Origin of the sequence: Ectopseudomonas alcaliphila, assembly GCF_900101755.1 — a bacterium.
In the GTDB taxonomy this organism is placed as follows: Bacteria; Pseudomonadota; Gammaproteobacteria; order Pseudomonadales; family Pseudomonadaceae; genus Aquipseudomonas; species Aquipseudomonas alcaliphila.
In genome coordinates, this window is the sequence record NZ_FNAE01000006.1 from 170817 (window position 1) to 281379 (window position 110563).

The 110563-nt window shown below is 61.8% G+C and carries 110 protein-coding genes, 3 tRNA genes and 7 pseudogenes (1 of these 120 running past the window's edge); 78 read left to right on the forward strand and 42 right to left on the reverse strand.

Annotation, left to right across the window (positions count from 1 at the left end; genetic code table 11):
• Together BLR77_RS25195 and BLR77_RS18500 are read left to right on the forward strand one after the other, a co-directional pair.
• Positions 1-381, forward strand: the 3' portion of a protein-coding gene (locus BLR77_RS25195) for a hypothetical protein (RefSeq protein WP_139203040.1). Its footprint begins 24 nt before the window's first position; 381 of the gene's 405 nt are visible here — the last part of the coding sequence; its start codon lies off the left edge, out of view; the stop codon is at positions 379-381.
• Between the two features lie 146 nt (positions 382-527).
• Positions 528-1094, forward strand: coding sequence for a hypothetical protein (locus tag BLR77_RS18500; RefSeq protein ID WP_074680558.1), 567 nt, complete (start codon positions 528-530; stop codon positions 1092-1094).
• Positions 1095-1354: 260 nt separating this feature from the next.
• Here the strand turns inward: BLR77_RS18500 and BLR77_RS18505 are convergent, their stop codons facing one another.
• From BLR77_RS18505 to exaA, 4 genes are all read right to left on the reverse strand, one after another.
• A complete protein-coding gene (locus BLR77_RS18505; protein WP_074680560.1) occupies positions 1355-2656 on the reverse strand; it encodes a PQQ-dependent sugar dehydrogenase in 1302 nt (433 codons plus the stop codon).
• Positions 2653-3084, reverse strand: a complete 432-nt coding sequence (locus BLR77_RS18510; RefSeq protein ID WP_074680562.1) for a DUF2231 domain-containing protein — start codon at positions 3082-3084, stop codon at positions 2653-2655. Before BLR77_RS18510 ends, BLR77_RS18505 begins: the two co-directional genes overlap by 4 nt.
• A 354-nt stretch (positions 3085-3438) precedes the next feature.
• Positions 3439-4098 (reverse strand): pentapeptide repeat-containing protein, encoded by a 660-nt coding sequence (locus BLR77_RS18515; RefSeq protein ID WP_074680564.1) that lies wholly within the window; start codon positions 4096-4098, stop codon positions 3439-3441.
• Between the two features lie 100 nt (positions 4099-4198).
• A complete protein-coding gene (gene exaA, locus BLR77_RS18520; RefSeq protein WP_074680566.1) occupies positions 4199-6061 on the reverse strand; it encodes a quinoprotein ethanol dehydrogenase in 1863 nt (620 codons plus the stop codon).
• A gap of 290 nt (positions 6062-6351) precedes the next feature.
• On the opposite strand from exaA, the gene pedF reads away from it, so the two are divergent.
• The 4 genes from pedF (at position 6352) to BLR77_RS18540 (ending at position 9482) form a co-directional block, all read left to right on the forward strand.
• Positions 6352-6774: a cytochrome c-550 PedF gene (pedF, locus tag BLR77_RS18525; protein WP_074680745.1), complete on the forward strand. Its 423-nt coding sequence runs from the start codon at positions 6352-6354 to the stop codon at positions 6772-6774.
• A gap of 82 nt (positions 6775-6856) precedes the next feature.
• Entirely contained in the window at positions 6857-7729 is an 873-nt protein-coding gene (locus BLR77_RS18530) for a substrate-binding periplasmic protein (protein WP_074680747.1), read from the forward strand.
• 21 nt (positions 7730-7750) lie between these two features.
• A complete protein-coding gene (locus BLR77_RS18535; RefSeq protein WP_074680569.1) occupies positions 7751-8500 on the forward strand; it encodes a quinoprotein dehydrogenase-associated SoxYZ-like carrier in 750 nt (249 codons plus the stop codon).
• A gap of 52 nt (positions 8501-8552) precedes the next feature.
• Positions 8553-9482 (forward strand): quinoprotein relay system zinc metallohydrolase 1, encoded by a 930-nt coding sequence (locus tag BLR77_RS18540; RefSeq protein WP_074680571.1) that lies wholly within the window; start codon positions 8553-8555, stop codon positions 9480-9482.
• 174 nt (positions 9483-9656) lie between these two features.
• On the opposite strand, the gene BLR77_RS18545 is transcribed toward BLR77_RS18540, so the two are convergent.
• Positions 9657-10043: a hypothetical protein gene (locus tag BLR77_RS18545; RefSeq protein WP_074680573.1), complete on the reverse strand. Its 387-nt coding sequence runs from the start codon at positions 10041-10043 to the stop codon at positions 9657-9659.
• 226 nt (positions 10044-10269) lie between these two features.
• Here BLR77_RS18545 and BLR77_RS18550 point away from each other — a divergent pair, with 226 nt between their 5' ends.
• The 12 genes from BLR77_RS18550 to BLR77_RS18605 all read left to right on the forward strand — a co-directional run bounded on the left by BLR77_RS18550 (position 10270) and on the right by BLR77_RS18605 (position 24016).
• On the forward strand, positions 10270-12045 hold the full coding sequence (locus tag BLR77_RS18550; RefSeq protein ID WP_074680575.1) for a methanol/ethanol family PQQ-dependent dehydrogenase: 1776 nt from the start codon (positions 10270-10272) through the stop codon (positions 12043-12045).
• 321 nt (positions 12046-12366) lie between these two features.
• Complete coding sequence (exaC, locus tag BLR77_RS18555) at positions 12367-13887, forward strand: acetaldehyde dehydrogenase ExaC (protein ID WP_074680577.1); 1521 nt, start codon at positions 12367-12369, stop codon at positions 13885-13887.
• Between the two features lie 524 nt (positions 13888-14411).
• The gene (gene pqqA / locus BLR77_RS18560) at positions 14412-14483 is read left to right on the forward strand and encodes a pyrroloquinoline quinone precursor peptide PqqA (RefSeq protein WP_003243383.1); all 72 of its coding nucleotides are present in this window, start codon (positions 14412-14414) and stop codon (positions 14481-14483) included.
• A 46-nt stretch (positions 14484-14529) separates the two neighbouring features.
• A complete protein-coding gene (gene pqqB / locus BLR77_RS18565; RefSeq protein WP_074680579.1) occupies positions 14530-15444 on the forward strand; it encodes a pyrroloquinoline quinone biosynthesis protein PqqB in 915 nt (304 codons plus the stop codon).
• A 23-nt stretch (positions 15445-15467) separates the two neighbouring features.
• Positions 15468-16220 (forward strand): pyrroloquinoline-quinone synthase PqqC, encoded by a 753-nt coding sequence (pqqC, locus tag BLR77_RS18570; protein ID WP_074680581.1) that lies wholly within the window; start codon positions 15468-15470, stop codon positions 16218-16220.
• Between the two features lie 73 nt (positions 16221-16293).
• Positions 16294-16572, forward strand: coding sequence for a pyrroloquinoline quinone biosynthesis peptide chaperone PqqD (gene pqqD, locus BLR77_RS18575; protein ID WP_074680583.1), 279 nt, complete (start codon positions 16294-16296; stop codon positions 16570-16572).
• Entirely contained in the window at positions 16544-17698 is a 1155-nt protein-coding gene (pqqE, locus tag BLR77_RS18580; RefSeq protein WP_074680585.1) for a pyrroloquinoline quinone biosynthesis protein PqqE, read from the forward strand. The genes pqqD and pqqE overlap by 29 nt, the downstream gene beginning before the upstream one ends.
• Complete coding sequence (locus BLR77_RS18585) at positions 17686-19641, forward strand: S9 family peptidase (RefSeq protein WP_074680587.1); 1956 nt, start codon at positions 17686-17688, stop codon at positions 19639-19641. The genes pqqE and BLR77_RS18585 overlap by 13 nt, the downstream gene beginning before the upstream one ends.
• Before the next feature lie 77 nt (positions 19642-19718).
• Positions 19719-20882: an alcohol dehydrogenase-like regulatory protein ErcA gene (gene ercA, locus BLR77_RS18590; RefSeq protein WP_074680589.1), complete on the forward strand. Its 1164-nt coding sequence runs from the start codon at positions 19719-19721 to the stop codon at positions 20880-20882.
• Positions 20866-22590, forward strand: a complete 1725-nt coding sequence (locus BLR77_RS18595) for a hybrid sensor histidine kinase/response regulator (RefSeq protein WP_074680591.1) — start codon at positions 20866-20868, stop codon at positions 22588-22590. Before ercA ends, BLR77_RS18595 begins: the two co-directional genes overlap by 17 nt.
• Positions 22591-22670: 80 nt before the next feature.
• A complete protein-coding gene (locus BLR77_RS18600) occupies positions 22671-23078 on the forward strand; it encodes a PA2779 family protein (protein WP_074680593.1) in 408 nt (135 codons plus the stop codon).
• Positions 23063-24016: a PA2778 family cysteine peptidase gene (locus tag BLR77_RS18605; RefSeq protein ID WP_238380592.1), complete on the forward strand. Its 954-nt coding sequence runs from the start codon at positions 23063-23065 to the stop codon at positions 24014-24016. Before BLR77_RS18600 ends, BLR77_RS18605 begins: the two co-directional genes overlap by 16 nt.
• 51 nt (positions 24017-24067) lie before the next feature.
• On the opposite strand, the gene BLR77_RS18610 is transcribed toward BLR77_RS18605, so the two are convergent.
• Positions 24068-25351, reverse strand: a complete 1284-nt coding sequence (locus BLR77_RS18610; RefSeq protein ID WP_074680597.1) for an NAD(P)/FAD-dependent oxidoreductase — start codon at positions 25349-25351, stop codon at positions 24068-24070.
• 183 nt (positions 25352-25534) lie between these two features.
• On the opposite strand from BLR77_RS18610, the gene BLR77_RS18615 reads away from it, so the two are divergent.
• From BLR77_RS18615 to BLR77_RS18665, 10 genes are all read left to right on the forward strand, one after another.
• A tRNA-Val gene (locus tag BLR77_RS18615) sits at positions 25535-25611 on the forward strand.
• Positions 25612-25890: 279 nt separating this feature from the next.
• Positions 25891-27813 (forward strand): threonine--tRNA ligase, encoded by a 1923-nt coding sequence (gene thrS / locus BLR77_RS18625; RefSeq protein ID WP_074680599.1) that lies wholly within the window; start codon positions 25891-25893, stop codon positions 27811-27813.
• Entirely contained in the window at positions 27813-28364 is a 552-nt protein-coding gene (gene infC, locus BLR77_RS18630) for a translation initiation factor IF-3 (protein ID WP_174578087.1), read from the forward strand. Before thrS ends, infC begins: the two co-directional genes overlap by 1 nt.
• A gap of 60 nt (positions 28365-28424) precedes the next feature.
• Entirely contained in the window at positions 28425-28619 is a 195-nt protein-coding gene (rpmI, locus tag BLR77_RS18635) for a 50S ribosomal protein L35 (protein ID WP_003461222.1), read from the forward strand.
• A gap of 29 nt (positions 28620-28648) precedes the next feature.
• On the forward strand, positions 28649-29005 hold the full coding sequence (rplT, locus tag BLR77_RS18640) for a 50S ribosomal protein L20 (protein ID WP_003461224.1): 357 nt from the start codon (positions 28649-28651) through the stop codon (positions 29003-29005).
• 96 nt (positions 29006-29101) lie between these two features.
• Positions 29102-30118, forward strand: coding sequence for a phenylalanine--tRNA ligase subunit alpha (pheS, locus tag BLR77_RS18645; RefSeq protein ID WP_074680603.1), 1017 nt, complete (start codon positions 29102-29104; stop codon positions 30116-30118).
• A 44-nt stretch (positions 30119-30162) separates the two neighbouring features.
• Positions 30163-32541, forward strand: coding sequence for a phenylalanine--tRNA ligase subunit beta (pheT, locus tag BLR77_RS18650; protein ID WP_074680605.1), 2379 nt, complete (start codon positions 30163-30165; stop codon positions 32539-32541).
• 3 nt (positions 32542-32544) lie between these two features.
• Positions 32545-32847 carry an integration host factor subunit alpha gene (ihfA, locus tag BLR77_RS18655; protein WP_003243414.1) on the forward strand — a complete coding sequence of 101 codons (303 nt, stop codon included), beginning with the start codon at positions 32545-32547 and terminating at the stop codon, positions 32845-32847.
• Complete coding sequence (locus BLR77_RS18660; RefSeq protein ID WP_013716019.1) at positions 32828-33184, forward strand: MerR family transcriptional regulator; 357 nt, start codon at positions 32828-32830, stop codon at positions 33182-33184. Before ihfA ends, BLR77_RS18660 begins: the two co-directional genes overlap by 20 nt.
• A gap of 75 nt (positions 33185-33259) precedes the next feature.
• Positions 33260-33336 (forward strand) — tRNA-Pro (locus tag BLR77_RS18665).
• A 73-nt stretch (positions 33337-33409) separates the two neighbouring features.
• Here BLR77_RS18665 and BLR77_RS18670 read toward each other — a convergent pair.
• From BLR77_RS18670 to BLR77_RS18745, 19 genes and pseudogenes are all read right to left on the reverse strand, one after another.
• On the reverse strand, positions 33410-34591 hold the full coding sequence (locus BLR77_RS18670; protein WP_074680607.1) for a tyrosine-type recombinase/integrase: 1182 nt from the start codon (positions 34589-34591) through the stop codon (positions 33410-33412).
• Positions 34592-34947: 356 nt separating this feature from the next.
• A complete protein-coding gene (locus BLR77_RS18675) occupies positions 34948-35229 on the reverse strand; it encodes a hypothetical protein (protein WP_074680609.1) in 282 nt (93 codons plus the stop codon).
• 3 nt (positions 35230-35232) lie between these two features.
• Positions 35233-36393 carry an RNA-directed DNA polymerase gene (locus BLR77_RS18680; protein ID WP_083366086.1) on the reverse strand — a complete coding sequence of 387 codons (1161 nt, stop codon included), beginning with the start codon at positions 36391-36393 and terminating at the stop codon, positions 35233-35235.
• Between the two features lie 203 nt (positions 36394-36596).
• Positions 36597-36953, reverse strand: coding sequence for a four helix bundle protein (locus BLR77_RS18685; protein ID WP_074680611.1), 357 nt, complete (start codon positions 36951-36953; stop codon positions 36597-36599).
• 54 nt (positions 36954-37007) lie between these two features.
• Complete coding sequence (locus BLR77_RS18690; RefSeq protein ID WP_074680613.1) at positions 37008-37613, reverse strand: Lcl C-terminal domain-containing protein; 606 nt, start codon at positions 37611-37613, stop codon at positions 37008-37010.
• An 89-nt stretch (positions 37614-37702) separates the two neighbouring features.
• Positions 37703-38314 carry an Lcl C-terminal domain-containing protein gene (locus BLR77_RS18695; RefSeq protein WP_074680615.1) on the reverse strand — a complete coding sequence of 204 codons (612 nt, stop codon included), beginning with the start codon at positions 38312-38314 and terminating at the stop codon, positions 37703-37705.
• A gap of 22 nt (positions 38315-38336) precedes the next feature.
• Positions 38337-38945, reverse strand: a complete 609-nt coding sequence (locus BLR77_RS18700) for a 3'-5' exonuclease (RefSeq protein ID WP_074680617.1) — start codon at positions 38943-38945, stop codon at positions 38337-38339.
• Between the two features lie 63 nt (positions 38946-39008).
• Positions 39009-39770, reverse strand: coding sequence for a hypothetical protein (locus tag BLR77_RS18705; RefSeq protein WP_074680619.1), 762 nt, complete (start codon positions 39768-39770; stop codon positions 39009-39011).
• 12 nt (positions 39771-39782) lie between these two features.
• Entirely contained in the window at positions 39783-39983 is a 201-nt protein-coding gene (locus BLR77_RS18710; RefSeq protein ID WP_074680621.1) for a hypothetical protein, read from the reverse strand.
• A gap of 14 nt (positions 39984-39997) precedes the next feature.
• A complete protein-coding gene (locus tag BLR77_RS18715) occupies positions 39998-41629 on the reverse strand; it encodes a YqaJ viral recombinase family protein (protein ID WP_074680623.1) in 1632 nt (543 codons plus the stop codon).
• On the reverse strand, positions 41616-42371 hold the full coding sequence (locus BLR77_RS18720) for a recombinase family protein (protein WP_074680625.1): 756 nt from the start codon (positions 42369-42371) through the stop codon (positions 41616-41618). Before BLR77_RS18720 ends, BLR77_RS18715 begins: the two co-directional genes overlap by 14 nt.
• Positions 42372-42425: 54 nt before the next feature.
• Complete coding sequence (locus BLR77_RS25830; RefSeq protein WP_274379662.1) at positions 42426-42551, reverse strand: hypothetical protein; 126 nt, start codon at positions 42549-42551, stop codon at positions 42426-42428.
• Complete coding sequence (locus BLR77_RS18725; protein WP_074680627.1) at positions 42548-42805, reverse strand: hypothetical protein; 258 nt, start codon at positions 42803-42805, stop codon at positions 42548-42550. Before BLR77_RS18725 ends, BLR77_RS25830 begins: the two co-directional genes overlap by 4 nt.
• Entirely contained in the window at positions 42802-42963 is a 162-nt protein-coding gene (locus BLR77_RS25200; RefSeq protein WP_162275018.1) for a hypothetical protein, read from the reverse strand. Before BLR77_RS25200 ends, BLR77_RS18725 begins: the two co-directional genes overlap by 4 nt.
• A gap of 8 nt (positions 42964-42971) precedes the next feature.
• A complete protein-coding gene (locus tag BLR77_RS18730) occupies positions 42972-43313 on the reverse strand; it encodes a hypothetical protein (RefSeq protein ID WP_074680629.1) in 342 nt (113 codons plus the stop codon).
• Complete coding sequence (locus BLR77_RS25205) at positions 43310-43588, reverse strand: hypothetical protein (protein WP_139203044.1); 279 nt, start codon at positions 43586-43588, stop codon at positions 43310-43312. The genes BLR77_RS18730 and BLR77_RS25205 overlap by 4 nt, the downstream gene beginning before the upstream one ends.
• A gap of 36 nt (positions 43589-43624) precedes the next feature.
• A pseudogene (locus tag BLR77_RS18735) lies at positions 43625-43725 on the reverse strand.
• 93 nt (positions 43726-43818) lie between these two features.
• The gene (locus BLR77_RS18740; RefSeq protein WP_074680631.1) at positions 43819-44022 is read right to left on the reverse strand and encodes a hypothetical protein; all 204 of its coding nucleotides are present in this window, start codon (positions 44020-44022) and stop codon (positions 43819-43821) included.
• 400 nt (positions 44023-44422) lie between these two features.
• Positions 44423-45085 (reverse strand): helix-turn-helix domain-containing protein, encoded by a 663-nt coding sequence (locus BLR77_RS18745; protein ID WP_074680633.1) that lies wholly within the window; start codon positions 45083-45085, stop codon positions 44423-44425.
• Between the two features lie 90 nt (positions 45086-45175).
• On the opposite strand from BLR77_RS18745, the gene BLR77_RS18750 reads away from it, so the two are divergent.
• The 31 genes from BLR77_RS18750 (at position 45176) to BLR77_RS25500 (ending at position 70430) form a co-directional block, all read left to right on the forward strand.
• Complete coding sequence (locus BLR77_RS18750; protein ID WP_074680635.1) at positions 45176-45379, forward strand: helix-turn-helix domain-containing protein; 204 nt, start codon at positions 45176-45178, stop codon at positions 45377-45379.
• A 2-nt stretch (positions 45380-45381) separates the two neighbouring features.
• The gene (locus BLR77_RS18755; protein WP_074680637.1) at positions 45382-45690 is read left to right on the forward strand and encodes a CII family transcriptional regulator; all 309 of its coding nucleotides are present in this window, start codon (positions 45382-45384) and stop codon (positions 45688-45690) included.
• A 2-nt stretch (positions 45691-45692) separates the two neighbouring features.
• Positions 45693-46661: a DnaT-like ssDNA-binding domain-containing protein gene (locus tag BLR77_RS18760; RefSeq protein WP_074680639.1), complete on the forward strand. Its 969-nt coding sequence runs from the start codon at positions 45693-45695 to the stop codon at positions 46659-46661.
• The gene (locus tag BLR77_RS18765) at positions 46603-47175 is read left to right on the forward strand and encodes a hypothetical protein (RefSeq protein WP_074680641.1); all 573 of its coding nucleotides are present in this window, start codon (positions 46603-46605) and stop codon (positions 47173-47175) included. The genes BLR77_RS18760 and BLR77_RS18765 overlap by 59 nt, the downstream gene beginning before the upstream one ends.
• Positions 47168-47611: a RusA family crossover junction endodeoxyribonuclease gene (locus tag BLR77_RS18770; RefSeq protein WP_074680642.1), complete on the forward strand. Its 444-nt coding sequence runs from the start codon at positions 47168-47170 to the stop codon at positions 47609-47611. Before BLR77_RS18765 ends, BLR77_RS18770 begins: the two co-directional genes overlap by 8 nt.
• Positions 47611-47916, forward strand: a complete 306-nt coding sequence (locus BLR77_RS18775) for a hypothetical protein (protein ID WP_074680644.1) — start codon at positions 47611-47613, stop codon at positions 47914-47916. Before BLR77_RS18770 ends, BLR77_RS18775 begins: the two co-directional genes overlap by 1 nt.
• Entirely contained in the window at positions 47858-48289 is a 432-nt protein-coding gene (locus BLR77_RS18780) for a hypothetical protein (RefSeq protein ID WP_139203046.1), read from the forward strand. The genes BLR77_RS18775 and BLR77_RS18780 overlap by 59 nt, the downstream gene beginning before the upstream one ends.
• Before the next feature lie 70 nt (positions 48290-48359).
• Positions 48360-48770, forward strand: coding sequence for a hypothetical protein (locus tag BLR77_RS18785; RefSeq protein WP_074680646.1), 411 nt, complete (start codon positions 48360-48362; stop codon positions 48768-48770).
• A gap of 3 nt (positions 48771-48773) precedes the next feature.
• Positions 48774-48992: a hypothetical protein gene (locus BLR77_RS18790; protein ID WP_074680648.1), complete on the forward strand. Its 219-nt coding sequence runs from the start codon at positions 48774-48776 to the stop codon at positions 48990-48992.
• A complete protein-coding gene (locus tag BLR77_RS18795; RefSeq protein WP_074680650.1) occupies positions 48989-50611 on the forward strand; it encodes a portal protein in 1623 nt (540 codons plus the stop codon). The genes BLR77_RS18790 and BLR77_RS18795 overlap by 4 nt, the downstream gene beginning before the upstream one ends.
• Positions 50608-50859: a Bbp19 family protein gene (locus BLR77_RS18800; protein WP_074680652.1), complete on the forward strand. Its 252-nt coding sequence runs from the start codon at positions 50608-50610 to the stop codon at positions 50857-50859. Before BLR77_RS18795 ends, BLR77_RS18800 begins: the two co-directional genes overlap by 4 nt.
• Positions 50856-51020, forward strand: a complete 165-nt coding sequence (locus BLR77_RS25495) for a hypothetical protein (protein WP_156085552.1) — start codon at positions 50856-50858, stop codon at positions 51018-51020. The genes BLR77_RS18800 and BLR77_RS25495 overlap by 4 nt, the downstream gene beginning before the upstream one ends.
• Complete coding sequence (locus BLR77_RS18805; RefSeq protein ID WP_074680654.1) at positions 51017-51871, forward strand: hypothetical protein; 855 nt, start codon at positions 51017-51019, stop codon at positions 51869-51871. The genes BLR77_RS25495 and BLR77_RS18805 overlap by 4 nt, the downstream gene beginning before the upstream one ends.
• Positions 51872-52049: 178 nt before the next feature.
• Entirely contained in the window at positions 52050-52913 is an 864-nt protein-coding gene (locus tag BLR77_RS18810; RefSeq protein WP_074680656.1) for a phage capsid protein, read from the forward strand.
• Positions 52914-52958: 45 nt separating this feature from the next.
• On the forward strand, positions 52959-53483 hold the full coding sequence (locus tag BLR77_RS18815; protein WP_074680658.1) for a hypothetical protein: 525 nt from the start codon (positions 52959-52961) through the stop codon (positions 53481-53483).
• Positions 53484-53564: 81 nt separating this feature from the next.
• A complete protein-coding gene (locus BLR77_RS18820) occupies positions 53565-54140 on the forward strand; it encodes a phage connector family protein (protein WP_074680660.1) in 576 nt (191 codons plus the stop codon).
• A complete protein-coding gene (locus BLR77_RS18825; RefSeq protein ID WP_074680662.1) occupies positions 54140-56302 on the forward strand; it encodes a phage nozzle protein in 2163 nt (720 codons plus the stop codon). The genes BLR77_RS18820 and BLR77_RS18825 overlap by 1 nt, the downstream gene beginning before the upstream one ends.
• Positions 56303-56310: 8 nt before the next feature.
• Positions 56311-56754, forward strand: coding sequence for a GNAT family N-acetyltransferase (locus tag BLR77_RS18830; RefSeq protein ID WP_074680664.1), 444 nt, complete (start codon positions 56311-56313; stop codon positions 56752-56754).
• A gap of 2 nt (positions 56755-56756) precedes the next feature.
• Complete coding sequence (locus tag BLR77_RS18835) at positions 56757-57209, forward strand: GNAT family N-acetyltransferase (RefSeq protein WP_074680666.1); 453 nt, start codon at positions 56757-56759, stop codon at positions 57207-57209.
• Positions 57206-57661: a hypothetical protein gene (locus tag BLR77_RS18840; protein ID WP_074680668.1), complete on the forward strand. Its 456-nt coding sequence runs from the start codon at positions 57206-57208 to the stop codon at positions 57659-57661. Before BLR77_RS18835 ends, BLR77_RS18840 begins: the two co-directional genes overlap by 4 nt.
• A 1-nt stretch (position 57662) precedes the next feature.
• On the forward strand, positions 57663-58196 hold the full coding sequence (locus tag BLR77_RS18845) for a hypothetical protein (RefSeq protein ID WP_074680670.1): 534 nt from the start codon (positions 57663-57665) through the stop codon (positions 58194-58196).
• Positions 58196-60223 carry a hypothetical protein gene (locus BLR77_RS18850; protein ID WP_074680672.1) on the forward strand — a complete coding sequence of 676 codons (2028 nt, stop codon included), beginning with the start codon at positions 58196-58198 and terminating at the stop codon, positions 60221-60223. The genes BLR77_RS18845 and BLR77_RS18850 overlap by 1 nt, the downstream gene beginning before the upstream one ends.
• A complete protein-coding gene (locus BLR77_RS18855) occupies positions 60223-62139 on the forward strand; it encodes a hypothetical protein (protein WP_074680674.1) in 1917 nt (638 codons plus the stop codon). Before BLR77_RS18850 ends, BLR77_RS18855 begins: the two co-directional genes overlap by 1 nt.
• Before the next feature lie 60 nt (positions 62140-62199).
• Positions 62200-64740, forward strand: a complete 2541-nt coding sequence (locus BLR77_RS18860) for a hypothetical protein (protein WP_074680676.1) — start codon at positions 62200-62202, stop codon at positions 64738-64740.
• Between the two features lies 1 nt (position 64741).
• Positions 64742-65080, forward strand: coding sequence for a hypothetical protein (locus tag BLR77_RS18865; RefSeq protein WP_074680678.1), 339 nt, complete (start codon positions 64742-64744; stop codon positions 65078-65080).
• Positions 65070-66698 (forward strand): phage terminase large subunit, encoded by a 1629-nt coding sequence (gene terL, locus BLR77_RS18870; RefSeq protein WP_074680680.1) that lies wholly within the window; start codon positions 65070-65072, stop codon positions 66696-66698. The genes BLR77_RS18865 and terL overlap by 11 nt, the downstream gene beginning before the upstream one ends.
• Positions 66699-66725: 27 nt before the next feature.
• Positions 66726-68915 (forward strand): SGNH/GDSL hydrolase family protein, encoded by a 2190-nt coding sequence (locus tag BLR77_RS18875; RefSeq protein ID WP_074680682.1) that lies wholly within the window; start codon positions 66726-66728, stop codon positions 68913-68915.
• Between the two features lie 116 nt (positions 68916-69031).
• Complete coding sequence (locus tag BLR77_RS18880; RefSeq protein WP_074680753.1) at positions 69032-69244, forward strand: HP1 family phage holin; 213 nt, start codon at positions 69032-69034, stop codon at positions 69242-69244.
• On the forward strand, positions 69241-69753 hold the full coding sequence (locus BLR77_RS18885; RefSeq protein WP_074680684.1) for a glycoside hydrolase family protein: 513 nt from the start codon (positions 69241-69243) through the stop codon (positions 69751-69753). The genes BLR77_RS18880 and BLR77_RS18885 overlap by 4 nt, the downstream gene beginning before the upstream one ends.
• Positions 69750-70229 (forward strand): lysis system i-spanin subunit Rz, encoded by a 480-nt coding sequence (locus tag BLR77_RS18890; RefSeq protein ID WP_074680686.1) that lies wholly within the window; start codon positions 69750-69752, stop codon positions 70227-70229. The genes BLR77_RS18885 and BLR77_RS18890 overlap by 4 nt, the downstream gene beginning before the upstream one ends.
• 112 nt (positions 70230-70341) lie before the next feature.
• Positions 70342-70430 (forward strand) — tRNA-OTHER (locus BLR77_RS25500).
• 73 nt (positions 70431-70503) lie between these two features.
• Here BLR77_RS25500 and BLR77_RS18895 read toward each other — a convergent pair.
• On the reverse strand, positions 70504-71703 hold the full coding sequence (locus BLR77_RS18895) for a tyrosine-type recombinase/integrase (protein ID WP_074680688.1): 1200 nt from the start codon (positions 71701-71703) through the stop codon (positions 70504-70506).
• 35 nt (positions 71704-71738) lie between these two features.
• Here BLR77_RS18895 and BLR77_RS25505 point away from each other — a divergent pair, with 35 nt between their 5' ends.
• The 4 genes from BLR77_RS25505 (at position 71739) to BLR77_RS18915 (ending at position 75207) form a co-directional block, all read left to right on the forward strand.
• Complete coding sequence (locus BLR77_RS25505) at positions 71739-71975, forward strand: hypothetical protein (protein ID WP_084331692.1); 237 nt, start codon at positions 71739-71741, stop codon at positions 71973-71975.
• Positions 71976-72627: 652 nt separating this feature from the next.
• Positions 72628-73473: a hypothetical protein gene (locus tag BLR77_RS18905; RefSeq protein ID WP_238380594.1), complete on the forward strand. Its 846-nt coding sequence runs from the start codon at positions 72628-72630 to the stop codon at positions 73471-73473.
• A 286-nt stretch (positions 73474-73759) separates the two neighbouring features.
• Positions 73760-74011, forward strand: a complete 252-nt coding sequence (locus BLR77_RS18910; protein WP_074680694.1) for a helix-turn-helix transcriptional regulator — start codon at positions 73760-73762, stop codon at positions 74009-74011.
• Entirely contained in the window at positions 74011-75207 is a 1197-nt protein-coding gene (locus BLR77_RS18915) for a type II toxin-antitoxin system HipA family toxin (RefSeq protein ID WP_074680696.1), read from the forward strand. Before BLR77_RS18910 ends, BLR77_RS18915 begins: the two co-directional genes overlap by 1 nt.
• 297 nt (positions 75208-75504) lie before the next feature.
• Here the strand turns inward: BLR77_RS18915 and BLR77_RS18920 are convergent, their stop codons facing one another.
• The 12 genes and pseudogenes from BLR77_RS18920 to hemA all read right to left on the reverse strand — a co-directional run.
• The gene (locus BLR77_RS18920; RefSeq protein ID WP_003108490.1) at positions 75505-75792 is read right to left on the reverse strand and encodes a HigA family addiction module antitoxin; all 288 of its coding nucleotides are present in this window, start codon (positions 75790-75792) and stop codon (positions 75505-75507) included.
• A 17-nt stretch (positions 75793-75809) separates the two neighbouring features.
• Positions 75810-76087 (reverse strand): annotated as a pseudogene (locus BLR77_RS18925) (type II toxin-antitoxin system RelE/ParE family toxin).
• A 90-nt stretch (positions 76088-76177) separates the two neighbouring features.
• Complete coding sequence (locus BLR77_RS18930) at positions 76178-76414, reverse strand: DUF2274 domain-containing protein (RefSeq protein ID WP_074680698.1); 237 nt, start codon at positions 76412-76414, stop codon at positions 76178-76180.
• Positions 76411-77649 (reverse strand): annotated as a pseudogene (locus BLR77_RS18935) (TrbI/VirB10 family protein). The gene BLR77_RS18930 and the pseudogene BLR77_RS18935 overlap by 4 nt, the downstream one beginning before the upstream one ends.
• A gap of 2 nt (positions 77650-77651) precedes the next feature.
• Complete coding sequence (gene trbG, locus BLR77_RS18940) at positions 77652-78638, reverse strand: P-type conjugative transfer protein TrbG (protein WP_074680700.1); 987 nt, start codon at positions 78636-78638, stop codon at positions 77652-77654.
• Positions 78635-78994 (reverse strand): annotated as a pseudogene (trbF, locus tag BLR77_RS18945) (conjugal transfer protein TrbF); the annotation flags it as partial. The gene trbG and the pseudogene trbF, both read right to left, overlap by 4 nt.
• A pseudogene (locus BLR77_RS18950) lies at positions 78994-79779 on the reverse strand (LysR family transcriptional regulator); the annotation flags it as partial. The pseudogenes BLR77_RS18950 and trbF, both read right to left, overlap by 1 nt.
• A 13-nt stretch (positions 79780-79792) precedes the next feature.
• Positions 79793-80992 carry an MFS transporter gene (locus BLR77_RS18955; protein ID WP_074680703.1) on the reverse strand — a complete coding sequence of 400 codons (1200 nt, stop codon included), beginning with the start codon at positions 80990-80992 and terminating at the stop codon, positions 79793-79795.
• A gap of 85 nt (positions 80993-81077) precedes the next feature.
• Entirely contained in the window at positions 81078-82931 is a 1854-nt protein-coding gene (gene asnB, locus BLR77_RS18960; protein ID WP_074680704.1) for an asparagine synthase (glutamine-hydrolyzing), read from the reverse strand.
• 22 nt (positions 82932-82953) lie between these two features.
• Positions 82954-84024 (reverse strand): Gfo/Idh/MocA family oxidoreductase, encoded by a 1071-nt coding sequence (locus BLR77_RS18965; RefSeq protein ID WP_074680706.1) that lies wholly within the window; start codon positions 84022-84024, stop codon positions 82954-82956.
• Entirely contained in the window at positions 84021-84524 is a 504-nt protein-coding gene (locus BLR77_RS18970; protein ID WP_083366092.1) for a GNAT family N-acetyltransferase, read from the reverse strand. Before BLR77_RS18970 ends, BLR77_RS18965 begins: the two co-directional genes overlap by 4 nt.
• A 38-nt stretch (positions 84525-84562) precedes the next feature.
• A pseudogene (gene hemA / locus BLR77_RS25905) lies at positions 84563-85460 on the reverse strand (5-aminolevulinate synthase); the annotation flags it as partial.
• Positions 85461-85616: 156 nt separating this feature from the next.
• Here hemA and BLR77_RS18980 point away from each other — a divergent pair.
• On the forward strand, positions 85617-86471 hold the full coding sequence (locus BLR77_RS18980; protein ID WP_074680710.1) for a helix-turn-helix transcriptional regulator: 855 nt from the start codon (positions 85617-85619) through the stop codon (positions 86469-86471).
• A gap of 17 nt (positions 86472-86488) precedes the next feature.
• Here the strand turns inward: BLR77_RS18980 and BLR77_RS18985 are convergent.
• Positions 86489-86638, reverse strand: a pseudogene (locus BLR77_RS18985) (DUF3363 domain-containing protein); the annotation flags it as partial.
• A gap of 496 nt (positions 86639-87134) precedes the next feature.
• Here BLR77_RS18985 and BLR77_RS18990 point away from each other — a divergent pair.
• The 5 genes from BLR77_RS18990 to BLR77_RS19010 all read left to right on the forward strand — a co-directional run bounded on the left by BLR77_RS18990 (position 87135) and on the right by BLR77_RS19010 (position 91717).
• Positions 87135-88175 (forward strand): aliphatic amidase, encoded by a 1041-nt coding sequence (locus BLR77_RS18990; protein ID WP_074680712.1) that lies wholly within the window; start codon positions 87135-87137, stop codon positions 88173-88175.
• A 96-nt stretch (positions 88176-88271) separates the two neighbouring features.
• A complete protein-coding gene (locus BLR77_RS18995) occupies positions 88272-89390 on the forward strand; it encodes an AAA family ATPase (protein ID WP_074680714.1) in 1119 nt (372 codons plus the stop codon).
• 29 nt (positions 89391-89419) lie between these two features.
• Positions 89420-90577, forward strand: a complete 1158-nt coding sequence (gene amiC, locus BLR77_RS19000; protein ID WP_074680716.1) for an aliphatic amidase expression-regulating protein AmiC — start codon at positions 89420-89422, stop codon at positions 90575-90577.
• A complete protein-coding gene (locus tag BLR77_RS19005) occupies positions 90574-91164 on the forward strand; it encodes an ANTAR domain-containing response regulator (protein ID WP_074680718.1) in 591 nt (196 codons plus the stop codon). The genes amiC and BLR77_RS19005 overlap by 4 nt, the downstream gene beginning before the upstream one ends.
• Before the next feature lie 34 nt (positions 91165-91198).
• The gene (locus tag BLR77_RS19010) at positions 91199-91717 is read left to right on the forward strand and encodes an AmiS/UreI family transporter (protein WP_074680755.1); all 519 of its coding nucleotides are present in this window, start codon (positions 91199-91201) and stop codon (positions 91715-91717) included.
• 292 nt (positions 91718-92009) lie between these two features.
• On the opposite strand, the gene BLR77_RS19015 is transcribed toward BLR77_RS19010, so the two are convergent.
• Positions 92010-92960: a GlxA family transcriptional regulator gene (locus BLR77_RS19015; protein WP_074680720.1), complete on the reverse strand. Its 951-nt coding sequence runs from the start codon at positions 92958-92960 to the stop codon at positions 92010-92012.
• Positions 92961-93132: 172 nt separating this feature from the next.
• Between BLR77_RS19015 and BLR77_RS19020 the strand changes: the two genes are divergently transcribed.
• The 5 genes from BLR77_RS19020 (at position 93133) to BLR77_RS19040 (ending at position 98724) form a co-directional block, all read left to right on the forward strand.
• Positions 93133-93726, forward strand: coding sequence for a TetR/AcrR family transcriptional regulator (locus tag BLR77_RS19020; RefSeq protein WP_074680722.1), 594 nt, complete (start codon positions 93133-93135; stop codon positions 93724-93726).
• A gap of 59 nt (positions 93727-93785) precedes the next feature.
• Positions 93786-94463 (forward strand): type 1 glutamine amidotransferase domain-containing protein, encoded by a 678-nt coding sequence (locus BLR77_RS19025; protein WP_074680757.1) that lies wholly within the window; start codon positions 93786-93788, stop codon positions 94461-94463.
• A 208-nt stretch (positions 94464-94671) separates the two neighbouring features.
• Positions 94672-96126, forward strand: coding sequence for an aldehyde dehydrogenase family protein (locus BLR77_RS19030; protein WP_074680724.1), 1455 nt, complete (start codon positions 94672-94674; stop codon positions 96124-96126).
• 127 nt (positions 96127-96253) lie between these two features.
• Positions 96254-97378: an alkene reductase gene (locus BLR77_RS19035; RefSeq protein ID WP_074680726.1), complete on the forward strand. Its 1125-nt coding sequence runs from the start codon at positions 96254-96256 to the stop codon at positions 97376-97378.
• 83 nt (positions 97379-97461) lie between these two features.
• A complete protein-coding gene (locus tag BLR77_RS19040) occupies positions 97462-98724 on the forward strand; it encodes an MFS transporter (protein ID WP_083366089.1) in 1263 nt (420 codons plus the stop codon).
• A 142-nt stretch (positions 98725-98866) separates the two neighbouring features.
• On the opposite strand, the gene BLR77_RS19045 is transcribed toward BLR77_RS19040, so the two are convergent.
• Both BLR77_RS19045 and BLR77_RS19050 read right to left on the reverse strand, forming a co-directional pair.
• The gene (locus BLR77_RS19045; protein WP_074680728.1) at positions 98867-99526 is read right to left on the reverse strand and encodes an NADPH-dependent F420 reductase; all 660 of its coding nucleotides are present in this window, start codon (positions 99524-99526) and stop codon (positions 98867-98869) included.
• Between the two features lie 90 nt (positions 99527-99616).
• The gene (locus BLR77_RS19050) at positions 99617-100378 is read right to left on the reverse strand and encodes an SDR family NAD(P)-dependent oxidoreductase (protein WP_074680731.1); all 762 of its coding nucleotides are present in this window, start codon (positions 100376-100378) and stop codon (positions 99617-99619) included.
• A gap of 130 nt (positions 100379-100508) precedes the next feature.
• On the opposite strand from BLR77_RS19050, the gene BLR77_RS19055 reads away from it, so the two are divergent.
• The 4 genes from BLR77_RS19055 to recD all read left to right on the forward strand — a co-directional run bounded on the left by BLR77_RS19055 (position 100509) and on the right by recD (position 110470).
• The gene (locus tag BLR77_RS19055; protein ID WP_074680733.1) at positions 100509-101096 is read left to right on the forward strand and encodes a TetR/AcrR family transcriptional regulator; all 588 of its coding nucleotides are present in this window, start codon (positions 100509-100511) and stop codon (positions 101094-101096) included.
• A 307-nt stretch (positions 101097-101403) separates the two neighbouring features.
• Complete coding sequence (gene recC, locus BLR77_RS19060) at positions 101404-104817, forward strand: exodeoxyribonuclease V subunit gamma (RefSeq protein WP_074680735.1); 3414 nt, start codon at positions 101404-101406, stop codon at positions 104815-104817.
• Positions 104814-108443 carry an exodeoxyribonuclease V subunit beta gene (gene recB / locus BLR77_RS19065; RefSeq protein WP_074680737.1) on the forward strand — a complete coding sequence of 1210 codons (3630 nt, stop codon included), beginning with the start codon at positions 104814-104816 and terminating at the stop codon, positions 108441-108443. Before recC ends, recB begins: the two co-directional genes overlap by 4 nt.
• A complete protein-coding gene (gene recD, locus BLR77_RS19070; RefSeq protein WP_074680739.1) occupies positions 108440-110470 on the forward strand; it encodes an exodeoxyribonuclease V subunit alpha in 2031 nt (676 codons plus the stop codon). The genes recB and recD overlap by 4 nt, the downstream gene beginning before the upstream one ends.
• Positions 110471-110563 lie beyond the last annotated feature (93 nt).

The window sequence follows — 110563 nt, forward strand, 5'->3', positions numbered from 1 at the left end:
ATACGCTCCATGGCATATAGCGCTGGGGGGCTTTTTTTAGGTTCCATCATAATGTCAGTCATTATGGGGGTTGCCGAACAAATACACGGCGGTGTAACTATAAGCGGAATTAAATCCGGCTATGGGATAGGGGTTTTCTTTTCAATATTTGTCATTATGGCGGGCTTTATCCCGGCATTGATGTATGGCGCTCCGATGTACTCATTAACACGTCTGTGTGGGCGCGCATCCTTCCTGCTATCAGCCCTCATAGGTGCCGCACCAGGTATCGCCATTTACTTTTTTAGCGACAGAGCTTCAGGACTTCTATTCATTATTTTCGGCCTAGCAGTAGGACTCTCAACACATGCAATCGCTAAAGCTACAGAACGAAAGCAGTAATCGTAGCGCCCTAGCAGCTTATATGGCAAGTAGCCTGGACGTTGACCCTGGCAATGGTGGATGAAATCGCTGGAGATGTAGAGCGTCGCAGGCATGGCTCCCATACGGAGCGTGTGGGCAGTAAAATTTTTCATATAGGACTATTCATGTTTCGTCAGTTATTTATCGTAGTATTCTTGTGGCCGTTTTTTGCAAATGCTGGGCTGGATGTAACGGCTTACGAAAAACTAACTGCCGTTCCATCGCCAAAATTAGATAGTTACGGAGAGCCATCGGAGCCTAATCAAATCCAGTTGGCTCCCGTGGATTTCGCAGAGCGTTTCGATGGCCTGACAGCTTGGCAGGTATACCGCTACGAGTCGGCCTTCGACTTCAGAGCAGGTTCCTATACCGGGTACAACTACTGGCGGAACGAGTTGGCAAAGCTCGCTGGCTACGAGCAGACGCCATACAAATCATTCAACGGCGAAACTGAGCTTCGGTACGATGCTGCCGTTTGGAATGGCGAGAAAGGAGCATTCTGGGAGCTTATTGATTTCTCTGATGCAGAGGGTGTCATCGGCCCTGTCGTATGCAAAAGAGTTTATAAGGACTTCCTTCAATATGAGGCTGTCGCTTCAAAACATTCTGACGAGTATTTTCGTACTTCTTATCAGGATTGGATGAGGGCATTTTCCATGTGTGCGAATGATGGAGCCATTGTCTTTCATTGAGCACTTGGCACACGAACACACCGTAGCTGCGAATATCCAAAAGGGGTTGACAGCGCGAAGCTTGCCCACCATGTCCGCAGCTCCGTTGTTGAGGGTGGAAGCGCTTCGTTTGATCATTCCCACGCTCTGCGTGGGAATGCAGCCCTCGACGCTCCGCGTCCGCTTATAGATCGTGGTGCATATGCATCCGCTGGCGACGCAGAGCGTCGCGGGCTAGCTCCCACGCGGAGCGTGGGAGCCATATGTCGTTTCCCTTAGCCTCACTCGCTACCTTCCCTTACCACCCGCCAAATCGTATTCGCCAGATCATCGGCCACGATCAGTGCGCCGTTCGGATCCACCGTCACGCCCACCGGGCGGCCACGGGTCTTGCCGTCTTCATCGCGAAAGCCGGTGACGAAGTCGATGGGGTCGCCTGAAGGGCGGCCATTTTCGAAGGGCACGAAGATCACCTTGTAGCCCACCGGGTTCTTGCGGTTCCAGCTGCCGTGCTCGCCGACGAATACGCCGTCGGCATACTGCTCGCCCATCACCTCGCTGGAGAAGTCCAGGCCTAGCGCCGCGACGTGGGCGCCTAGGGCGTAGTCCGGGGCGATGGCGGCGGCGACCTTGTCCTCATCCTGCGGCTTCACCCGTGGGTCGACGTGCTGGCCGAAGTAGCTGTAGGGCCAGCCGTAGAAGCCGCCTTCCTGCACCGAGGTGAGGTAGTCGGGCACCAGGTCTTCGCCCAGTTCGTCACGCTCGTTGACCACTGCCCACAAGGTGCCGGTGCCCGGCTGGATGGCCAGTGCGGTGGGGTTGCGCAGGCCGGTGGCGTAGGGCTTGTAGGCGCCGGTTTCGGCGTCCACCTGCCAGACCAGGGCGCGGTCGACTTCGGCCTCCATGCCGCGTTCGGTGATATTGCTGTTGGAGCCGATGCCGACGTACAGGTAGCGGCCGTCTTCGCTGATGGTCAGCGCCTTGGTCCAGTGGTGATTGATCTCCGACGGCAGGTCGGCGACCTTGCTTGGCGGGCCGCTGGCCTTGGTCTGGCCCTCTTCGTAGTCGAAGCGCACCAGTTCGTCCTGGTTGGCCACGTACAGGTTGCCTTCGTGCAGGGCCAGGCCGTAGGGCGCGTTGAGGTCGTCGGCGAACACCGTCTGCAGCTCGTAGCTGCCGTCGCCATCGGCGTCGCGCAGCAGGGTCAGGCGGTTGCCGCTTTCCACCGTGGTGTTGCCGCGTGCCTTGATCACGCCGGCGATCACGTCCTTGGGCTTGAGCTTGGCAGCGTTACCGCCACGGCCCTCGGCAACGAGGATGTCGCCGTTGGGCAGCACCAGGGTTTGCCGGGGGATTTTCAGGTCGGTGGCGATGGCGTTGACGCTGAAGCCTTCAGGCACGGTCGGTCGCTGATCGCCCCAGGGCGTCGGCTCGGCGATGGTCATGCTTGGCAGGATGCCGCGTTCGGGCTCGGGCAAGTCCGGCTGGGCGCCGTAGAACTGCTGGTTGCTGCCGGGCTCTTCGCCGCAGGCGGTCAGCAGCAGGGCCAGGGGTAGGGCGGTCAGTGCTAGGTGCGTTTTCATCGGGCGTCTCCTGTGCGTGGCTGGGCCAGGCCGACCCAGGTGGCGGCGATAGCCAGCAGGGTAACGATCACCGACAGGGCCAGGCCCATGGGCATCACGGCCCAGGCGTCCTTGGCGTGCTCCAGCGCATTGATGAAACCCAGCACCCAGGTGACCAGGAGCAGCAGGAAGTAGGTGAGCGGGCGCGAGCTGCCACGTGCACGGAACAGCCCGACGAGGGCGAACAGCAGCGCCAGGCCGGCGAATACCAGGGCACCGGCGATCAGCCAGGAGGCGAAGTTGCTCCACTGGATCTGGTAGCTGCGGTAGTAGGCGATGTCGGCGAGCAGGGCGCCGAGAAACAGCGGCACCTGGCCGCACAGCAAGGTGGCATGCAGGGGGCTGAGGATGTTGGGGTAGGCGTGTGGCGTTGCTGTGGTGGTGGTCACGGCAGGTCCCTCTTGGGCAATGACTGATGGCGGCCTGGACGCTGCCGCCTCGATCTGGCTGTTCCTAAGAAGGGATTGCCCTGCGTGGGCATGGTTCAGGTTGTTTTGCTGTCGGGCGGGAGAGCGAGGTTTTTGGTGTGAGGTGTTGGATCTGGTGCTCGCGTGAGGTGTAGGAGCGGCTTTAGCCGCGATGTTCATGAGCGCATCGCGGCTGAAGCCGCTCCTACGGGGGAGAGCGTTGAGCGGCGTAGGGCGGGTGCAACCCGCCAGAACGCGGATCGGCGTTTATCGTGCTTGCTTTTGGTGGGCTGAAGCGGATCACCGCCCGGCCCACCCTACGTGGTTTGCGGGGAATCAGTCCCAGCCCTTGGGGCATTGCACGCAGCCGGGTATGTTGGCGTCCTGGAAGTTGCCGAAGCGGGTACGCGCGCCGCTGAGGTTGGCGTTTTCCAGGTTGGAGCCGCCGAGTTTCACCTCTTGCAGGTTGGCATCTTCAAGGTGAGCGCCTTTGAGATCGGCCTTGCTCAGCCAGGTCATTTCCAGATTGGCCGCCTGCAGCTGGACGTTGTGCAGCTTGGCCCCGGAGAGGCGGGCGAACTCCAGGTTGGCGGCGCGCATGTCGGCGCCTTCGAACTCGGCAGCCTGGGCGAACAGGCCCCAGCCACCGATGGCCACCAGGCTGGCGCCGGACAGGTCGGCCAGGCGCAGGTTGCTCTGTTGCAGGCTGGCGCGGGTGAGGTTGGCGCCGCGCAGCTTGGCTTTCTCCAAATTGGCCAGGTCGAGGTTGACGTGGCGCAGGTCGGCGCCGGAAAGATCCGCGCCGGACAGGTTCATGCGGCGCATGTCGAGGTTGCGCAGGTCGGCACTACGCAGGTTGGCGTTGGGGCATTGGCTGTCGGGTTCGATGCGGCAGCCGTTGATCTGCGGCACGCCGTCGTTATCGGTTTCGGCACCGATGGCGTGGCTGCCGATTACCAGCAGCAGGACCGGGATAAGCAGAGGCAGGTAATTCATGGCGAGTCCTCGGATGAGTTGGTGGGAGGCTGTCGCGGCTAAAGCCCCTCCCACGGGTAGCGTGCATGGCGCACCCTACGGTGCGCCATGCGTTGGGCCCTTAGCGCTGGGCGCTGGTCTTGTCCCAGCTCGGCAGCTTGAACACCCAGAAGGATCCACCCTGGGCGACCGGCTTGGTCAGCTCGGCCATATCGCCGCCCCACAGCGGCACAGCGCCGCCGTAACCAGCGGTCACGCCGATGTACTGCTCGCCGTCCTGCTCCCAGGTGACGGGTGGGGAGATGATTCCGGTGCCGACCTGGAACTTCCACAGTTCCTTGCCGTTCTTGGCGTCGAAGGCCTTGAAGTAGCCGTCGCCGGTTCCGGTGAACACCAGGTTGCCCTTGGTGGCGAGCACGCCGGCCCATAGCGGCAGGCGCTCCTTGTGTTCCCAGGCGACCTTGCCGGTGGTCGGGTTCATCGCCCGCAGGATGCCGACGTGGTCGTCGAACAGGCGCTTGATGCGAAAGCCCATACCCAGGTAGGCGGAGCCTTTCTTGTAGTGCGCCTCCTCGGCCCAGTAGTCCTCCTTCCAGTGGTTGGCCGGCACGTAGAACAGGCCGGTGTCCTGGCTGTAGGCCATCGGGTTCCAATTCTTGCCGCCGAGGAAGGGCGGGGAGACCTCGACCACCTCGCCCTTGCTTTCGCCCGGCTTGGGCTTCGGCGGACGCTGGCCTTCGTTCTCGACCGGGCGCCCGGTTTCCAGGTCGATGTGGCTGGCCCAGGTGATCTTGTCGACGAAGGGGAAGGCGTTCTTCAGCTTGCCGTTGGCGCGGTCGACCACGTAGAAGAAGCCGTTGCGGTCGGCGTGAGCGGTGGCCTTGGTGACCTTGCCGTCCTTGTCCTTGTAGTCGAACAGCACCAGTTCGTTGTTGCCGGAGAAGTCCCAGGCGTCGTTCGGGGTGTGCTGGTAGAACCACTTCACTTCCCCGGTAGTCGGGTCGACGCCGACCTGGCCGGAGGTGTACAGGCTGTCGTAGTCCTTAGGATCGCCGCCATCGGCGGTGCGCGCCCAGCCGTTCCATGGTGCCGGGTTGCCGGCGCCGATGATGATGGTGTTGGTTTCGGCATCGAAACTGGCGCTCTGCCACGGCGCGCCGCCGCCCTGGCTCCAGGCCTCCTTCTTGCCGGTCGGGTGGTTGGGATCGTCCGGCCAGCTCGGCGCCTTGACGTCGCCGGTCGGGGTGCTGTCCTTGCCGTTCAGGCGGCCCATGTGGCCTTCGACGAACGGGCGCATCCAGACTTCTTCGCCGGTATCCGGGTCGCGGGCGAACAGTTTGCCGACCACACCGAACTCGTCACCGGAGCTGCCGTGGATGACCAGCACCTTGCCGCTCTTGCCATCTTTGACGATGGTCGGCGCGCCGGTCATGGTGTAGCCGGCGGCGTGGTCGCCGAACTTCTTGTTCCACACCACCTTGCCGGTGTCCTTGTTCAGCGCCACGACGCGGGCGTCGAGGGTGCCGAAGTAGATCTTGTCGCCATAGATGGCGGCGCCACGGTTGACCACGTCGCAGCACGGGCGGATGTCGTCGGGCAGGCGGTGGCTGTAGGTCCACAGGCGCTTACCAGTCTTGGCGTCGAGGGCGAAGACGCGCGAGTAGGAACCGGTCACGTAGACCACACCGTCATGGATGATGGCCTGGGACTCCTGGCCGCGCTGCTTCTCGTCACCGAAGGAATAGCTCCAGGCCGGGGTCAGCTTGAACACGTTGTCGTCGTTGACCTGAGCCAGCGGGCTCCAGCGCTGGGCGTTGGTGCCCATGCCGTACTGCAGCACGTTGCTGGTGGTGGTGTGGTCGTTGGCAATGTCATCCCAGGTGACCGGCTTGGCGAACGCGGCCTGGCTCAGCGCCAGGCCGCCGGCCAGCATCAGGGCCAGCGCCAGGGGGCGTGGGGTGCTGGGTAGGTTTCTTGTTGTCATGGTTGTGCTTCCCGTTGAAGAAAGTGATCGCCGCAGTGGCAGTTCGATGGTGGAACTCGCACCGCTTCGCGCCTACGGAAAAACTCCCGCCTTTGCCGGGAGGATTTCCCGGTCGGCCCATGACTTGGCCTTGCTCCCAAGGCATCACCAAAACCCCCACCCAAGCCCTACTACCAAGGGACTAGAGCGCAACCACCAAAGCAGCATTCGGCGTGCTGCGCGGCCTTTCTAAGATGGTCGCCACGAGCTCTGTGCGAGCTGTCTTGCGTGCATTCGATGAGGTCCTGGCCATGAACAACAAGAAGATCCAATCCACCCTGGCGTTGTTGCTGCTCGCCGCGTCGACCAATCTGTGGGCCCACGGCGATGTGGTGCCGCAGGCGGTCAATACCGACGGCCTTGAGCCCCTGGGTGAAGAGTGGCTGGAAGAGAATCCCTATCGCGACAACCCGCGCGCCATCGAAATTGGCTCCTCGGCCTACAACCAGAACTGCGCCGCCTGCCATGGCCTGGAAGCCAAGTCCGGCGGTATCGCCCCGGACCTGCGCCTGCTGGAACTGGGGGCCATGGGCGACGAGTGGTACAAGGAGCGGGTGATCAACGGTGCGGTGCGCGATGGCCGCGTGTACATGCCGAAGATGGCCGACTTCCTCAGCCAGGAAGCGCTGTGGGCGGTACGTAGCTATCTGGAGAGCGTGCACGTCGAGGAGTAAGAGCGTGATGAAAAATCTGCTGCGCGCAGGCCCAGCGCGACCTGCCTTCGCTGGCGACGATTTCTTCACCCTCTCTGAGGCCATGCGCCGACTGATCCTGTTGTGTGGCCTGCTGCTGTGCCTGGGCACTGCCCAGGCACAGGTGCGCGACTTCGACCGCATCACCGAGTTGGGCACCTTGCGTGTGGCGCTGTACCAGAACTTCCCGCCATACAGCTACGAGCAGGACGGCCAGCCGCGTGGCATCGATTACGAGCTGGCCAAGGCGCTGGCTGACGGCCTCGGCCTCAAGCTGGAGCTGATGTGGGCGCCGCCAGGCGAGAAGCTCGACGATGACCTGCGCGACTACATCTGGCGTGGCCGAGTCACTGCGCAGGGGCAGTTGGCCGATCTGATGCTGCGCGTGCCTTACGACCGCGACTACGCGCAGATGCGCAACGATCTGGGCGAGCTGGTCAACGAGCGCGTGGTGATGTTCGGCCCCTATCAGCGCGAGCGTTGGCAGTTGGCGTTCGACCGTCGGCGGCTGCCCGAGGTGCCGAGCATCGTTGCGTTGCGCCAGCATCCGGTCGGGGTCGAGGTCGAGAGCGTGCCCTCGTTCTATCTGAGTTCGGTGCAGGGCGGCATGCTCAGCCAGGAAACCCGTCACTACCCGACGCCGCAGCTGGCCTTCGCCGCCATGCAGGGTGGTGAAGTGGACGCGGTGATGGCGCTGCGTGGCGAGGTGGACTGGCTGCTGCACGAGGCGAACGACCCGCAGCTGGCCCTGGCCGAGAACGCCTACCCGGACATGGGCCGGCAGATCTGGGAAATCGGCATGGCGGTGCACGAAACCAACCGGCAACTGGCCTACGCCCTGGAAGAACAGCTGGAAAACCTGATTCTTGATGGCTCGCTCGAGCGCCTCTATGTGCGCTACGGGCTGCGCTTTGAGAAGCCTGAACAGTACCAATAAGGCGTGAGCCGGAGGTGGGCGATGGATTGGCGGACCCTGGTGTTGCTGGCCCTGTTCGCCTGGGCCTGGGAGGCGCGGGCGCAAGGTACCGACCCGGTCACTTCGGTGATGTGGGACTACTACCATCAGCGCCTGCTGAATGGCGAGACGTTCGTCTTCGACGACAGCATCCGTCTGGATGTGCCGCTGTTCGCCGAGGATGCGCGTCAGGTGCCGATCCAGATCGACGCCAGGGCCTACAGTGGCCGGGTCAAGCGCATCCTGGCCTGGGCCGAGCTCAACCCCATCCCGCAGATCTTCGATTTTGCTCCCGGCGCGCAGCTCGAACCGAGCCTGGCCATTCGCATCCGCGTCGAGCAGGCCACGCCGATTCGCGCGGCAGTGCTGACCGACGATGGCGTCTGGCACATCGGCTCGGCCCGCGTCGAGGCGGCAGGCGGCGGTTGCACTGCACCCAGCGTGGTACGTGCCGAAGCCGGCTGGGAGGAGCGCCTGGGCCAGGTGCTGGGCAAACGCTTCGTGCGTGGCGAGCACAGCCGTCTGCGCCTGCAGGTGTCGCACCCCATGGACAACGGCCTGGTCGGCGGCATTCCCGAGTTCTACATCGAGCAGGCCGAACTGCGCGGCGAGGGCGGCCAGGTGCTGGGGCGTATCGAGCTGTTCCCAGCCGTCAGCGAGAATCCCACGCTGACCTTCGACCTGCGCGGCGATCAGCAGGCCGAGCTGTGGCTGCGCGACAACAACGGCAACGAATTCCAGGCCGCGTTCTGAACACGTTCAGTAGGGTGCGCCGCGCGCACCAACCCATTCAGGGAGTGCTTCCATGCGCTGGATGTTATTGCTGACCTGCCTGCTCGCCAGTCTGGCCCAGGCACTCGACTACCACCTGCAACCGCGGCAGATCGCCGAGGGCGTCTGGCTGCTGGAAGGCAGCACCGATAACTTCGCCGCGGACAACGGCGGCAATATCGTCAACGTCGGCTTTATCGAAACCGCGGACGGCGTGGTGGTGATCGATACCGGCCCGTCGCGCCGCTATGGCGAGGCATTGCGCCAGAGCATCGAGAAGGCCACCGGCAAACAGGTGGTGCGCGTACTGCTGACTCACCATCACCCCGATCATGTGCTGGGCAACCAGGCTTTTGCCGGCGTGCCCATCGCGGCGCTACCCGAGACCACCCGGTTGCTGGCCGAGCAGGGCGACGCCATGGCGGAGAATATGTACCGTCTGGTCGGCGACTGGATGCGTGGCACCGAGGTGGTATTGCCCACCGAGGAACTGCAAGAAGGCACGCTGGAAATTGGCGGCCGACGCCTGCAGCTGCTGGCGCTACGTGGGCACACCGGCGCCGACCTGGTGATTCTCGATGAGCGCACGGGCGTGTTGTTCGCCGGCGATATCCTGTTCTACCAGCGCGCGCTGACCACGCCGAACAGCCCGGGCCTGGACGTGTGGCTGGCCGATCTGGATCGCCTCCAGGCCTTGCCCTGGAAGCAGATCGTGCCCGGTCACGGGCCGCTGACCACCGATGCTGCGCCGTTCGTGCAGATGCGTGATTACCTGGGCTGGCTCGATGGCTTGCTGCGCCAGGGCGCGGAGCAGGGCGCGGAGATGAACGAGCTGATCCGCGCGCCTATTCCGGAGCGCTTCGCCCAGGTCAGCCTGAGTCGTTACGAGCTGATCCGCAGTGTCAGCCACCTCTACCCGCACTACGAGCGCAACGCCATGGTGCGGGTGGATGCCAACCCGTAGGAGCCCGCTTGCGGGCGATGGTGTTGGCCGGTGGACTTTATCGCCGGCAAGCCGGCTCCTACAGGAGCACCAGTTTCGTAGCCCGGATGAAATCCGGGAGAAATCCCCGGATTTCATCCGGGCTACATGCTTGAGGACATCGCCGCTGAAGCGCCTCCCACAGTACGTCTGGGCCTATAGCTCTTCGTCATCACGAATCAGCACGTAGTGGCGACCGTGGTCGGTTTCTTCGTGGTCGTAGACGTAGTACATCACCACCTCGTCCAGACTGGCCTGCACGGCCACGTAATCGCCGCTCTCGGCCATGAAGAAGGCCTTGGTGGCCGGTTTGGCCAGGCACTCGATATGGGCCGTGACGAAGTGCGTGGGATCTTCTTCGCCGAAGTAGTCCTCGCGCTGGTGCGCATCCCAGTCCAGGGGCGTTTCGAAGGCACCGGTGATGAGGACTTTGGCGTCGCCCAGATCCTGTTCTTCGGCGTCCGGATCCTGCTCGTCGGGGCGATAGACGGTGCAGTCCAGGGCGTCGGGATGGTTGAGGGTTTCCTGGCGAGGATGGGGCACGGGCGTCTCCGGTCAAAATGTGCGGGCGGGCAAGTGTCGGGCAAAGACCCGGCCGCCGCAATCGCGATCATTGCAGGCCGAGACTTCGCTACAGCCGGTATTGCTACCAAGGAACGAGGAAAATCGGCTGGGGGTGCAATTGTTGGGTGGCCTGGGTGAGCCAAGAATTCGCGGCACACCGGGAAAATTTCCCGGCAATAACAATGAACCCGCAGAGGTAGCCGCAATGAAACACACCGGTCTTCGCCAGCCTTTCCTCCTCACCGCGCTGTGCGCGGCGATGCTGTTGCCGTCCGCCGCCGCGCTGGCGGTCACCGACGCCGAGATTCTCAAGGATGCCACCACCACCGACGAGATCGTCACCAACGGCCTCGGCCTGCAGGGCCAGCGCTATAGCCCGTTGAACATCCTCAACGAGCAGAACGTCAAGGAACTGCGCCCGGTGTGGACCATGTCCTTCGGCGGCGAGAAGCAGCGCGGCCAGCAGGCGCAGCCGCTGATCAAGGACGGCGTGATGTACGTCACCGCCTCCTATTCGCGGGTGTTCGCTGTCGATGCGCGCACCGGTCGTGAGTTGTGGCAATACGAGGCGCGTCTGCCGGACGATATCCGCCCCTGCTGCGACGTGATCAACCGTGGCGTCGCCCTGTATGACGACCTGGTGATCTTCGGCACCCTGGACGCCAAACTGGTGGCGCTGAACAAGGACACCGGCAAGGTGGTGTGGCGCAAGAACGTCGCCGATCACAAGGCGGGCTACTCGATCACCGCGGCGCCGCTGGTGGTCAATGGCAAGCTGATCACCGGCGTGTCCGGTGGCGAGTTCGGCGTGGTCGGCAAGATCGAGGCCTTCGATCCGAAGAACGGCGAGCTGCTGTGGAGCCGCCCGACTGTGGAAGGCCATATGGGTTACGTCTACAAGGACGGCAAGGCGGTCGAGAACGGCATCAGCGGTGGCGAGGCCGGCAAGACCTGGCCGGGCGACCTTTGGAAGACCGGCGGCGCCGCGCCCTGGCTGGGCGGCTACTACGACGCCGACACCAATCTGCTGCTGTTCGGCACCGGCAACCCGGCCCCGTGGAACTCGCACCTGCGTCCTGGCGACAACCTCTACTCGTCCTCGCGCCTGGCGCTGAACCCGGACGACGGCAGCATCAAGTGGCACTTCCAGACCACTCCGCACGACGGCTGGGACTTCGACGGCGTCAACGAGCTGATCTCCTTCGACTACCAGGAAGGCGGCAAGACCGTGAAGGCGGCGGCCACTGCCGACCGTAACGGCTTCTTCTACGTGCTCGACCGCACCAACGGCAAGTTCATCCGCGGTTTCCCCTTCGTCGACAAGATCACCTGGGCCAAGGGCCTGGACAAGAACGGCCGGCCGATCTTTGATGACAGCAACCGCCCGGGCTCGCCGAGCGCGGCGGAGAAGGGCACGAGCGTATTCTCCGCACCGGCCTTCCTTGGTGCGAAGAACTGGATGCCGATGGCCTACAGCCAGGACACCGGACTGTTCTACGTGCCGTCCAACGAGTGGGGCATGGACATCTGGAACGAAGACATCGCCTACAAGAAAGGCGCGGCCTACCTGGGCGCCGGTTTCACCATCAAGCCGCTCAACGAGGACTACATCGGTGTGCTGCGCGCCATCGATCCGAAGACCGGCAAGGAAGTCTGGCGCCACAAGAACTACGCGCCGCTGTGGGGCGGGGTGCTGACCACCAAGGGCAACCTGGTGTTCACCGGCAACCCGGAAGGCTACCTGCAGGCGTTCAACGCCAAGACCGGCGAGAAGGTCTGGGAATTCCAGACCGGTTCGGGTGTGATCGGCTCGCCCGTGACCTGGGAAATGGACGGCGAGCAGTACGTCTCGGTGCTGTCCGGCTGGGGCGGGGCGGTGCCGCTGTGGGGCGGCGAGGTGGCCAAGCGCGTCAAGCACCTGAACCAGGGTGGCATGCTGTGGACCTTCAAGCTGCCTAAGGAGCTGGTGGCCAAGCGCTGATCGGTTGAAGTGGCAGACGATGGCCGGACTCTGTCCGGCCATCGTCGTTTCTGGAGTCTGTCGGATGGCACTGAGCTGCTGCGAAATACCACGGTGGATTTTTGCGTTTGGGAACGCAAGAGCAGGGGAACGGGTCTAGCCTTTAGCTTCCACAGCCTCGTACCTCGCTGCCAAAAGCCCGTGCCAGACCGCTCTACTACCAAATGACTAGGTGATCTGTGCCATGGGCGCATACCGAGGTTTCAGGGGGCTTCCTAAGATCGAACCATGACTCGCTTCCCCGATTGGCAGCGGGCTCCGACAACAAGAGAGGTCAGCATCATGATTTACGCGAAACCGGGTTCCGCAGGCGCCGTCGTCACCCTCAAGCCGCGCTACGGCAACTACATCGGCGGCGAGTTCGTCGCCCCGCTGAGCGGCCAGTACTTCAGCAACACCAGCCCGGTCGACGGCTCGGTGATCGCCGAATTTCCCCGTTCCAACGCCGCCGATATCGACAAGGCGCTGGACGCCGCACACGCTGCTGCCGACGCCTGGGGCCGCACCAGCGTGCAGGAACGCTCGCACATCCTGCTGAAGATCGCCGACCGCATCGAAGCCAACCTCGAGCTGCTGGCCGTGGCCGAGACCTGGGACAACGGCAAGGCTGTGCGCGAAACCCTCAACGCCGACGTGCCACTGGCCGCCGACCATTTCCGTTACTTCGCCGGCTGCATCCGTGCTCAGGAAGGCAGCACCGCCGAGATCAACGACGGCACCGTGGCCTACCACTTCCACGAGCCGCTGGGCGTGGTCGGGCAGATCATTCCGTGGAACTTCCCGCTGCTGATGGCTGCCTGGAAACTGGCTCCGGCCCTGGCTGCCGGTAACGCCATCGTGCTCAAGCCCGCCGAGCAGACTCCGCTGTCGATTACCCTGCTGATGGAGGTCATCGGCGACCTGCTGCCGCCGGGTGTGCTCAACATCGTCCAGGGTTTCGGTCGCGAAGCCGGTGAAGCGCTGGCCACCAGCAAGCGTATCGCCAAGATCGCCTTCACCGGTTCCACCCCGGTCGGCTCGCACATCCTCAAGTGCGCTGCCGAGAACATCATCCCGTCCACCGTCGAGCTGGGCGGCAAATCGCCGAACATCTTCTTCGCCGACATCATGAATGCCGAGCCGGCCTTCATCGAGAAGGCCGCCGAGGGCCTGGTGCTGGGCTTCTTCAACCAGGGTGAGGTGTGCACCTGCCCGTCGCGTGCGCTGGTGCAGGAGTCGATCTACGACGCCTTCATGGTCGAGGTGATGAAGAAGGTCAAGCAGATCAAGCGCGGCAACCCGCTGGACACCGAGACCATGGTCGGCGCCCAGGCCTCGCAGCAGCAGTTCGACAAGATCCTCAGCTACCTGGAGATCGCCCAGCAGGAGGGCGCGCAGGTGCTCACCGGCGGCGCGGCCGAGCGCCTGGACGGGGATCTGGCCAGCGGTTACTACATCCAGCCGACCCTGCTCAAGGGCACCAACAAGATGCGCGTGTTCCAGGAGGAAATCTTCGGCCCGGTGATCGGCGTGACCACCTTCAAGGACGAAGCCGAGGCCCTGGCGATTGCCAACGACACCGAGTTCGGCCTGGGTGCTGGTGTGTGGAGCCGCGACATGAACGTCGCCTACCGCATGGGCCGCGCGATCAAGGCCGGTCGCGTCTGGACCAACTGCTACCACCTGTACCCGGCGCACGCCGCGTTCGGTGGCTACAAGAAGTCCGGTGTCGGCCGCGAAACCCACAAGATGATGCTCGACCACTACCAGCAGACCAAGAACCTGCTGGTGAGCTACGACATCAATCCGCTGGGCTTCTTCTGATAGCCAGCACACGATCTGCTGCGCGTCGGCCCTACTGCGTTAGAAACAGGCTCGGCAGGCCGCTTGCGGCCAACGCACTTCAGTGCGGCCCCGGAGGGGCGAGCGAAGCGAGTCATGCGGACAAAAGTACAGTCGCCCGCGACTCCGACCGTTCCTCGCCTGTTTCTGCCTTGTAGGTCTCTAGCTCGCGAGATCGTGAGCAGGCTCTGACCTAATCGCGGCGCGCTCGCTCCGGCGCGCCGCCTTTGCACGGCGAAGGACCCTACCCGGGTGGATCTGCGGGCAGCCATGAGCCTGAACGGCAGCAGATCCTTATCGCGACGCGGCTTCGGCCGCGTTTTTTATTGGCGCATGTTTCATAGCCGACAATGACAGGAACCTTCGAGGCGCGATCCATGCCTACTAATAGCGTTACCTACCAATGCCAGTGCCGACTCATCCCAAAGTACCATTTGGCCTCTTGCCTGGCGGGGGCTTAATGAGGGTGCCGGAATGCCCCGGTACCATAAAAAGAGGACCGCATCATGTGGACTAAACCCGCTTACACCGATCTGCGTATTGGCTTCGAAGTAACGATGTATTTCGCCAACCGTTGATTGCTCCTGGCCCCGGCTCGTCCGGGGCATCCCGCTGGTGACCCCCATGCATATCCAGATTCTCGGTTCCGCCGCAGGCGGTGGCTTCCCTCAATGGAACTGCAACTGCCGCAATTGCCGTGGCGTGCGGGCCGGCTCCCTGCGCGCGCAACCGCGTACGCAGTCGTCCATCGCCATTTCCGATGACGGCGAGCAATGGATCCTGTGCAACGCTTCGCCGGACATTCGCGCGCAGATCGAAGCCTTCCCGGCGCTGCAGCCAGCGCGCAAGCTGCGCGACACGGCGATTGCCGGCATTGTTCTGCTCGACAGCCAGATCGACCACTGCACGGGCCTGCTGACCCTGCGCGAAGGCTGTCCGCATCAGGTCTGGTGTACCGAGATGGTGCACCAGGATCTGACCACCGGTTTTCCGCTGTTCAATATGCTCAGCCACTGGAACGGTGGCCTGCAGCACCGCCTGATCGAGCTGGATGCCAAGCCCTTCGGCATTCCGGCATGTCCGGCGCTGAGCATCACCGCCATCGCCCTGCGCAGCAGCGCGCCGCCGTATTCGCCACACCGGGGCAATCCGCACCCGGGCGACAATATCGGCCTGTTCATCGAGGATCGGCGCAGCGGCCGCAGCCTGTTCTACGCCCCCGGTCTCGGCCAGGTGGACGAGCAGTTGTTGAGCTGGATGCGCCGCGCCGACTGCCTGCTGGTGGATGGCACCCTCTGGCGCGACGACGAAATGCGCGTGTGCGAGGTCGGCGACAAGCTCGGCAGCGAGATGGGCCACCTGTGCCAGAGCGGCCCGGGCGGCATGATCGAGGTGCTCGACGGTTTGCCGTCGGCGCGCAAGATCCTGATCCATATCAACAACACCAACCCGATTCTCGACCTGGACTCGCCCGAGCGTGCCGAACTGGACGCTCACGGCATCGAGGTCGCGTTCGATGGCATGAGCATCGTTTTGTAGGCTGTGCGCACCGGGGAGTTCTGATGAGCCAAGCTGCCATGACACCTGCCGAATTCGAGCAGGCGCTGCGCGCCAAGGGCGCGCTGTACCACATTCATCACCCGTTCCATCGCGCCATGTACGAAGGGCGCGCCACCCGCGAGCAGATCCAGGGCTGGGTGGCCAATCGTTTCTACTATCAGGTCAACATCCCGCTGAAGGATGCGGCGATCCTCGCCAACTGCCCGGATCGCGAAACCCGGCGCGAGTGGATTCAGCGCATCCTCGACCACGACGGTGCGCCCGGCGAGGAGGGCGGTATCGAGGCCTGGCTGCGCCTGGCCGAGTCGGTCGGCCTCGACCGCGAGCAGGTGTTGTCGCAGGAGCTGGTGCTGCCCGGCGTGCGCTTCGCCGTCGATGCCTACGTCAACTTCGCCCGCCGCGCCAGTTGGCAGGAGGCAGCCAGCAGCTCGCTGACCGAGCTGTTCGCGCCAACCATCCACCAATCGCGCCTGGACGCCTGGCCGCAGCACTACCCGTGGATCGATGCGGCCGGTTACGACTACTTCCGCAATCGCCTGAGCCAGGCGCGCCGCGATGTCGAGCACGGCCTGCGCATCACCCTTGAGCACTACCGCACCCGTGAGGCTCAGGAGCGCATGCTGCAGATTCTGCAGTTCAAGCTGGATGTGCTGTGGAGCATGCTCGATGCCATGAGCATGGCCTACGAACTGCAGCGCCCGCCGTATCACACGGTGACCGCCGAGCGTGTCTGGCATCGGGGGATCGCACTATGAGCCTCGAGCAAGCGATGCGCACGGTTGAGTGTTTTGTAGGGTGCGCCACGCGCACCAGTCAGGAGCCCGAACAATGACTGCCGTCATCCTGCCCAACGTACCTGCCATCCGCCGCGGCTTTCGCCTGCAGTTCGAGCCAGCCCAGGGCTGCCATGTGCTGCTCTATCCGGAAGGCATGATCAAGCTCAACGACAGCGCCGGCGAGATTCTCCAGCAAATCGACGGCAAGCGTTCGGTGGCTGAGATCATTGGCAACCTGCACCAGCGCTTCCCCGATGTGCCTGGTATCGACGAAGACATTCTTGCCTTCATGGAGGTAGCCCATGCTCAGTTCTGGATCGAGCTTCGCTAAAGCAGGTCATGAACCAGGGCCACCGCTGTGGCTGCTGGCCGAGCTGACCTACCGCTGCCCGCTACAGTGCCCGTACTGCTCCAACCCGCTGGATTTCTCCCGGCAGGGCGCCGAGCTCAGCACCGCCGAATGGATCGAGGTGTTTCGTCAGGCCCGTGAGCTGGGCGCGGCGCAGCTGGGGTTTTCCGGCGGCGAGCCGCTGGTGCGCCAGGATCTGGCCGAGCTGATCGCAGCGGCGCGCGGCCTGGGCTACTACACTAACCTGATCACCTCCGGTATCGGCCTCACCGAAGCACGCATCGCCGAGTTCGCCGATGCCGGGCTCGATCATATCCAGATCAGCTTCCAGGCCGCCGACGAGGAGGTGAACAACCTGCTGGCCGGCTCGAAGAAGGCCTTCGCGCAGAAGCTGGCCATGGCCCGTGCGGTCAAGGCCCACGGCTATCCGATGGTGCTCAACTTCGTCACCCACCGGCACAACATCGACAATATCGAGCGCATCATCGAGCTGTGCCTGGAGCTGGAGGCGGACTTCGTCGAGCTCGCCACCTGCCAGTTCTACGGCTGGGCGGAACTCAACCGCGCTGGATTGCTGCCGACCCGCGCGCAACTGGAGCGCGCCGAGCGCATCACCAATCAATGGCGCGACAAGCTGGCGGCCGAGAACCATCCGTGCAAGCTGATCTTCGTTACCCCGGACTATTACGAGGAGCGCCCCAAGGCCTGCATGAACGGCTGGGGCAATCTGTTTCTCGACATCACCCCCGATGGCACCGCGCTGCCATGCCATAGCGCGCGGCAGCTGCCGGTGCAGTTTCCCAACGTACGCGAGCACAGCCTCTCGCATATCTGGCGCGATTCGTTCGGCTTCAACCGCTTTCGTGGCGACGACTGGATGCCCGAGCCATGCCGCAGCTGCGATGAGAAGCACAAGGATTTCGGTGGCTGTCGCTGCCAGGCCTTCATGCTCACCGGCGATGCCAGCAACGCCGACCCGGTGTGCAGCAAGTCTGCGCACCATGGCGTGATTCTCGCCGCGCGCCAGCAGGCCGATGAGGCGCCGCTGGGGCTGGATGCCCTGCAGTACCGCAACGAGAAGGCCTCGCGGATCATATGCAAAGCCTGACCGGTACCGACTCGATCTGGAGCGCCGAACAGGCTGCGGCCGCCAGCGCCGACTTCGCCGAGCTGCATGCTGCCCATGGCGGTGTGCTGTGGGTGGCGTTCGATCCCGCTCAGGCGCGTTGCGGGCTGTTCTTCTGCCGCGACGGCGCCGTGTGTGAGCTGACGCCGCCGGGGTTTTCCGTGCAGAGCCGCGTCTACGAGTACGGTGGTGGCGCGTGCTGTGCCACCGAGCAGGGGGTGGCCTTCGTCAACGAGCGCGATCAGCAGATCTACCATCTGCCGGTGGGGCGTTCCGTAGGAGCGGCTTTAGCCGCGAATCTTGCTGATTCAAGAGAAATCGCGGCTGAAGCGGAATGCCGCCCAGCCGCTCCTACGAATATTGAGCCGCAGGCGCTGACGACTCGCGTCAATTGCCGCTACGGCGATTTGTCCTTCGTGCCCGCCTGGCAGGCGCTGCTGGCGGTCGAGGAAAGCCATGAAGGCGATGCGGTGGTGCATCGCCTGGTGCGCATCGGCCTGGCTGGCAAGCGCGATGTGTTGGTCGAGGGGGCTGACTTCTACGCGGCCCCGGTGGCCGACGGCACGGGCCTGCGCCTGGCCTGGATCGAGTGGGATCGCCCGCATCAGCCCTGGGTCGCCACGCGCCTGTGCCAGCGTGAGTCTGGTGAACGTACCCGCGTGCTGGCCGGCGAGGCGGGCGATCGATCTCTGCAGCAGCCGCGTTACGATGCTCAGGGCAGGCTCTGGGTGTTGAGCGACAAGGCCGGCTGGTGGCAGCCCTGGTGCCTCGATAGCGAAGCGCAACCCCAGGGTGGTTCCTACGATCATGCATCCGCGCCCTGGCAATTGGGCGGCCGCACCTATCTGCCGCTAGAGAATGACGAGCTGCTGTTGATGCGTTTCGAGCAGGATGTCGGCGCGCTGGTAGGGTACGCCGCGCGCACCAATTCGTTGGGTGCCGAGACCGCTGGTGCGCACGGCGCACCCTACGGAACAGCAATCGTGACGCGGCGGCTGGCTGAAGATTTCACCCGCTTCCGCTCCCTGGCTGCCGACAGCGAATATTTCTACTGCATCGCTGCCGCACCGGATCGGTTGCCGGCGGTGCTCGCCATTCGCCGCCGCGATGGCGCACTGCGAATACTCGCCGGCGGCGAGCAGCCCTTGCCCGAAATACAGCTTTCCCGCCCCGAGGCCCTGAGCTGCGAGGTAGGGCAGGGCGAACAGTGCCATGGTTTTTTCTATGCGCCGATTGATGGGCCCGAGCGCCCGCCGCTGGTGATCTTCCTGCACGGCGGGCCGACCTCGGCCTGCTACCCGGTGTTCGATCCGCGCATCGCCTTCTGGACATTACGCGGCTATGCCGTGCTGGATCTCAACTATCGCGGCAGCAGTGGTTATGGTCGCGACTATCGCCTGCGTCTGGCTGGTCAGTGGGGCGCGCTGGAGGTCGAGGACATTCGCGCCGCCATAGAAGCCCTGGCCGGCGAGGGGCGTATCGATCCTCGGCGCGTGTTCGTACGCGGTGGCAGCGCCGGCGGCTTCAGCGCATTGCGGGCGCTTGCCGAGCTGCCACAACTGCGTGGCGGTGCCAGTCTCTACGGCGTCAGTGATCCGCTGGCACTGCGTCGGCTGACCCACAAGTTCGAGGCGGATTATCTGGACTGGCTGATCGGCGACCCGGAGCAGGATGCCGAGCGTTATCAGCGCCGCACGCCCCTGTTGCAGGCCGAACGGATCAAGGCACCGGTGATTTTCTTTCAGGGCGCGCTGGATGCGGTGGTGGTACCGAGCCAGACCGAAACCATGGTCGAGGCCCTGCGTCAGCGCGGTTTGCCGGTGGAATATCACCTGTTCGCCGAAGAACGCCATGGTTTCCGTCAGGCCGCCAATCTGGCCGATGCGCTGCGCGCCGAACATGCCTTCTATCAGCGCCTGAGCTGATCGCAGGTCGCATTGCATAAACCCGGCAATGCAGTAGGCTGATCGCCATTCCATAACAAGAAATTTCAGGCCGTTGTATGAGCCACGATTTGAGTCAGCTGCGAAAGTTCGTTTCCCCCGAGATCATCTTCGGCGCCGGTTCCCGGCATAACGTCGGCAACTACGCCAAGACCTTTGGTGCGCGCAAGGTGCTGATCGTCTCCGATCCCGGTGTGGTCGCCGCCGGCTGGGCCAGCGATGTCGAGGCCAGCCTGCAGGCTCAGGGCATCGCCTATTGCCTGTATACCGGCGTCTCGCCCAACCCGCGGGTGGAAGAGGTAATGACCGGCGCCGAGCTGTATCGCAGCGAGGGCTGCAACGTCATCGTCGCCGTCGGTGGCGGCAGTCCGATGGACTGCGCCAAGGGCATCGGCATCGTCGTCGCCCATGGCCGCAGCATTCTCGAATTCGAAGGCGTGGACACCATCCGCGTGCCCAGTCCGCCACTGATCCTGATCCCCACCACCGCCGGCACTTCGGCCGATGTGTCGCAGTTCGTGATCATCTCCAACCAGCAGGAGCGGATGAAGTTTTCCATCGTCAGCAAGGCGGTGGTCCCGGACGTGTCCTTGATCGACCCGGAAACCACCCTGAGCATGGACCCGTTCCTCAGTGCCTGTACCGGCATCGACGCCCTGGTGCATGCCATCGAGGCGTTCGTGTCCACTGGCAACGGCCCGCTGACCGACCCGCACGCGCTGGAGGCCATGCGCCTGATCAACGGCAACCTGGTGCAGATGATCGCCAACCCGGCCGATATCGCCCTTCGCGAGAAGATCATGCTCGGCAGCATGCAGGCCGGTCTGGCGTTCTCCAACGCCATTCTCGGTGCGGTGCATGCCATGAGCCACAGCCTGGGCGGTTTCCTCGACCTGCCGCACGGCCTGTGCAATGCGGTGCTGGTCGAGCATGTGGTGGCCTTCAATTACAGTGCTGCGCCGGAGCGCTTCAAGGTGATTGCCGAAACCCTGGGCATCGACTGTCGCGGACTCAATCACGCACAGATTCGCCAGCGCCTGGTCGAGCATCTGATCGCCTTCAAACACGCCATGGGTTTCCGCGAGACGCTCGGCCTGCATGGCGTGGGTGTTTCGGATATCCCGTTCCTGTCCAGTCATGCCATGGACGATCCGTGCATCCTGACCAATCCGCGTGAATCGACCCAGCGCGATGTCGAGGTGGTGTATGGCGAGGCGCTCTGACGAAGCGCTGGCCGGGCTGCTCGGCCTCGGTAGCCAGTCGGCGCGCAAGAGTCACTACCCGGAGCTGCTGGCGCGTCTGGAAGAACTGGAGACCGAGCGCAACCGCTACAAATGGCTGTTCGAGCACGCGGTGCACGGCATCATCCAGGCCAGCCTGCAGGATGGCGTGCTGGCGGCCAACCCGGCGATGGCGCGCATGCTCGGCTATGACGACCCGCAGCAGGTGCTGTGGTCGCCGGCCGATCTGGCCCGGCATCTGTTCGTCGGTGGTTTCGACGAGCTGGAGGTGATTCGCCAACAGCTGAGCCAGGGGCAGGTGTTGCTGGGTTACGAGACGCGCCTGCGCAGGCGCGATGGCAGCACCATCGATGTGCTGATGAACCTGCTGCTCAAGCCCGAAGGCGAGGGCGTTTTCGAAGGCTTCGTCGCCGATATCACCGAGCGCAAGCAGGCGCAGCAGCGTCTGCAACAACTCAATGACGAATTGGAGCGCCGCGTCGCTGCGCGCACCTTCGAGCTGCTCGAGTCCAACCGCAACCTGCAACGGCAGATCGAAGAGCGCGAACGTATCGAACTGGCTCTGCGCGAGGCCCGTGACGCCGCGGAGGCCGCCAATCGCAGCAAGGACAAGTACCTGGCCGCAGCCAGTCACGACCTGCTGCAACCGCTGAATGCCGCGCGCTTGCTGATCTCCACGCTGCGCGAACGTGAACTGCCGAGCGCCGAGCAGAATCTGGTAGAGCGCAGTCACCTGGCGTTGGAGGGCGCCGAGGATCTGCTCGCCGATCTGCTGGATATCTCCAAGCTGGATCAGGCCGCGATCAAACCGGACGTCGATGTTTTCAGTCTCGAAGAGTTGCTGGCGCCGCTGGCCTCGGAGTTCGAAAGCGTCGCCAGTGCCAGTGATTTGCGTCTGCGCGTACGCATCGCTGACTACGCGGTAAGCACCGATTTCCGGCTAATGACGCGCATCCTGCGCAATTTCCTCAGCAACGCCTGCCGCTATACCGAGCGCGGTGGCGTGCTGCTGGGCGCTCGGCGCCGCGGCGCATTCGTCGAGCTGCAGGTGTGGGACAGCGGTCGCGGTATCGCGGCTGATCAACTGGACAAGATCTTCCTCGAGTTCAATCAGCTCGAAGTCGGTCGCGCCGCTGAGCGCAAGGGCGTCGGTCTGGGCCTGGCGATCGTCGAGCGTATCGCGCGCATGCTGGGGTGCCCGGTGCAGGTTCGTTCGCAGCCTGGGCGCGGTTCGGTGTTCAGCATTCTTGTCCCGTTGGCGCAGACGCGGCCACCGCGCCAGGTGCCGTCCGTGGCGCAACCGGTTCTCGGCAATCCCTTGCCGGGCCGACGTCTGCTGGTGATCGACAACGAAGTCGATATCCTGCACAGCATGGCTGCGCTGCTCGGGCAATGGGGCTGCGAGGTGGTGACCGCTGTCGATCTTCCCGAGGCGTTGCAGCGTCTGCAGGGCCGGGCGCCAGAGGTGATCCTGGCGGATTTTCACCTCGATCATGGCGTGCTCGGTTGTCAGGTGATTCAGCAAGTACGCGAGGCGTTTTCCAGATCGATCCCTGCGTTGATCATCAGCGCCGATCGCAGTGATGCCTGTCGTCGCGAGCTGCAGGCCCTGGGCGCGCCTTTGCTGAACAAACCCGTCAAACCAGGCAAGCTGCGCGCGGTGCTCAGCCAGCTTCTGATGGAAACGTGAACGGCCGCAGACTGACGGACTGAACCTGAGCGATTTTAATGCTGTCTATTGGCTACCTCGTCCCTCAGGAGATAACCACAATGACAATTTCCATGAACCCCGTTATGCGCCGTCTGGCAGCCATTACCGCACTGTTTCACCTGCTGCTGGTGGTGCAGATTCCTGCCGCGAATGCGGCGATGGTCGGCACTCACGAGGTGATCGCCGAGCAGCAGCACAAGGTCGATCAGCAGCAACTGATGGCCATGCTCGACGACGAGCAGGTGAAGGAGAAGCTGGTGGCCATGGGCGTCGACCGTGATCAGGTCGAATCGCGTATCGCCAGCCTGACCCCGGCCGAGCTGGCGCAGTTCAACCAGCAGCTGGATCAGGCGCCGGCAGGTGCGGGGGTGGTCGGCATCATCGTGTTGTTTCTGGTGATCTTCATCATCACTGATATGCTGTGCGCCACCAACATCTTCAATTTCGTCAAATGCATAAATCGCTGATTCGCCTCTGCTGTATCGCTTCGATCGTTCTACTCACAGCCTGCGCTCGGTCTCCGGTGTTATCACCGGAGGCCGAGCGTCTGCCTGAGCGGGTAGAACTCACCGACGTTCCTTTCTTCCCTCAGGACGCCTTCCAGTGTGGGCCGGCGGCTTTGGCCACCATGCTCAACCAGCGTGGCGTGCTGACCACACCGGGCGCGCTCAAGGACAAGGTCTACATCCCCAGCCGTGAAGGCAGCCTGCAGGTGGAGATGGTCGCCGCCGCGCGCAATCACGAAATGCTGGTGTATCCGCTGCAACCACGCCTGGATGCCGTGTTGGCCGAAGTGGCTGCCGGTAACCCGGTGCTGGTGCTGCAGAACCTGGCGTTCGACTTCTACCCGCAGTGGCACTTCGCGGTGGTGGTTGGCTATGACCGTCGCGAGCGCACGCTGATTCTGCGCTCTGCCACCACGCGCCGGCTTGAAGACAGCTTCGCCAGCTTCGACAGAACCTGGGCGCGGGGTGGGCGCTGGGCCGTCGTCACCTTGCCACCTGAGCGTCTGCCGGCGCAGGCCGATGTCCACACCTGGATGAAGGCTGCCAACGACCTGGAGCAAACCGGCAACGCGCAGGCGGCGCGGCGTGCCTATCGCCGCGCCGCCGAGGCCTGGCCGGAGCAATCGCTGCCCTGGTTCGCCCTGAGCAACAGCCGTTATGCCGATGGTGATCGTAAAGGCGCGGAGCAGGCGCTGCGTGAGAGTCTGAAGCGCGAGCCGGATTTCGCGGCTGGTTGGTTCAACCTGTCGCAGGTGCTGGGGGAACAGAATTGTGCCGCTGAGGCGCAGCAGGCGCAGGCCTGTGCGCAGCGTCTGGCGCCAGAGGATGCGCGATTCGCCGCGCCGCCCAGGACGAGCGGTTCCGCTGGGCAGTGCCAGGCCTTGCCGGTCTGTCCATGAAGCACATGAAAACGGCGCCCTCGGGCGCCGTTTTCATTGTGTGCAGGGCGATCACACGCCGAGCTTGTCACGCAGCGTGTAGTACCAGGCGCCGATGGCGCTGAACGGCACCTGGAACAGGCGACCGCCCGGGAAGGGGTAGTGCGGCAACCCGGCGAAGGCATCGAAGCGCTCGGCCTGACCACGCAGGGCTTCGGCCAGTACCTTGCCGGCCAGGTGGGTGTAGGTCACGCCATGGCCGCTGCAGCCCTGCGAGTAGTAGATGTTGTCGCCGATGCGGCCGACCTGCGGCAGGCGCGACAGGGTCAGCAGGAAGTTGCCGGTCCAGGCGAAGTCGATCTTCACGTCCTTCAGTTGCGGGAAGGTCTTGAGCATCTTCGGGCGGATGATCGCCTCGATGTTGGCCGGGTCGCGCGCCCCATAGACCACGCCGCCACCGTAGATCAGGCGCTTGTCGCCAGTCAGACGGTAGTAGTCGAGCAGGTAGTTGCAGTCTTCTACGCAGTAGTCCTGCGGCAACAGGCTAGCCGCGACTTCGTCGGACAGCGGCTCGGTGGTGATCACCTGAGTGCCGCACGGCATCGACTTGGACGCCAGTTCCGGTACCAGATTACCCAGATAGGCGTTACCCGCGACCACCACGAACTTGGCCTTGATTCGACCTTCCGGGGTATGCACCACCGGGTTGGCGCCGCGGTCGATGCGGGTAGCAGGGGACTGTTCATAGATCACACCGCCGAGCGATTCGACCGCAGCCGCTTCGCCGAGCGCCAGGTTCAGCGGATGGATATGGCCGCCGCTCATGTCCAGCATGCCGCCAATATAGTTCTCGGTGGCAACGACTTCGCGGATGCGCGCCGCATCCATCAGTTCCAGTTGGGTATGGCCGTAGCGCTCCCACAGTTTCTTCTGCGATTCCAGGTGCCCCATCTGCTTGGCAGTCAGCGCCGCGAACACGCCGCCATCCTTCAGGTCGCATTTAATGTCGTACTTGGCGATGCGCTCACGGATGATTCGCCCGCCCTCGAAGGCCATCTGTCCGAGCAATTGCGCCTGCTTGGGGCCGACCGTCCGCTCGATCACGTCGATGTCGCGACTGTAGCTGTTGACGATCTGTCCGCCATTACGACCCGACGCACCGAAGCCGACCTTGGCCGCTTCGACGATGCTCACCTTGAAGCCGTTCTCCAGCAGGAACAACGCAGTGGAAAGACCGGTGTAGCCCGCACCGATGATGCATACATCGGTTTCCACTTCGCCTTGCAGGGTAGGGCGCTGTGGGACGGGGTTGGCTGAAGCGGCATAATAGGATTGTGGATAGGCCGTGTGCGCCATTTTGAACCTCTGTTCTTTATTTTTTACGAATGAACCGATGCTACCTGAGTTGAAAATAGCCGGCTAGTGTCCGTGCAAAATATTCAACGATCCGGTTTCGATAAAAAATTGGCCTATTTCAGTGAGTTAGCGAAAAAATCTGTTGACGGCCAAAAAGATCTGCGTAGAATGCGCACCCATCGAAGGCACATAGCTCAGTTGGTTAGAGCACCACCTTGACATGGTGGGGGTCGTTGGTTCGAGTCCAATTGTGCCTACCAAATCGATAAAAAGGGGTCGCTAAGCGACCCCTTTTTTATTGCCCGATTTTTTCGGGCGATGATGCATCAGGTTTTTGCGTGTTTTGTTTCAAGCGGCAGCTTGTCAGGGCTCAGGCTTTCTGAAAGCATCCGCACTCTTTTACTTCCAGTGACTCTGGTTCGGACTGGTTGGCCTTCGGGCTCCTGCCATCGTTAGGTGGGTATACCGCTGAATCGCTTCCTGGCTCATCCCAACCCACGTGACCTTTGGTAGGGGTCACCACTAGGAGAGGAGGCGCCATGCCCATCATTACTCTTCCCGACGGCAGTCAGCGTTCGTTCGATCATCCGGTATCCGTGCTGGAGGTCGCGCAGTCCATTGGTGCAGGCCTCGCCAAGGCCACCCTGGCTGGCAAGGTAAACGGCAAGCAGGTCGATGCCTGTGATGTGATCGATGCCGATGCCACCCTGCAGATCATCACGCCGAAAGACGAAGAGGGGCTGGAAATCATCCGCCACTCCTGTGCTCACCTGGTAGGGCATGCCGTCAAGCAGCTGTATCCGAACGCCAAGATGGTGATCGGGCCGGTCATTGACGAAGGCTTCTATTACGACATCGCCATCGATCGTCCCTTCACGCCGGAAGATATGGCGGCCATCGAAAAGCGCATGGCCGAGTTGATCGAGAAGGACTACGACGTCATCAAGAAGATGACGCCGCGTGCCGAGGTCATCGAGCTGTTCAAGTCGCGTGGCGAGGAATACAAGCTGCGTCTGATCGACGACATGCCGGACGAAACGGCCATGGGTCTGTATTTCCATGAAGAGTACGTCGACATGTGTCGCGGTCCGCACGTGCCGAACACGCGTTTTCTCAAGGCATTCAAGCTGACCCGTATTTCCGGTGCCTACTGGCGCGGTGACTCGAAGAACGAGCAGCTGCAGCGTGTATACGGCACGGCCTGGGCGGACAAGAAGCAGCTGGCTGCCTATATCCAGCGCATCGAAGAGGCCGAGAAGCGCGATCACCGTCGCATCGGCAAGCAGCTGGATCTGTTCCACCTGCAGGAAGAAGCGCCGGGCATGGTGTTCTGGCACCCCAATGGCTGGACTGTCTATCAGGTGCTGGAGCAGTACATGCGCCAGGTGCAGCGTGAGAACGGCTACGTCGAGGTGCGCACGCCGCAAGTGGTCGATCGCATTCTCTGGGAGCGCTCCGGGCACTGGTCCAACTACGCCGAGAACATGTTCACCACGGCTTCGGAAAACCGCGACTACGCGGTCAAGCCGATGAACTGCCCGTGTCACGTACAGATCTTCAATCAGGGCCTGAAGTCCTACCGCGACCTGCCGCTGCGTCTCGCCGAATTCGGTGCCTGCCACCGCAACGAGCCGTCCGGTGCACTGCACGGCATCATGCGCGTGCGTGGCTTCGTGCAGGACGACGCGCACATCTTCTGCACCGAAGATCAGGTGAAGAAAGAGGCGGCCGACTTCATCAAGCTGACCCTGCAGGTCTATGCGGACTTCGGTTTCAGTGATATCGCCATGAAGCTCTCGACCCGTCCTGCCAAGCGTGTTGGCTCCGACGAACTGTGGGATCGCGCCGAAGGTGCGCTGGCCGAGGCGCTGAATGAATCCGGTCTGGCCTGGGAATATCAGCCGGGCGAGGGTGCCTTCTACGGTCCGAAGATCGAATTCACCCTGCGTGATTGCCTGGGTCGTAACTGGCAGTGCGGTACGCTGCAGTACGATCCGAACCTGCCGGAGCGTCTGGACGCCAGCTACATCGCCGAAGACAACAACCGCAAGCGTCCGGTCATGTTGCACCGTGCGATCCTTGGTTCGTTCGAGCGTTTCATCGGGATGTTGATTGAGCACTACGCCGGTTCTTTCCCGGCTTGGCTCGCTCCAACCCAGGCGGTGATCATGAATATCACCGACAAGCAGGCCGATTTTGCCCGGGAAGTCGAGAAAACTCTCAATCAAAGCGGTTTTCGTGCCAAGGTTGACTTGAGAAACGAAAAGATCGGCTTTAAAATCCGCGAGCATACCTTGCTCAAGGTTCCCTATCTCTTGGTTATTGGAGATCGGGAAGTCGAGACTCGATCCGTTGCTGTCCGTACCCGTGAAGGCGTCGATCTGGGCTCTCTGCCCATCGAGCAGTTCGCCGCACAGTTGCAGCAAGCGGTTTCCCGGCGTGGTCGCCAAGATTTGGAGTAATAACTATTAAGCGTGAAATGAGACAGGACAAGCGGGCCGCCCCTAAGGCGCCGATCAACGAAAACATCACCGCTCGTGAAGTGCGCCTGATTGGTGCAGATGGCGAGCAGATCGGTGTTGTTTCGATCGATGAGGCATTGCGCGTGGCTGAAGAAGCCAAGCTGGATCTGGTAGAGATCTCGGCTGATGCAGTACCGCCAGTTTGCCGCATCATGGACTACGGCAAGCACCTGTTCGAGAAGAAGAAGCAGGCTGCTATCGCCAAGAAGAACCAGCACCAGCAGCAGATTAAAGAAATCAAGTTTCGTCCAGGGACGGAAGATGGGGATTACCAGGTAAAACTACGCAACCTGGTACGTTTCCTTGAAGACGGGGACAAGGCCAAGGTATCTCTGAGATTCCGCGGTCGTGAGATGGCTCACCAGGAACTGGGTATGGAGCTGTTGAAGCGGGTCGAAGCTGACCTCGCTGAAATCGGCACCGTAGAACAGCATCCTAAGCTGGAAGGACGCCAGCTGATGATGGTCATCGCACCCAAGAAGCGTAAATAATCTACCGGGCACTGGCAGGCCTGATGGTTATCAGTTGTTAATGAATGCGGAGTACAAAACATGCCAAAAATGAAAACCAAGAGCGGCGCTGCGAAGCGCTTCCTGAAGACTGCTACAGGCTTCAAGCACAAGCACGCTTTCAAGAGCCACATCCTGACCAAGATGTCCACGAAACGTAAGCGCCAGCTGCGTGGCAGCTCGCTGATCGGTCCGTCGGACAAAGCTAAAGTCGAGCGCATGCTGCGCGTTCGTTAATCGGTCAAGATACTTAGAGGTAATTACTCATGGCTCGTGTTAAGCGTGGCGTTATCGCTCGTGCTCGTCACAAAAAGATTCTGAAACTGGCTAAAGGCTACTACGGCGCTCGTTCGCGTGTGTTCCGTGTTGCCAAGCAGGCTGTCATCAAGGCTGGTCAATATGCCTACCGTGACCGTCGTCAGAAAAAACGTCAGTTCCGCGCACTGTGGATCGCTCGTATCAACGCTGGTGCTCGCGTCAACGGTCTGTCCTACAGCCGTCTGATCGCTGGCCTGAAGAAAGCGTCGATCGAAATCGACCGTAAGGTTCTGGCTGATCTGGCAGTGAACGAAAAAGCGGCGTTTGCTGCGATTGTCGAGAAAGCTAAGGCCGTTCTGGCTTAAGTCCCCCGACAATCACCGGGTTCGCCCGGTGGCAACGTCAAAGATAGGGGAAGAGCCTTAACAGCTCTTCCCCTATTTCGTATCTGGAGTCTGTAAATGGAAAATCTGGATGCATTGGTCTCGCAAGCGCTTGAGGCCGTGCAACGAAGTGAAGATGTCAATGCCCTGGAACAGCTCCGGGTTCAGTACCTTGGCAAGAAAGGCGAGCTGACCGCCCTGATGCAGACTCTGGGCAAGCTGTCGGCCGAAGAGCGCCCGCAGGCTGGCGCCCTGATCAACACTGCCAAGAATCAGGTACAAGACGCCCTGAATGCCCGCAAATCCGTGCTTGAGCAGGCTCTGCTCGCCGAGAAGCTGGCGTCCGAGCGTGTCGACGTGACCCTGCCAGGCCGTGGCCAGGCTTCTGGTGGTCTGCACCCCGTCACTCGCACGCTCGAGCGTGTCGAGCAGTTCTTCACCCATATCGGTTACAGCGTTGCCGAGGGGCCGGAAGTCGAAGACGACTACCACAACTTCGAAGCGCTCAACATCCCCGGCCACCACCCGGCGCGGGCGATGCATGACACCTTTTATTTCAATGCGAACATGCTGCTTCGCACCCACACCTCGCCGGTTCAGGTGCGCACCATGGAATCGCAGCAGCCGCCGATCCGCATCGTCTGCCCCGGCCGCGTCTATCGCTGCGACTCCGATATCACTCACTCGCCGATGTTCCATCAGGTCGAAGGCCTGCTGGTCGACGAGGACATCAGCTTCGCCGACCTCAAGGGCACCATCGAGGAGTTCCTCCGCGTGTTCTTCGAGAAGCCTCTGGGCGTGCGTTTCCGTCCGTCTTTCTTCCCCTTCACCGAGCCGTCTGCCGAAGTCGACATGCAGTGCGTGATGTGCTCCGGCAAGGGCTGTCGCGTCTGCAAGCAGACCGGCTGGCTGGAAGTGATGGGCTGCGGCATGGTGCACCCGAACGTGCTGCGCATGAGCGGCATCGACCCGGAAAAATACTCCGGTTTCGCCTTCGGTATGGGCGTCGAACGCCTGGCCATGCTGCGTTATGGCGTCAACGACTTGCGCCTGTTCTTCGATAACGACCTGCGGTTCCTGGCGCAATTTCGCTAGCAGCCGCCCCTCGTGATCGAATTCGTTTAAGGAGAACAGACAACATGAAATTCAGTGAACAGTGGCTGCGCAGCTGGGTGAACCCCGACGTATCCAGCGAGGATCTGGTCGCGCGCCTGTCCATGGTCGGCCTCGAAGTCGACGCGGTACAGCCGGTAGCCGGTGCCTTCAGTGGCATCGTGGTCGGTGAAATTCTCAGTGCCGAACAACATCCGGACGCTGACAAGCTGCGTGTATGCCAGGTTAGCAATGGCAGCGAGACCTTCCAGGTCGTTTGCGGCGCGCCCAATGCCCGCGCCGGTATCAAGGTTCCGTTCGCCATGATCGGCGCCGAACTGCCGGGCGACTTCAAGATCAAGAAGGCCAAGCTGCGTGGCGTGGAATCCCAGGGCATGCTGTGCTCGGCTTCCGAGCTGCAGATCAGTGAGGACAACAGCGGCCTGATGGAACTGGCGGCAGATGCCCCGGTTGGCCAGGACATCCGTGCCTACCTGAGTCTGGATGATGCGAGCATCGAGATCGGCCTGACTCCCAACCGTGGCGACTGCCTGTCGCTCGCTGGCCTGGCCCGCGAAGTGGGTGCCATGTACAGCGCCGCGGTTTCGCCAGTCGCTATCGACGCCGTTGCGCCCGCGCATGACGAGGTACGTTCGGTCGAGGTGCTGGCGCCCAAGGCCTGCCCGCGTTATCTGGGGCGGGTGGTGCGTAACGTCGACCTGTCCCGTCCGACTCCACTGTGGATGGTCGAGCGCTTGCGCCGTTCCGATATCCGCAGCATCGATGCGGCGGTGGATATCACCAACTACGTGATGCTCGAGCTGGGCCAGCCGATGCACGCCTTCGACCTCGCCGAGATCAACGGTGGCATTCGCGTGCGCATGGCGGAAGAGGGCGAGAAGCTGGTGCTGCTCGACGGTCAGGACGTCAGCCTGCGTGCCGATACGCTGGTCATCGCCGATCACAACCGCGCCCTGGCCATCGCTGGCGTGATGGGCGGTGAGCACAGCGGCGTGAGCGACAAGACCCGCGACCTGTTCTTGGAAAGTGCCTTCTTCGACAACATCGCCGTGGCCGGCAAGGCCCGCTCCTACGGCCTGCACACCGACTCCTCGCACCGTTTCGAGCGCGGCGTTGATTCGCAACTGGCGCGCAAAGCGATGGAGCGCGCGACCGCGCTGCTGCTGGAAATCGTCGGTGGCGAAGCTGGTCCTATCGTCGAGGTCAGCAGCGAAGCTGATCTGCCGAACGTGGCACCTATCACTCTGCGTGCCGAGCGCATCAGCCAGATGCTGGGCATGGACATGGATGGCGCCGAGGTCGAGCAGCTGCTCACTGCGCTCGGCCTGGGCGTGAGCGCTCAGGGCGCCGGCCAGTGGCTGGTCAGCGTGCCGAGTCATCGCTTCGATATCAGCCTGGAAGTGGATCTGATCGAGGAACTGGGCCGCCTGTATGGTTACAACCGTCTGCCGGTGCGTTACCCACAGGCCCGCCTGGCGCCGCAGGCCAAGGCCGAAGCGCGGGCCGAGCTGCCGGCGCTGCGCCGCTTGCTGGTTGCCCGTGGTTATCAGGAAGCGATCACCTACAGCTTCATCGATCCCAAGCTGTTCGAGCTGTTCACCCCTGGCGTAGAGCCGCTGCAACTGGCCAACCCGATTTCGGCCGACATGGCCGCCATGCGTTCCTCGTTGTGGCCGGGCCTGGTAAAGGCGCTGCAGCACAACCTCAACCGTCAGCAATCGCGCGTGCGGCTGTTCGAAGGCGGCCTGCGTTTCGTCGGTCAACTGGAAGGCTTGCAGCAGGAAGCCATGCTCGCCGGCGTGATCACCGGCAGCCGTCAGCCTGAAGGCTGGGCCAATAGCCGCGATAGCGTCGACTTCTATGACCTGAAAGCTGATGTCGAGGCGCTGCTGGGCTATGCCGGCGCGGCCGATGCCTTCAGCTTCGTGCCGGGCGAACATCCTGCTCTGCATCCGGGTCAGACCGCGCGAATCGAGCGTGAAGGGCGCTTGGTCGGTTTCCTCGGTGCTCTGCATCCTGAGCTCGCCAAGACCCTGGGTCTGGATCAGCCAGTGTTCCTTTTCGAGCTGGTATTGGCGGAAGTTGCCGCTGGTCGCATGCCCGCATTCAGCGAATTGTCGCGCTTCCCCGAAGTGCGTCGTGACCTGGCGTTGCTGGTCGACCGCGAGCAGCCGGCCGAGGCGGTACTGGCAGCAATCCGTGAAACAGCGGGCGAATGGCTGACGGACCTCAAGCTATTTGACGTCTATCACGGTAAAGGTATTGATCCGCTTAGAAAAAGCCTTGCCGTCGGCTTGACCTGGCAACATCCATCGCGCACTCTTAATGACGATGAGGTGAGTACTACTACGCAAAATATCCTCACCTGCCTCGAACAAAGGTTCAACGCCACGTTAAGGAAGTAGCGTATGGGGGCTCTGACGAAAGCTGAGATGGCGGAACGTCTGTATGAAGAGCTCGGCCTGAACAAACGGGAAGCCAAGGAACTGGTGGAGCTGTTTTTTGAAGAGATCCGCCAGGCTCTTGAGCTGAACGAACAGGTCAAGCTGTCCGGGTTCGGCAACTTCGACTTGCGCGACAAGCGCCAGCGACCCGGCCGTAACCCGAAAACAGGGGAAGAGATTCCAATCACGGCTCGCCGTGTGGTCACTTTTCGTCCAGGGCAAAAATTGAAAGCCAGGGTCGAGGCCTATGCTGGAACCAAGTCATAACGACGAACTACCGGCAATTCCCGGCAAACGCTACTTCACCATTGGTGAGGTCAGTGAACTCTGCGCGGTCAAACCCCACGTTCTACGTTACTGGGAACAGGAATTCCCGCAGCTGAACCCGGTAAAGCGGCGGGGCAACCGTCGCTACTACCAGCGTCAGGATGTGCTGATGATCCGGCAGATTCGTGCGCTTCTGTACGATCAGGGCTTCACCATTGGCGGCGCACGTCAGCGTCTTTCTGGTGATGAAGCCAAGGACGATACCACCCAGTATCGTCAGCTGATCAAGCAGATGATCGCCGAACTCGAAGATGTTTTGCACGTGCTGAAGAAGTAAGGCGAAGAAAAAGTTGCCTTATTTCAAAAGCTTAATGTATAGTTCCTCCCGCTTTCGGTCACCCGAAAGCATCGTCGGGGCGTAGCGCAGCCCGGTAGCGCACTTGCATGGGGTGCAAGGGGTCGAGTGTTCGAATCACTCCGTCCCGACCAATAACCTCAATGACTTAGCCACCTTCGGGTGGCTTTGTTATTTCTGGGGCCAGTGACTTTCCAAGTGACTGCCCTAAATTTGCCTCCTTTTCAGAATCGTCAGCGCCGGGGCGCGACTGTCGGTTACTGACACCTTGTTGGCTGCATCAATCAGCTGGTCCAGCTCCGCCGCAGAGTAGTGGCTGGTGATGCTCCCGTTCTTGTGGCCCAATAGGGCCTTGCGATCCTCTTCGGTTACTCCCGCCGCCCTGAGCCGTCTGCCAAACGTGTGCTTGAGGTCGTGAATCCGCAGTGATCGATAACCAGGGTGGGCTGGTGTGCCGTGGGCTTTCTCCCACTTCGCAGCAGCTCTTACCCTGGCCTTCTTCCAGGCGCTGTCGTTCATCCGGTGAACCGGTGTCGGCCCGTAGTCATCGGGCTGGCCATACGGGAACACCCATACCGGATGCATCCCGCGCTGACCGTCGATGACACGCTTCGCCACGTCGTTCAGCACCACCAGGCGATCCTCGCCATTCTTGACACCCGACTTCTCATGCCGCCCGCCGAACCCGTCCGGTATCAGGAACACGCTGGTGTTCAGCTCCGGTACGGCAATCTCCCAATCCCAGCGCAACTTGCACACTTCCTGTTCCCGGCACCCGGTGTTCACCTTGTACAGCGCCATGCGCTGCAGATGGTCGGGCAGCTCGGCAAATAGCGCCGATTGCTCGTCCCATGAAATCGGGTACGGCTTGCGGCTGGCCTTCTTCTCGTTCAGCTTCGTGATCATCGGCACCGTGTCGAGCCATGGCCGCTTCTGATCATCGCGCCATTTCCTGGCACACAGGTTCAGTACGCGAATCACGCGCTCGAGCGCGATGTTGATCGTCCTGGGGCTGGCCGGCTTGCCGGTCGCTGGGTTCTGCCGGTCGTGGATGTAGGGCGCAAGCGCATCGTCATCCACAAACGGCAACGGCAGATCGCCGATATACGGGTCGAGCTGCTCCAGGTACAGCGCCGATAGCCTGATTGACGGCTGATCCTTGAAGTCCAGCAGGAACTTGGTGGCAGCCTCGCGCCAGATCTTCACCTGGCGCACGCCATATACCTTTTCGTTCCGCTTCTTCTCCAGCAGGTGGATCAGGTATTGCTCCGCTTCTTCCCGGTCACAAGTTCCAGTGCTCTCCTGAATTCGTTCTCCTTTGTAGATTTTGTCGATCTTCCAGATGCCGTTCGGCTGCTTCTGGAGGCCGGTGATTGTCTTTCTGGCCATGGCAACTCCTGTTTGCCCTGGCGCTCGCTGCGGGACTGATTGTTGCCCCCGGCGCCTGGGTTTTCAATTGCGGATGGTGCGAGCGCTGCATCGACCCAGGCGTCAAGCTCTTTTCGGTCGAAGCCGACGCCCTGGGTTCCGATGCGAAACTCGCGGATGTTCGGCCTTACCGACCGGTTGAACTCGTTGCGACACATGCCGAGATAGGCGGGGGCGTCCTTTGCCCTGATGATTCGCGGCTGTAGCGCGGACTGAGGCGCCACTGCTGGCGCGATAGCCTGAATTGCGGGCATGGGAATACCTCCGCCGACGAGGCCGGCGCTGTGATTGGGTGACGGTGGTTGGTCGCTGGATGGTTAGTGCGGGGCGGTTTCGATCATGGTGATGATGTGGTCGAAGCCTTTGACGATGCTCAGCGGGCGGCCCTTGCTGGCTGCCCGCAGCTTGGCGATCAGCGATTCACGGCCAACCGGGGAGCGCAGCAGGGCTTTGCAGGCGTTGACGATGTCCACGGCATCGCGCTTGCCCTCGTTGAACATCACCTTGTTAATGGGCTCGCTGATTGGCTTGCGCACCAGGTCGTTGGCCATGGCGCGCAGCTGCTTGCGGTCTGCGGGATTGAGTGCTGGGCGGATCATGGTTCACCTCTTCGGATAGGTCTTAGTCAGTGCGCCATTCACTGTGTGGCCGCGCTTGAGGATCAGGCGCGCCAGGGCGGCGCGGTCTTTCTGGCTATGGCTGGCCTGTCGGAGCAAGCCGAAATAGCTGTTCGCGGTTTCGTGTAGGTCTTCATCGCTGGACGCTGCCGTGCGGCGCAGCGCTTCGGTGACAGAGCGCTTACGTGTTGTCCTGCGCCATGGCCTGATGACGTGACCAACGAAGTCGACGCCCCTATCTACTGGCTGCAGGATGGTTTTCTTCGGATTGAGTTTGGCGCCGAGCGTCGGCAGAAAGGCCTCTATCTCGGCAAGCCAGGCGTTCAACTGCTGCGGTGATTCATGCAGCAGGATGAAGTCATCGACATAGCGCACGTAGTGCCGGCAGCGAAGCTGGTGCTTCACGAACTGGTCCAGGGCATCCAGGTACACATTCGCGAAGAACTGGCTACTTAGGTTGCCGATCGGCAGGCCAAGGCTGGCAGGCTGAGCAATCAGGCGCTTGTGCTGCGGTACCCGGTTGAATAAGCCAGCCGGGCTGCGCACGGTGTAGTTAGCACGCGGGTCGTGCCAGAGCACCTGTAACGCAAGCCGGCGCCACCATGGTTCGTCGATCCTCCTGCGCAACTGCCGGTCAAGTACGCGCTTGTCGATTGCCACGAAGAAGTTGGCCAGGTCGCATTTCAAATAGAACACCGGCTTCGACCAGTTCTGGCTGGCGCTCCTGATCTTTGCCTCAAGGTGCTGGGCGGCGTACAGCGTTCCGCGCCCTGGTATGCACGCGCAACTGTCTGCAATGAAGGTGCGCTCGATGCCAGCGCCAATGCGGTTGTACAGGAGGTGGTGAACGATACGGTCGCGAAAGTCTGCGGCCCATACCTCCCTTGCCTTTGGCCGGGTCACCACGAAACAGATTGAGCTGCCAGGCCGATAGGTGCCGGCCAGCAGTTCGTCGTAAAGCTGAGTTAGGTTCCGCTCGAGGTCGGCCTCGAATGCCAGCGCGCTGGCGCTGTTGCGCTTTGAGCGCCGGCAATCGTAGTAGGCCTGCACCAGCTCCTCGAACGGGAAGGGCGCAACAGTTGGATCTGCGGACGGGCCGAACACGGAACTCGTTGTTCTTGTCGTTGTTGTTCTGATTGCCATCATCGAAGTTCATGTTGAATGCGTTGTTGGCGGAGCGCTGCGACCCATCGTGCTATCTACGTCGCCCCGCCGATTGCTCAGCAGGGAAACTGCGCGAGACCTGCGCGGACGCTTTAGACCGGTGGTATCTCGTATGCGCATGGCGGTGGCCAGTTGGCCAGCGGCACGACCAGATTCAAATCGCACAGACCAGATCGCCGTAACGATCAGGTAGCGGGCGCGGTTGCGGTGTAGCGTTTCCAGGCGTTGGCCTGTTTGCCGATGGAGGCGGTGAGCTGGATGGCTGCGGCATGCTGCTTGACGCTGATGAACCGCTTTTCCTTGAACAGCCGGAGAAGAAATTCGATCACCTGCACGCGCTCGACGAGCACTGACAGGTGCTGCTGCTTCTCCCTGGCTGCGTTTGCCCTGGCGATCAGCACCATTACCTCGATGCACTCGTCGCGAACCTTGGCGCCCAGCCCTGCCTTGAAGTCTCGCGGGATGTTGCGCGTTACGTCGGTGGCGAGGCTGAGCAAGTCGAACGCGACTTTGTGAATTGGCAGGTCTGTGTGCATTGCCATTGCTGGTTCCTTCCAGAAATCACCGCCCGCAAGCGGGCGGATTGAATGATTGAATTACTGAATTAGCTCGCTGCGGACGGGCCGAACACGGAACTCGTCGTACTTGCCGCCGTAGGTCTGAAGGCCATCATCGAAGTACATGTAGAACGCGTTGCTGGCGGAGCGCTGCGTGCTGCTCCAATACGCTCGCGGCTGGAACGCCTCTTGGCCACCGACCTTGAATGCTTCGAAGCTGGTCTGTACCGGCGATTCCTCGCTGTACAGGCCGCCAGGTGGAACGCTGGAGTTGTTCTCGCCGTCACGGTTCCAGGCGTAGTTCGCGTCGGTCGTTGGCTTGAAGTGGCGATACTGCAGTTCCTGAACGTCGCGGGCTGGAATGGCCCAGTCGGTGAAGCCTTCGATGTCGAGCCCCAGCACCTTCTGCGCGATATCGCTGCCAGCGGCCGCCATGGCTTCGGTGTTGGCGCGACTATCCGTCAGGCTGCTGGCGCCATCGACTTTCTGTCCGTACTCGCCCCATTCGCCAACCAGTTCGTATGAAGCCGGGGCCGTGATTACGGCATAGCGCTTGCCATCCTGCTGATAGAAGCCGGTGACGAAGCCGCCGCCGTAGGCCTGGCCAATCTGAAGAGCGATAGGGTTTACCTGTGCTGCTTGCATGGGTGATACCTCTTTTCGGGCAACAAAAAAGGCGCTGCTGCGCCCCTGTGGAATTAATGGCCTATCGGCCAGAACGAATTAACGAATGATCAAATGAAGTGTCTGCGGACGGGCCGAACACGGAACTCGTAGCTCTTGCCGCTGGTGCCCTGACCGCCATCACCGAAGTACATGGAGAATGCGGTGTCGGCGGAGCGCTGCGTGCTGCTCCAGTACCAGCAGTTCGTCGCGAACAGATTCTGCGTATACAGCCAGCACTGATACAGCTCAGCGGCTGCCGGCAGGTGGAAGTCGCTGTGACCATCGGCCTCGTACTTGCTGGCGGCCAATGCTGCTGGGTGCTCGCCTTCTTTCATCAGGGCCTGGGTATTGGCGAAGCCATCTGTCTTGCTGGTTGCTGTCGACTCTTCGCCGTAGCGCCCCCACTTGTGATTGCCAACATCTTTCGCCGAGACGATCAGGTAATGAGCAGGCACACCGTCTCGAGCTGGAACGAAGCCAGCGTTGTGGCCGCCCTGGCCAGGCCAGTATTCGCCCAGCGCTGGAATCTCTGCGGTGCTCGCCGGCTCCAGGCTCTGAGCCTGCTGCGGCACGCCGATCTGCGCCAGCGCTGCAGCGATGAAGGTCGATGCAACCACATGCGCAGGCACCTGCAGCTTGATGCCTTCCGGAGTGGTGATCTTGATGGTTTCACGTTTCATGATTGGGTTCCTTGCGTGAAAGTCAGGCAGCCTTGAGCTGCTGCAGGGCGAAGTAGATCCGGGCGCACGCCTCGGTATCCGGTCGGGCGCGGTGGCCGCCGACCAGCTCTTCGCCGGTGAAGTGCAGCAGGGCCTCTGCCACGGTGGGGTTCTTGAACTGGTTGCCGAAGCCTGCGGCGACCATCTTCGCCGTCGGCGGGCACTGCACCAGGTTCTTGCTGTTCAGGCAGGTGCAGTAGTTGGGGCCTGCCTTGAAGGTGTCCGCCGTCTCTTCGTCGAAGTAGCGCAGCAGGCCGATGCGGGTGATGCGGTCATCGAACGCCACGTTGTGCGCAACGCGTAGCCCGGCCTGCTGCCAGATGCCCAGGAAGCCGAGCCAGGCCTCGACCTCTGGAATGCCCTCGGCCAATGCCATTTCGGTGGTGATGCCGTGGATAGCAGCAACGTCGTCGGGGATTTCCCAACCATCGGGCTTGACCAGGGTTTCGAAGCTGTCGACCAGCTCGCCATTCGGGGTGTAGAGCAGGGCGCAGATATCGACGATATGTGGTTGGCGCGGGTCGGTGCTCGGCAGCTTGAAGGCCGGCAGGCCGGTGGTCTCGGTGTCGAAGACGCAGATCAATTGGGGCATGATGGCTTTCCTTGGGGCAAAAGAAAGCCGCCCGAAGGCGGCTGTGGTGGCGCTGACCGGCGATCAGCTCGCGTCTGCGAACGGCAACACCTTGTAGGTGTAATCGGCGCTGTTGGCTGCGTCGCTGTTCTCGACGGCAATGACGCCTTGTTCGACCAGCTGGAACAGCAGGGAGGTGGCCTTGCTGCTGTCGACGGCCAGGTGCTGCTGCAGGAAGGTCAGATCGATGCTGTCGCCAGACTTGCGGACCAGCTGGGTGACCTCGTCGAGGGTGATTGCGTTGAGGTCGTCGAGCAGGGTGCCAGATCCCGCTTCCTGTTCTTCTTCATCGCTGCCGGACGGTTTCAACCCCATGCCTGCCGCCAGCTCGGCAGCAGACAACGGCAACTCATGTTGATCACGATCCGGCTTGATTCCGTCCAGGCCTTCGCCGTATTCGTCTGGCGCCATCACCAGCATGCAGAGACGGCCAGCACTATCGACCAGGTCATGCTTGCGCGGGTCCTTGCCATCGACCGATAGGGTTACGGTCAACTTCTTCTCGTCGACCTGGACACGCTTCACGTCGACAGGAACAGCAGCAACGCCGTTGGCGGCGATGATGCGGATTGCCATTTTGACGGCGTCCTTCACCGCCAAGGTAACCCGCTCGATGACTTCCTGTTGGCCCTGCTCGCTCAGGCTGCCATAGACGGCGGTCTGGCCTTTGAGCTGGTCGATGGTGAGTTGTACCAGGTCATGCTCCAGCAGTTCGCTGGCCATTTCTGCGGGGAACAGGCCTTCGCTCTCGGCGCGTTCGATGATGGCGCGGTGTGCAATCTTCATACGGTGGATTCCTCAGCTTTTGGCGATGCGTTCAAGCGTCTGCCGCTGGGCAGCGCTCAGGTTGGTGCGCGGGCCATACCGCTCGAACTTGGCCCGCATGTCTTCGGTGAAGGTGATTTCCCAGGCGCCGCTGGCATGGAGTTCGGCGGCTGCCAGCAGCGCGATGAACTCTTCAACGCGGTCGTAGGTTTCTTCGACGGTGATGGCGGCCATGCCGGTCTCCTGTATCAGGCGACCTTGCTCAGCTGGACGCCCTGGATGTGGTTGATGAGAGCAGCGCAGATGCGCGGGAAGTCGCTGGTACGGTAGAGCTTGGCGGCACGCTCCTGACCAACTGGCTCGAAGCCCAGCGAGGACAGGAAGTCAGCAGTCAGCGTGAAGCCGAGGCGACTGGTGATGTCGCCCAGCTTGATGCGCTGGCCGTTGTCTGCCTGCTGAACGGCTGCTGGAGTGATTGCCACCGTCTGTTCGCGGTCAATCTCTTTGGCGACCTCGACCAGATCGCTCGCCTGTTCAACGGCCTGCGCCTGGAGCGGTTGCGCTGCAGCCTGTGCCTGCTGCTCTGCGACGCGACGTTTCTCGGCTTCCGCTTCTTCGTGCTCGCTGATGCGGGTCTTGATCAGTGCGACCAGATCGTCGTTGGCTTTCAACACCAGGTCTTGCGCATCGTGGAACAGGAAGCCGTGCGCGCGGGCCAGCTCGTTCAGGCTGGCGATGTTGGCGCGGATGCCATCGCCCACGCGGCTTGCTTCGATCTTCGCCCGGGCCAGCTCGGTGTCTGCGGCTTCCTTGAGGCTGGCGACGGTCTTCTTGCCCTTGATGGCGTTGGCGAAGTCGGCCGGAACCTTGGGCATGCGAATCTTGCCGCCGAGGGTGGCGTTGATCTGGTCGATGTGATCCTGCAGGGCCTTGGCCGCGGCGATCACAATCTCTTCGCGGATCGACTTCTTCCGGCTCTCAACCATCTTGTTCAGCTCCAGCCGCTTGGCACGGGTCTGGGCGCTGATTTCGTCGATGGTGCGGAAGACCTGGTCGATGTCGGTGGTCTGCCCGAGGATCTGCTGCTTGACCAGCTCCAGCCGCTCTTCGACATCGCCGCACCACTTGACGGTCTTGTCAGCGTCGGCGAAGTCCTGATCGCTTTCGAGCGTGGTGTTGATGTTGCCCAGGACGGCCAGCGCGTGGCGCTTGAACTCGTCTAGGTTGGATGCCTTGACCATGCCGGTGACCTCGACGCGCAGCGCCGGCAGCTGCTCCGGCGCCAGGCCAACCGCTTCGACCTTGGTTTCCTGCGGCACGAAATCGGCCAGCTCTTCCTCGAACTGCTTCCAGCCGGCGATCAACTGCTCGGCTCGGCCTGGTACCGGGCGGTATTCCATGTGCTCGAAGTTCGCTCGGGTGCCATCTGAGCAAACAAAGATCACGCGCTCAGCACCGCTGACTAGCAGTTGTTGCTCAAGCTGCCAGTAGTAGTGCGGTTCGAGTTCCTCGGTGCGTACCTGGTAGGCCACCTTCTCGTTCCAGAGCTTGTGCTCGAACAGGGTGTCGCCGAGCATCGTGGCGCCATCCAGGCTGGCCAGCAGATTGCCGCTGGTGCCGACGATGGGGAACAGCTCTTCGCCGATCAGCTCTTCGACCAGGGGGCGGGCCATTTCCTCAGTGGCATGGCCCAGGTCGAACAGGTTCTGTTGCGCTGCGGTTACCTCCGGCACGATGCCGGTCTTCTTCATGGCTAGCAGGTCGCTGCGGCTCTGGTACTTCGAGGCGCCCATCATCGCGGGCGCCTCCGAGGCAGTGAAGTGGCTGGCGCGAAGGGCATGCCACTCGGGCGTGCCCTGCTGGACGTTATGGATTTTCATGGGTGGCCTCTCCTTCGATGGCTGCCAGCTTCTGGATACGGCTGATTTGCTCGTCGCTCAGGGTGTATTTCGATTGCAGGAAGGCCTGCAGATCGTCGGGGGTGGTCTTGCCGTCGTTCACGCCCTTCTGCCAGGTCGGCAGCATCGACTCGAACTTCGTCTGGTCGTAGCTGGGCAGCGTCTTCGGCGCCTCGGCCTGGCGGGCCGGTCCGACTTCGCGTTCGGTGGGTGTGTCCATCAGCTCTTCGGCGACCGGCATGCCGCGCAGCACGTCGGGGAACACGTCGCGCAGAGCGAAGGCACGGGCACGCATCTGGCGCATGCGCTTGGGGTACTGGCTCCAGGGGCCCTGCTTGCCGGCCAGGCCTGCCAACTTGGCGTCGGCCATGCTGAACGTGCGGACCTGCTCTTCTTCGCCGCGGCGCTTCACCCGGCAGGTGGCCGTCTCGCCGTCGTCGTTCTCGTAGACGTATTCACACAGCGGCGAGCTGCGGACCAGGGCGATCACGGCGTCACCCCAGAGCGACGGGCGCCCGTTGATAACGGCGATGTTCTGCATGGCCTGCATGGGCTGCAGGCCCAGCTCCATGCCCCATTGGATGGCCACCAGGACGTTGCCAGGCTTGCGCTGGTAGTCCTTGGGCACGATGTCGGCCTGGGACAGGTGATCGGCGAAGCGCAAGGCCTCGTCGATGTTCTGCGGCATCAGACTGAAGGTTTGTTTGATGGCTAGATCGGACATGACTTTCTCCCGCCGCGCCAAGCGCAGCGAATAGGTGGGGATGGGGAAGGGTGTTCAGTTGGCGGCGTGCGGCGGCTGACAGTAGGCCGGCGGCCTGCCGATGAGATCGATCAGCGGGTCTTGGCCGAGAAAGAGAATCACCAGGACGGTGGCGCAGATGTAAGCAACGGCCTCTTTCACGGCTCACCCCTTGCTTTCGCGATGGCTGCGCGGGCCATGTCGAATTCGACCGTGGCTCGATCTGCTACTCGGACAACGGCTTCCAGCGCCTCAAGAAGGTCAGGAGCGGCGGCGATCAGGCAAGCGTCTGGCTCACTCACATCCAGCCAAGCGCACCCCGCATATTCCTCTGGCGCACACGGGCCGACTTGAACGATGGTTCTGCCATTTTGCGCCTTGTGGATTTCCCAAGGCCCAGGCGTGTGCTTGCTCATGCCTTCACCTCGAAACGCAGCACGCACAAGCCGCCGCTGATGCTGGTGAATACGGGTTCGCCGTAGCCGTAGCGGGCGGCCAGCTCACGCGCCTGGGTCAGCGTCTTGCCGGCGACTTCTTCGAACTGGGCGGTTGGCTTCTTCGCTGCAGTGTTCATGTCGTGCCTCATTGGGTGAGCCATAGAAGTTGTCCTTCTGCCTCGTCGCGCTTGTCGTAGAGCATCCGCTCGGCGACTTCCTTGGCGAGTTTGTGATAGCTGAAAGGGGTCATGCCGCCGCGTGCCAGGGCCCAGTCAAGTGCAAAGCTCTTGTCCGCCTGGTCGGCTTCGTTGCGGGCGATCGAGAACTCGGCGATGAAGTCAGCAACCTTTACCGTGCTGGTGTCGAAGCCGAGCAGCAGGGTGCGGACCCCGCTCTTGAGGTAGTCCAGGCCTTCCGGCGTATCGATCCACGGGGTTCGTGGTTCGGAGTTGTCGTGCCGGTGCTGGCATTGCTGTAGTGCGTTCATGCTGCCTCCGGCCAATGGCTGTTGATGCTCTTCTTCGCGTAGATGGAGAGCCGCTCAAAGCTATTCACTGACCCGCAACCTGGCATGGTGCCTTCCAGCTCCACGCAGGCTTTGATATCGCAGCGGCGAGAGCACACCCAGCCACCGTAGTGGCAGCGCTTCACTTCGCCTTTCGGGTCAGGGTGGAAGGCAAGGCCAGCTTTCCACGACGGCGAGCCGCGAAGCTTGAGGCCGCACCCTCGGCATACCGCCTGGGTATCAGTGCAATGGTGCATGTGCGTGATCCTCGCTATGTGCGTGGATGGGGAATGTGGAGCGGACAGCAGGACTCGAACCTGCAACCTCCATGGGGATGAGCGTCTGTCTACCGGTCGACGCGCGCTCGGTGCTCTGCCGATTGAGCTATGTCCGCAAAAAAGCCCCGGTGTGAGTGGGGCAATACCGTGGTAGCAAGCGATGCAGAGCATCCCAATGCGCCCTCGGTGGAAGGCGCATCAGTGATGGTTCATTTCCCGTTTGCCCAAGCCTCACCAGCCGCCTTGGCTTCATCCAGCGAGTCAAACCATTCGGTGTCAGGGCTGAAACCGCACCCACGCCACCAGCGGACAAGCTGAGCCTTGGTGTTGAAGATGTTGATGCTGGAACGGCGATGGTCATCGCAGGAACCGTAATGGGTGATTCCGCAGTAGATCTCTGACCAGGCTTTCATATGGACTCCCTCCGGTTGGTTTCCCGGATGGCCCTGTCGCCAAGGCCATCGAGGAAATCGGTCTATCTGGGCGCTGTTTCTGGCCACCTGCGCCTGGGCCTGCTTTCGCATCTCGGGGAGCCTGTGGCTCCGACAGACCACCGCGCCCTCTGGCCGTGGTCACTCGGTTAGGCGGTGCTCGACGCTGCGCACCCGGGGTGAGGCTTCCCCTGTACCGAATCGGGGCTTCGGCTCGCTGCCCAGGCCATCCGGTTGGTGGGTGGCTTGGGTGCAAATTTAGAAAACTAAACAAAGCGCGTCAAGAAGAAAATTTAGAAAGCTAAACGCGACGGGCGGCATGCATTTCCAGCGGGCACAAAAAAGCCCGCTCACGGCGGGCTCATAGGGCGGCGTGCTTCGTTTACATGGCGCCGCCGCGCCAAACAATCTTCCCGATGATGTCGACACCGCGCATGCCCTCCGCACTGATCGGCATATCCGGGTATCGCGTCTTGTCCTGGTTGTCAGATCGGATGATCCAGCCGCCTGATATCTCGCGGATCAGGCGCTTGAAGATTACTTCCTGGTCGGCATCGTGCATCGCAAACATGCTGCCGCTGGTTGGTGACTTCGACGAAATGTCGATCAGCACCACGTCGCCATCGGTCAGCGTCGGCCAGTTGCTCTCGCCGTGATTGTAGGCGACGCACAGTTTCTCGGGCTTGAGGCCCATGCGGCGCAGCCAATCGCGCTTGAATGCCAGGCCGCCGACCACCTCGATATGGTCGTTGATATAGCCGTTGCCCGACGAACCCTTGGCGCTCAACTGGTTGATCAGCGCGTAGTCTGAGTCGAACGATGGGTCGGCGTGCTCCTGATCCGGCGTCCCCTTGCCTGTCATCAGCCAGTTTTCGTTGCAGCGCAGCGCCTTTGCCAAGGCGACGAGCTTCTGGCCGGTCGCCAGGTTAGAACCTGATGTCCAGTGCGATACGGCGCCCTTTGAGACGCCAACCGATGCTGCAAGCTCAACGGCGCTGATCTTGAGCTCTTTCATGCGTGCTTTGACGCGATCTGAGAATTCCATGTTTAGGATGCTAAACATCATCTGGTTTAGTTGCCTTGCGTTCGTCGGTTTACTTTTCTAAACTCCGCCAAAACCAGCGGAGATATGGCAATGACCTATCAAGAAGCGCTCGACCACTTTCACAGTGGCAGAGCTATCGCAGACGCCCTGGGGCTGACCCCCGGCCGCGTCTCGCAGTGCAAGACCGCCGGCGGCTTCTCCTACCAGCAGCAATGCGTGCTGGAGAAGGCATCCGACGGTGCGGTCAAGGCTCGGCATGAGGATGTGCCGGCTCAACAATCGTCGGTGGCCTGACCATGTCGACGGAGACATTGAGCCAGGACCAGACGGTAAGGGCCCGCAAGAACTACAGCGTTCTCATGCGGGCACTTGCATCGGTCGGCAACGCGCCGGTTGCGCTTGCAGTCGGTTGCGACGAGGCGACGATCAGCCGGATGAAGCCCGAGAAGTTCGAGCAGTTCTGCCAGATCCTGGCGGTGCTTGACCTCAAGGTCGTGCCCAGTGACATGCGCTGCTTCAACGAGCGCGACATCGAGACGATCCTGCACCAGGCCAAGCGCTGGATGGAGCACGTCCAGGGCATTGATCAGCTGGAGTTCGACTGATCATGGTCGCAATCCGGATCGACGACGCCGAGTGGGAGCTGCTTGCGGGTGAACCTGCAGAGCTGACGAAGCTGTACATCGCTATCAAGCGGCGCATGGACTTCGCCACAGGTATTGCCGGCCACAAGACGCTGCTGAGCGAGATAGTGCTGCGCGAGGGGTTCACCGTTGACCCCATACCAGGGCGCCCCAAGCCCAAGCCAATCACCCGCGAAATGTACCGATCAGCCGTGCGACGCCTGGAAAAGCTGGGGTTGCTGGTGACGATCGGCACCATGGTTTACCAGTTCCCGCACGCTCGTAGTGATGCTTCGCCCAAAACAGCTACAACCGAGCTACAACCAGCCGCGCAACCACAGCAACAACCAACGGGTGACAGGTTACAGCCCTCTGAATACGCGGCCTCCAGCGAAATAGAAGGCGAGCAACAACCAGAGCAACAACCGTATTCCTCGCCGATTAACAACCTACTTCCGGAATCCGGAGATCCTATGATGGTGTTACAGCGCGCGAGGCAATTTCCGATGCCTCTCGAAGGCTGGAGCCCCATCGCCAAATCGTTCAAGGCAATCGCCTTCAAGAACGCCGTCCCGTTGTCAGCGCTCACCACCGAGCGACTGAACGCCTTCTGCAGCTATTGGCACGTCAGGCCAGAGAAAGAGCAGACCCAAGCCCAGTGGGAATACCAACTGGTCGATCACCTCAAGAAGCAAATCCAGTTCGCCGCCAATAGCGAGGCCAAACCCTATGGACAATCACGATCCGAAGAAGCCGCAGCACGCCGGGGCTCTGGCAAGCGTTCACTCTCTGCCGTCGAGCAAGTCGAAGCCGCAATCGCAGAGCAACGAGCAGAGCTCGCCAAGCCAAGTGGAGCCGCTATCGCTGATTCTGATGGAGAAGCTCTGGAAAACGATGGTGGAGACCTACGGCCACCGCTGGACGGCGAATTTTGGCGCGAAGCCGAGGCCTGATCACGCCTGGGCGAAGCATCTGACCGGCATCACCGGCAAGCAGATTGCCAACGGTCTGGCCCAGCTCGGTGGCCTGAACAACGACGGATGGCCACCGAGCGCAACGCAGTTCCGCAGCATGTGCCTGCAGATGCCTGGTATGCCCAGTGAGTCCGAAGCCTGGGAACAGGCACTACGCGGCGAGTACAGCCACGACATCGTGCGCATCGCTGCAGAGAAGACAGGGACCTTCGACCTCAAGTCCGGGCGACTGACCGACAAGGCCCTACGTGAACGCTTCAACCGCAATTTCGCCATTGTCAGGGCTCGCGCCGTCATGGGTAAGCCGCTGGACGACAGCATTCCCGATGGCATCGAGCACGAGGAAAAGACCCCGATGCAGGTCCAGTACGCACATACGCACCAGCAGGCCCGCGACCTGATCACCGCGCAGAACATCCCAACGGACGGCCAGCAGGCTCGCAAGCTGCTGCTGGCACGGATGGGTATCAAACGGGGAGACCAACATGCATGACCTCAAGCCAGTTTCGTTCGTGGTGCCAGGGGAGCCGGTAGGGAAGGGCAGGCCACGGGTCGGCAAGGTCGGCAACCATGCGCGCCTGTTCACGCCGAAGAAGACGGCCAACTATGAGTCGTTGATCGCCGTGGTGGCGCAGCAGGCCATGGCCGAACGCGAGCTGATCGCCGGCCCGGTGCTGATGGAGCTGCGCATCGTTCTTCCGGTGGCCGCGTCCTGGTCGAAGAAGAAGGCCGCCGCCGCGCTCGCCGGCGAGGTGATGCCGACCAAGAAGCCGGACGCCGACAACGTGCTCAAGGCTATCTGCGACGGCATCAACGGCATCGTCTTCCGCGATGATGTCCAGGTGGTGAACGTGTCCATGTCCAAGCGCTTCGGCGATACGCCTGGCGTTTCGGTCCGTGTCGTTCCGCTGGTGGGGGAGTGTTCGTGATGGATTTAGTGGGTGGAATGGCGGCTGACCTGGCCGCGTCTGCGTACAAGATCACCGATGCCGCTGTTTTAGATGCGGTGAACGGCCGTATCGGGAAAGCCATTGCCATCGATGCGATGAAAGCCAGGATGCACGCGCGCAAGTACCCGGAGTTCACTGACTTCTTTCTGGATGGGTTGGCGCTGATCAGGGTGTATGCGCCGACTCTGAAGATGGAAGGCGGGTCGATCACCGTGGTGGTGAAGCATGAGCGCCTTGTCGCTCAGCCTGACCCAGCCTCGCGCGCGTGCGCGTTTGGGGGCTAGTCAGATGGCCACCGCGGCGAACCAGTACCAGCTCGACCTCGGCATCACCGCCAAGGTTGAGCCGGCTGTTGTCGCTCGCCCGGTGGCCCCACAGCCTGCGCCAAAGCCTGCTACACGCCGGCAGGAGCTGGATAAGCATCTGGATTGGTTCCAGGTCATCAGCGACCTGTCGCGCCACGGCTACAGCGCCAAAGCCATCGCCGACCGCGTTGGGGTGCCAAAGTCCACGCTGCTGGGCTGGAAGCAGGGCGCAGAGCCGCGTTACAGCGAAGGGCGGCGCCTGATCGAGTTCTGGTGCGAGATCACCGGCAAGGCCGAGACCAAGCTGCCCTTGGTCGATGCGTCATGCTGGTGGGCGTACCACGCCAAATAGTCGGGAACCCGTCCACCCCATCCGCTGATGCTGGCCCTCGTTGATCACCCAACCGAACGAGGACAGCGCGATGCCAGCTCCCGAGACCCTGAATATCCAGCAGCCTGGCGAGCCCGCCAAGGCAAGCACCGAGACCGGTGACACCAGTGGCCAGCAGACGCAACAGGTCACCACGACTACCGAGGCCCCTGCAGCGCCGGCTTACAAAGCGATCCACAAGGGCGGTGGCAAACACATCATCGTCGATGCCGATGGCAACCAGGTCGGCGACTTCCGTGGCGACAAGAACGAAGCAGCGGCAGAGATTGCCCGTCTGGTTGCCGGTGGCGAGCCGCTGACCAAGCCTGCACCGCCTGCCAACGACCAGGGCGACGAGCCGTCCGCCAAGGCCAGCACTGCCAACGTCGACCCCTTCAAGATCAAGCAGCCCGTGCTCACCGAAGAGGGCTGGGTGTGCCCGGCGCCCAAGGTGGAGGGCTGATCCATGGGGAGCAAACCGAAAAAGCCCAAGGTGGTCGAGCAGCCAGACCCGAAGGTCGAGGCCGAGAAGGCAGCCAACGAGGCGGCCGCCAAAGCCAACACCGAACAGGCCACGCGCAAGAAGCGCAAGGCCGATAGCTCGCTGCTGTCCAGTGCCGGTGGCGCCCGTGGCGACCTGTCCGGCTCCCTGCTTTCCTCCGGTAAGGACACTCTCGGCTCATGAGTAATGCAATCGCGGACAAGATCATCAAGCGCCTGGGTGTGCTCAAAGCGTTGCGCCAGCCGCATGAGCCGGTCTGGCGCGATTGCTTTGACCATTCGTACCCGATCCGTGGCGATGGCCTGCAGGGGCTGAACCTGAACAACGCCCACGACGTGCAGTCGCGTATCGCCCGGCTGGTGGATTCCACGCTGACCGACGCGGCTCGTCTACAGGCGTCGTCGATCATGTCCGGCATCACGCCGGCGAACTCGCGCTGGTTCAGCCTGGACGTTGGCAACGAGAGCGACGACGAACGCCGCTGGCTCGACGACAGCGCCCAGGTGCTGTGGGAGAACATCCACGGTGCCAACTTCGACAGCGCCGCTTACGAGGGCATGATCGACGAGGTGTGCGCCGGCTGGTTCGTGATGTACATCGACCAGGACCGGGAGCGGGGCGGCTTCCAGTTCCAGCTCTGGCCAATCTCGGCGTGCTTCTTGGCGGCCAGCAAGGAAGGCCAGCCAGTAGACATCGTCTACCGCTGCTACAAGCTCACCGCCGAGCAGGCGCTGAAAGAGTTCGGTGAAGAGAACCTGTCCGCCGATCTGGCCAAGGCAGCACGCGAGAAGCCCGACGATCAATTTGAGTTCGTGCACGCCATTGAGCCGCGCCCGACCTATGTGGTTGACGCCAAGCTGGCCAAGAACCTGCCGGTAGCCTCGTACCACATCGAGGTCCAGGGCCGGAAACTGGTGCGCGAGTCCGGGTATCACGAAATGCCGTGCGTTGTGCCGCGCTGGATGATGATCCCGAACAGCGTCTATGCCATCGGGCCGGTATCGGATGCGCTGCCTGATGCTCGCACCCTGAATCAGGTGGTGCGCATGGAGCTGGCCGCAGCCGATCTGGCAATCGCTGGCATGTGGATCGCCGAGGACGATGGCGTGCTCAACCCGCGTACAGTCAAGATCGGCCCGCGCAAGGTCATCGTGGCCAACAGCGTCGACAGCATGAAGCCGCTGCAGAGTGGCTCTGATTTCAACGTGTCGTTCACCAAGGCCGATCAGCTCCGGTCGCAGATTCGCAAGATCATGATGGCCGACCAGCTGCAGCCCCAAGACGGCCCAGCCATGACCGCCACTGAGGTGCATGTGCGCGTTGGCCTGATTCGTCAGCTGCTGGGCCCGGTCTATGGCCGCCTGCAGGCCGAGTACCTGCAGCCGCTGATTTCCCGTTGCTTCGGCATCGCCTACCGCGCTGGCGTTTTCGCGCCGGCACCAGAGAGCTTGGTCGACCGAGACTTCACCGTCCGCTACATCAGCCCGCTGGCCCGTGCGCAGAAGCTGGAGGAAGTGACCGCTATCGACCAGTACGTTGCCGGATGCGCTGCAGCTGCACAGATGCAGGCTGGCGCAGGAATGCAGCCGGACGCGCTCGACAACGTCGACCTGGACGAGGCCGCGCGCTACCGAGGCGAAGCCCTTGGCGTTCCCTCGCAGATCATCCGCAGCGAAGCGGACGTGGAGGCAAGGCGCGAGCAGCGGGCACAAGAACAGCAGGCAGCCCAGCAGCAACAGGCCGAGATGCAGATGCAGCAGATGGCCGCTCAGGGCGCCATGCGTCAGGCGGGTGGCCAATGATCCAGCTCACCACCGAGCAGATCGACGCGATGTTCAAGCGCGTGTTCGAAGAGCACCACGAAGGCCGGATCATCCTCGAGGTGCTCATTCGTCAGTTCGGCCACGCGAAACCAGCAGTGGAGGGCGGCATCGACGCCGTTCTCAAGACCTACCGCGCCATGGGTAACCGGGAAGTGGTGGACAACATCGTGCTCCGCATCAACCGCGCCAACGGCGTGAATGACCAACCCGACGAGGAACCAGAATGAACGATGCAGCCATAACCAAAGCCATGCTGCTTGCCGAGCTGCTTGCCCGCGCCCAGGGCGCACGTAATAACGCGCTTGGCGAGAGCGAGCGAAAATCGCTGGACGCGTCCTGCGAGAAGCTGGCCAAGGAACTTGAAGCCACCACCGGGGGTGCTGAATGAACCTGTTCATCCACCGCATGATGGGCCACTACCTGATGAACGAGGCGCCGGCAGCCGATGCCCCACCTGCTGCAGCTCCCGCAACGCCACCAGCGGCCACACCGCCAGCCGACGGCGGCAACCTGCTGAACCAGGGCGCCGACAACGACTACATCCCCGAGAAGTACCGCGTCAACGGCGCTGATGGGAAGCTCGACATCAACGCATCCAGCCGCAAGATGGCCGAGGCCTACAGCAACCTGGAGAAGCGCGTTGGCACCGGCGATCTGCCTCCCAAGTCCGTCGACGACTACGCGCCGAAGCTGGAGGTCGAGGGCTTCGACTGGGAAGAGTTCAAGAAGGACGAGTCTTCGCAAGCGTTCCTCAAGGGCGCCCATGCCAAGGGCCTGACCAATGCTCAGGTCGAGTACGTGCTGGGCGAGTACCTCAAGGCAGCGCCGCAGCTGCTGGAGGGTTCTGCGCTACTTGATCAGCAGGGCGCTACCGAGGCGCTCAAGGGCGTATGGAAGAGCGACGCCGAGTTCAAGGGCGGCCTGCAGTCGTCATATCGTGCCGTGCAGGGCTTTGCCGATCAGGGTGAAGGCCTGGGCAGTATGGCCAACCTGATGACCAAGTTCGGCAACGACCCGGACTTCATCGCGTTCACGGCACGCATTGGTCGCGAGATGAGCGAGGACACCGTCCCGGGTGGCCAGGCAGTGAGCGAGGCGGACTTCACCACGAAGGCCGCAGAGCTGCGCACCAAGCTGCAGGGCATGTCGCAGGAAGACCCGCAGCGCAAGAGCGTGCAGGCCGAGCTGGAAGCCCTCTACAAGCGCCAATATCCCTCCGGCAACAGCCGATTCAAATAGTCGGGAAACCGACCGACCCCCACCGCGACCATCACAGGCAATCCCGCAAGGGCCGGCCTGTGGTGGCGCACAGATACCCGGAAACGCCCCAAGGCTGCAGCGCCGATGCAGTCAGGTATTCCGGCCCCTAGTGGACACCCGGCAGGCATGAACCCCGATACCACTAGGAGTGAATCTCATGTCCTTCCAGATCACCGAAGCGTTTGTCCAGCAGTTCGCTGACAACTTCCGTCACCTGGCTCAACAGATGCGTTCGCGTCTGGAGCCCTGCGTCTCCATCGAGCCGAACATCGTCGGCATGTCCAAGTCCATCAACCGCCTGGGCCAGCGTACCGCGCAGCGCCGCACCCAGCGCCACGGTGACACCCCGATCAACGATCAACCGCACTCGACCCGCTTCGTCGACCTGTTCGACTGGGAAGACGGCGACATGATCGACGACCAGGACAAGATCCGCATGCTGGTCGACCCTCAGTCGGATTACGTCAAGGCCATGGTGGCCAGCCTGAACCGCGCCAAGGACGACGTGATCATCACCGCACTGGGCGGAAACTCGCGCAGCACCACCGGCAACATCGTGTTGCCGAGCGCGCAGAAGATCGCCGTGGGTGGCACTGGCCTGACCAAAGCCAAGATCATTCAGGCCCGTCGCCTGTTCCGCAAGAACGAGGCGGACAACCACAACGGTGAGGAACTGTTCATCACCTACACCGCCGCCGCAGCTGCCGACATCCTGGCCGATGCCACCCTGACTAGCGCCGACTACATGGCCGCCAAGTTCCTGCAGGAAGGCGACGTGGAAGGCAAGTGGATGGGCTTCACCTGGATTCCGTCCGAGCGCACCCCGCTGTCCAGCGGTACCCGCATGCTCTACGCCTTCGCGAAGTCCGGCGTAACCCTGGGCAAGGGCGCCGACATCACCACCAAGGTGGGCGAGGACCCGGGCAAGGGCTTCAACACTCGCGTCTACGCCAAGATGTCCATTGGCTCTGTGCGTGTTGAAGAAGAGAAGGTCGTGGAGATCGCGGTAACCGAGTCGTAAGGCTCGGTTGCTCACTCCCCATCAGGATCAGCAGGAGAAATCACCATGGCTGTCGTAACCACCAAATCCACCGCCGTCACTGCCGGCGATGCATTCCCGCAAACCAACACCAACCAGAAGATCCACGGCGGTCGCCTGCGCGAGTCGCTGGGCGTCGTCGAGGCTGTATCCGGCGATTCGATTGGCTCCCAGTACCGCCTGGCCCGCGTCAACTCCGGCGACCGTATCTCGCGCGTGCTGCTGTCGTGCGATGCGATCACCACCTGTGCTGCTGACGTGGGTGTCTACGACATTGCGTCGGTCAATGCCGGTGCGGTCGTCGACGCTGACTTCTTCGCTTCGGCGCAGTCGCTGGCCAGCGCCCTGGTCAACCAGGACGTGACCCACGAAGCCGATGCGGCAGACGCTGGCGCAGGCTTCGGCCTGGCCGATGTCGAGAAGCCGCTGTGGCAGGCACTGGGCCTGGCGTCCGACCCGGGCAAGCAGTACGACATCGTTGCAACCCTGACCGCCGCCGCTGGCTCTGCCGGCACCGTTGCTCTCAAGGTGCAGTTCGTCAACGGCAACTGATCATCAGGCCCGCCCGCCAAGGACGGCGAACTATTCAACCGGGGCCGCGTGCCCCGGTTCGTTTATCTGGAGATTGAACCGATGCCCGCGACCGCCGTATCCATCTGCTCTAACGCGCTGCTCATGCTGGGGGCGCAGACCATCAACGATCTGAACGAAAACAACGACCGGGCCCGGCTGTGCTCAAACATGTACGAGACGGTGCGTGACGACATGCTGCGCGCCCACCCCTGGAACTGCTCGATCAAGCGCATCCAGCTCGCTCCGGATGCCACCGCTCCAGCGTTCGGCTACCAGTACAAGTTCACGCTCCCCGGTGACTGGCTGCGCACGCTCGATATCGGCGACTGCTTCGATTACCGCATGGAAGGCCGCCAGATCCTGAGCAATGACGCCTCGCTCAACCTGCGGTACGTGTTCAAGAACGAAGTGGAATCGACCTGGGACGCGACGCTTGTCAAGGTCGTAACCCTGGCCATGGCCGCCCGCATCGCCTACGCGATCACCCAGTCCACCAGCATGGAGCAGTCACGCATGCAGGAACTGGATTACGAGCTGCGCAAGGCCCGCGCCGTGGATGGTCAGGAAGAGCCGCCAGAGACGTTCGGTGACTTCCCTCTGCTGCAGGCCCGCCATAGCTACGGGGGGCGCTGGTAATGCCTCGCGTCACGTACGTACAGACCAACTTCACGGCGGGCGAGCTGTCGCCGCGCATGCTTGGCCGTGTCGATATCGCCCGGTACCAGAACGGTGCCAAGAGCATCGTAAACGGGATCCCGGTAGTGCATGGCGGAGTCATGCGCGCCTGGGGCTCTCGCTTCGTTTCACCAACCAAGGATTCTGGCCTCAAGCGTTCTCGCTTGATTCCATACGTGTTCAATCGAGATCAGGCGTATGTTCTTGAGCTCGGCCACCTGTACGTCCGTGTCTGGTCGCTGGGCGGAGTGATGCTCACCGAGTTGGGTACGCCGTACTCTGAGTCGATGCTGTTCGATGTTGCCTATGTTCAAGGCGCTGACACCATGTTTCTGGCGCACCAGTCAGTACCTATCTATCGCCTGCGCCGGGTGACCAACGACGAATGGACGCTTTCAGAGGCGCCGTTTGTAACAGTCCCATTCGCAGAGGATGGTCATAAGCCCGCGGTCGATATCGCGCTATCTGAAACCACTGCCGGCACCGGGCGCACCGCCACTGCGTCCGGCAGCGTCTGGCTGGCTGCCGACGTTGGCCGCGAAATCTGGTACGGCACCGGCGTAGCGGTGATTACTGCAGTCGGTTCTGCCACCGTGGCTACGGTCACCATACGCACTGACTTCGGCGGTACGGCGATCCCATCCGGACAATGGAAGCTCACCGGTAGCCCGCAGACGACCTGTACGCCGAACAAGAAAGACCCGGTTGGCGACACCATCACCCTAACCCTGGCTGCAGCTGGATGGCGAAGCGAGGACGCTGGCAAGTGGGTGCGCATCAACCGAGGGATTGTGCAGATCACCAGCATCGGCTCCAGCACAGTTGCCAACGGCGTGATCAAGAGTGCCCTGGATGCTGTTATTGGTGCGATCGCCAACAGCTGGACGCTTGAAGGCGGTGTATGGAACGCCGAGAACGGATATCCCGGCGCCATCACCTTGCATGAGCAGCGCCTGGTTTGCGGTGGATCGCCAGAGTATCCGCAGACCGTCTGGATGTCGCGTACAGGCGAATACCTGAATTTCGAGCTAGGCACTAAAGACGATGACGCTATGTCGTTCACCGTTTCGTCCGACCAGATAAACCCCATCGAGCACCTTGGCCAGGTTCGTGCGCTTATCGCGCTGACCTACGGTGGTGAGTTCACGTTGTCGGGCGGTGTCGAGAAGGCAATCACGCCGACCAATATCCAAGTAAAAAACCAGAGCACCTACGGATGCAGCAAGGTTCGCCCGTGTCGAATCGGCAACGAGCTTTATTTCGTGCAGCGTGCCAACCGTAAGATCAGGGCCATGGCCTACCGCTACGACACGGATGCATACGGTTCGCCGGATATCTCGGTGCTTTCCGAGCATCTGACCGAGACCGGCATCGTTGATATGGCCTACCAGCAGGAACCAGAGTCAATACTGTGGATGGTGCGTGAGGATGGCATTTTGGCCTCAGTGACCATCGACCGCGATCAAGATGTGGTTGGATGGGCGCGCCACACTACCGATGGCGATTACGAATCCGTGGCCACGGTGCCGAACGCCAATGGTGAAGAGCTATGGATGGTGGTAAAGCGTCGGATAAACGGACAAGACGTGAGGTATATCGAGCGCTTTGATACTGGCACATATACCCATTCCGCAATAACCGGCGCGGATACGGCTGGAAAGGCTGTATGGGGTGATTTGGATCACCTTGATGGAGAGGTCGTCGATGTCCTGGCTGACGGTATTGTCATGCCACAACAGCGTGTCATGGACAATGAAATTACGCTGCCGCGCAACGCCAAGACTGTTGAGATCGGTCTGCCGTACACCACCACCATCGAAACCCTGCGACCCGAGGTCGGCTCACCGAGCGGTGCCAGCCAGGGCAACAGCATGGCTATCCGTGAGGTGACGCTGCGCTTCCTGGGCACAGTTGGCTGCACCCTGAATGGCGATGTAATCCCGTTCCGCAAGTTTGCCACCGGCATTCTTGACCAGCCTATTGATCGATTTACTGGTGACTATCGAATGGAAAGGATCGGATGGGCACGCGATGGTGCGGTCGGCGAGCTGCTGATCGAGCAGCGCCAGCCCATGCCGTTTCATCTGCTGTGCGTCATCAACAAACTGACCATCAACGATTGAGGCCAGCCATGATCCGTCCTGCAACCATCGACGATATTCCGCGCCTGGTCGAGCTTGGTCACCTGCTTCACCAAACCAGCCGCTATTCCAGTCATGCCTATGATGGCGACGTGGTTGGCAGCTTCATGGCACAACTGATCGCCGGTACCGGCGTTGTGTTCGTTGCCGAGCGTGACGGGAAAGTGATCGGAGCTTTGCTCGGCGGCATCACCGAACAGTGGTTCTCCACAGAGCTACTCGCCTTCGAATACGCGTTCTTCGTCGAGCCTGGCGCCCGCCACGGCATTATCTCCGCGCGCCTGGTGCAGGCGCTGACTACTTGGGCCGAGTTGCGCGGTGCGAAGCATGTGCAGATCGGCGTTACCACCGGCATCAACGTCGAGGGCACTGCGCAGTTCTACCGCGCGCATGGCTTTCAAGACGCTGGCCTGTTCTTCGAGAAGGCGATTTGACCATGATCGAAATTCACCCTTGCACCGTCACCGACATCGAGCAGGCCAATACCCAGCAGCAGTTGCTGGCGAACTACAGCCGCGAGTCGAGCATTCCCGAGCTGGGCGAAGTGTCGGCCAACTTCGACATGTACAGGGCCATGGAGGGCACCGGCATGCTGCACGTCATTGGTGCCTTTGGGCCTGAGCTGGTGGGGTTTGCTGTGCTGATCGTCTACGGCCTGCCGCACTACGGCGGGCGCATGGTGTGCTCGATGGAATCGTTCTTCGTCGCCCCGGATGCTCGTCGCAGCGGTGCTGGCTTGAAGCTGCTGCGCGCTGCTGAGTCCCGTGCACGCGAGCTGGGCGCCTCGGCACTGATGGTCAGTTCCCCGGTCGACGGTCGCCTGGCAAAGGTGCTGCCGCGCTCCGGTTACAGGGAGACCAATCGCATCTTCCTGCGGGGGCTGGCATGAACCGTCTGATGCCGGCGCCTGCCGGCCTTCCTGCAATGAGCCCTGGCGATGTCGATAAGGTCGGCAAGCTGGAGGGCTTCCTTGGCCAGCTGGATCAGGTGGCCATCGCCACCACTCACCATTTCCACGCCGGGCTGTATGCCAGAACTATCCGCATCCCTGCCGGCGTGATTATCACCGGCGCGCTGATCAAGATCCCGACCCTACTGATTCTGTCTGGTCACGCAACGGTCTTCATTGGCGATGACTCGCTAGACCTGCAGGGCTACCACGTTCTGCCAGGGCATGCCGGCCGCAAGCAGGTGTTTCTGGCTCACGTCGACACAGACCTGACCATGGTATTCGCCAGCCAGGCCAGCACGGTCGAGGAAGCGGAAGCCGAGTTTACTGACGAGACCGACAACCTGGGGTCTCGTCGCCAGAATGAAAACCTGATTATCGAGGGACGCTGATATGTCTGGATATACCGCTGCGACCTATGCCGTGATGGCGGCAGCTGCTGCCTATAGCGCTTACTCCACCGTGCAATCCGGCAAGCAACAGCAACTCAACGCCGATGCACAAGCCGACCAGGCCGAGCTAGACGCAAAGACAGAAAAATCTGCGGCCATGGTGCAGGCAGATCGCATCCGCAAGTTGGCGCGTATTCAGCAAGGCGAGGCGACTTCCGCGCTTGCTGCATCTGGCGTCGACGTTGGCGAAGGCACTGCCCTGAACATCAATCGCGAGATCTACGAGAACGCCGAAGAGGACGCCATTCTCACCGTGTTCGGTGGGAACAACAGGGCGCAGCGCCTCACCGTCGATGCCAAAAATACCCGGATGGCTGGCAACCAGGCGCGCAGCAACTCTTACGGACAGGCCGCCAGCACGCTCCTGTCTACCGGTGCCAGCATGTACTCGGGGTGGAAGTCGTCTGGCGGCGTCAATACTCAGGGCCAGGGCCAAGCGCTGACCAGTAACCCGGCATACGTGAGGAACATGTAATGCGTATCCCAATGGGGCAGTTCCAGACGGCGAACGTTGTACCGACCGCCGAGCGCAACCGAGTCGTCACGCTGGACGCTGATAACCGTGGCCAGCAGGCGCTGGCTGCTGCCGTCGGCGGCATCGCCGAGCGCCAGATCGACCAGCAGAACCAGGAAGCCAAGGCGCTGTCCAGGGTCAAGGCCACCAACTTGCTGATGGATCGCGAGCGCCAGATTGGGACTATCACAACGGACCTGGGCGAGAAGCTGCGCCAAGGGTTGATCGATCCAGATCAAGCGCAGTCGGCATACCAGGCCGCAGTCGGCAAGCTTGATCCAGTGCAGCCGCAGGGCCTAGATCAAGTCGAGCTAGAACAGTTCGGCCTTGGCCTGCGCAAGGTTCAGGAGTCTGGCTTTCGCGGTATTGAGAAGGCTGTCGGACAAGCCCGTATTGCCACCGCCCGCAGCGATCTGGACTCCCGCATGGACCTGCTGGGCAAGGATGCTGCGCTACCGGGCGCCAAGCCTGAGGCGCTGATCGCCCGCATGGACGATGAGGACATCGACACCGTTGGCCGGATGGCTTATGGCGTGGACTGGTCCCGTCGCAAGCAGGATTTCAAGGATGGCGTGTACATGACCCACGCCACCCAGCAACTGATCGGCGCCCGCAATGACCTGGGCGCGCTGCAGAACCTGCAGACCCAGCTCACCGCCGAAGACGGCTACTACACCACCAAGCTCGACCCAGACCGCCGCAATCAGCTACTGAACAGCGTCACCGGCAAGATATTCCAGGTGCAGGAGCACAACGCCCGCCAGGCCGAGATTCGGGAACAGCGGGCCATGCGCATTCTGGACCAGATGGACCGCCAGGCCGCCACCGGGATTCCACCAAGCCCCGCCGAGCAGCAGCGCTGGCAGGCTGCATTGTCCGGCACCAGCATGGCCGGCGAGTACGCTTCCCGCGTTGAGCAGATGAACCAGGTGCAAACCCTGCTGCGCATGCCGTTGGCTGATCAACAGTCGTTCATTCAGCAACAGCGCCAGCAGCTCGCAACGAATGGAGGCAGCGTCGACCAGATCGCCAATGTGGACCGCCTGGAGCGTGCTGTCGAATCGAACATGAAGCAGATGCGCGACCAGCCGCTGGAGTGGAACGCCATGCGCACCGGCGCTGCAGTCGAGCCGCTGGACTTCTCCGGAATTGGCACGCCAGAAGGGCAGGCCGCTCTGTCGGCACAGATAGCCGCCCGTATGGACACCATCAACGCCATGCGCAAACAGGTAGGCCCGGAAGTCAGCCGCAATCCGTTCCTGCCGCAGGAGGCCGGCATGCTCAAGGCCGCGCTTGCGCAGGCCGACGACAGCACCAAGTTGCAGGTGGTCGGCGCCATTGCCCAGGCCACGACCAACGCCAACGACTTCGGCGGGGCGCTCAAGGTCATTGCTGCAGACGATCAGCCGTTGATGCTCGCCGGCATGGCGCAGGCCCGTCAGCTCAAGGGCGACGATGGCGCCGACGTGGCGCCGTTGATCCTGGCCGGTAACAAGGTTCTAAAGGATAAGTCCAGTCCGATGCCGACGGAGGCCAAGCTGCGCGCCGCATTCGACGAGTCTGTTGGCCAGGCGATCCCCAGCGGCAGCAGCCAGCGCGAGCAGGCTTTTTCTGCGTACAAGGCGCTGTATGCAGGCATGGCCGGCCCGGCTGGCGTGACCCATGACGGAACTGCTGCAGAGGTGGACGACAAGCTGGCAGCAAAGGCGCTGGAAATGGCGACCGGTGGAATCAGTCAGGTGAAAACCGGATGGTTCAGTCGTGAGAAGGTCGTGCGCCCCTACGGCATGACCGATGATGACTTCCAGGATGCGCTGGGTTCTCAGATCGGCGCACTGGCCGAGCGAAGTGGCATCGCCAAGGGTTCGCTTGAGTCCATGCCGCTGATGCCCGTACAGGGCACCGAAGGCGCTTACTACCTGCTCAACGGCGGACGGATGCAGCTTGATCCAAAAACCGGTGAGCCGCTGATCGTGAGGGTTCGCTGATGTGGCTCGATAGCCTGACGCCAGAAGGCGAACTGTCCACGCAACGCCAGCGCCTACAGGGCACCACTGAACTGCCTGAGCCGACTTTCTTCCAGGGCGGCTATGACGCCATCGGCCCAGGGCTGGTGCGTGGCGCGCTGGAGGCTGGCGCGTCAATTCAGTCAGGCCTGGTCAACCTGGCCGGTACCGAGGTCATGAGCACGCTTGCCGTTGGCTTCGGGGCAGGGTACACGCCGGGTTTCGACCAACAGGGCAGGGCAGAGCGCGCTGCTGCTGGCGCCGAGGAACTGACGGACGAGATCGGGCGCGACCTGGCCGAGTCAGTCAAGGACCTGCGCCCCGATCCGCGAACCACTGGCCTCGCCGGGCAGCTGCTGGGCGAGGCTGCTGCAATCCTGCCGCGTACCGTGGCTGGTGTGGTGACCGGTGGTATGGTTGGCGGCGCTCTCGCTGCTGGTGCGCCTGCGGGCTATTCCAGCAAACAGGTGGCCATGTCCGAAGGCATCGACGAGAACACTGCCGCCATCCAGGGCGCTATCGATGGCGTCACCATTGGTATCGGCGCAGCGCTGCCGGCCGCTCGGTTCGTCAAGCCGCTTGCCGGTGACTTCGCCATTGCCGTCGGCGCGAACGTCGGCCTTGGCGTTGCCAGCCGCGGCTCGATAGCCGAACTACTGGAGAGCCGCGGCTACACCGAGCAGGCCGCCCAGTACCGCGCATTCGACGGCACGGCGATGACTATCGATGCCGTGCTCGGTGCCGCGTTTTTCGGTATCGGTCGCGGCCTTGCTCGAGCACCAGCAGAACACCAGGTCAACGCCGCCCTGGCCGAGAACAACGCGCAGCATGCTGAGCTGCATACCGCGCCGGGCATTCCGGTCGACGCCGTTGCCGCCAATACCCATGTGCGTGCGCTGGATATCGCCCTGGAGCAGCTTTCGCGCGGTGAGCCGGTGCGATTGCCGTCCGATCTGCCCGAGGCGGCATTTCTGCGACCCGTCGACGATATGCCGCTGATCGAACCGGTTCGTGCTGGTCGCGCGGAAGTCGAAGCCCAGGCCCTGGAAGTCGAGCTGCCGGCGATCCGCGCTGAGCTGGAGCAGCAGGCGGCGCAGGCTGTGCCGAACGTGCGTGACCTGCGTACCGAGACCGCGACGCTGCAGCGCACGCTGGCCGAGCTGGACGGCACCTTCCGGGACCGCGCCAAGGAACTGCAGGGTGAAGGCCTGACCCGCAAGCAGGCCGAGAGCCAGGCCCGCCAGGTCATCCAGCAGGAGCGCAGCCAGATCGAACAGCGCCTGGAGCAGATCAGCGAGCAGATCGAAACCAATCGCCAGGCAGAGGTCGCGCGCGGTGAGCTCGCTGCCATAGACCGTGGCGAACTGCCTGAACGCCTGCAGGAGCGTGTCAGCGCCCGCGCCGCCGATATCGACAAAGGATTCCAGCGCAAGCCACTGGCCGACCAGGTGCAGCAGGGCAACAAGCAGTTGACCATCCGCCAGGCCGCCACTCAGGAGCTGGCGCGCCTGGTCGACGAAGCAGAGCGCCTGGCCCCGCGCCCTGACCCCGTTGACCTGCCGGCGCCGCGCCAGCCTGTTGCCGGGCAGGATGTAAAGCCATCAGCCGAAAACGTAAAGCCAGGAAGCGAAAACCGTCAGGAATCTCAGGGTGGTGTAAGGAAAGATCAACCTAACGGCGCTGGCGCTGCTGATCCGGAAGTCGAAGTCGCCAGGCTGGTGCTGGACGAGCTCGGCGACATCCAGGTGCCCACCGGCGCCATCGATGCCGACGGCAACCCGGTCACCGTGTCGGCCCGTGAGCTACTGGCGCAGGCCGACAACGACATCCAGCGCGCCCAACTGGAGGCGCGCGGGATAGACGCCGCCGCCGCATGCGCCCTGCAACGGGGCGAATAGTCGGGAAACCGTCTACCGCGCCGCAATAGGCTTGCTTCCATCCCATCAGGAGGCAGGCCCATGCGCCCCGAATGCGCCCTTGCCGTCGCCCAGGCGATTGGCCGCTCACTCAACCAACCCGAACTGAAAAGCATCGAGGATCGCCTGCGCCGCAACATGCGGCAGCTGGCGCGCACTGATGCCGACTGGCAGGCCAAGACCACCAGCGAACGCATGAGCGCCGCAGCCAAGGCGGCCGGCGACGAGCTGGTGGCCGAACAGATGCTGAACAAGCGCCGCGTGGCGCTGACCATCCTGGCTCATGACCGCGTCACCAACTACATGAAGCGCTTCCCGGATAACCCGCTGGAGGCGCTCGACCGCATGCTGGCGTTCAGCGCCGACGGAAAGAGCGGTATTCAGTCCGTCGAGTCGGCTACCCGCGCCATCCGTGACGAATCGATCAGCCGGATGCTGGACGTGATCGATGTCACCAAGGGCAAGTTCCTTGGCCTGCTACAGGACAGCGAGGGCAACCTGGCCTTGGTGCGCGAGCTGCACGGCGAGGACAGCGGGCGACCCGAGGCCAAGCAGGCGGCCAAGGCGTTCAAGGACGTGGCCGAGTCGCTGCGCACCCGGTTCAACCGTGCCGGTGGCGACATCGGCTTCCTCGAGGATTGGTCAATGCCGCGCGATCACAGCCAGGTGAAGGTCGCCCGCGATCAGGCCGGCTGGGTGGCTGACCATCTGCGATGGGCTGACCGCTCCAAGTACCTCAAGGAAGACGGCGCGCCGATGAACGATGCCGAGCTGACGGACTTCCTGAACCACGCCTGGCAGACCCTGGCCACGGGTGGCGTCAACAAGCTTGAGGCGGGCAGGGCGCCAACCGGTGCAGCACGCGCCAACCGTGGCAGCGAGTCGCGCCAGATCCACTACGCCAACGCCGAGTCTTTCATCGAGGCACAGTCCAAGTACGGCGAGCGCAACCTGCTGGAACTGCTGATCGGGCACATCGACCGAGCTGCCCGCGATATCGCTGTGGTTGAGTCGTTCGGCCCGAACCCGAACCACCAGATGCGGTACTTCCTCGACACTGCGCAGCAGGAAATGGCAACCGCCAATCCAAAGGCAACGCCAAAGGTGCAGAAACAGCGGAAGAAGATCGAGAGCCTGTATGCCGAAGTCGCCGGTACGCGCGAGCCGCCAGTCTCACCGGGGCTTGCGCAGGGCTTCGATACGTACCGGGCGCTGAACGTGGCCAGCCGCCTCGGCTCGGCGGTGATTACCTCGCTGACCGACCAGGGCACGCTGGCGCTTACGTCGAAGATCAACGGCATGCCGGTTATGCAGGTGTTCGCCAACGAGGCGCGCATGATGAATCCGGCCAATGCCGCTGACAGGCGTTTGGCGATGCGCGCCGGCCTGGGCCTGAACCAATTGATTGGCAGCCTGAACCGCTTCGGCGCCGATGGCCTGGGGTCGACCGAGGCCATTTCCGGGCGCGCCGCAAAGTATTCCCAGACCGCCGCCAGCAAGATCATGCAGGTGTCTGGCATGAACGCGCTCACCACCGGCATGCAGCGTGCCTTTGGTGTCACCTACATGGACGCCTTGGGCGATATGTCGCGTCGGCACGCCAGCCTGCAGGCCATGGATGCAGCCGACCGGGGATTGCTGGAGGCCAAGGGCATCACCGAGCTGGACTGGCAGGTGTGGCGCCTGGCCGAGCCCGAGGACTTCAACGGCGCCGGCTCCACGGTGCTGACCGCCAACGCCATCTACCGGCTGACTGATCAGCAGTTGCAGGGGCTGGCGCAGCAGGCGAACACATCGCCCCAGCGCCTACGCGATGCGGCCGCTACCAAGCTGCTGGGCACCGTGCTGGACGAAACCAGCATGGCGATCATCGAGCCGGGCGCGCGTGAACGCTCCTTCATGTACGGCAGCGCCCAGCGCGGCACGTTTGGCGGTGAACTGCAGCGCTCTTTCTTTCAGTTCAAATCGTTCCCCATCGCCATGATCATGCGTCATTGGTCGCGCGCCATGGCTCAGCCAGGCTGGGGCAAGGCCAAGTACATCGGGGCGCTGGTGGCCACCACCACGGTGCTGGGTGGAATGGCCATCCAGCTCAACGAGATTGCATCCGGTCGCGATCCCAAGGACATCACCGACGATGGAATGCTCGGCGTGCCTGGCCTGCGCTTCGGCATGGCCTCGATGATGAAGGGCGGCGCGCTCGGCTTGTACGGCGACTTCCTGTTCAGCAACCAGACGCAGGGTGGCGCGTCTGCGCTGGCTGCGCTGGGCGGCCCCATTGCTGGTGACGTTGAATCGCTGTTCAAGCTCAAGGACATGGCCGGCGATGCCAACTTCGATGCCACGGGCGCCAACCTGATTCGCTTCGCCAAGAGCCACATCCCCGGTGCGAACCTCTGGTACACGAAGGCGGCTACCGATCACCTGATCTTCCACAACCTGCAGGAGATGTTCTCGCCGGGCTACCTGCGCCGGATGGAGCAGCGTGCGCGCAAGGACTTCAATCAGCGGTTCTGGTGGGAGCCAGGCGAAGCGGTACCGGATCGGGCGCCCAACCTGGGCGCGGCAGTAGGAGGGCGGTGATATGCGTGATGATCAGATCGTGCGCCTGCAGGCGCTGAGCGAGCGCCTGGGCGAGGTGGTGATCGAGGAAGTCGACCCGCACAAGTGGCCGGGCAACGACAAGCCGCTGGGTGAACTGACGCAGCAGGAGCGGGGCGACCGTTACTGGTGCAAGAAGAACGCTGCGGCAACCATGACCCTGCTGCTCAAGGTGGTGAACATCGCGGGCATCCTGAACCGGCAGAAGCCGGCGCCAGACGCTGGCCACGCTGTTGATGAACTCGACGGTGAGCTGGCGGCGGCCGAGCGCGAGGCTCAGGCCATCATCGAGCGCATGCAAAAGGGCAACAATGTCCACTGAGCCCGAGGCTCCGAAAGTCGGCCTGCTGGTGTTCTTCCTGATCTGGGCCAAGCGTATGCGCTGGACCGTTCCGGACGTTCACGTGCAGGCGCTGTTGTGGCTGGAGGGCAAGGGCAATCTCGCCGTGCTCCGGTGCTTCCGGGGCTTCGGCAAGTCCACGATTCTGGCGATCTACAACGCCTGGCGGTACTACAAAGACCCTACCTTTCGCATCCTGCACCAGTCGGAATCAGACCCGACCGCCTACAAGACCAGCCGGGATACGCAGAACGTCATCCGCAACCACCCGTTGACTCGCCACCTGTTGCCGCCCAACCAGGGCACGGTCGAACAGTGGTGGGTCGAAGGTGCTGCCGACTTCCGGAACGCCTCGATGTTCGCCAAGGGCATCTTGTCGAACGTTACCTCTGCTCGCGCCGACGAGTGTCAGAACGATGACGTCGAGGTACCGCGCAACATCCAGACGCCAGAGGCGCGCGAGAAGCTGCGTTACCGCCTGGACGAGCAGACCCACATCCTGGTGCCAGGTGGCTCGAAGCTGTACATCGGCACGCCCCACACGCACGACAGCCTGTACGACGAGATCGAAGCCATGGGCGCCGACTGCCTCACCATCCGCATGTACGCCGACGAGCACCGCATCGAGACGGCAACGCAGCTGGCCTACCGCCTGCCGTTCAAGCCCGAGGTGGTGTTCTCCGGTATCGGCAAGCATGCCCGCGTGCTGCGCCCTGGCGTCGACTATTCGCTCAGCGAGAACACGATCGTATTCAACGAGCCGCCAGGCTGCCTGATCGACTGCTACGCGCGCCCGGCCTGGCCTGGCCGATTCAGCGCCGAAGAGCTGGAGAAGCGCCGCCGCGAGACGCGCACCATCAACGCCTGGGATAGCCAGTACCAGTTGCACAGCAAGCCGGTCACCGAGGTTCGTCTCGATCCGGCCAAGCTCATTCCGTACGACGCCGAGCCGGTCATCAGGTCGGCCAACAACGCCGTCAGCCTGTGGCTGGGCAGCGTGCAGATTGTCGGTGCCGTGGCCTATTGGGACTGCAGCCTGGGCAAGGTCAACAGCGACGCCAGCGCGTTCTCGCTGATCCTGACGGACGCCCGGGGCCAGCTCTACTGGCAGGTATGCCAGGGGGTGGAGGGAGAGCTGGCAGAGTTCGACGACAAGGATCGGATCATTGGCGGCCAGGTCACCCAGGTGCGCGACCTGGTGTTGCGCTTCCAGATCCCGTGCGTGGTGGTCGAGACGAACGGCCCTGGCGGCTTCGTGCCGACCATCCTGCGGCAGGCACTTAAGGGCACCGGCTGCGCTGTCCGCGAAGAGCACAGCACCGTCAACAAGCAGAAGCGCATCCTCGACGCCTTGGAACCGCCGCTTTCGTCCCGCTTCCTGTGGGCGCACGTCGACGTGCTGCGCGGCCCGCTATGGGACCAGATGCGCGACTTCAACCCGGCGATCACCAACCAGCCCGATGACTTCCTCGATTCCGGTGCCGGCGCTGTAAGCCAAACCCCGGTACGCATAGGGAAAGTAGTCGGGAACCCGACCGAGACACAGCGCAAAGATTGGCGTCCAACAGCGGGCGTGCACGAAGTTCAAGTCGACTACTAAGCCCGCATCATCAGCGAGGCCCAATCCATGGCAGTTCCCCAGCAGCAGCCTTTCGTCGAGTACGCATCGAACGGTATCGCTACCGTTTTCGCGATCCCCTTCCGATTGATCCGAGACGATGACCTTGGCGTTTACCTTGATGGCGTAGAGCTCACATCCGGTTTTGTCATCAGCAACGTAGGTAGCGACATTGGGCAGATCTCTTTCGCTGTGGCGCCACCAAGTGGTGTGCTTGCGTTGCGGCGAGAAGTTCCGCTAGAGCGCTCGACCGACTACCAAGATAACGGTGATCTGCTGGCGGAAACGATCAACCTGGACTTCGACCGCCTGTGGTGCGCGTTGCAAGACATGAACTATGATCTGCGCCGCGCCCTGCTGCGTGAGGCGCTTTCTGATTTCTATGATGCTAACGGTTTACAGATCAAGAACTTGGCTGATCCTACCGAGGACACGGATGTGGCAAATAAACGATGGGTTTCTCAGTTTCTAGCAACATTGATCGGCGGCCTGGTTATCGGCCCTGTTGGTGCTGCCGCTGCAGTTACCTACACCGCCCCCGATGGCCAGCTTAATACTGTCCAGGACATGTCAGACGCCCGCGGTTCGTCCCTGATCGGATACAGCGCTGATGGCGGTGTCGCCAGAACGGTAGAGGCCAAGCTGCGCGAAATCGCCAGCAGAGCTGACTACGCATCTGACGCCAATTTTCTTGCGGCTGCTGTAGGCAAGCCGTCAATTGATGCCGCTGGCAATCTCGACGCCCCGATCAAAAAAACGAATGGCGATGTTATTACTCTTCAAGAGCTAGCCAGCCAAGAACCACCAACTGTCAATGTAAGCCCAAGCATTTCAACTTCGCCGGCTTATATTGACCAGTTTATTGATGGGTTTTTTGCCAGGGGCATGCTTACTACCGAGACAAACGGCGTTGTTACTGAACGCTCCATAACCGCCAGCGCGTCTGCCGGTGGCAATGTTATCTCAATTGGTTCTAATACCAACTTGGTTGTAGGTGGTGGCGTCACTGTTCTTCATGAAGACGGCACTTACTGGCCGTACCTTATCACTGCTCTAACGTCTAGCAGTGTTACCGTTTTCCCGGCGTTGCGAGCTGCCGTCAATACAAGCGGAAAGATTGAGCGGACCTGGTTTAACAGGGCTCACCCCGGCAAGTTCTATATGCGTTATCTTGCTCAGCGCGTCGCACGCAATACAGAAGCACAGAGCACTTTCCCGATTGGTCGTCGTGTGGCTTTTGTGGAATATGGGAGCGGCACAACCACTGCGCTCGGCGGGCTTTCGACAACCACAGGCGCCACCCTCAATTACTATGACCCCCTACCAACCGGAGCGTCTGGTACCGTTTCGACGGCTCCACGGTTTACTTTTGAACGTACGGCTTATGTGGACTTTACTAGCAGCTCTACCGGCTATGCGCAGACAGGCCTTTTTGCCTTGCGAGAATATTTGAGTTCGGCTGCCGTTTTTTCTATCGCAAGCGACAGGCCTATCCGCATAACCGTACTGGATAATTCAGGTCGTACGCTTGCATCAACTGTTTATTCTCCACTGTTTATAGCAAGCGCTAACATGGCTCACCGCAGAGTCAGGCTGAACTTTTTTTCGGCAAATGCAACGTCTGTACGTTTCCGTTTTGAGGCTGCTACTACATCCGCTTCCGCCGTTGCTATTGGGTCTATTGAGGTTTATCAGACAAGTCAAAGCAATGGCTTAATTATAGAAAAGAAAGACGCAGTTATTGTTGGGGTTGGAGATTCATGGATTGCCGGCGATGAAGCCAATAACGCACAGCGCGAAAGCATCATGACGCAACTAGCAATTGAATTGCCCGATGCAACCGTGATCAACTCTGGCGTGGGAGGGACGACTATTTTTCAGCAACTTGCATCTTTTGATGCGTCTGTTGCAGTTCACAAGCCTGATTATGTTGTTCTCAATACTGGAACAAATGAGGCCTACAATCCGTCTTCTGCTACTTTTGACCCCAATGCAGTAAACGACTTCATTGCCGCGTATATTCAGATGATCAGTAAGATACAGTCCATTGGTGCACGCCCAATTATCCTTGGGCTTCCAGCACTTGCGCAGAGCGATGCCGAGGTTCCGGCACTTGCAGAGTGGGAGCTGCTCAATAGATCGCGCTTACAATATATCCGTTTCATGCGCGCGCTCTCTGATCGGCCAAGCGCGAGCTGAAAATAAGTCGGGAATCCGACCGCCGCGAAACCACAACCTAGTCCCACCACAAGCCCCGCCCTGTGCGGGGCTTTCTTTATTGGTCGGACGGGACGCTTATGAGTGGCGACAGAATCATGAACGGAGTGAGCTACGCAGGAGCTGGAGTATCGGTTGTGTCGGGCCTGACGCTCACCGAGTGGGGCATTGTTGTCGGCATCATTACTGCGCTGCTGACATTCGCTGCCAACATCATCTATCAGCACCGACGTGATCGCCGAGAGCGCAACCTTGCAGAGCTGCAGGAGCGGCTGATCTATCGCGACGTGGCGCGGGAGGTTGAGCAGTGAACGTGCGCGGCAAGCTGGTGCCGGCAGCCCTTATTGCTGCGCTGACCAGTCCGCTGGCGTACATGACGCTTGAGCGCTGGGAAGGCAACGTGCTGGAGGTCTACGCCGACCACCTTGCCAGCGGCCTCCCGACGTACTGCGCCGGCCGCACGGATCGCAATGCGGTGGTTGGCACCAAGCTGACCAGCGACCAATGCACCGAGGTCAATAAGGCCACGTTGATCGAGTACGGCACCGCCGTGCTGGGCTGCACCGAGTGGTCGAACATCACCCCGCGCCGCCTGGTCGGCCTGACCATCTTCGCGATCAACGTCGGCAAGGCCGGTGCGTGCAACAGCCAGGCGGTCAAGGCCATCAACGCCGGTGACATCACCCGCGGCTGCAACCTGATCGCCACCAAGCCGAATGGCCAGCCGAATTGGTCGACCGCTGGCGGCCGCTACGTTCAGGGTCTGCAGAACCGCCGCCAGGCCGAGCGGGCGCTGTGCCTGTCAGGGCAGCCGGTATGAACCGCCTGCTGCTCGCCGTCGTCGTGGTGCTGGGCGTCGGCCTCCTGCTGGCGCTCTGGCGCATCGATCATGTCACTACCGACCGAGACCTTGCCCGGGCCACTGCGAATCAGCAGCAGGCCCGCGCTGACTCCCTGCGCAACACCCTGAACCTGACCCGCGAGCTGGCCGACGAGCAGAGCGCCATCGCCGGCAACTACCAGAAGGAGCTCAACAATGCGAAGACTGAGCGCGACGGCTTGCTCGACTGCCTTGCTCGCGGTACTTGCGGGCTGCGCGTCAACGCCACCTGTGTGCGAGACGGGGCCGCCCCCGCCGCTGGATCCGGCATTGATGCAGGAACCCCGCGACTTACTGCCCCTGCTGAACGGGATTATTCAGCCCTACAGGAAGGAATCGCCCAGCAGCGAGCCCAAATAATCGGCCTGCAGCAAACGTTGGTCAGCCTGCACAGCCGGTGCAGGATCGGTAAATAAAAGGGGAGTTGTGAACGTGCCCAGGACGGGCGAGGCGGGGTCAGTGAGAAATCGAGTGACTCGGTCACTCACTGTGGTGCAGCGTAGGGCATCGATTGCAGCGAAGCGCCCAGGGGATGTGGCGTATATACTGGCGCGCAGTGGCTGGCTGCACGCATGGGGTGCAAGGGGTCGAGTGTTCGAATCACTCCGTCCCGACCAACAAATCCCTACATTAGAGCCTGGTCAGTGATGACCAGGCTTTTTTGTGTCAGGGACTTTTGCGGGACTTTTTTCATCCTGCCATCCTCCTCAAAATTGTCAGGGCCGGCCCGCGCGAGTCGGTAACCGAAATCCTGTTGGCTTCATCGATCAGTTTGCCCAGCTCGGCGACCGAGTAGTGACTGGTGATGCTGCCGTTCTTGTGGCCCAGCAGAGCCTTCCTGTCCTCCTCCGTTACCCCTGCTGCCCGAAGTCTTCGACCGAAGGTGTGCTTTAGGTCGTGAACGCGGATCGAAGCAAATCCAGCTGGGGCAGGGCGCAGAAAACGTTCTTGGAACTTCTTAGCTGCTCTGACCCTGGCCTTCTTCCATGCTGAATCGTTCATCCGGTGAACTGGAGTGGCCTTGCCGTTTCGATCGGGTTGTCCGTAAGGAAATACCCAAATCGGATCAAGCTCGCGCTGTCCCTCGATGACCGGCTTGGCTACGTTGTTGAGCACAACGAGGCGCTCGTCGCTGTTCTTGACCCCGGAGCTCTCATGTCGGCCACCAAAATCCGCCGGTATGAGAAACACGCTGGTGTTGAGCTCAGGAATCGGTATCTCCCAATCCCAGCGAAGCTTCACAACTTCCTGCTCTCGTGAGCCGCTATTGACCTTGTATAGGGCCATGCGGCGCAAATGATCAGGCAGTTCGGCGAAGAGAATCGACTGCTCTTCCCAGGACATCGGGTAGGGCATGCGTCTGGTTTTCTTCTCTTCCAGCTTGGTGATCATCGGTACTACGTCGAGCCAGGGACGCTTCTGCTCATCACGCCATTTTCGGGCGCATAGATTCAAGATGCGTATGACGCGTTCCAGGGCGATGTTCACCGTGCGGTGTGAGACGCCAGGCTTCAACTTGCCATCGCTGGTTTTGGTGCTCTTGAGTCGATCCCTTATGTAGGGAGCCAGAGTCTCGTCGTCGACATGAGTCAGAGGCTGGTCGCCAATATACGGGTCCAACTGCTCCAGATAGATGGCTGTGAGGCCTATCGACGGCTGACCCTTGAATTCGGTCAGGTAACGCGTAGCAGCTTCCCGCCACGTTCTGATCTTGCGGACGCCGTAGATCTTCTGTTCCCGGAGCTTTTCCAGCTTGTGTATCAGGTACTGCTCTGCCTCCTTCCTATCGCTTGATCCAGTGCTTTCCTGAATTCGCTGACCTCTGAAGACCTTGTCGATGTGCCAGGTCCCGTTCCTTTTGTAGAGGCCACTAATGGTTTTTCGCGCCATGGTTTTCCTCCTTGGCGCTCGCTGCGGGAGTGATCATGTCCCTTGGCACCTTCCTTTTCAATGATGGCCTGGTCGATGTAGGTGTCTGCCCAGGCATCCAGTTCTTCGCGATCAAAGCCGATGCCTTGCACTCCAATGCGGAATTCCCGCACGTAAGGCCGGACGGTTTTGTTGAATTCTGTGCGGCACATGCCGAGGTAGGCGGGGGCCGCACTGGCTCGCAGGATTCGGGGTGGGCAGGTGATCAAGCGTGCTGCTATCTGTTCAGATGATGCGGGCATGAATGTCGCCTCCTTATCGGCCCTGATCCGTGCTGCAGATGCTGTCCGCTGCTCGCTGGACGAACAACGTGGTGGAGGGGGCTGCGGAGGGTTTGGTACAACAACCGTTTTGGCTCGGTTTGACCTGATGGATCGTGGCGTATGGCCTGTCGTTGGCTGGTACGGTGATATCAGGCTTAAGGATTGATGCGTGTCTTCCGAAGAGGTATCCCAGCAACCTGGTTCCAGTCCTGGTGGCCCAGTCAGTCGTGAGGAGATGTACGCAGAGGTGTGGCGGCTTCCCATGACCAAGATCGCGGATCACCACCGTGTTTCTTCCAGCTTCTTGGCGCGCGCGTGTACCCGCATGAATGTCCCGCGGCCGCCGCGTGGGCATTGGGTAAAGCTGGAGAATGGAATACCGAGTCCTCAGCCATCCTTGCCTGAGGCTGGGCCTGGTGACCTTCAGGTATGACGCAGGGGAGATGCTCTTGGTGCTGTTTCTCGACCGGTACCGAAAGCACCTGCACCGCGCAAAATCAAACCCGAACAGCTCCGCATATCGCGATCAAGGCAGCATCCTGTTGTCGTGGGGGCGTATGAGGTCTTTGAGCAGGGGCGTGTCATCGACCAAGGATTCCTCAAGCCAGGTAGGCAGCGTCTGGTGGATGTCGTGGTAACCAAGCCTCAGCTTGAGCCTGCCCTGAAACTGGCGAATCAGCTGTTTCTCAAGCTGGAGGCTGCCGGCCATCGCGTGATGTTTGCTCCGAGTGACCGTACTTATGCCAGGGCTTCGTTTGATGAGCATGAGTATCTACCCAAGAAGCCAAGGCACCGGCATCCGGCGTTGTGGTCACCATCCAAGCCCACAGTGGTCTTCATCGGGACGGTTTCCATTGGGCTGACGTTGTTTGAGATGACTGAGGAGCTGGAGGCCCGCTACATCGATGGCAAGTACGTCCCCACCTCCAAGATACCGTCGCAGCAAATGCGCCGCTTAAGCTCAACCTGGAACTGGTCGACGCGCATGGATTTTGCGACCGGCCGCCTATGTATAAGGGCGTTCTCGCCATATCCGTGGACTGATTGGTCTCAGAGTTGGAAGGAGGCTAAGCAAGGCTCGCTACGTGGTCAGCTGGATGAGATCGTGCAGCAGCTCACGGACGCCGCGCCTGTAATCGCCCGATTGGTAGAGGAAGCCGAGGAGCAGGCCAGAATTCGTCAGCAGGAGTGGAAGGAGCAGATTCGCCGGCGTGAGGAGAGAGAGCGAATTCGACTGCAAAACGAGGCAAGGGAGCAGGCGAGGGCTGACTTGCTATGTGCCATCAAGCAGTGGGATGACATAAAGCGGATCCAGGCCTTTTTCAGTGATGCGGAGAGCTCCGTATCGAATCTGCCCGAAGCTGCGCGATGCATTGCTATGGACAAGCTCGCCCAAGCGCGTGAGCTTGTTGGCGAGCTGGATCCGCTACAGGCGTTGCTGGAATGGAAGGGGCCTCAAGAGCGCTGAGACTGATGCTGTCTGGGTTTACGAAATGCGGGAAATGCTCACTGATGGTGAGTATTTTTGATATTTCTTAAACCTGTTGCTCTGGGCGTTTCTTCCCAGTCCACCGGATGCAACCGTATAGACCTATCCGCAAGTGCTGGAAGCCAACCTCCAGCGCAATCTCTAATGGTGTGGTGGCTCATGGCAGGGTCGCGTCGATTCTAGGTTTTGATAAGCCCATTCCCTTTGATTTCTCCGTTGGTTCGGTATAGGTTACATATAACGTAAATTGTCTCGTATACATAACATGGACTATTCCCTCATCACACTGCGACTTGGCGAGCAGCTTCGGCAGCGCCGTCTGAATCGCGGGCTGACGCAGGCCGCGCTCGCTTCCCTTGCGGGCATCACCCGCCAGAAGGTTATCGCCATCGAGAGGGGCGACCTCTCGGTGGGGATGATTGCTTATGCGCGAGTACTAGCCGCCCTCGACTCTGAGCTCAATGTGGTGCCGGCAGCCATGCCCACTCTGGACGAAATCCATGGAGTATTCGACTGATGACTGCCGTGCTGCAGGTTGCAACGCCTGAGGGTGCCAGTGGGAGGATTCTTACCAGTGGCACTGACTACCTGTTCCGCTACCACGAGGACGCTAAGGCTCAGGCAGCGATCAGCTTGCTCATGCCTGTGCGCTTGGACGAATACCGCCATCGGGAGCTGCACCCCATTTTCCAGATGAACCTGCCGGAAGGCTACGTCTTGGAGCAACTGCGCAACCGTCTGGCCAAGGTGGCCAACGTTGACCCGATGTTGCTGTTGGCACTGTCTGGGAGCAGTTCGCCTATCGGGCGGGTGGCGGTCAGTTCCCCTGAGGTCGATGCGCTGTTACGCAGGCAGCAGTTCCCCGGAGAAAAATTGGAAGAAATCCTCGCCTGGGACGGAGCAGAAGATATTTTTGCCGGCTTAGTGGATCGTTACATCCTGCGTGCCGGTATATCGGGCGTTCAGCCAAAGGTGCTGGTGCCAGAACATCAGGACTCGGTGCCACAACGCTTCACCTCAAAAACCTCCGATCTGATCATCAAGAGCGGTCGGGATGAGTTTCCCGGGCTGGCGATCAACGAGTTCCTCTGCATGTCTGTGGCAAAGGAGGTTGGCATTGCCGTGCCAGAATTCTACCTCTCCGACAATGCCAAGCTGTTCGTCATGCGCCGCTTCGACCGGGATAAGCAGCTCAACCCCATCGGCTTCGAGGATATGGCGGCATTGATGGGGCTGGCTGCGGAGCAAAAATACAGCAAGAGCTATTCGGCCATTGCCAAAGCCATCCGCCTATTCTGCGCGCCTGAACAGGTGCAAGAATCGCTGGCACAGCTTTTCGCCATCGTGACCTTGAGCTGCATCGTTGGTAACGGTGACGCCCATCTGAAAAACTTCGGGCTGCTGTATTCCGACCCTACTCAGCGCGACGCGCGGCTCGCCCCAGCCTACGATATCGTCAACACCACTGCCTATATTCCTGAGGACGTATTAGCGCTGGATCTAGTGGGTAACAAATCGCTCTTTGCGTCGCGGCAAGGGCTTCTGGACTTCGCCCAAGTCTGTGATGTAGTGCGGCCAGAAGAAGTAATCCGCGGACAGTTAAGTGCGCTTGACCAGGTACTGGCACGCTCAACTGAGCTGAGCGAGCAAGCACCGCATGTGGTCGCGGCAATCAGGCATTGTGCTGAGCCGTTCATGAAAACCTTTGGCTAGAACGGCAGTGCAGGTTCCGATATATGGCTGGTTTTTGACAAAGGGATGTGAACTCAATATCGCATACCGCTAAAGGTCGGCCTCAAACCGGTTGTACTGATAGAGACAGCTCTCTTATGTGTTTCGCTTCTTCGAGTACCTTGCGCTGACTTTCGATGGCGCGCTCAGCTGCTGCAATGTAAGCAGTGCGCTTGGCTGTATCAGAGCTGCTCCTGAAAAAAGTCGACAGCGGGCTTGAATTGCGCCCGAGAGCCTTTCCTTTCATCGAAGTCGCCTCCCTCATTCTTCCATACGGAACTAAGCAATCGCAGCAAAGCGCTCGATGTGCGGCTGTTCGCGATGCCTGGCTTGCCAAAGGTCGTAGTCGGCTTGCACTCCAAGCCAGGTGCGAGCTTTGCCGATGCCTGCCAACTCTAGGCGAACAGCCAAATCCGGACTGACCGGCGCATGGCCGTGCAAGATGCGAGACAGGGATTCCCGCGCAAAGCCAAGGCGGCGGGCAAGTTCGGCAATGCTGATGCCCAGTTCGGGGAGCACGTCCTCAAGCAGGGTTTCACCAGGATGCGGTGGGTTGAACATGGTCATGGATAACCCCCTCCTGTTTAGTGATAGTCAAGGTAGTCGACGAGCTCGATGTCGCTACCCACGAATCGAAAGATCACTCGCCAGTTTCCATTGACGGTGGGTGACCAGAATTCTTCCAGTTCCCCTTTGAGGGGATGTAGCCGCCAACCGGGGATGTCGAGGTCGGCGGGTTCATTGGCTCTATCCATAAAACTCAGCATTCGGCCCAGGCGCTTTGCGTGGTCGGCCCGGATGCCTTTGGTTGAGCCAGATTCAAAAAAATGCGTAGACCTTTGTGCCGGGAGCTTACGATCATGGCGATAAGTGTGATGTATTAGGTCACGGTTTTCAACCGTATGTGGGTTTTCTGCCGTTGTCATCACGGCAGCTGGGAGGGGATGCAGGCTTATAAATTGCCGGTGCAAGATTGTGTATTTGTTCTCCTGAACACCCGATCCCTCGCCATGAAGGCCTCCTGCATGTGCGGAATGAGCGTCAGGGCGTCGACTTCTTCACCGTAGGTCTGTGAGTGCAGCGCCGCGTAGCGCTCAAGGTCGGCCTTCAGGCTGGCCGGGCAGGTGAAGGTCAGCTTCAGGTTCTCGGTTCTCGGCAGTGGGCCGAGGCGCAGCTTGGTCATGCTCATTGCGGGTTCCTCTGTTGAGTGGAGAAAGGCTGATAGGGACGCAGCACCAGATCGCGGTTGACGATCACGCGCAGGGGCAGGCCAGGGCGCTGGGTCAGTGTGGGCTGGATGTCGAGGTTGCGGCGGGTGACTTCCTGGCCGACCTGATTCACCGTGTCCTGCAGGCTGTCGCGTCCGGCGATGATGATGCGGTTGCCATCGGTGCGACTGGTCGGTGCCGCCAACTCGGCTCCGATGCCCAGCAGGCTGGTCATGGCCGCGCCGGCGACGATCCGATCCCAATGCCAGTCGACGCCATCCTCGAGACCGGCATAGCCGGCGGCGTCGGTACCGACCAGGTTGTCGAGCTGGAAAGACGAGGTGTCCGGCAGGATCACCCGCTGCCACACCACCTGCACGCGGCTCTGCCCGTAGTTCACCTGGCTGTTGTAGCGACCCAGCAGGCGGGCGCCTTGGGGGATAAGCACGTGTTCACCGGCGGCGCTGTCGTAGACCGGCTCGGTCACCGTGGCGATCACGTCGCCGGGTAGATCCGACTTGATGCCAGTTACCAGTGCTGCCGCGATGACGGTGCCGGCCATCACCTGGTAGGGCGACTCAGGCATCTGCAGCAATCCGGAATTACGGATTTGTGCGTTTACGGATTTACTGAGAAACGCCTCGTTCCGCCCCTGCTGCGTTGGTGTTCCTTACGCCTGACGAAGCCATACCCAGAGCCGGGGAATCGAGTTGAGCGCCACCACCAGATGCGATATTCGATTTCCGCGCGCTGCTGGTCTGGAAGAAGACCGAGGACTGTGCTGCTTCTTCGGCTTCCTTGAGCAGGGCCAGGCGCTCAGCTTCGGCGGCATCTGGCCCGTGTCCATAACCTTGCGCCTGTTGCTCCGCCCAGAGGATTGGCCCGCCCAGATCGCCGGGCAGTGGCGGCCCTAGTTGCGGTACTTCGGGCGCAGGTGGAGGCGGCTCTGCCGGCAACCGCTCCAGCCCCTCGGAGCGTGCCACGCGGTCGACGTTGTATAGCTCGTTCGGCTCGGCGCCCTGACGGCGTTGCTGTGGTTGCAGTGACCACAGCATGGCACCGAGCACCGCAGCCGATAGGCCGCCGACCACTACCGCCAGCATGCGTGATTGAGCCGAGTGACCGGACGCGGCTTGGCGCGCAGCTCCAGCGACTCCGGTGCCTCCTTGGCCGGTAGCGAGGTTGCCGCGGTTTGTTTGTCGTCATTGGCCGTCATGCTCAAGGCCTCCGTGTCACGCCGTCGGTGCGTTCGATCCTCACCACGTCACCCTTGTCGGCGCCCAGGCGCAGCTCGGCCGCGCCGAACAGGCGGTCGACAATGTAATAGGGTGAGCGGAAGCGATAGTTGACCAGCTGTCCGCCACCTTCGGGGCCTATCACGAACAGCGGCGGCAGCTCGCCCTGGGCGATGCCTGCGGGGAACTGGATATACACCTTGCGGCCGTCATCGAAGGCACGTAGAGGCTTCCAGGGTGGATTGCTGCCGCTGATCGCATAGCGAAAGCGCAATTGTTCCAAGACCAGGCCTGCGTCCACCGGCGCCGCGGCTTGAGCGGCACTGGCGCGGCGTTGCAGGGCGAGCATGCGATCCTTCGGATAGTTCCAGGACACCGACGCCATCCAGGCCTGCTCGGTGGAACTCAGCTCGATCAGGTAGGTGCGGCGCGTGGTGGTGATCACCAAGTTGGTCTTGAGGTCGACGCGTGTCGGCTTGATCAGCACACTGGTGCGTAGCTCGTCTCCGCTTCCGCTGGTGGTGTCGCCGACGATCCAGCGCACGGTGTCGCCGGCGGCCACGGTGACCAACTCCTCGCCAGGCTGCAGGTTGATCGCCGTGACCCGATCCGGGCTGGCGTACACCTGATACAGCGCACCATCAAAGTAGGGCCACACCTGGATGGCGTTGATATAGCCCTCGCGACTCGGTGCCACGCGGGCGCCACGATTGGCGCGCGAGACCCGGACGCGCTCGTCGGCCGGTTCCTTGGCCGATTTGCTGGGTTGAGTTTCCGGCAGCGGCTTGAGCTGCGCCGGCAATGCCAAGGGCTTGGGTACTTCTACCACTCCGATGGGCCTGGGCGGCTCCGGCAGACGTTGCGCCTCGACCGGTTTATCCAGCGCGATCACTGGCGGCTGCTGGCTGGCACAACCGGCCAGCACGCTCAGCAGCAGAGGGCAGATTGAGAGGTTAAGGGAGGTTTTCATGGTTTCTTGGCTCCTTCCGTAGTGTCCAGTTCACGGCTCCAGGACAGGCCGTTGACGTAGATTTCGAGCGGGTTGCGGCGCAGTTTTTCCTCGGTGCGTGGAGGTTGCAGTACCCGCGAGATCACCGCGGTCCAGCGCTCCAGGCCGGCGGCTGAACCGTGCACGAAACGGCGTTCGACCCAGCGCACCTGGAATGAACTGTCGCTGGCACGCACCACGCTGGTGACTTCCACCGATACCGACTCCTTGCCGACCCGGGTGAAGGGATCGTTGGCGCGGGCATAATCATTGAGGGTGGCTGCGCCTCTGTCGGTGGTGGAGTGATAGGCCTCCAGCCATTTCTGCCGCACCACCAGCCGTCTAGCGGCCTGGCCACAACGTCCGTATTGTTGAGTTCGTTGATGCGTGCCAGGCTGGAGAAGCCCAGGCCGTAACCCGCGGCCACCAACGCCATCATCAGATCAAGGGTGGGAACGCGGTCGGCAATGGTCAGTCGCGTATCCACGGCGCCCAACACCCGCTGCAACTGTTGCCAGAAGCCTTCGCAGACCTGCGGATCGCAAAGGACCAGCGGGTAGCGCACCACCTCGTCGAGCGGCACGCGCCGGTAGCTGAGCAGTGGGTGGCGAGCCGGTACCGCTACCACCAGCGGATCGAACCAGACCGGCTCGGCCACCAGGCCATCGCCAACCTCGTCGGACTGGGCGAGCCCGATGTCGAACAGGTCATCGTTGAGGCCTCTGACCTGATCGCTGAAGGTGACCTCCGACAGGCAGATCTCGACCTCCGGTTCTTCCTCGCGGCACTGTGCGAGGAGGGCGGCCAGGCGCGCCTGCGGGATGCCATCGGATAGCGCGACGCGAATACGCCCGCGGTAGCCGGCCGCCGCACTCTTGACGCTGGCCTTGGCCTGGTCGACCACGGCGAGCACCCGGCGCGCTTCTTCCAAGAGCACTTTGCCGGCCCAGGTCAGGCGCGTGCGCCGCGTAGTGCGCTCGAACAACTGCACGCCCAGGCGGTACTCCAGTTCCTTGATGATCCGCGAGAGAGGCGACTGTTCGATATGCAGGCGTGCGGCGGCACGCGCGAAATGCAGTTCTTCTGCGACGGCGATGAAACAGCGAAGGTGGCGCAGTTCCACGGCCTTTCCTCCGTCAGTTGTAGGGTTCGGCTTGCACGTCGCCGTTCCAGGTCGGATGGCGACGCAGATTGACGATCTGCAGCAGGGCACCGAGGGCTGCGACACCACCGGCGCTTGCGGCCAAGGTCCAGGTGGGCAGCTGCAACAGCAGTACGAAGCCGCCAGCCGCGGCGCCGATGGCGCTGCCCAAGTAGAGCGCCGACTCGTTCAGCGCGATGGCCAGGTTGCCGTCGCCCTGGGCCTGGCGCGCCAAGATCAGCTCGTTGTTCTGCGGCACCTGCAGTGCCCAGCCAACCGCGCCCCACAGGGCGATGGGCAGCATCACCAGCCAGGTGCTGAGGGCGGCCGTCAGCGGCAGCACGAACAGCGACGCGGCGAGGATCAGCATGATGGCGAAGGTCAGCACCGGGCCCTTGATTCGATCCACCAGCGGGCCGATCAGGAAGCTGCCCAGCACACCGCCGATGCCCCAGACCCACAGATAGGGCGTGACCGAACGCACCGCGCCGTAGGCCGGGTCAGCCAGCAGCGGGGCGATAAAGGTGTACATGCCCAGGCTGGCAATGGCAGCGAGCAGCGAGACCAGCAGGATGACCAGCACATGGCCGTCGCCGAGGATCGCCAGCTTCTGCCCCAGCGTGGTGGCGGTGGCTGCCGGTAGGGAAGGGAGCTTCAGCAGCAGGCCGAAGAACGCCACGAGGCCGAGAAGGGTGACCAGCCACAGGGCGGCCTGCCAGCCCAGCTGTTCGGCGATTAGCAGGCTGAGCGGAACGCCCAGCACCACGCCGCTGGCCATGCCGCCCATGATGATGGCGATGGCCTTGCCGCGGCGCTCCGGGGTGGATACCGCGGCCGAGGCACCGATGCCCATGGCCAGGTAGACGCCGGCACCGATACCGGCGATGGCGCGCCAGACCATCAGTGCGGTGAAGCTCTCGGCCAGCGCGCTGGCGGCGTTGGCGATGACGAACAGGCCCAGGGCCAGCAACAAGCCGGCGCGCTGGCGATGCGCCGGCGTCAGGGCCACGAAGATCGGTGAACCCAGGCCATAAGCCAGAGTGAAGGCGGTGACCAACTGTGCGGCCACCGCGACGGAGACCGTGAACGAGGCCTCGATCATCGGGATCAACCCGGCGGTGACATAGGAGGCCATGCCGAGGGCAAAGGCCCCCAGCGCTATGAGGTAGATGGGGGATTGGTTGGGTGTGTGCATGCTCGGACTCGCTTGCGTTGCAGGAACGCGTGGGTGGTACAGCGAATGGATGTGGCCCCGCACCGAGGCCACATCCGGTTGGGGACTAGAGTTCGAGGCTGACGTCGTACTCGTTCAGCCAGGTGTTGAGGCCGACCGCCAGCTCCATGCCCATGCGCTCGTACATGGGCGAGACGCTGCCGAGCGGCTTGGCCAGGGTTTGTTGGATACGGCCGCTGTCGAGCAGGGGCGCTACCGGCGCGTTGCGATCCGCCTGGATGGCGGCCAGGGCATCACGCAGTGCCTGCTCGTAGGCCGGGTCCTGGGTCGAGGGGTAGGGGCTCTTGACCCGCTCGCTGATCGAGTCCGGCAGCAAGTCGCGGGTCGCCGCGCGCAGGATGCTCTTCTCCCTCCCGTCGAAGGCCTTCAGCGCCCAGGGGATGTTGAAGGCGTACTCGACCAGGCGGTGGTCGCAGAAGGGCACCCGCACCTCGAGGCCGACCGCCATGCTCATGCGGTCCTTGCGGTCGAGCAGGGTCTGCACGAAGCGGGTCAGGTTGACGTAGCTCATCTGCCGCATGCGCTGGTCGACCGTGCTCTCGCCAGGCAGTACCGGTGCTTCGGCTATGGCCTGGGCGTAGCTGTCGCGCAGGAAGCTGTGCATGTCGAGCTGGGCCAGCAGGCCCGGGTCGAATAGGGTCTTGCCGTCGAAGTACTTGCCGGTGACCGAGGCCAGCCAGGGGAAGGTGTCGGCCTGGATCGCCTCCGGATCGTGGAACCAGCGATAGCCACCGAACACCTCGTCCGCGCTCTCGCCCGACAGCGCCACCGTCGAGTGCTTGCGCACCTCCTGGAACAGCCGGTAGAGCGATGGCCACATGTCGCCCCAGAAGGCCGGCGGCAGGTCGAGGGCGCGTACGATCTGCGCCCGCAGCGCCGGGTCGGCCAGTTCGCGGCTGTCGAGGACGATCTCCTGGTGACTGGAGCGGATCTTCTCCACCAGGTCGCGCACGAAGGGCGCATCCGGAGTGCCGCGCACGGCGTCGCCGGTGAAGCCGCTGCTGTGGTCGACGAAGTCGACGGAGAAGGAGCGGATGTTCACCTTGCCGGCGGCGAGCAGCTTCTTCGAAGCCAGCGCGGTGATGATCGAGGAGTCCAGGCCGCCGGAGAGCAGGCTGCACAGCGGCACGTCGGCGACGATCTGGCGATCGACGATGTCCTCCAGCAGGTCGCGGGTGTGGCGGATGGTCTCGTCCAGCGTGTGTTCGTGCTCGCGTGCCTCCAGCTTCCAGTAGTGGCGACGGCCCAGGCCCTGGCGGTTGATGCGCACGATCTCGCCCGGCATCACCTCGCGCATGCCGTCGAACACGGCATGGCCCGGCCTCTTCACCATCTCCAGGATTTTGCGCAGGCCATCGGCGCGCACCTTGCGCGGTACCAGCGAGTTGGCCAGCAGCGCCTTGGGCTCGGAGCCGAACACCACACCGTCCGCGGTGGGGAAGTAATAAAGCGGCTTGACGCCCATGCGGTCGCGGATCAGCAGCAGCTCCTGCGAACGCAGGTCCCAGATGGCGAAGGCATACATGCCGTTGAGCCGCTCGACGAAAGCCTCGCCCCATTCGACATAGGCACGCAGCACCACCTCGGTGTCGCTGCGGGTCTCGAAATGGTGGCCAAGTCGTTGCAGTTCGGTGCGCAGCTCGCGGAAGTTGTAGACCTCGCCGCTGTAAGTGATCGCGGCGACCTCGCGCGGGCCACCGTGCATAGCCGTCATCGGTTGGCGGCCGCCCTCCAGATCGATGATCGACAGACGCCGATGACCCAGGCCGACCGGGCCGTCGATCCACAGTCCGCCGGCATCAGGCCCGCGCAGGGCCATGGTGTCGGTCATGCGCTGCAGGGTGTCGCGTTTCGTTTCCAGGTTCTGGCTGTAGGACAGCCATCCAGCGATTCCACACATAGTCGTTCTCCTTGTGATTGGGTTACCCGAGGCTTTCCAGGTCGCTGTCCTCGGCCAGCAGCACGCGCGTCTCGCCATGGACGTAGCGCGCCGGTGCTGGGGTTTGGGCATGGGTGTCGAGCTCGTTGAGCAGGCGCTGCAGCGCCACGGCGGTATCAAGGCCAGCGAAGGGCTGGCGTGGCGGCTCCTTGAGTGCCACGGCGCGCACCACCTGCCGGCACAGCCGCGAGAGCTTGTGCAGGGTGTCCAGGCCTGGCTCGTCGGGGGCGGTGGCGAACTCGTGCAGCAGCTCCTCGGAGCCGTTGGCACCGCGTGTCCAGATGCGCAACTGGTCGTGATCCCAGCGCGGCGTATCGAACACCAGGCGCGCATGGATCAGCCGGGCATCGCGATCGACGAAGCTGAAGTCCACGGTGCGCTGGCGCACGATGTTGACGAAGCTGGCGTAACCGGTGACCGGCGCCTCGCCCAGGCTGGCGGTGAGTTGCACGGTGTCGAGCACCTCTGCGCCGGAGATCGAGAAGTCCGAGCGCACGCCGAGCACACCTTCGAGCTGGAGCTGGCCGGCGCGCGGGCAGATCCAGCCGACCAGATCCAGGGCATGGATCACCTCGCTGGTCACGCCGCAGGTCGGGCGGTAGTCGTTGATACGGTCCTTGCCCCAGTGGAAGCTGGCACGTATCAGTTGCCAGTCATGACGCTCGACCCAGTCGCGCAACTGCTGGGTTGCGTCCGAGTAACGCTCCACCAGATCCAGGGCAAAGCCGCCGACCTGATCCAGCGCACCTAGCAGCTCGTCCAGCTCGTCACCTGGCGTGACCAGCGGCTTCTCGCAAAGCACGAAGCCCCGGTAGCCGGCCAGTTGCTTGAGTACGGGGGCATGGCTGTGGTCGTTGACGCTGACCACCACAATGTCCGGCTCAAATACCTGCAGCGCCCGGTCGACGCTGTCGAAGTAGGGCAGTTCGGTCTCCTTCTGCCGGCGCCCGACATAGGCCAGCGACAGCGGCAGACCGGTACTCGTGGCGATATGTTCGAAGGCGCGGCGGTAGCGGTTGCCGGCGTAACCCAGGCCGATGATCAGGATCTTCATGCTGAGGCCTCCTGACGAATCAGCAGGCGCTCGTCGCTGACGGCGAAGCCCAGGGCCTGGTACAGCGTGCCGGCCGCCGCGGTGCTCTGCAGCACCACGCAGCCGACACCTCGGTTGGCGAACCAGCGCAGTAGGTGCTGCATCAGTTGCTTGGCAATTCCACGGCCCCGCCACTGCGGCTCGACCACCACCGATTGCACCCAGCCGGACAGGCCGTTGAGGCACCCCGGCGCCGGCGCGCGCTGGTCGATGATGGCGGTCGCACAGCCCAGCAACTGGCCGGACTCCTTGTGCTCGGCGGCGAAGATCTGCACGCAGTCGCTGTTGTTCAGGCGGCTGCTCAGCCAGGTGCGGTAGGCCGACCGCCAGCGCGCAGCGTCCTCCGGCGTCTTACTCGAATAGCTGGCGTTGGTGCCGTCCAGCAGATACGCACGCAGTTCCACCAAACTGGCCAGGTCGGCCTGGGTCGCCGGGCGCACGGTGAGGAAGGACTGCTCCATCTCATGCCACCTTCGCAGCAAACACCTCGGATGCCAACGCGCTCGAAGCGGCTGGCCTTGAGATGCTCGACACTGGCCAGGCAGCCTGCAGTGATCGCCGGCGGCAGCGAGGTGGTGAAGATGAGACCGGTGGCGAAGGAGCGCACGGCATCGGCGATTACCTGGGTCGAGGCGATATAGCCGCCGATTACGCCGATGGCCTTGGCCATGGTGCCCTGGATGATGTCCACCTGATCGGCTACGCCCAGTTCGGCCGCGATACCGGCGCCGCGTGGGCCCGTACATGCCCACGGCGTGCACTTCGTCGAGGTAGGTGAGGGCGTTATAGCGCTTGGCGACCGCGACGATTTCGGCGATAGGGGCGATGTCGCCGCCCATCGAGTAGATCGACTCGAACACCACGATCTTCGGCTGACCCTGCGGGTAGCTGGCGAGGATCTGCTCCAGATGCTCGACATCGTTGTGGCGGAAGATCTCGCGCTCGTTGGGTGTGGAGCGAATGCCGTTGACGATGGAGGCGTGGTTCAGTTCGTCACTGATTACTACGCAATCGGGGATACGCCGCAGCAGACACTGGAGCGTGGCATCGTTGGAGCCAAAGCCGGTGGGGAAGACCAGCGCCGCCTCCTTGTCGTGCCCGTCAGCCAGGCTTGCTTCCAGACTGGCATACACCTCGTGTGAGCCGCCAATATTGCGCGATCCGCCGGAGCCCGCTCCGTAGGTCTCCAACGCGTCGTGCATCTGTTCGCGCACTGCAGGATGTTGCGACATCCCGAGGTAGTCATTGCTGCACCAGACCACCACCGGTTCTTGCTCACAGCCGTCCAGTTTGGCCAGCGGGTACTGGCCGCAGATGCGGCTCAGAGTAGTGAAGATGCGGTACTGGTTGGAGGACTTCAATGTCTCCAGTTGTTCCCGAAGAAGGGCTTGGTACATCCGTTTATCTCCTTAGCAAATGGGTGACACATCTCTGCTGACTTCCTCGTCTAGCAAGAGCCCTGGCCCGGGCATTCGTGGCCAGGTCGGGCTATTCTTCTCGGGATTTATAGGGGTTACAATTTGACTGTTTATCCTAGTACTAGAGGTAACTGGATGAGCGCGCCTCGCACAGCTGAACGCACTCGGGTAGAGCTGGCCGAATTCCTGCGTAGTCGCCGCGAACGCATTTCGCCGGAGGAGGTGGGCCTGCCCGCCGGTAATCGGCGGCGTACGCCCGGGCTACGCCGCGAGGAGGTGGCCACGTTGGCCGGGGTCGGTTTGTCTTGGTACACCTGGCTTGAGCAGGGGCGGGACATCAGCGTGTCCGCGACCTTTCTCGACAACCTCTCACGAGCGCTCAAGCTGGACGCCACCGAGCGCCGCCACCTGTTCCTGTTGGCTCACCAGCGTTTGCCGCCAGAGCCTGGGAAAACCTGGTGCATCGTTCCGTCGTTGATTCACCGGCTGATGGGCGACCTGCCCATCAGCCCGGCCTACGTGCTCAACCTGCGCTGGGACGTGCTGGCCTGGAACGGTGCAGCGGATCGGGTGTTCGGCTTCTCCGCGCTGCCGGCGGATCGCCGCAACCTGTTGTGGATGCTGTTCACCAGCCCGGCCATGCGCGAGCTGTTCAACCCTTGGGATGAGCAGGCGCTGCAGATACTCTCCAGCTTCCGCCGCGACTTCGTGCGGGCGACCCAGGATCCGGATATCGCCGCGCTGGTGAAGGACCTGGAGAAGGCCTCGCCGGACTTCAGGGAATGGTGGCGGCAGCAAGACATCCACGGCTCGTGCCAGGGGATCCGCCACCTGAAGATCGAATCGGTCGGCCAGGTGGTGTTCGAACACACCACGCTGACCATCGACGAGGATCGCCACCTGCGGCTGGTCTACTACGCAGCCAAGGAAGGCATGCAGCAGAGCCGCGAGTTCGAGCAGTGGCTGCAGCAGGTGCCGGCGCTGGTATAAGCCCCGGCGCCTGTTGCTCAACCAATCGACGGCCCACGCTGGCGACCCAGTTGCCATGACGCGCTGTTGCCGTGAATCACTGCCGATACGCTCTGCCCGAGCTTCTGCTCGATCACCGGCTTCCGCGGTGCCAAGCTGAAGCCGATTCCATTGTCGAGCAGGGCGTACTATTGTTCTTGATTTTGAGGGGGCAAGAACCCCTATTTTTAAACAGGGAAAGATTTGGTGGCAGACTAGCGCGTCACCACCCGTTAACCGGTTCGAACCGGCTAAAACGTATCTGCTACCTGAGGTTCCAAACCGACACGTGGCGGAGGTCCTGTGCTGTCTTGACCTGCTCCCAGATGTTCCGAGGCGGATTGTCGTTTTGCATAATCCGGTGGAGAGGGCGTCGAAAGTTGATCCTTGGAAAGTCGGCTGAGTGGCCCGTGGTAGAAGCGTTTATTCCCTCATTCCAGCGGCGCATTAGGACCTTTTTCTCACGCAGGGCTTGACAGCTTTTTTGGTGAGCGCTTATAAATTTGCACATCAGGTTCAGCGCATCAGCGTCGATGTCGCTAAACCACTCTACATAAATTAGCCAAAGAGCAAATGGGCTCTCCTGGGACTTCCCCGGGAGGGCCTTTTTTCGTCCGCAAAAAACAAAAACAAGAGGTGTTAATTATGCGTCACGGTGATATTTCCAGCAGTAATGACACAGTCGGTGTGGCCGTCGTCAACTACAAAATGCCGCGTTTTCACACTAGGGAAGAAGTTCTGGCTAATGCCCAGAAGATCGCCGACATGGTTGTTGGGATGAAGCAAGGACTTCCTGGAATGGACCTTGTGATTTTCCCAGAATACAGTTTACAGGGCATCATGTATGACAATGCGGAAATGATGGAGACCGCTGTCAGTATTCCAGGGGACGAAACCGAAATACTCTCCAGGGCGTGCCGCAAGGCCAATACTTGGGGTGTCTTTTCGCTGACCGGCGAGCGCCATGAGGAGCATCCGCGCAAGGCACCGTACAACACCCTAGTGCTGATCAACAACAAGGGTGAAATCGTCCAGAAGTACCGCAAAATCATCCCGTGGTGCCCCATTGAGGGATGGTATCCCGGTGGCCAGACATACGTAAGCGAAGGGCCGAAAGGCCTGAAGATCAGCATGATCATCTGCGACGACGGGAACTACCCAGAAATCTGGCGTGACTGCGCGATGAAGGGCGCTGAGCTGATCGTTCGTTGTCAGGGTTACATGTACCCGGCCAAGGATCAGCAAGTGCTTATGGCCAAAGCGATGGCCTGGGCGAACAACAGCTACGTCGCGGTGGCCAACGCAGCTGGCTTCGACGGCGTGTACTCCTACTTCGGCCACTCCGCGATCATCGGTTTCGACGGCCGCACCTTGGGTGAGTGTGGCGAGGAGGAGATGGGGATTCAGTATGCCCAGCTGTCCGTCTCGCAGATTCGTGACGCACGGGCGAACGACCAGTCCCAGAACCATCTGTTCAAGATCCTGCATCGCGGCTACACCGGTATGAGTAACTCGGGTGAGGGCGACAAGGGGCTGGCTGAGTGCCCATTCGAGTTCTACAAGACCTGGGTCAATGACGCCGAGAAAGCGCGTGAAAACGTTGAGCGGATCACTCGCTCGACTGCGGGCGTTGCTCAATGCCCTGTGGGGCGGCTCCCCTATGAAGGGATGGAGAAGGAAGCCTAATCGGCTATAGCAGGCGGGGCGGCGAGCCGTTCTGGCATTACCCCAGAGCGGCTCGCTGCCACACGAATTCTCCATCACGAAAAAGGGGGCGTCCTTATGCCTTTTCTCAACGACATGCTGGAGCAATCTCGCCGGCAAAAAGCCCAGGAAACGGCCTTGGCTAGCGAGAACCTCGCCGTAGAAGATGTGGTCCAGGCACATCTGTCCAATCACACGGTGTTGCAAAGCCGGTATCGCTTCGACATTCCCACCATCATGTCCTGCCTGCGAGGCGAGATTCTCGGGCAAGACCAGGCTCTGCGCGCAGTTGAAAACATGCTCAAAGTGGTCCGGGCAGACATCACCGATCCCCGGCGACCACTGTTTACCGCCTTGTTTCTTGGTCCCACCGGTGTCGGCAAGACGGAGATTGTGCGTGCACTGGCCCGAGCGCTTCACGGTGATGCTGATGCATTTTGCCGGGTGGACATGAACACCTTGTCCCAAGAGCACTACGCCGCAGCACTAACCGGTGCTCCACCGGGTTACGTTGGAGCCAAGGAGGGTACGACCCTGCTGGATCAGGACAAGTTGGAGGGCACCATTGGACGCCCTGGGATCGTGCTGTTCGATGAACTGGAGAAGGCCAGCTCGGAGGTGGTGCAGGCCCTGCTCAATGTCCTGGACAATGGCATGCTCACCGTCGCCTCCGGCGAACGGACTTACAATTTCCGGAACACACTGATCTTCATGACCAGCAACCTTGCGGCTCATGAAATTCAACGCTATGACGAGCGCCGGATGCGATTTCCGGGACGCTTGTTCCCGTCGAGTGCCGCTTCACGTCGGCGCGGTATCGACAAACTCGTACGCGCCAAACTCCTGAAAGCCTTTGCCCCGGAGTTCATCAACCGCATCGACAGCATCATTACATTCAACTGGATCGAGCGGGATATCGTCGAACAGCTTGTCGCCTTAGAGGTGCACCGCCTGAACCGCCGGCTTGCGAAGCATCACTGCTGCTTGGATGTGGCACCTGAAGTTGTGACAACCCTCGCCCATGTTGGTTTCGACCGCCAGTTCGGGGCGCGCGCCTTGCGCCGCAGCGTCCGTCATCATCTTGAGGTCCCGTTGGCTGAGCACTTACTGGAATATCACGCGCCAGGGGTAGGCGGGCCTCCTGCTACCTACTTGGCGCGGTTGGAGCAGGGTAGGATCGGATTTGTTCTGCGCTGAATGCCCTGTGATTTTTGGAGATATGTCAGATGGGATTACATAAAGAGCAACCAGCGATTGGTCTGCTGTTCTCCGAGACTGGTGTAACTGCCGATATAGAGCGTTCCCAGCGATACGGTGCCTTGCTTGCCATTGACCAACTCAACCGAGAAGGTGGGGTCAATGGACGCGAGATCGCGGTTCTGTCCCACGATCCAGGGGGCGATCCAGACCGATATCGGTTGTGCGCCGAGGATTTCATTCGCAACCAGGGCGTACAGCTGCTGGTGGGGTGCTACATGTCCCATACGCGCAAGGCGGTCATGCCGGTCGTGGAGCGGACCGATGCCTTGCTGTGTTATCCCACTCCATACGAAGGGTTTGAATACTCTCCCAACATCATCTACGGCGGTCCTGCGCCAAACCAGAACAGCGCCCCTTTGGCTGCCTACCTGATCAAGCACTACGGTGAACGGGTAGTGTTCGTGGGCTCGGATTACATCTATCCCCGTGAAAGCAATCATGTGATGCGCCATCTGTACCGCCAGCATGGCGGCAAGGTGCTAGAGGAGATTTACATCCCGCTGTACCCCTCCGATGAAGATCTGCTGCACGCCGTGGATCGCATCGTTAAGGCGCAAGCAGATGTGGTGTTTTCCACGGTAGTGGGTACAGGGACGGCCGAGTTGTATCGGGCCATCGCTAGCCGATATGGCGACTCGCAACGCCCTCCGATTGCTAGCCTAACGACCAGCGAAGCGGAAGTGGCGAAGATGGCAACTGACGTGGCTGAAGGGCACGTCGTGGTGGCTCCCTATTTTTCAAGCATCGATACGCCCGCCAGCCGTGCTTTCGTTCAAGCCTGCAATGCATTCTTCCCAGCGGATGTCACGATAACTGCCTGGGCAGAGGCGGCTTACTGTCAGACCCTCATGCTAGGGCGTGCGATGCAGTTCACTGGGAGTTGGCGTGTGGAGGACGTTCAGCGTCACCTCTATAGCGTGAAGTTTGAGGCTCCTCAGGGGCCGGTATGGGTTGAACAGCAAAACAACCATACCCACCTGACGTCTCGGATCGCGGAGATCGATGGCCGTGGGAAATTCGAGGTGAAGTGGCAGTCACCGCAGCCTATCAAGCCGGACCCGTACGTCGTCGTGCATAACCTGGATGATTGGTCTGCCAGCATGCCTGGAGCAGCGCTTCCATGAGCGCGTCCTCGATCCTCGGCACGCTTCGGGAACTCCAAGTGATGGTACTCAATCCACCGGGAGATGTCAGCGATGCACTGGTCCTACAGCTCATAAGGATCGGGTGCTCTGTGCGTCAGTGCTGGCCACCGCCGGAGCAATTTGATGTGCATGTGGATGTCATCTTCACGGGCATCTTCCAGAACCGGCATCATGAAGAAATCAGCGGGCTGATCACGGCGAGCCACTCGCGGACCACTGTTGTTGCATTGGTGGAGTACGAAAGTCCGGCAGTTCTGTCGCAGATCATCGAATTGGAGTGTCACGGTGTGATCATCCAGCCCCTGGATGCCCGCCGAATTCTTCCTGCGCTGGTTTCTGCCCGGCGTGTTAGCGAGGAACTGGCCAAACTGAAGCAGAAGAATGAACAGCTTCAAGAACGTCTGACCAGTCAGGTAGATATCAACAAAGCGAAAGTGCTGTTAATGAAATTACATAACTGGGAGGAAAGTGAAGCCCATTCATTTCTGTCGCACGAAGCAATGAAGAGTCGAGAGCCCATCCTGAAGGTCGCGCAAGGTGTGCTGAAGAAGCATAAGTGCGGCTAAGTAATCACGTCACAATAAAAACAAGAGGTTTATGATTATGCTTGGATTAATACTGCTTTACGTAGGTGCAGTGCTGTTTGTAAATAGTATTTGGCTGATGGGTAAAATCAGCGGAAGAGAAGTGGCGGTAATCAATATATTTGTCGGTACGTTAAGTCTGCTAGTGGCCTTTTATATGATTTTTGGCGGAGCAGCTGATGCTGGTTCAGTAAAAGCCGGCGCGTTCACGTTACTCTTTGCATTCACCTATCTCTGGGTTGCGGCGAATCAGTTCCTTGGCGCAGATGGTAAGGGGCTTGGGTGGTTCTGCTTGTTTGTCAGCGTTACGGCTGGGACTATGGCTGTTCAGTCGCTTGGAGAGCTAGGCGGCGGGTTCGGTCTCTGGAATGCAGTGAACTGGGTCGCCTGGACGGTTTTGTGGTTTAGTTTTTTTCTGCTGCTGGGAATGTCTCGCAACATTCAGCGACAGGTCGCATTCTTTACGCTGCTCTGCGCGGTGTTCACCGGTTGGGTTCCTGGGCTGCTGATTCTGGGGCAAGTGATAGCTCTTTAAGGGATTAGGGAAACGCTTTTATAGCCGTTGGGTAGAGTAGGGCAGTGGCTGCAGCGAGCGCTCAAAAATACTCTAATAAAATCAATATCTTGCTGGATCGACCTCCGGCATGGGGTGCAAGGGGTCGAGTGTTCGAATCACTCCGTCCCGACCAAAAAACCCTAAAAATCCAGTCATCTAGCAGTGACTGGATTTTTTTATGCCTGATGGTTTTCGCCTGCTTCCAATTTTTGCCCCAGCGTTTTTTTGCGTGGTCACTATACCTATCGGTGGTGGGCTTTGATCAGAGAGTTCAGCCATGGCCATTAGCTGTTTCGTACAGCTCATCTCTCATCAGTTGCGGCGGTTTGCCGTAGGCACGGAGAAACGCCTGGCGCATACGTTCGCGGTCACCGAAACCGGTCTCGCGGGCGATCACTTCTACTGGATGACGGCTCGTCTCCATCATCACGCGCGCGGCCTCTATTCGCAGGCTTTCGATTGCTTTCGCCGGCGTTTTCCCGGTTTCCTCGCGAAACACTCGGCTGAACTGGCGAGGGCTTAGTCGCGCGACATCTGCCAGCGCCTCGACCGAGAGATCGCTGCGCAGGTTTTCGCGCGCATAGGCCATGGCCAGTTGCACGCGGTCGGATTTTGGGTCTATCTCCAGTAGCGCCGAAAGCTGTGATTGCTCGGCGCCTCTGCGCTGGGCGATTACCAGTTTGCGGGCCACGCGGCGGGCCAGGTCAGGGCCCAGGTCGTTCTCTACCATTGCAAGGGCCAGATCCACTCCGGCACTCATGCCTGCCCCCGTCCAGATCTGCCCGTCGACCGCGAACAACCGATCATCATCGATTCTGACGGTGGGATGACGTTTCTTGAACTCGGGCACGTGCAACCAGTGAGTCGTGACCCGTTTGCCTTCCAGTAGGCCGGCTTCGGCGAGCACGAAGACGCCTGTGCACAGTGATGCAATACGCCGCGATTGTGAGCTGGCGCTGGATAGACAGGTCAGCAGCTCGGGACTGGGTTCACCCAACTCCAGGTAGCCGCTGACGATGATGGTGTCATAGCCAGCTAAGCCGAGAGGCTCGGTATTGACCGAGAAACCTTGCGACGACATCACGGCTCCACCTGCCTCGGATACCAGCGTGAATCCGTAGACTGGCTCGCCATGCAGGAGGTTGGCGCACTCGAAGACGGAACCGACCGACAGGCTCAGCGCCTGGAATTGCGGGTAAACCACCAACGCCACGGTATGCATCGATCATTTCCTTTCTGCGGTCATTGAGCGATTGTCGGAGGGTAGGAGGGTTCGCGCAACTCGCTTGCCGTGCATGTCCGAAATCCTTGCGGATATGACATTGCTGCTGTCGGTGGCGATTCCTAACATGGCCACAACGAACTAGACGACTGGTCTACTGAGGCAAGCAGCCATGACAACCACTGACAGCAACCAGACCCGGCAGCGCATTTTCGACGCCGCCCAATCGATTATCGCCCGCAAAGGTTTCTCTGCTGTTGGGCTGAATGAGGTGCTGAATGCCGCGTGTGTGCCGAAGGGTTCCTTCTACCACTACTTCGCTTCGAAGGACGCGTTCGGCACGGCGCTGCTGGAGCACTACTTCGAGACCTATTTGGCTGACATGGATCGTATTTTTCAGGACCCAGCAACCAGCGCCCATGACGCGCTGATGCGTTACTGGCAACTGTGGATCTCCAATCAGACCAGTCAGATCGAGTGCGGTAAATGCCTGGCCGTGAAGTTGGGCGCTGAAGTTGCCGATCTTTCCGAACCGATGCGATTGGCACTTCAGCGCGGTACCGCGCAGATCGTCGAGCGGCTGGAGGCTGCGATCAGCAGAGGCGTGGAGGAGGGCACGGTAACGATCGTTGCTGCGCCCGCTCAGTTGGCACTGAGGCTCTATGCGATGTGGTTGGGGGCCAGTGTGATGACCAAGATCACCCGTACTCCCCATGCGTTCGAAGAGGCCCTGCTGCAGACACGAAGTCTTCTCGATAACCAGTGAACCCATGACCGGCAAGGGTCGGTCGAAACCAATGCAATGCTCAATATGAGGCAATGATCATGAAAGTTCTGATGGTACTGACATCCCATGACAAGCTGGGTGACACCGGCGAGAAAACCGGCTTCTGGCTCGAAGAGTTCGCCGCCCCTTACTACGTGTTCAAGGACGCCGGTGCAGACATCGTGCTGGCATCGCCAGCAGGTGGCCAGCCGCCTCTGGATCCCAAGAGTGATCTGCCGGACTTCCAGACCGAGGCGACCCACCGTTTCGCTGCCGATCCGGCCGCGCAGCAATCCCTGGCCAGTACGGTGAAACTCAGTGAGGTGAAGGCTGAGGATTTCGATACGGTGTTCTACCCGGGTGGCCATGGCCCTCTGTGGGATCTGGCCGAGTCGGATACATCCATCGCCCTGATCGAAAGCTTCGAGCGCGCCGGCAAGCCAATCGGCTTCGTCTGCCATGCTCCGGGCGTGCTACGCCACGTCAAGGCTGCGGATGGCGAGCCGCTGGTCAAAGGTCGCCGGGTGACTGGTTTCACCAACAGCGAAGAAGCCGCTGTAGAGTTGACCGACGTGGTGCCTTTCCTCATCGAGGACGAATTCCAGGCACTTGGCGCACGTTATGAGAAGGCCGGCGACTGGCAGCCGTTCACTGTCGTCGATGGGCGCTTGGTCACCGGTCAGAACCCCGCCAGTTCCGAGTCTGCTGCCAACGCCTTGCTCAAACTGCTGGCTTGATTCGCGCAATCTGCAGGGTTCAGACGAACCCGTGCAAGCAATGAGCGGGCACATTTTGCGCCCGCTCTGAGCGCCTTCGCGCACGCTACCGCATAACAACACCGCAGCAGCAGTCGCCTTTTGGGTGACGGGATTTCTGCTGCCTGAAGAAAGTTGTCTTGATCATTGAAATCACTAGATTTTCATTTAATTTCAAGGAAATAAGCTAATGTCTACTGTCAAGAAAGAATCCCGCCCTACTAGCGTTTTCGATGGTCCGTACTACCTGTCCATCGCCGGTAAGCTGGTCAGCACCGATGCGCATTTCGATGTGTTCAATCCGGCGACTGGCCAGGTATTCGCCAAGGCTCCGTCGGGTTCGCCTGAGCAGTTGGAGGCGGCGATCACTGCTGCCAAGGGCGCGTTCAAGACCTGGTCGGTCTTGAGTTACGAGCAGCGCCAGAGCTATCTGGATGCCTATGCCGATGCGCTTCAGGAGCACCGCGATGAACTGGCTCGCTTGCTGACTTTGGAACAAGGCAAGCCGCTGACAACCATGGCCGAGCCGGAGGTCGACCAAGCGATCTCGTGGATTCGCCAGATTGCTGCACGACGTATTCCGGTGGAGATCGTCGAGGAGAACGACAACCACATCGTGGAGCTGCATCACACGCCGCTGGGGGTGGTCGGTGCGATCACGCCGTGGAATTTCCCGGTGCTGCTGGCGCTGTGGAAAGTGGCGCCGGCGCTGATCACTGGCAACACCATGGTCATCAAACCGTCGCCATTCACACCCCTCACCACCTTGCGCTTTGGACAGATTGCCCAGTCCGTGTTGCCTGCTGGTGTGCTCTCCGTGGTTTCAGGTGGTAACGAACTGGGCCCGCAAATGACTGCTCACCCGGATATCGCCAAGATCAGCTTCACCGGATCCACCGAGACGGGTAAGCACGTCATCCGTTCGGCTGCAGGCACCGTCAAGCGGCTGACCATGGAAATGGGCGGCAACGACGCGGCAATCGTCATGCCTGATGCCGACTGGCAAGCGATCATTCCGCAGCTGTACTGGGGCGCTATCGGTAACTCGGGGCAGTGGTGTGTGGGCATCAAGCGCCTCTACGTGCACAGCAGTTATCGCGCTGAGTTCGTGGCAGCGTTCGTCGAGTATGCGCAGCAACAGGTCATGGGCGACGGTCTCGACCCAGCTGTAACCGTTGGCCCCGTCCAGAACAAGATGCAGTACGACAAGGTTCGCAGCTTCCTGGATGACATCAAGGCCAATGGCTACAAGGTGGCGCTGGGAGGGGAGATAGACGAGAGCCGTCCTGGCTATTTCATCCCGGTAACCGTGGTCGACAACCCACCAGAGAGCTCGATGATCGTGCAGCAGGAGCAGTTCGGGCCGATCGTGCCGATCATCGCTTATGACGATGTCGACGACGTTGTAGCCCGTGCGAACGACAGTCCATTCGGCCTGGGTGGTTCTGTCTGGGGGCGTGATACCCAGGCAGCGGTGGCCGTGGCCAATCGCCTGGAAACGGGGATGGTCTGGGTCAACGAGATCCACACACAAGGCATCGATATTCCTTTCGGTGGCCACAAGCAGTCGGGCATCGGCACTGAGCACGGCCATGAAGGCCGCCTGCTGTTCACCAACCCGAAAACCGTGTTGATCAAGAAGTAACGCCTGAGCGGCCTCTCGAGCAGAGGGGCCGCACTCCCAATCATCAAGCCTTTGGGCGCCAGGTGCGCCCATCCGCGCCCTTGCGCCTGTCGATAAGTGCCGGCGCCTGAACCTCAGGATAGAAATCATGAAACACGCTGCTCTGTTTACCCCCATCGACATGGGACGCATCACCCTCAAGAACCGCATCGTGCTGCCGCCGCTGACTCGCCAGCGTAGCGCCCAGCCAGGTGATATCGCGACTGATCTGATGGCCACTTATTACCGCCAGCGCGCCAGTGCCGGCTTCATGGTCAGTGAGGGCACCCAGATCGAACCGCGCGGCCAAGGCTATGCCTGGACGCCGGGTATCTATAGCCAGGCTCAGATCAATGGCTGGCGTAAGGTGACGAAGGCGGTGCATGCCGAAGGTGGAGTGATCTTCGCCCAGCTCTGGCACGTTGGTCGCGTCTCCCATAATGCGCTTCAGCCTGGGGGGCAGGCGCCCGTGGCGCCATCCGCCATTCAGGCGCAGAAGGTCAAGGCGTTCATTCAGACCGGCCCTGGTGTTGGCGAACTGGTTCAGCCGTCGCTTCCACGTGCACTGGAGTTGGCTGAAATCCGCGATCTGGTCGGGCAGTACGCCCAGGCGGCACGCAATGCCATCGAGGCTGGTTTCGATGGCGTGGAGATTCACGCTGCCAACGGCTATCTGGTCAACCAGTTCATCTCCGCACATTCCAACCAACGTGATGATGTTTACGGTGGCTCGCTGGAGAATCGTCTGCGCTTCCTGCGCGAGATCGTGGAAGCCGTAGCCGCTGAGGTAGGGGCGGACCGTCTTGGTGTGCGCTTCACTCCCTTGTTCAGCAGCACTGATCAGGATCGTGTGTACATCGGCCTGGTCGAAGAGGACCCGCATACCACCTACATCGAAGCCATCAAGGTACTCGAGGCCGCAGGTGTGGCCTATGTGTCGATCGCCGAGGCGGACTGGGACAACGCACCGGACCTGCCCGAGAGCTTCCGTCGCGACGTACGCGCGAACTTCAGCGGGAAGATTCTCTATGCCGGTCGTTATACCGCCGAGCGTGGTGAGCGGCTGATCGAGGCGGGCCTGGCAGACCTGATCGCATTCGGTCGTCCCTTCATCGCCAACCCCGATCTGCCCGAACGCATCGCCAATGGCTGGCCGCTCAACCCGCTGGATCCTGCCACTGTCTATGGTGGCGCGGAGAAGGGCCTGACGGACTACCCGACCTACTCGGGCTGACGTTCACATCTGGCGGCGTGTCCTCGACGCGAGTGTACGAGGACACGCTTGCGTAACTGCTCACTGCGTAGGAAGTCTTCGTCATGTCTGTCAAATCCGTACCGACCAAACGCGATGTTACGCCTGGCCTGGCGCATCCAGCCTTGGCTGGCAGCGAGGTCCGTGCTCCGTCGGTCGCAGCAGTGGTCCTGTGTATCCTGCTCGTCGCGCTTACGCTGCGCCCTGGCATCGTTTCCATGGGGCCATTGCTGACGTCGATAATCAACGAGTTGGGATTGACTCATACCCAGGCCTCGCTGCTGACCGCGATTCCAACCTTGCTGATGGGATTGCTGGCATTGCCCGCACCCTGGCTGGCGCATCGATTTGGGCGGGACCGGATCATCCTGCTGGCGCTGATTGTGCTGGGCGCCGCGATCATCTTGCGTGCGCTGGCTGGCTCTATCGGACAGTTGTTTGCCAGTACTGCGGCGGTCGGGGCGGGCATTGCGGTCGCCGGAACCCTGTTTTCCAGCTACGTGAAGGCGCGCTCGCCGAATCGTATCGCGTTGTTCATGGGTATCTATGCAACGGCCATCGGTCTGGGCAGCACGGTCGCTGCGGTGGCGACCGGCCCGATCGATCAGTTGATTGGTGATTGGCGTTGGGCGGGTGGTTTCTGGGTACTGCCGGCACTATTGGCGATCATGGCCTGGGCGGGCATCGAGCATCGGAGCCTGAGAGCGCCGGTATCTACCTCTTCGACCCAGATGCCCAGGATGCCGCTGCGCAATCCCACGGCCTGGCTGATCGCACTGTTCTTTGCCTGCAACAACCTAGTGTTCTACGCCCTGATCGCCTGGTTGGCACCGATGTATATCGAGCGTGGCGAGACCGCCAGTTCGGCTGGCTTGATCCTGGCCAGCTACACCTTGGGATTCATGCTGGCCAATCCGGTATTTGGCTTGCTCAGCCGCAGCGATGATCGACGTCTGTTGCTTGCCGCGAGCTCCAGCATCGCCTTGCTGGGCAGCCTGGCGATGGCGGTTGCGCCTGATGCCATGCCGCTGGTGACTGCTGCGATTGCGGCTTTTGGCACCGGAGGTGCCTTCACCCTGGGCATGACCTTGCCGCTGGACAATGCTTCGACACCTGAGGAGGCTGGCGCCTGGACTGCCTTTGTGATGTTGCAGAGTTATCTGGTCGGCGCTGCCGGTCCGTTGCTCGTGGGATATCTACGTGACAGTGCGGGTCACTTCCAGTCGGCCTTGTGGCTGTTGGTGGCGGTAGGGGCGCTGATGCTGCTGGTGACTCCGTTCTTGCAGCCCCACCACAAGCGAAAGCTGAAGGGGTGCCCCTGTTGTTGAGCTCTTTTGTGTCCCACGGCGGCAGACGTAGGGCTTTGTCGTCGAGGTGATCTGAACAGCTTGCGCCTTGGGTCAGCTAGCTGTGACTTTGGGCCATTACTTGGCGCGCTTTCTGATAACCCGGAAGGCGCGTGGAAAGGCGTTAACCACCATTTGTGGTAAGTGCGGGATCTGCCTTGGCAAGATTGGCGGTGAGTTCGACCCTGGTCTGTCGGTCTTGTCGCCAGGCGGGCTGACCAGGCGCATTGCGCCAGGACTCGCTCAGAGGGCTGTGATCGACGGCGTCGAAACCAAACTGATCGTACAGCTGCGTCACCCATTCCACAGCCTCTGGATAGTCACTGGAGAGCGCCAGGGCAAGGCGCTCCGGTGAGCCCTTTGGCCTGTTCCAGAGCGTGATCCGAGGTGCCTGGATATGTGTAAACGCCTTTACTACCTTTGAGTCAGGAAGCTGCAACTGACGGAGTTCGTGAGCGGTTTTCTCGCCCGAATCGATCATCGGATAGTGGCCGTCTCGCCAGATCATGTAGTTGTTGGTGTCGATCACGATCTTACCGGCCAGTTCTACAGTCGGCATGTCGTTGACCAATTTCAGCGGGACGGCTATGACGATGAAATCGCCTTGTGCGGCTGTTTGCGCTGCGGTGGCAGCACGCGCAGATGGTCCCAACTCATCGATCAGATCCTTGAGCGTTTCGGGGCCACGAGAGTTTGCGATGACAACGTTGTAGCCGCTCGCGATGGCGGCGCGTGCAATCTGGCTGCCGACTTCGCCGGCCCCGATGATGCCAATGGTAGTCATATGTTCTATTTCAGCTATGGGAGATAGCTGTGCAGAAGAGCACGGCTATCTCACCGTTTATCTTGTGGAAGGGGAGGTAAGGCTGTGGCGTCAGATGCTCAATCCACCCGCCACATCAATCACTCCACCAGTCATGTAACTGCCATTGGGGCCGGCCAGGAAGCAGACCACGGCTGATACTTCTTCAAGCGTAGCGATGCGGCGTATCGGATGCAGGTCAAGCAATGCGGCGGGAGCGCCATCATCACCCAGCACCTCTGAAGCCATGTCGGTGGGCATGACACCGGGCTGGACGACATTCACCGTGATATTGCGACCGCCCAGATCGCGTGCAACGCCTTTGGCGTAGCCAATGAGGGCAGCCTTGGAGCCTGCGTAATCGGCGGCACCCTGGAAGGGCACATGGGTACCCAGCAGAGAACCGATGAAGACGATCCGCCCGCCGTTCGAAAGAGCAGGAGCGGCCGCGCGGGTAACCGCCACCGAGCCCATGACATTGATCTGCCATTGCCGATCGAGGTTCTCGATGTCCAGAGCGGGATCGTCAACCGTCTTGCCCTGCACGGCGATGGCGGCGTTGTTGACGAGAATGTCGAGTTTGCCGAAGTGAGCGAGCACCTCATCGACCAGGGGCTTCGCAGCAGACATATCGGCCTGATCACTCTTGATCGCCAGGGCACGAACGCCTTTGGCTTTGAGTTTTTCCACCACTGCCTCTGCCTTGTCGGCAGAGGCCACGTAGCTGATTGCAACATCCGCCCCCTGGTCAGCAAGCGCTTGCGCCGTGACGGCACCCAGGCCGCGAGAGCCACCAGTAACCAGCGCCACCTTGCCTGACAATGGCTTTTGCATATGAAACCTCGTATCGATGAGTGATGTTCTTGGTAGTGTAATGGTCATTACGATAACGGACGTTATGTTTTTGGACTTGGCGCGTCAAGAGATTTAATATCGATCGTTATGAAATGAGTGAGGTAACAAGATGGGACGTCATCGCGAGTTCGACGTGGATCAGGCACTCGACGCTGCGCTTACCGTTTTCTGGCGCAAGGGGTATGAAGGTGCGTCATATACCGACCTGACGCAGGCGACAGGCGTCGAGCGACCAGCCCTCTACTCGGCCTTCGGTAACAAGGAAGCGCTCTTCCTGCGTGCTCTCGAGCGCTACTACGTGCATTACCTTGCTTTTTTCCCCGCTGCGCTGGATCAGCCTACGTCACGCCAAGTGGCGCAACACATCCTGCGCAGCGCAGTCGAGTTGAACACCCGCTACCCAGAGCACACTGGATGTCTAGGCATTCACGGGGCGATTGCCGGCTCGGACGATGCGGAGCCTATCCGGCAGGCGCTCATCGACGCTCGTGCCGCCGGTGAAACGGCTCTGCGTGAGCGCTTCGAGCGAGCTCAGCGAGAGGGGGACCTTCCTGCAACGGCCAACTGCGCGGTATTGGCAGCGTATGTATGTGCGGTCCTCCACGGCATGGCGGTGCAGGCCAAGGCAGGCTTCAGTCGGGAGATGCTGGACATGGTGATCGAGCAGGCGCTGGCTACCTGGCCGTCAGATCACTAGAACGATATGGATGGTCAGGCACGCTGATTCGTAGATCATTGTTACCCGGTACTGCTTACCTTGCTGGCAAACATGCTCACGCTGAGATCCACGAAGCTGCGCACCTTGGGCTTCATGTAGCGGCTAGATGCGAATACGGCATGAACGGGCGCTGGTGTCTTCGCCCACTCGGGTAACACGGGTGATAAGGCACCATCCGCCACGTAAGGCTCAGCATCTCGATTAGTTGAGAGCTCGCTTGTTGACGGCGCACCTCGCCACCAAATGCTGGCAAACTTGCGCTTCGTTTTTCGACAGGAGTCAGTCGATGCCCGCCAGCCCGGAGTTGTCCCCCGGCCTTATCGTCATTCACGGCAACCACCTCGAAGAGCTGCGCGCTCTGGCGGTGCAGTGGATGCGGCGCTATCCGCTGCGGCCGTTGGAGAACGAAGTGCTGCTGGTGCAGAGCAATGGCATCGCCCAGTGGCTCAAGCTGGCGCTGGCCGAGCGTGATGGCTGCGGGATTGCGGCGGCACTGGACGTCGACCTGCCGGCGCGCTTTCTCTGGCAGGCGTACCGCAATGTGCTGGGCAAGGACGCGATTCCGCAAGAGTCGCCTCTGGACAAGGCGCCGCTGACCTGGCGTTTGATGCGTCTGTTGCCAGGCTTGCTGGCCGAGGAGGCCTTCGCCCCCTTACGCCGCTTCCTCGCCGATGATCAGGACCTGCGCAAGCGCCACCAACTGGCCGAGCGCCTGGCCGATCTGTTCGACCAGTATCAGGTCTATCGTGCCGACTGGCTGGCGGACTGGGCCGCCGGGCAGGATCGCCTGCGCACCTCGCGCGGCGGTGAGCGGGCGCTGGAGGGCGATTCGCGCTGGCAACCCGCGCTGTGGCGCGCCTTGCTGGCGGACGTTGGCGAGCAGCACCTGGCCGAGAGCCGCGCCGGTGTGCATCCGCGTTTCGTTGCTCGCATGGGCGAACTGGACGCGCCGCCACCCGGACTGCCACGACGCATCACGGTATTCGGAATCTCCTCGTTGCCGGCCCAGGTGCTGGAAGCGCTGGCGGCCATGGCGCGTTTCAGCCAGGTCATGCTCTACGTGCACAACCCCTGTCAGCATCACTGGGGCGATATCGTCGAAGACAAGGACCTGCTACGCCACGAATATCGCCGTCAGCAGCGCAAGGGCAGGCCAGGCGCCCAGATCGGTCTGTTCGAACAGGAGGACATGCACCAGCACGGGCAGCCGCTGCTGGCCGCCTGGGGCAAGCAGGGGCGCGACTACATCAACCTGCTGGATCAGTACGACGAGCCGCAGCGTTACCGCGAGCAGTTCGAGCGCATCGACCTGTTCAGCCCGGCCAGCGAGAGCAGCCTGCTCGGCCAGTTGCAAAATGACATCCTCGACCTGCGCCCATTGGCGGAAACCCGGACCACCTGGCCGCCGGTCGACCCGGCGCGGGATCGCTCGCTGCGTTTTCACATCGCCCACAGCGCCCAGCGCGAAGTGGAGATACTCCACGACCAGTTGCTGGCCAGTTTCAGCGAGGACGCCACGCTGCGCCCGCGCGACGTGATCGTCATGGTGCCCGACGTCAATGCCTACGCGCCGCATATCCAGGCCGTGTTCGGCCAGTTCGCCAGCGACGACCCGCGTTTCATTCCCTTCACCCTGGCCGACCAGGGCCTGCGCGGCAAGGAGCCGATGGTCATCGCGCTGGAGCACCTGTTGCGCCTGCCGGACAGCCGCTTCAGTGTCAGCGAGATTCTTGATCTGCTGGATGTCGCCGCGCTGCGTCAGCGTTTCGCCATCGCCGAGGATCAATTGCCCACCCTGCGCCGCTGGCTGGAGGGGGCTGGTGTGCGCTGGGGGCTGGATGCAACCCAGCGCCAGGCGCTCGGTCTGGGCGAGAATCTGGAACAGAACAGCTGGCGCTTCGGCCTGCGGCGCATGCTGTTGGGTTACGCGGTGGGTACGGGCGACGCCTTCGCCGGCATTGAGCCGTACGACGAGATCGGCGGGCTCGATGCCGCGCTGATCGGTCCGGTGACACGGCTACTGGAAACCCTCGACCAGCATCTGCAGCAACTGCGCGAGCCGGCCACGCCGGTGCAGTGGGGCGAACGCCTGTGCGGCTTGCTCGACGATTTTTTCCTGGCGCAGAACGACCGTGAAGAGGTGCTGACGACTCAGTTATTCGATGCGCTGGATGCCTGGCTGGCGCTGTGCGAGGCGGCGACGCTGGACGAAGCGCTGACCCTGCCGGTGGTGCGCGAAGCCTGGCTCGGTGGGCTCGATCAGGGGCGTCTGAGTCAGCGGTTTCTCGCCGGTGCGGTGAATTTCTGCACCCTGATGCCGATGCGCGCGATCCCGTTCCGCCAGGTCTGCCTGCTGGGCATGAACGATGGCGACTATCCACGCAGCCAGGCGCCGCTGGATTTCGACCTGATGGCTGGTGATTACCGCCCTGGTGACCGTTCACGCCGCGAGGATGACCGCTACCTGCTGCTGGAAGCGCTGCTGGCGGCGCGTGATCGTCTCTATATCAGCTGGGTAGGGCGCAGCATCCGCGACAACAGCGAGCGACCGCCGTCCGTGCTGGTCGGCCAGCTGCGCGACCATCTTTCCAGTGCCTGGACATTGGCTGGTGGCGACGACCTGCTGCATGGCCTGACCACCGAGCACCCCTTGCAACCCTTCAGCCGCCGCTACTTCGATGGTGAGGCGCAGCTGTTCAGTTACTCCCATGAGTGGGCCGCCCTGCATGGCCGTGTCTCGACTGGCGAGGCCGCTGCACCCTTGCCGGCGTGGGAAGACGGCCAGCAGCTTTCGCCCGAGCTGCTGCAATCGTTCCTGCGTGATCCGGTGAAATGTTTCTTCACCCGCCGCCTCAAGGTGTTTCTCGACGAAGAGGAGCAGGTGCAACTCGACAGCGAGCCGTTTGCCCTCGACGGTCTGCAGCGCTATCAGTTGCAGGAAACCCTGCTCAAGGCGGCGGTCGCAGGCGACGGGGACAGCGACGCTGCGCTGAGGTTGGCAGCCGACCGCCTGCAGCGCAGTGGCGTCCTGCCACTGGCCGGTTTCGGCGAACAGTATCGCAATGCCTTGCTGGAGCCACTGCCAGCGCAGTTGCGGCGGTATCAGGGGCTCTGCCTGTGCTGGCCGACCGTGCTGGAGTCACCGCAGCGCCTGGCTTTCGCCGCAGCTGGTGTTGAACTCGACGGTTGGCTTGCCGGGCTGCGGCAGAAGGCCGACGGCAGCCTGGCGCGCCTCGAGCTGCTACCGGGGGCGCTGCACAAGGACAAGAGCTGGAAGTGGCATCGCCTGCTGCGGCCCTATGTGCTGCACGTCATTGCCGCGGCCTGCGGCGTGCCGCTGACCACGCTGCTGGTCGGCGAGGATCGTAGCCTGGCCTTCGAACCTCTGTCTGCGGAACATGCTGCCGGTGTGCTGGCCACCTGGCTGGAAGCCTGGAATGCCGGTATGCAGGCGCCGTTGCCGGTTGCCCTGAAAACCTCGCTGGCCTGGCTGCAAGACAATAACGAGGACAAGGCGCGTAGCGTCTACGAGGGGGGCTACAACCTCTCCGGTGAAGTCCAGGGCAGTGCCAGCCTGGCCCGGCAGTTCCCCGATTACGCAGCGCTGACCGTCGATGGCCAGTTCCCGGCATGCAGCGAGCGGTTCTACCAGCCGCTGCTCGACAGTCATCCCCAGGCGCTCGAAGAGGACGCCGCATGAATCGACAGCGCCCACTGGCCCTGACTTTTCCCCTGCACGGCAGCCGCCTGATCGAGGCCAGCGCCGGTACGGGCAAGACCTTCACCATTTCCGCGCTCTACCTGCGGCTGATCCTCGGCCATGGGGGCGACGCGGCGTTTCGCCAGGCCCTGCTGCCGCCGCAGATTCTGGTGGTGACCTTCACCGATGCCGCCACGCGCGAATTGCGTGATCGAATCCGTGCGCGCCTGGTTCAAGCCGCGACCGTATTCCGTGGCGACGCCCAGGGCGACGACCTGCTGCGCGAGTTGCGCGGTGATTTCGCGCAGACGCAGTGGGACGAGTGCGCCCGTCGTCTGGAGCTGGCGGCGCAATGGATGGACGAGGCCGCCGTGTCCACCATCCACGGCTGGTGTCAGCGCATGCTGCGTGAACATGCCTTCGACAGTGGCAGCCTGTTCAGCCAGACCCTGGAGACCGATCACAGCGAGCTGCTCGCCGAAGTCGTGCGCGACTACTGGCGACAGCACTGCTACCCGCTGCAGGGCGCGGCGCTGCAATGGGTGGCAAGTGTCTGGGGAGCCCCTGTCGGCCTTGGCGCCAGGCTGCGTCCCCTGCTGGGCGAGGACAGTGAAGGCGCGACGCAGACGCTGGGCGAGTTGCTGGGCAGCGCGTTGCAGCGGCGCGAACAGGCGCTTGCCGAGCTCAAGTCACCCTGGCCGGCCTGGGCCGATGAGCTGCAGCTGCTGCTGGATGCGGCTGTGGCGGCCAAACAGGTAGACGGCAAGAAGATTCAGGCGCGCTTCTATAACCCATGGCTGGAGAAACTGCGTGATTGGGCTGGTAGCGAAGAACCGCGCCTCGATCTGGGCACGGGTTTTACCCGCCTGACTCCCGACGGTCTGGCCGAAGCCTGGAAGGGCGAGGCGCCCAGTCATCCGGCGTTGGAGGCCATGGCATTGCTCAAGGCGCAGCTCGACGCCTTGCCCGACCCCGGCGAGGCCGCCTTGCGCCATGCTGCGGCCTGGGTGCGCCAGCGCTTCGACTGGGAGAAACGCCAGCGTGCGGAGATGGGCTTCGACGACATGCTCGTGCGCCTGGACGCTGCCCTGCAGGGCAGCAACGGCGCGCGTCTGGCCGAGGTGATTCGTCTGCAGTTCCCGGTGGCGCTGATCGACGAATTCCAGGACACCGACCCGCTGCAGTACCGCATCTTCGATACGCTCTACGAGGTCGAGGCCAACCGCGACGACTGCGGCCTGTTCATGATCGGCGACCCCAAGCAGGCCATCTATTCCTTCCGTGGCGCTGACATTCACACCTATCTGCGTGCGCGCCGTGCAACCAGTGGCCGGCATTACAACCTGGAGAAGAACTTTCGCTCCAGCCAGGCCATGGTCGATGCCGTCAACGGTGTTTTCCTGCGGGCCGAACAGCGTGACGGCGGCGAGGGGGCGTTCCTGCTGCGTGACGATCTGCCTTTCATCGAGGTGGGTGCGCAGGGCCGGCGCGAGGTGTGGAGCGTCGATGGCCAGGCGCAGCCAGCCCTGACGGTGTGGCAACTGGCGAGCGATGAGCCGGTTGCCAAGGGCGCCTATCTGGATGCCATGGCGGCCGGCGCGGCCAGCGAGATCGTGCGCCTGCTGGATCTGGGCCAGCGCGGGCAGGCCGGTTTTAGCAAAGAGGGCACGCTGACTAGCCTGCGGCCCAGCGACATCGCTGTGCTGGTACGCGACTTCAACGAGGCACAAGCCATTCGCGGTGAGCTGGCGGCGCGCGGCGTGCGCAGTGTCTACCTCTCCGACAAGGATTCGGTGTTCGCTGCCCAGGAGGCACGCGACCTGTTGCTGTGGCTGCGCGCCTGCGCCGAACCGGATCAGGATCGCCCGCTGCGTGCGGCGCTGGCCAGCGCGACGCTGGGGCTGGCGTTGAGCGAGCTGGAGCAGCTCAACCTCGATGAGCGCACCTGGGAGCGCCGGGTCATGCAATTTCGCGACTACCGCCAGCGCTGGCAACGCCAGGGCGTGCTGCCGATGCTGCGTCAGTTGTTGCAGGACTTCGAACTGCCGCAACGGCTGATGGGGCGTGACGATGGCGAGCGGGTGTTGACCAACCTGCTGCACCTGGCCGAACTGCTGCAACAGGCTGCCGCCGAACTCGACGGTGAACTGGCGCTGATTCGTCACCTCGGCGAGCTGCTGGCTGGCGAGGGGCAGGCGGCCGACGAGCAGGTGTTGCGTCTGGAGAGCGACGAGGCGCTGGTGCGTGTGGTGACCATCCACAAATCCAAGGGGCTGGAGTATCCGCTGGTGTTCCTGCCGTTCATCTGCGCCTTCCGCCCGGTGGATGACAAGAAGCCGCTGCAGATTCATGACGGCGAACGCCGCCAGCTGGTGCTCAAGGCCGATGACGACAGTCTGCTGCGCGCCGAGCGCGAACGCCTGGGTGAAGACCTGCGCCTGCTCTACGTGGCGCTGACCCGCGCCCGGCATGCCTGCTGGCTGGGTGTGACGGATCTGAAGATCGGCAACGGCAAGAAGTCGCGTCTGCATGAATCGGCGTTGGGCTACTTGCTCGGGGGCGGCTCGCCTCTGGCGGCCAGCGGCGAGCTTGCCAGCTGGCTCGCGCCGTTCGCCAGCGCACTCGATAGCGCCGTGTCGCCTGTGCCGCCGGCCAGTGAGCAGCGTTATCGCATGATCGAAGATGGGCAGTTCGAGCCACACTGGCGCACGCCGATACGACGCGCCGCCGAACATTGGTGGATTGCCTCCTACAGTGCACTGCGCCTGGACGAGGACGCCCCCAGTCAGGTCAGTCGTCACGAAGACGCCGCGCCCGACAGCCCGGCGATGCAGAACGCCATCGACGATGAGGATCCGTTGCTGGCCCTGGCGCCGCTGCCGGCATCCGCCCAGGGGCTGCATCGTTTCCCGCGTGGGCCAAACCCCGGCACCTTCCTGCACGGCATTTTGGAAATGGCGGCGCAAGAAGGGTTCGCGACCCTTGCGCAGGACCCACCGAGGCTGCGCGAGGCGTTGGCCAGGCGCTGCCAGCGGCGCGGTCTGGAAGGCTGGATCGATCCGTTGCAGGACTGGCTGCTGGCGCTGCTGAGCCAGCCGCTCCCACTGGCGGGCGCGGATAGCGTGGTGCTGGCGCAACTGACGCAGTATCAGCCCGAGCTGGAGTTCTGGTTCGAGGCGCGTGGCGTTGACGTCAGGCTGCTGGATCAGTGGGTGCAGCAGTGCGAGTTGCCGGGCGTCGCCAGGCAGCCACTGCGTGCCGATACCCTCAACGGCATGTTCAAGGGTTTCATCGATCTGGTATTCGAACATCAGGGGCGTTACTACGTGGCGGATTACAAATCCAACTGGCTCGGTAGCGACGACGGTGCCTACACCCGTGAAACGATGGAGTTCGCCATCGCCAGCCACCGCTATGACCTGCAATACGTGCTCTATGTGCTGGCGCTGCATCGACAGCTGCGTCTGCGTCTGCCGGATTACGATTACGACCAGCATGTGGGCGGCGCGCTCTATCTGTTCCTGCGTGCGCCACAGCAGGGCGCCTACCTGGCCCGGCCGCCTCGTGAGTTGATCGAACGCCTGGATGCGCTGTTTATGGGTGAAGCAGCGGAGGGTGTGGCATGAGTGCGATGCTTGCGTCGGCGCTGCATGATCGCGCCGAACTCTTTGCCCTGCTTTCTACCTGGAGCGAACGTGGCTGGCTGCGTGAACTGGATCGGGCGCTGGCGCAGCTGTTCGCCGAACTGGACCCGGACGCTTCGCCCTTGCTGCTGCTCGGCGCTGCACTGGCCAGCCACCAACTGGGCCAGGGCCACGTCTGCCTCGATCTGGCGGCCACGCTGGCCAACCCGGATTTCACCCTGTCTCTGCCGCCGGAAGGCGAGGATGCGCAAGAAGCGATGATCCTGCCGTCTCAGGTGCTGGCCGGGCTCAGCCTGGAGTCCTGGCTGGCGGCCTGTGCCGGCAGCTCGCTGCTGGAATCCGAAGGGGCGCCGCTGGTGCTCAGCGGCGCCTGCCTTTATATGCGCCGTTACTGGAACTATGAGCGCCAGGTGGCTGGCGACATCGCTCGGCGCCTGCAGGCGAGTGCTGCGGCGCCTAGCGATCTGGCCGTGCGCCTGGCCTCACTGTTTCCCGAACCGCTGGTGGTGGACGGCCAGCGCCTCACTGACTGGCAGAAGCTGGCCTGTGCCATGGCGGCGCAAGGGCGCTTCACCCTGATCACCGGTGGGCCGGGAACCGGCAAGACGACTACAGTGGTACGTCTGCTGGCGCTGTTACAGGAGGCTGCCATGGCCTCTGGCGAGCCGCTGCGCCTGAGCCTGGCAGCGCCTACCGGCAAGGCAGCCGCGCGGCTGACCGAATCCATCGGCGCTCAGGTGCAGTCGTTGGCGCTGGACGAGCGGGTGCGGGAGCAGGTTCCAACCCTGGTGACGACGCTGCACCGCTTGCTGGGCAGTCGTCCCGGCAGCCGCCATTTTCGTCACGATGCCGCCAATCCCTTGCCACTGGACGTGCTGGTGGTCGACGAGGCGTCGATGATCGACCTCGAGATGATGGCCAGCCTGCTGGATGCCTTGCCGGCGCATGCGCGCCTGATTCTGCTGGGCGACAAGGACCAGCTCGCGTCGGTGGAGGCCGGCGCGGTGCTGGGGGACCTGTGCCGGGAGGCGGAAAGCGGTGGCTACAGCGAGGCGACGCGTACTTGGCTGGAAAGCCAGACCGGCGAGCGGCTCGAGGACCCGGCGCTGGTGCCCGGTGACAGGGCGTTGGCGCAACATATCGTCATGCTGCGCCACTCGCGCCGCTTCGGCAGTGGCTCGGGTATCGGGCGTCTGGCGCGTGCGGTGAATCTGGGCGATGCGCAGTCGGCCCGCGCGACTCTGGCAACCGGTGCGCATGATTTGCACGTGTTGCGTTTGTCAGGTGAGCAGGATCGTGCGCTGGAGCGACTATTAATAGAGGGGCAGGGCGGCGGCGAGCCTCGTCCGCAAGGGTATGCACATTATCTGCAGGTGATGCAGGCGGAGCGTCCGGCTCCAGATGCTGACTCCCAGGCCTGGGATCGTTGGGCCGGTCGCGTCCTGGCAGCGTTCGATCAGTTCCAGTTGCTCTGTGCGGTTCGCAAAGGTACATGGGGCGTGGAAGCGCTCAACGAACGTATTGCCGAAGCGCTGGTAAAGCGGGGCCTGCTTGAGCAGTCGCATGGCTGGTATGAAGGTCGGCCCGTGTTGGTAACGCGCAACGACTACAGTCTGGGGCTAATGAACGGCGATATCGGCATCGCGCTGCGTCTGCCCGAGCCGCCTGAGTTTCCAGGTGCGCCTGTACGCGAGGTGCTGCGCGTTGTGTTCCCGCGCAATGACGGCAGTGGCGCCTTGCGCCATATCCTGCCCAGTCGTCTGAGCGCGGTGGACACCGTGTTCGCCATGACCGTGCACAAGTCGCAGGGCTCGGAGTTCGCCCATTGCGCGCTGATCCTGCCCGACAGCCTCAATCCGGTGTTGACCAAGGAGCTGATCTATACCGGCATCACGCGGGCGCGTTACTGGTTCAGCCTGGTCGAAAGCCGCGCGGGCATCTTCGAGCAGGCTGTGCAGCGGCGCGTGGCGCGACGCAGCGGCCTGCGCGAAGCTCTGGAAAAGCAATAAAATTGAAATATAAGCTTGACGCGCATTCTGCTGGCGGTAGAATGCGCGCCACTTCAGCGATGAAGCGCTTCAAAAACTGCTTGTTAATCAATA

Coding starts and splice junctions, on each gene's coding strand:
- BLR77_RS18500 (WP_074680558.1), top strand. CDS start 528: ATGTTTCGTCAGTTATTTATCGTAGTATTCTTGTGGCCGTTTTTTGCA.
- BLR77_RS18505 (WP_074680560.1), bottom strand. CDS start 2,656: ATGAAAACGCACCTAGCACTGACCGCCCTACCCCTGGCCCTGCTGCTG.
- BLR77_RS18515 (WP_074680564.1), bottom strand. CDS start 4,098: ATGAATTACCTGCCTCTGCTTATCCCGGTCCTGCTGCTGGTAATCGGC.
- exaA (WP_074680566.1), bottom strand. CDS start 6,061: ATGACAACAAGAAACCTACCCAGCACCCCACGCCCCCTGGCGCTGGCC.
- pedF (WP_074680745.1), top strand. CDS start 6,352: ATGAACAACAAGAAGATCCAATCCACCCTGGCGTTGTTGCTGCTCGCC.
- BLR77_RS18530 (WP_074680747.1), top strand. CDS start 6,857: ATGCGCCGACTGATCCTGTTGTGTGGCCTGCTGCTGTGCCTGGGCACT.
- BLR77_RS18535 (WP_074680569.1), top strand. CDS start 7,751: ATGGATTGGCGGACCCTGGTGTTGCTGGCCCTGTTCGCCTGGGCCTGG.
- BLR77_RS18540 (WP_074680571.1), top strand. CDS start 8,553: ATGCGCTGGATGTTATTGCTGACCTGCCTGCTCGCCAGTCTGGCCCAG.
- BLR77_RS18550 (WP_074680575.1), top strand. CDS start 10,270: ATGAAACACACCGGTCTTCGCCAGCCTTTCCTCCTCACCGCGCTGTGC.
- exaC (WP_074680577.1), top strand. CDS start 12,367: ATGATTTACGCGAAACCGGGTTCCGCAGGCGCCGTCGTCACCCTCAAG.
- pqqB (WP_074680579.1), top strand. CDS start 14,530: ATGCATATCCAGATTCTCGGTTCCGCCGCAGGCGGTGGCTTCCCTCAA.
- pqqC (WP_074680581.1), top strand. CDS start 15,468: ATGAGCCAAGCTGCCATGACACCTGCCGAATTCGAGCAGGCGCTGCGC.
- pqqD (WP_074680583.1), top strand. CDS start 16,294: ATGACTGCCGTCATCCTGCCCAACGTACCTGCCATCCGCCGCGGCTTT.
- pqqE (WP_074680585.1), top strand. CDS start 16,544: ATGCTCAGTTCTGGATCGAGCTTCGCTAAAGCAGGTCATGAACCAGGG.
- BLR77_RS18585 (WP_074680587.1), top strand. CDS start 17,686: ATGCAAAGCCTGACCGGTACCGACTCGATCTGGAGCGCCGAACAGGCT.
- ercA (WP_074680589.1), top strand. CDS start 19,719: ATGAGCCACGATTTGAGTCAGCTGCGAAAGTTCGTTTCCCCCGAGATC.
- BLR77_RS18595 (WP_074680591.1), top strand. CDS start 20,866: ATGGCGAGGCGCTCTGACGAAGCGCTGGCCGGGCTGCTCGGCCTCGGT.
- BLR77_RS18600 (WP_074680593.1), top strand. CDS start 22,671: ATGACAATTTCCATGAACCCCGTTATGCGCCGTCTGGCAGCCATTACC.
- BLR77_RS18605 (WP_238380592.1), top strand. CDS start 23,063: ATGCATAAATCGCTGATTCGCCTCTGCTGTATCGCTTCGATCGTTCTA.
- BLR77_RS18610 (WP_074680597.1), bottom strand. CDS start 25,351: ATGGCGCACACGGCCTATCCACAATCCTATTATGCCGCTTCAGCCAAC.
- thrS (WP_074680599.1), top strand. CDS start 25,891: ATGCCCATCATTACTCTTCCCGACGGCAGTCAGCGTTCGTTCGATCAT.
- rpmI (WP_003461222.1), top strand. CDS start 28,425: ATGCCAAAAATGAAAACCAAGAGCGGCGCTGCGAAGCGCTTCCTGAAG.
- rplT (WP_003461224.1), top strand. CDS start 28,649: ATGGCTCGTGTTAAGCGTGGCGTTATCGCTCGTGCTCGTCACAAAAAG.
- pheS (WP_074680603.1), top strand. CDS start 29,102: ATGGAAAATCTGGATGCATTGGTCTCGCAAGCGCTTGAGGCCGTGCAA.
- pheT (WP_074680605.1), top strand. CDS start 30,163: ATGAAATTCAGTGAACAGTGGCTGCGCAGCTGGGTGAACCCCGACGTA.
- ihfA (WP_003243414.1), top strand. CDS start 32,545: ATGGGGGCTCTGACGAAAGCTGAGATGGCGGAACGTCTGTATGAAGAG.
- BLR77_RS18660 (WP_013716019.1), top strand. CDS start 32,828: ATGCTGGAACCAAGTCATAACGACGAACTACCGGCAATTCCCGGCAAA.
- BLR77_RS18670 (WP_074680607.1), bottom strand. CDS start 34,591: ATGGCCAGAAAGACAATCACCGGCCTCCAGAAGCAGCCGAACGGCATC.
- BLR77_RS18675 (WP_074680609.1), bottom strand. CDS start 35,229: ATGATCCGCCCAGCACTCAATCCCGCAGACCGCAAGCAGCTGCGCGCC.
- BLR77_RS18680 (WP_083366086.1), bottom strand. CDS start 36,393: ATGATGGCAATCAGAACAACAACGACAAGAACAACGAGTTCCGTGTTC.
- BLR77_RS18685 (WP_074680611.1), bottom strand. CDS start 36,953: ATGGCAATGCACACAGACCTGCCAATTCACAAAGTCGCGTTCGACTTG.
- BLR77_RS18690 (WP_074680613.1), bottom strand. CDS start 37,613: ATGCAAGCAGCACAGGTAAACCCTATCGCTCTTCAGATTGGCCAGGCC.
- BLR77_RS18695 (WP_074680615.1), bottom strand. CDS start 38,314: ATGAAACGTGAAACCATCAAGATCACCACTCCGGAAGGCATCAAGCTG.
- BLR77_RS18700 (WP_074680617.1), bottom strand. CDS start 38,945: ATGCCCCAATTGATCTGCGTCTTCGACACCGAGACCACCGGCCTGCCG.
- BLR77_RS18705 (WP_074680619.1), bottom strand. CDS start 39,770: ATGAAGATTGCACACCGCGCCATCATCGAACGCGCCGAGAGCGAAGGC.
- BLR77_RS18710 (WP_074680621.1), bottom strand. CDS start 39,983: ATGGCCGCCATCACCGTCGAAGAAACCTACGACCGCGTTGAAGAGTTC.
- BLR77_RS18715 (WP_074680623.1), bottom strand. CDS start 41,629: ATGAAAATCCATAACGTCCAGCAGGGCACGCCCGAGTGGCATGCCCTT.
- BLR77_RS18720 (WP_074680625.1), bottom strand. CDS start 42,371: ATGTCCGATCTAGCCATCAAACAAACCTTCAGTCTGATGCCGCAGAAC.
- BLR77_RS18725 (WP_074680627.1), bottom strand. CDS start 42,805: ATGAGCAAGCACACGCCTGGGCCTTGGGAAATCCACAAGGCGCAAAAT.
- BLR77_RS25200 (WP_162275018.1), bottom strand. CDS start 42,963: ATGAACACTGCAGCGAAGAAGCCAACCGCCCAGTTCGAAGAAGTCGCC.
- BLR77_RS18730 (WP_074680629.1), bottom strand. CDS start 43,313: ATGAACGCACTACAGCAATGCCAGCACCGGCACGACAACTCCGAACCA.
- BLR77_RS25205 (WP_139203044.1), bottom strand. CDS start 43,588: ATGCACCATTGCACTGATACCCAGGCGGTATGCCGAGGGTGCGGCCTC.
- BLR77_RS18740 (WP_074680631.1), bottom strand. CDS start 44,022: ATGAAAGCCTGGTCAGAGATCTACTGCGGAATCACCCATTACGGTTCC.
- BLR77_RS18745 (WP_074680633.1), bottom strand. CDS start 45,085: ATGGAATTCTCAGATCGCGTCAAAGCACGCATGAAAGAGCTCAAGATC.
- BLR77_RS18750 (WP_074680635.1), top strand. CDS start 45,176: ATGACCTATCAAGAAGCGCTCGACCACTTTCACAGTGGCAGAGCTATC.
- BLR77_RS18755 (WP_074680637.1), top strand. CDS start 45,382: ATGTCGACGGAGACATTGAGCCAGGACCAGACGGTAAGGGCCCGCAAG.
- BLR77_RS18760 (WP_074680639.1), top strand. CDS start 45,693: ATGGTCGCAATCCGGATCGACGACGCCGAGTGGGAGCTGCTTGCGGGT.
- BLR77_RS18765 (WP_074680641.1), top strand. CDS start 46,603: ATGGTGGAGACCTACGGCCACCGCTGGACGGCGAATTTTGGCGCGAAG.
- BLR77_RS18770 (WP_074680642.1), top strand. CDS start 47,168: ATGCATGACCTCAAGCCAGTTTCGTTCGTGGTGCCAGGGGAGCCGGTA.
- BLR77_RS18775 (WP_074680644.1), top strand. CDS start 47,611: ATGGATTTAGTGGGTGGAATGGCGGCTGACCTGGCCGCGTCTGCGTAC.
- BLR77_RS18780 (WP_139203046.1), top strand. CDS start 47,858: ATGAGCGCCTTGTCGCTCAGCCTGACCCAGCCTCGCGCGCGTGCGCGT.
- BLR77_RS18785 (WP_074680646.1), top strand. CDS start 48,360: ATGCCAGCTCCCGAGACCCTGAATATCCAGCAGCCTGGCGAGCCCGCC.
- BLR77_RS18790 (WP_074680648.1), top strand. CDS start 48,774: ATGGGGAGCAAACCGAAAAAGCCCAAGGTGGTCGAGCAGCCAGACCCG.
- BLR77_RS18795 (WP_074680650.1), top strand. CDS start 48,989: ATGAGTAATGCAATCGCGGACAAGATCATCAAGCGCCTGGGTGTGCTC.
- BLR77_RS18800 (WP_074680652.1), top strand. CDS start 50,608: ATGATCCAGCTCACCACCGAGCAGATCGACGCGATGTTCAAGCGCGTG.
- BLR77_RS25495 (WP_156085552.1), top strand. CDS start 50,856: ATGAACGATGCAGCCATAACCAAAGCCATGCTGCTTGCCGAGCTGCTT.
- BLR77_RS18805 (WP_074680654.1), top strand. CDS start 51,017: ATGAACCTGTTCATCCACCGCATGATGGGCCACTACCTGATGAACGAG.
- BLR77_RS18810 (WP_074680656.1), top strand. CDS start 52,050: ATGTCCTTCCAGATCACCGAAGCGTTTGTCCAGCAGTTCGCTGACAAC.
- BLR77_RS18815 (WP_074680658.1), top strand. CDS start 52,959: ATGGCTGTCGTAACCACCAAATCCACCGCCGTCACTGCCGGCGATGCA.
- BLR77_RS18820 (WP_074680660.1), top strand. CDS start 53,565: ATGCCCGCGACCGCCGTATCCATCTGCTCTAACGCGCTGCTCATGCTG.
- BLR77_RS18825 (WP_074680662.1), top strand. CDS start 54,140: ATGCCTCGCGTCACGTACGTACAGACCAACTTCACGGCGGGCGAGCTG.
- BLR77_RS18830 (WP_074680664.1), top strand. CDS start 56,311: ATGATCCGTCCTGCAACCATCGACGATATTCCGCGCCTGGTCGAGCTT.
- BLR77_RS18835 (WP_074680666.1), top strand. CDS start 56,757: ATGATCGAAATTCACCCTTGCACCGTCACCGACATCGAGCAGGCCAAT.
- BLR77_RS18840 (WP_074680668.1), top strand. CDS start 57,206: ATGAACCGTCTGATGCCGGCGCCTGCCGGCCTTCCTGCAATGAGCCCT.
- BLR77_RS18845 (WP_074680670.1), top strand. CDS start 57,663: ATGTCTGGATATACCGCTGCGACCTATGCCGTGATGGCGGCAGCTGCT.
- BLR77_RS18850 (WP_074680672.1), top strand. CDS start 58,196: ATGCGTATCCCAATGGGGCAGTTCCAGACGGCGAACGTTGTACCGACC.
- BLR77_RS18855 (WP_074680674.1), top strand. CDS start 60,223: ATGTGGCTCGATAGCCTGACGCCAGAAGGCGAACTGTCCACGCAACGC.
- BLR77_RS18860 (WP_074680676.1), top strand. CDS start 62,200: ATGCGCCCCGAATGCGCCCTTGCCGTCGCCCAGGCGATTGGCCGCTCA.
- BLR77_RS18865 (WP_074680678.1), top strand. CDS start 64,742: ATGCGTGATGATCAGATCGTGCGCCTGCAGGCGCTGAGCGAGCGCCTG.
- terL (WP_074680680.1), top strand. CDS start 65,070: ATGTCCACTGAGCCCGAGGCTCCGAAAGTCGGCCTGCTGGTGTTCTTC.
- BLR77_RS18875 (WP_074680682.1), top strand. CDS start 66,726: ATGGCAGTTCCCCAGCAGCAGCCTTTCGTCGAGTACGCATCGAACGGT.
- BLR77_RS18880 (WP_074680753.1), top strand. CDS start 69,032: ATGAACGGAGTGAGCTACGCAGGAGCTGGAGTATCGGTTGTGTCGGGC.
- BLR77_RS18890 (WP_074680686.1), top strand. CDS start 69,750: ATGAACCGCCTGCTGCTCGCCGTCGTCGTGGTGCTGGGCGTCGGCCTC.
- BLR77_RS18895 (WP_074680688.1), bottom strand. CDS start 71,703: ATGGCGCGAAAAACCATTAGTGGCCTCTACAAAAGGAACGGGACCTGG.
- BLR77_RS25505 (WP_084331692.1), top strand. CDS start 71,739: ATGTCCCTTGGCACCTTCCTTTTCAATGATGGCCTGGTCGATGTAGGT.
- BLR77_RS18910 (WP_074680694.1), top strand. CDS start 73,760: ATGGACTATTCCCTCATCACACTGCGACTTGGCGAGCAGCTTCGGCAG.
- BLR77_RS18915 (WP_074680696.1), top strand. CDS start 74,011: ATGACTGCCGTGCTGCAGGTTGCAACGCCTGAGGGTGCCAGTGGGAGG.
- BLR77_RS18920 (WP_003108490.1), bottom strand. CDS start 75,792: ATGACCATGTTCAACCCACCGCATCCTGGTGAAACCCTGCTTGAGGAC.
- BLR77_RS18930 (WP_074680698.1), bottom strand. CDS start 76,414: ATGAGCATGACCAAGCTGCGCCTCGGCCCACTGCCGAGAACCGAGAAC.
- trbG (WP_074680700.1), bottom strand. CDS start 78,638: ATGAAAACCTCCCTTAACCTCTCAATCTGCCCTCTGCTGCTGAGCGTG.
- BLR77_RS18955 (WP_074680703.1), bottom strand. CDS start 80,992: ATGCACACACCCAACCAATCCCCCATCTACCTCATAGCGCTGGGGGCC.
- asnB (WP_074680704.1), bottom strand. CDS start 82,931: ATGTGTGGAATCGCTGGATGGCTGTCCTACAGCCAGAACCTGGAAACG.
- BLR77_RS18965 (WP_074680706.1), bottom strand. CDS start 84,024: ATGAAGATCCTGATCATCGGCCTGGGTTACGCCGGCAACCGCTACCGC.
- BLR77_RS18970 (WP_083366092.1), bottom strand. CDS start 84,524: ATGGAGCAGTCCTTCCTCACCGTGCGCCCGGCGACCCAGGCCGACCTG.
- BLR77_RS18980 (WP_074680710.1), top strand. CDS start 85,617: ATGAGCGCGCCTCGCACAGCTGAACGCACTCGGGTAGAGCTGGCCGAA.
- BLR77_RS18990 (WP_074680712.1), top strand. CDS start 87,135: ATGCGTCACGGTGATATTTCCAGCAGTAATGACACAGTCGGTGTGGCC.
- BLR77_RS18995 (WP_074680714.1), top strand. CDS start 88,272: ATGCCTTTTCTCAACGACATGCTGGAGCAATCTCGCCGGCAAAAAGCC.
- amiC (WP_074680716.1), top strand. CDS start 89,420: ATGGGATTACATAAAGAGCAACCAGCGATTGGTCTGCTGTTCTCCGAG.
- BLR77_RS19005 (WP_074680718.1), top strand. CDS start 90,574: ATGAGCGCGTCCTCGATCCTCGGCACGCTTCGGGAACTCCAAGTGATG.
- BLR77_RS19015 (WP_074680720.1), bottom strand. CDS start 92,960: ATGCATACCGTGGCGTTGGTGGTTTACCCGCAATTCCAGGCGCTGAGC.
- BLR77_RS19020 (WP_074680722.1), top strand. CDS start 93,133: ATGACAACCACTGACAGCAACCAGACCCGGCAGCGCATTTTCGACGCC.
- BLR77_RS19025 (WP_074680757.1), top strand. CDS start 93,786: ATGAAAGTTCTGATGGTACTGACATCCCATGACAAGCTGGGTGACACC.
- BLR77_RS19030 (WP_074680724.1), top strand. CDS start 94,672: ATGTCTACTGTCAAGAAAGAATCCCGCCCTACTAGCGTTTTCGATGGT.
- BLR77_RS19035 (WP_074680726.1), top strand. CDS start 96,254: ATGAAACACGCTGCTCTGTTTACCCCCATCGACATGGGACGCATCACC.
- BLR77_RS19040 (WP_083366089.1), top strand. CDS start 97,462: ATGTCTGTCAAATCCGTACCGACCAAACGCGATGTTACGCCTGGCCTG.
- BLR77_RS19045 (WP_074680728.1), bottom strand. CDS start 99,526: ATGACTACCATTGGCATCATCGGGGCCGGCGAAGTCGGCAGCCAGATT.
- BLR77_RS19050 (WP_074680731.1), bottom strand. CDS start 100,378: ATGCAAAAGCCATTGTCAGGCAAGGTGGCGCTGGTTACTGGTGGCTCT.
- BLR77_RS19055 (WP_074680733.1), top strand. CDS start 100,509: ATGGGACGTCATCGCGAGTTCGACGTGGATCAGGCACTCGACGCTGCG.
- recC (WP_074680735.1), top strand. CDS start 101,404: ATGCCCGCCAGCCCGGAGTTGTCCCCCGGCCTTATCGTCATTCACGGC.
- recB (WP_074680737.1), top strand. CDS start 104,814: ATGAATCGACAGCGCCCACTGGCCCTGACTTTTCCCCTGCACGGCAGC.
- recD (WP_074680739.1), top strand. CDS start 108,440: ATGAGTGCGATGCTTGCGTCGGCGCTGCATGATCGCGCCGAACTCTTT.